Annotated in this window: 101 protein-coding genes, 1 tRNA gene and 1 riboswitch (2 of these 103 only partly in view); of the genes, 35 read left to right on the top strand and 67 right to left on the bottom strand. The window is 72.1% G+C overall.

Translation table 11 applies throughout. The features are described 5' to 3' along the window. A protein-coding gene (locus ACGWYL_RS08340) for an MFS transporter (RefSeq protein ID WP_395486927.1) crosses the window boundary here: on the bottom strand, positions 1 to 949 show its 5' portion. The gene continues 317 nt to the left of window position 1, outside the view; the window shows 949 of its 1266 coding nt (coding positions 1–949); its start codon is at positions 947 to 949; its stop codon lies beyond the left edge, outside the window. 157 nt (positions 950 to 1106) lie between these two features. Between ACGWYL_RS08340 and ACGWYL_RS08335 the strand changes: the two genes are divergently transcribed. After that, positions 1107 to 3008, top strand: a complete 1902-nt coding sequence (locus tag ACGWYL_RS08335) for an acyltransferase family protein (protein ID WP_395486926.1) — start codon at positions 1107 to 1109, stop codon at positions 3006 to 3008. Here ACGWYL_RS08335 and ACGWYL_RS08330 read toward each other — a convergent pair. Continuing rightward, positions 3005 to 6262 (bottom strand): CDP-glycerol glycerophosphotransferase family protein, encoded by a 3258-nt coding sequence (locus ACGWYL_RS08330; protein ID WP_395486925.1) that lies wholly within the window; start codon positions 6260 to 6262, stop codon positions 3005 to 3007. The two genes, ACGWYL_RS08335 and ACGWYL_RS08330, sit on opposite strands and share 4 nt — an antisense overlap. Before the next feature lie 99 nt (positions 6263 to 6361). On the opposite strand from ACGWYL_RS08330, the gene ACGWYL_RS08325 reads away from it, so the two are divergent. Next, complete coding sequence (locus tag ACGWYL_RS08325; protein ID WP_395486924.1) at positions 6362 to 6952, top strand: acyltransferase; 591 nt, start codon at positions 6362 to 6364, stop codon at positions 6950 to 6952. A 13-nt stretch (positions 6953 to 6965) separates the two neighbouring features. Here ACGWYL_RS08325 and wecB read toward each other — a convergent pair whose 3' ends face one another. Genes wecB through ACGWYL_RS08285 form a run of 8 tightly spaced genes read right to left on the bottom strand, consistent with a single transcriptional unit; the run spans position 6966 to position 16628 of the window. Then, on the bottom strand, positions 6966 to 8021 hold the full coding sequence (wecB, locus tag ACGWYL_RS08320) for a non-hydrolyzing UDP-N-acetylglucosamine 2-epimerase (protein WP_179426413.1): 1056 nt from the start codon (positions 8019 to 8021) through the stop codon (positions 6966 to 6968). Between the two features lies 1 nt (position 8022). Beyond that, positions 8023 to 9306: a nucleotide sugar dehydrogenase gene (locus ACGWYL_RS08315; protein WP_269305275.1), complete on the bottom strand. Its 1284-nt coding sequence runs from the start codon at positions 9304 to 9306 to the stop codon at positions 8023 to 8025. After that, positions 9303 to 10142 (bottom strand): hypothetical protein, encoded by an 840-nt coding sequence (locus tag ACGWYL_RS08310; protein ID WP_395486922.1) that lies wholly within the window; start codon positions 10140 to 10142, stop codon positions 9303 to 9305. Before ACGWYL_RS08310 ends, ACGWYL_RS08315 begins: the two co-directional genes overlap by 4 nt. Next, a complete protein-coding gene (locus tag ACGWYL_RS08305) occupies positions 10139 to 11653 on the bottom strand; it encodes a glycosyltransferase family 4 protein (protein WP_395486921.1) in 1515 nt (504 codons plus the stop codon). The genes ACGWYL_RS08310 and ACGWYL_RS08305 overlap by 4 nt, the downstream gene beginning before the upstream one ends. After that, positions 11650 to 12639 (bottom strand): Gfo/Idh/MocA family protein, encoded by a 990-nt coding sequence (locus ACGWYL_RS08300; RefSeq protein ID WP_395486920.1) that lies wholly within the window; start codon positions 12637 to 12639, stop codon positions 11650 to 11652. The genes ACGWYL_RS08305 and ACGWYL_RS08300 overlap by 4 nt, the downstream gene beginning before the upstream one ends. Next, the gene (locus ACGWYL_RS08295; protein ID WP_395486919.1) at positions 12636 to 13739 is read right to left on the bottom strand and encodes a DegT/DnrJ/EryC1/StrS family aminotransferase; all 1104 of its coding nucleotides are present in this window, start codon (positions 13737 to 13739) and stop codon (positions 12636 to 12638) included. Before ACGWYL_RS08295 ends, ACGWYL_RS08300 begins: the two co-directional genes overlap by 4 nt. A gap of 10 nt (positions 13740 to 13749) precedes the next feature. Next, on the bottom strand, positions 13750 to 15381 hold the full coding sequence (locus ACGWYL_RS08290; RefSeq protein ID WP_395486918.1) for a glycosyltransferase: 1632 nt from the start codon (positions 15379 to 15381) through the stop codon (positions 13750 to 13752). After that, positions 15378 to 16628 carry a hypothetical protein gene (locus ACGWYL_RS08285; RefSeq protein ID WP_395486917.1) on the bottom strand — a complete coding sequence of 417 codons (1251 nt, stop codon included), beginning with the start codon at positions 16626 to 16628 and terminating at the stop codon, positions 15378 to 15380. Before ACGWYL_RS08285 ends, ACGWYL_RS08290 begins: the two co-directional genes overlap by 4 nt. A gap of 78 nt (positions 16629 to 16706) precedes the next feature. Between ACGWYL_RS08285 and ACGWYL_RS08280 the strand changes: the two genes are divergently transcribed. Continuing rightward, positions 16707 to 17789, top strand: coding sequence for an acyltransferase (locus tag ACGWYL_RS08280; RefSeq protein WP_269305264.1), 1083 nt, complete (start codon positions 16707 to 16709; stop codon positions 17787 to 17789). Between the two features lie 122 nt (positions 17790 to 17911). Continuing rightward, positions 17912 to 20551 carry a glycosyltransferase gene (locus ACGWYL_RS08275; RefSeq protein ID WP_395486916.1) on the top strand — a complete coding sequence of 880 codons (2640 nt, stop codon included), beginning with the start codon at positions 17912 to 17914 and terminating at the stop codon, positions 20549 to 20551. 1 nt (position 20552) lies between these two features. On the opposite strand, the gene pdxH is transcribed toward ACGWYL_RS08275, so the two are convergent. After that, positions 20553 to 21188 (bottom strand): pyridoxamine 5'-phosphate oxidase, encoded by a 636-nt coding sequence (pdxH, locus tag ACGWYL_RS08270; protein WP_395486915.1) that lies wholly within the window; start codon positions 21186 to 21188, stop codon positions 20553 to 20555. Positions 21189 to 21389: 201 nt separating this feature from the next. Between pdxH and ACGWYL_RS08265 the strand changes: the two genes are divergently transcribed. The 3 genes from ACGWYL_RS08265 (at position 21390) to ACGWYL_RS08255 (ending at position 24950) form a co-directional block, all read left to right on the top strand. Continuing rightward, complete coding sequence (locus ACGWYL_RS08265) at positions 21390 to 22505, top strand: citrate synthase 2 (RefSeq protein WP_179426439.1); 1116 nt, start codon at positions 21390 to 21392, stop codon at positions 22503 to 22505. A gap of 118 nt (positions 22506 to 22623) precedes the next feature. Next, positions 22624 to 23610: a D-glucuronyl C5-epimerase family protein gene (locus tag ACGWYL_RS08260; protein ID WP_395487241.1), complete on the top strand. Its 987-nt coding sequence runs from the start codon at positions 22624 to 22626 to the stop codon at positions 23608 to 23610. A gap of 83 nt (positions 23611 to 23693) precedes the next feature. Beyond that, positions 23694 to 24950, top strand: coding sequence for a DUF222 domain-containing protein (locus ACGWYL_RS08255; RefSeq protein WP_395486914.1), 1257 nt, complete (start codon positions 23694 to 23696; stop codon positions 24948 to 24950). 2 nt (positions 24951 to 24952) lie between these two features. Here ACGWYL_RS08255 and ACGWYL_RS08250 read toward each other — a convergent pair whose 3' ends face one another. Further along, positions 24953 to 28282: a CDP-glycerol glycerophosphotransferase family protein gene (locus ACGWYL_RS08250; protein ID WP_395486913.1), complete on the bottom strand. Its 3330-nt coding sequence runs from the start codon at positions 28280 to 28282 to the stop codon at positions 24953 to 24955. Positions 28283 to 28430: 148 nt separating this feature from the next. Between ACGWYL_RS08250 and ACGWYL_RS08245 the strand changes: the two genes are divergently transcribed. Further along, on the top strand, positions 28431 to 30500 hold the full coding sequence (locus ACGWYL_RS08245; protein WP_395486912.1) for an acyltransferase family protein: 2070 nt from the start codon (positions 28431 to 28433) through the stop codon (positions 30498 to 30500). Between the two features lie 170 nt (positions 30501 to 30670). Here the strand turns inward: ACGWYL_RS08245 and ACGWYL_RS08240 are convergent, their stop codons facing one another. From ACGWYL_RS08240 to ACGWYL_RS08220, 5 genes are read right to left on the bottom strand one after another with little or no spacing between them, the layout of a single operon-like run. Further along, positions 30671 to 31465 carry a transglutaminase family protein gene (locus tag ACGWYL_RS08240; RefSeq protein ID WP_179426449.1) on the bottom strand — a complete coding sequence of 265 codons (795 nt, stop codon included), beginning with the start codon at positions 31463 to 31465 and terminating at the stop codon, positions 30671 to 30673. Between the two features lie 43 nt (positions 31466 to 31508). Next, on the bottom strand, positions 31509 to 32492 hold the full coding sequence (gene meaB / locus ACGWYL_RS08235) for a methylmalonyl Co-A mutase-associated GTPase MeaB (RefSeq protein WP_179426451.1): 984 nt from the start codon (positions 32490 to 32492) through the stop codon (positions 31509 to 31511). 28 nt (positions 32493 to 32520) lie between these two features. Then, on the bottom strand, positions 32521 to 33867 hold the full coding sequence (locus tag ACGWYL_RS08230; RefSeq protein WP_395486911.1) for a hypothetical protein: 1347 nt from the start codon (positions 33865 to 33867) through the stop codon (positions 32521 to 32523). Between the two features lie 32 nt (positions 33868 to 33899). After that, positions 33900 to 36011 (bottom strand): methylmalonyl-CoA mutase, encoded by a 2112-nt coding sequence (scpA, locus tag ACGWYL_RS08225; RefSeq protein ID WP_395486910.1) that lies wholly within the window; start codon positions 36009 to 36011, stop codon positions 33900 to 33902. Next, the gene (locus tag ACGWYL_RS08220; RefSeq protein ID WP_395486909.1) at positions 36008 to 37792 is read right to left on the bottom strand and encodes a methylmalonyl-CoA mutase family protein; all 1785 of its coding nucleotides are present in this window, start codon (positions 37790 to 37792) and stop codon (positions 36008 to 36010) included. Before ACGWYL_RS08220 ends, scpA begins: the two co-directional genes overlap by 4 nt. A gap of 74 nt (positions 37793 to 37866) precedes the next feature. Here ACGWYL_RS08220 and serC point away from each other — a divergent pair, with 74 nt between their 5' ends. Next, a complete protein-coding gene (gene serC / locus ACGWYL_RS08215; RefSeq protein WP_395486908.1) occupies positions 37867 to 38976 on the top strand; it encodes a phosphoserine transaminase in 1110 nt (369 codons plus the stop codon). 6 nt (positions 38977 to 38982) lie between these two features. Here serC and ACGWYL_RS08210 read toward each other — a convergent pair whose 3' ends face one another. Further along, positions 38983 to 39501 (bottom strand): gamma carbonic anhydrase family protein, encoded by a 519-nt coding sequence (locus ACGWYL_RS08210; protein ID WP_269305246.1) that lies wholly within the window; start codon positions 39499 to 39501, stop codon positions 38983 to 38985. Between the two features lie 22 nt (positions 39502 to 39523). Continuing rightward, entirely contained in the window at positions 39524 to 40555 is a 1032-nt protein-coding gene (locus ACGWYL_RS08205; RefSeq protein WP_395486907.1) for a hypothetical protein, read from the bottom strand. A 41-nt stretch (positions 40556 to 40596) separates the two neighbouring features. Here ACGWYL_RS08205 and ACGWYL_RS08200 point away from each other — a divergent pair, with 41 nt between their 5' ends. Then, positions 40597 to 41058, top strand: coding sequence for a hypothetical protein (locus ACGWYL_RS08200; protein WP_269305242.1), 462 nt, complete (start codon positions 40597 to 40599; stop codon positions 41056 to 41058). A 37-nt stretch (positions 41059 to 41095) separates the two neighbouring features. On the opposite strand, the gene ACGWYL_RS08195 is transcribed toward ACGWYL_RS08200, so the two are convergent. The 10 genes from ACGWYL_RS08195 to cysC all read right to left on the bottom strand — a co-directional run bounded on the left by ACGWYL_RS08195 (position 41096) and on the right by cysC (position 51121). Next, positions 41096 to 41818, bottom strand: a complete 723-nt coding sequence (locus tag ACGWYL_RS08195; protein ID WP_269305240.1) for a DUF3027 domain-containing protein — start codon at positions 41816 to 41818, stop codon at positions 41096 to 41098. 65 nt (positions 41819 to 41883) lie between these two features. Continuing rightward, positions 41884 to 42801 carry an AEC family transporter gene (locus ACGWYL_RS08190; RefSeq protein WP_395486906.1) on the bottom strand — a complete coding sequence of 306 codons (918 nt, stop codon included), beginning with the start codon at positions 42799 to 42801 and terminating at the stop codon, positions 41884 to 41886. 3 nt (positions 42802 to 42804) lie between these two features. Further along, a complete protein-coding gene (locus ACGWYL_RS08185; protein ID WP_179426469.1) occupies positions 42805 to 43200 on the bottom strand; it encodes a cold-shock protein in 396 nt (131 codons plus the stop codon). A 75-nt stretch (positions 43201 to 43275) separates the two neighbouring features. Then, positions 43276 to 44250, bottom strand: coding sequence for a YihY/virulence factor BrkB family protein (locus ACGWYL_RS08180; protein ID WP_269305237.1), 975 nt, complete (start codon positions 44248 to 44250; stop codon positions 43276 to 43278). Beyond that, complete coding sequence (locus tag ACGWYL_RS08175; protein WP_395486905.1) at positions 44247 to 44753, bottom strand: type II toxin-antitoxin system PemK/MazF family toxin; 507 nt, start codon at positions 44751 to 44753, stop codon at positions 44247 to 44249. The genes ACGWYL_RS08180 and ACGWYL_RS08175 overlap by 4 nt, the downstream gene beginning before the upstream one ends. Before the next feature lie 4 nt (positions 44754 to 44757). Further along, positions 44758 to 46362, bottom strand: coding sequence for an AMP-binding protein (locus ACGWYL_RS08170; protein ID WP_179426475.1), 1605 nt, complete (start codon positions 46360 to 46362; stop codon positions 44758 to 44760). A gap of 151 nt (positions 46363 to 46513) precedes the next feature. After that, positions 46514 to 46942 carry a DUF779 domain-containing protein gene (locus ACGWYL_RS08165; RefSeq protein ID WP_179426477.1) on the bottom strand — a complete coding sequence of 143 codons (429 nt, stop codon included), beginning with the start codon at positions 46940 to 46942 and terminating at the stop codon, positions 46514 to 46516. Positions 46943 to 46959: 17 nt separating this feature from the next. Next, positions 46960 to 48483, bottom strand: coding sequence for an aldehyde dehydrogenase family protein (locus ACGWYL_RS08160; RefSeq protein WP_179426479.1), 1524 nt, complete (start codon positions 48481 to 48483; stop codon positions 46960 to 46962). A gap of 92 nt (positions 48484 to 48575) precedes the next feature. Next, the gene (locus ACGWYL_RS08155; protein ID WP_179426481.1) at positions 48576 to 49871 is read right to left on the bottom strand and encodes a GAF domain-containing protein; all 1296 of its coding nucleotides are present in this window, start codon (positions 49869 to 49871) and stop codon (positions 48576 to 48578) included. 59 nt (positions 49872 to 49930) lie between these two features. Further along, on the bottom strand, positions 49931 to 51121 hold the full coding sequence (gene cysC / locus ACGWYL_RS08150) for an adenylyl-sulfate kinase (protein WP_395486904.1): 1191 nt from the start codon (positions 51119 to 51121) through the stop codon (positions 49931 to 49933). Positions 51122 to 51297: 176 nt separating this feature from the next. Between cysC and cysD the strand changes: the two genes are divergently transcribed. After that, positions 51298 to 52218: a sulfate adenylyltransferase subunit CysD gene (gene cysD, locus ACGWYL_RS08145; protein ID WP_179426485.1), complete on the top strand. Its 921-nt coding sequence runs from the start codon at positions 51298 to 51300 to the stop codon at positions 52216 to 52218. Beyond that, entirely contained in the window at positions 52218 to 53462 is a 1245-nt protein-coding gene (locus ACGWYL_RS08140; RefSeq protein WP_179426487.1) for a sulfate adenylyltransferase subunit 1, read from the top strand. Before cysD ends, ACGWYL_RS08140 begins: the two co-directional genes overlap by 1 nt. Before the next feature lie 78 nt (positions 53463 to 53540). On the opposite strand, the gene ACGWYL_RS08135 is transcribed toward ACGWYL_RS08140, so the two are convergent. The 9 genes from ACGWYL_RS08135 to ACGWYL_RS08095 all read right to left on the bottom strand — a co-directional run bounded on the left by ACGWYL_RS08135 (position 53541) and on the right by ACGWYL_RS08095 (position 61699). Beyond that, a complete protein-coding gene (locus ACGWYL_RS08135) occupies positions 53541 to 54896 on the bottom strand; it encodes a sugar transferase (protein WP_395486903.1) in 1356 nt (451 codons plus the stop codon). Positions 54897 to 55395: 499 nt separating this feature from the next. After that, the gene (locus tag ACGWYL_RS08130) at positions 55396 to 56145 is read right to left on the bottom strand and encodes a hypothetical protein (protein WP_269305223.1); all 750 of its coding nucleotides are present in this window, start codon (positions 56143 to 56145) and stop codon (positions 55396 to 55398) included. 68 nt (positions 56146 to 56213) lie between these two features. Beyond that, a complete protein-coding gene (gene groL / locus ACGWYL_RS08125) occupies positions 56214 to 57851 on the bottom strand; it encodes a chaperonin GroEL (protein WP_179426493.1) in 1638 nt (545 codons plus the stop codon). A gap of 117 nt (positions 57852 to 57968) precedes the next feature. Further along, positions 57969 to 58172, bottom strand: a complete 204-nt coding sequence (locus tag ACGWYL_RS08120) for a cold-shock protein (RefSeq protein ID WP_395486902.1) — start codon at positions 58170 to 58172, stop codon at positions 57969 to 57971. A 99-nt stretch (positions 58173 to 58271) separates the two neighbouring features. Next, positions 58272 to 58550, bottom strand: coding sequence for a MoaD/ThiS family protein (locus tag ACGWYL_RS08115; protein WP_179426497.1), 279 nt, complete (start codon positions 58548 to 58550; stop codon positions 58272 to 58274). 32 nt (positions 58551 to 58582) lie between these two features. Further along, a complete protein-coding gene (gene thrC / locus ACGWYL_RS08110) occupies positions 58583 to 59848 on the bottom strand; it encodes a threonine synthase (protein WP_395486901.1) in 1266 nt (421 codons plus the stop codon). Positions 59849 to 59856: 8 nt separating this feature from the next. Further along, positions 59857 to 59969: riboswitch (SAM riboswitch) on the bottom strand. 73 nt (positions 59970 to 60042) lie between these two features. After that, entirely contained in the window at positions 60043 to 60816 is a 774-nt protein-coding gene (otsB, locus tag ACGWYL_RS08105; protein WP_395486900.1) for a trehalose-phosphatase, read from the bottom strand. Positions 60817 to 60846: 30 nt separating this feature from the next. Further along, a complete protein-coding gene (locus ACGWYL_RS08100) occupies positions 60847 to 61407 on the bottom strand; it encodes a LytR C-terminal domain-containing protein (protein ID WP_179426510.1) in 561 nt (186 codons plus the stop codon). Position 61408: 1 nt separating this feature from the next. Next, a complete protein-coding gene (locus ACGWYL_RS08095) occupies positions 61409 to 61699 on the bottom strand; it encodes a DUF3263 domain-containing protein (RefSeq protein WP_395486899.1) in 291 nt (96 codons plus the stop codon). A 112-nt stretch (positions 61700 to 61811) separates the two neighbouring features. Between ACGWYL_RS08095 and ACGWYL_RS08090 the strand changes: the two genes are divergently transcribed. Genes ACGWYL_RS08090 through ACGWYL_RS08075 form a run of 4 tightly spaced genes read left to right on the top strand, consistent with a single transcriptional unit; the run spans position 61812 to position 66539 of the window. Beyond that, the gene (locus ACGWYL_RS08090; RefSeq protein WP_395486898.1) at positions 61812 to 63236 is read left to right on the top strand and encodes a trehalose-6-phosphate synthase; all 1425 of its coding nucleotides are present in this window, start codon (positions 61812 to 61814) and stop codon (positions 63234 to 63236) included. Further along, a complete protein-coding gene (locus tag ACGWYL_RS08085) occupies positions 63226 to 64539 on the top strand; it encodes an MFS transporter (RefSeq protein ID WP_317628275.1) in 1314 nt (437 codons plus the stop codon). The genes ACGWYL_RS08090 and ACGWYL_RS08085 overlap by 11 nt, the downstream gene beginning before the upstream one ends. Further along, positions 64529 to 65938, top strand: a complete 1410-nt coding sequence (locus ACGWYL_RS08080; protein WP_179426518.1) for an aspartate aminotransferase family protein — start codon at positions 64529 to 64531, stop codon at positions 65936 to 65938. Before ACGWYL_RS08085 ends, ACGWYL_RS08080 begins: the two co-directional genes overlap by 11 nt. A 4-nt stretch (positions 65939 to 65942) precedes the next feature. Beyond that, positions 65943 to 66539 carry a GNAT family N-acetyltransferase gene (locus ACGWYL_RS08075; RefSeq protein ID WP_395486897.1) on the top strand — a complete coding sequence of 199 codons (597 nt, stop codon included), beginning with the start codon at positions 65943 to 65945 and terminating at the stop codon, positions 66537 to 66539. Between the two features lie 58 nt (positions 66540 to 66597). On the opposite strand, the gene ACGWYL_RS08070 is transcribed toward ACGWYL_RS08075, so the two are convergent. Then, the gene (locus ACGWYL_RS08070; protein ID WP_179426522.1) at positions 66598 to 67848 is read right to left on the bottom strand and encodes an MFS transporter; all 1251 of its coding nucleotides are present in this window, start codon (positions 67846 to 67848) and stop codon (positions 66598 to 66600) included. Between the two features lie 54 nt (positions 67849 to 67902). On the opposite strand from ACGWYL_RS08070, the gene ACGWYL_RS08065 reads away from it, so the two are divergent. Genes ACGWYL_RS08065 through ACGWYL_RS08055 form a run of 3 tightly spaced genes read left to right on the top strand, consistent with a single transcriptional unit; the run spans position 67903 to position 70901 of the window. Beyond that, positions 67903 to 69048 (top strand): MFS transporter, encoded by a 1146-nt coding sequence (locus tag ACGWYL_RS08065; RefSeq protein ID WP_269305208.1) that lies wholly within the window; start codon positions 67903 to 67905, stop codon positions 69046 to 69048. Further along, a complete protein-coding gene (locus tag ACGWYL_RS08060; RefSeq protein WP_269305206.1) occupies positions 69045 to 69716 on the top strand; it encodes a uracil-DNA glycosylase in 672 nt (223 codons plus the stop codon). The genes ACGWYL_RS08065 and ACGWYL_RS08060 overlap by 4 nt, the downstream gene beginning before the upstream one ends. Positions 69717 to 69725: 9 nt before the next feature. Further along, positions 69726 to 70901 carry an AI-2E family transporter gene (locus ACGWYL_RS08055; RefSeq protein WP_179426526.1) on the top strand — a complete coding sequence of 392 codons (1176 nt, stop codon included), beginning with the start codon at positions 69726 to 69728 and terminating at the stop codon, positions 70899 to 70901. Between the two features lie 27 nt (positions 70902 to 70928). Here the strand turns inward: ACGWYL_RS08055 and purU are convergent, their stop codons facing one another. Genes purU through ACGWYL_RS08035 form a run of 4 tightly spaced genes read right to left on the bottom strand, consistent with a single transcriptional unit; the run spans position 70929 to position 73447 of the window. Continuing rightward, positions 70929 to 71795 carry a formyltetrahydrofolate deformylase gene (purU, locus tag ACGWYL_RS08050; RefSeq protein ID WP_395486896.1) on the bottom strand — a complete coding sequence of 289 codons (867 nt, stop codon included), beginning with the start codon at positions 71793 to 71795 and terminating at the stop codon, positions 70929 to 70931. A 13-nt stretch (positions 71796 to 71808) separates the two neighbouring features. After that, on the bottom strand, positions 71809 to 72744 hold the full coding sequence (locus tag ACGWYL_RS08045) for a sodium:calcium antiporter (protein WP_269305203.1): 936 nt from the start codon (positions 72742 to 72744) through the stop codon (positions 71809 to 71811). 8 nt (positions 72745 to 72752) lie between these two features. Further along, entirely contained in the window at positions 72753 to 73112 is a 360-nt protein-coding gene (locus ACGWYL_RS08040) for a DUF488 domain-containing protein (protein ID WP_179426530.1), read from the bottom strand. Next, entirely contained in the window at positions 73109 to 73447 is a 339-nt protein-coding gene (locus ACGWYL_RS08035; protein ID WP_179426532.1) for a cupin domain-containing protein, read from the bottom strand. The genes ACGWYL_RS08040 and ACGWYL_RS08035 overlap by 4 nt, the downstream gene beginning before the upstream one ends. A gap of 491 nt (positions 73448 to 73938) precedes the next feature. Here ACGWYL_RS08035 and ACGWYL_RS08030 point away from each other — a divergent pair, with 491 nt between their 5' ends. Continuing rightward, the gene (locus ACGWYL_RS08030; RefSeq protein ID WP_395486895.1) at positions 73939 to 74439 is read left to right on the top strand and encodes a hypothetical protein; all 501 of its coding nucleotides are present in this window, start codon (positions 73939 to 73941) and stop codon (positions 74437 to 74439) included. An 8-nt stretch (positions 74440 to 74447) separates the two neighbouring features. On the opposite strand, the gene ACGWYL_RS08025 is transcribed toward ACGWYL_RS08030, so the two are convergent. Both ACGWYL_RS08025 and ACGWYL_RS08020 read right to left on the bottom strand, forming a co-directional pair. Next, positions 74448 to 74520, bottom strand: a tRNA-Thr gene (locus tag ACGWYL_RS08025). Positions 74521 to 74554: 34 nt separating this feature from the next. Beyond that, entirely contained in the window at positions 74555 to 75334 is a 780-nt protein-coding gene (locus tag ACGWYL_RS08020; protein WP_179426536.1) for a hypothetical protein, read from the bottom strand. A gap of 24 nt (positions 75335 to 75358) precedes the next feature. Here ACGWYL_RS08020 and ACGWYL_RS08015 point away from each other — a divergent pair, with 24 nt between their 5' ends. Continuing rightward, on the top strand, positions 75359 to 76537 hold the full coding sequence (locus tag ACGWYL_RS08015; protein WP_317628274.1) for an amino acid deaminase/aldolase: 1179 nt from the start codon (positions 75359 to 75361) through the stop codon (positions 76535 to 76537). Beyond that, complete coding sequence (locus ACGWYL_RS08010) at positions 76534 to 77817, top strand: D-arabinono-1,4-lactone oxidase (RefSeq protein ID WP_395486894.1); 1284 nt, start codon at positions 76534 to 76536, stop codon at positions 77815 to 77817. The genes ACGWYL_RS08015 and ACGWYL_RS08010 overlap by 4 nt, the downstream gene beginning before the upstream one ends. Before the next feature lies 1 nt (position 77818). Here the strand turns inward: ACGWYL_RS08010 and rlmB are convergent, their stop codons facing one another. Both rlmB and cysS read right to left on the bottom strand, forming a co-directional pair. After that, positions 77819 to 78763, bottom strand: coding sequence for a 23S rRNA (guanosine(2251)-2'-O)-methyltransferase RlmB (rlmB, locus tag ACGWYL_RS08005; RefSeq protein ID WP_269305197.1), 945 nt, complete (start codon positions 78761 to 78763; stop codon positions 77819 to 77821). Next, positions 78763 to 80169 (bottom strand): cysteine--tRNA ligase, encoded by a 1407-nt coding sequence (gene cysS, locus ACGWYL_RS08000; RefSeq protein WP_395486893.1) that lies wholly within the window; start codon positions 80167 to 80169, stop codon positions 78763 to 78765. The genes rlmB and cysS overlap by 1 nt, the downstream gene beginning before the upstream one ends. A 103-nt stretch (positions 80170 to 80272) precedes the next feature. Between cysS and ACGWYL_RS07995 the strand changes: the two genes are divergently transcribed. Further along, on the top strand, positions 80273 to 81421 hold the full coding sequence (locus ACGWYL_RS07995) for a peptidase C39 family protein (RefSeq protein WP_395486892.1): 1149 nt from the start codon (positions 80273 to 80275) through the stop codon (positions 81419 to 81421). A 19-nt stretch (positions 81422 to 81440) separates the two neighbouring features. Next, entirely contained in the window at positions 81441 to 81911 is a 471-nt protein-coding gene (ispF, locus tag ACGWYL_RS07990; RefSeq protein ID WP_179426548.1) for a 2-C-methyl-D-erythritol 2,4-cyclodiphosphate synthase, read from the top strand. Between the two features lie 9 nt (positions 81912 to 81920). On the opposite strand, the gene ACGWYL_RS07985 is transcribed toward ispF, so the two are convergent. Next, positions 81921 to 83105 carry an oxygenase MpaB family protein gene (locus tag ACGWYL_RS07985; RefSeq protein WP_395486891.1) on the bottom strand — a complete coding sequence of 395 codons (1185 nt, stop codon included), beginning with the start codon at positions 83103 to 83105 and terminating at the stop codon, positions 81921 to 81923. Positions 83106 to 83149: 44 nt separating this feature from the next. Between ACGWYL_RS07985 and ACGWYL_RS07980 the strand changes: the two genes are divergently transcribed. Then, positions 83150 to 83746, top strand: a complete 597-nt coding sequence (locus ACGWYL_RS07980) for a TetR/AcrR family transcriptional regulator (RefSeq protein WP_395486890.1) — start codon at positions 83150 to 83152, stop codon at positions 83744 to 83746. Positions 83747 to 83804: 58 nt separating this feature from the next. On the opposite strand, the gene ACGWYL_RS07975 is transcribed toward ACGWYL_RS07980, so the two are convergent. Next, entirely contained in the window at positions 83805 to 84290 is a 486-nt protein-coding gene (locus ACGWYL_RS07975) for a CarD family transcriptional regulator (protein ID WP_179426552.1), read from the bottom strand. 93 nt (positions 84291 to 84383) lie between these two features. Here ACGWYL_RS07975 and ACGWYL_RS07970 point away from each other — a divergent pair, with 93 nt between their 5' ends. Beyond that, positions 84384 to 84956 carry a hypothetical protein gene (locus tag ACGWYL_RS07970; RefSeq protein WP_179426554.1) on the top strand — a complete coding sequence of 191 codons (573 nt, stop codon included), beginning with the start codon at positions 84384 to 84386 and terminating at the stop codon, positions 84954 to 84956. A 63-nt stretch (positions 84957 to 85019) separates the two neighbouring features. On the opposite strand, the gene phoU is transcribed toward ACGWYL_RS07970, so the two are convergent. Next, positions 85020 to 85667, bottom strand: coding sequence for a phosphate signaling complex protein PhoU (phoU, locus tag ACGWYL_RS07965; protein WP_179426556.1), 648 nt, complete (start codon positions 85665 to 85667; stop codon positions 85020 to 85022). Between the two features lie 133 nt (positions 85668 to 85800). On the opposite strand from phoU, the gene ACGWYL_RS07960 reads away from it, so the two are divergent. Both ACGWYL_RS07960 and ACGWYL_RS07955 read left to right on the top strand, forming a co-directional pair. Then, positions 85801 to 86934, top strand: coding sequence for a sensor histidine kinase (locus tag ACGWYL_RS07960; RefSeq protein WP_395486889.1), 1134 nt, complete (start codon positions 85801 to 85803; stop codon positions 86932 to 86934). Then, positions 86931 to 87608 (top strand): response regulator transcription factor, encoded by a 678-nt coding sequence (locus ACGWYL_RS07955; RefSeq protein ID WP_179426560.1) that lies wholly within the window; start codon positions 86931 to 86933, stop codon positions 87606 to 87608. Before ACGWYL_RS07960 ends, ACGWYL_RS07955 begins: the two co-directional genes overlap by 4 nt. Positions 87609 to 87686: 78 nt before the next feature. On the opposite strand, the gene ACGWYL_RS07950 is transcribed toward ACGWYL_RS07955, so the two are convergent. The 4 genes from ACGWYL_RS07950 to mshA are packed head-to-tail and all read right to left on the bottom strand — an operon-like array spanning position 87687 to position 90778. Then, a complete protein-coding gene (locus tag ACGWYL_RS07950; protein WP_269305191.1) occupies positions 87687 to 88430 on the bottom strand; it encodes a phosphoglyceromutase in 744 nt (247 codons plus the stop codon). A 34-nt stretch (positions 88431 to 88464) separates the two neighbouring features. Further along, entirely contained in the window at positions 88465 to 89037 is a 573-nt protein-coding gene (locus ACGWYL_RS07945) for a DsbA family protein (protein WP_179426571.1), read from the bottom strand. 32 nt (positions 89038 to 89069) lie between these two features. Further along, positions 89070 to 89555 (bottom strand): YbjN domain-containing protein, encoded by a 486-nt coding sequence (locus ACGWYL_RS07940; RefSeq protein WP_395486888.1) that lies wholly within the window; start codon positions 89553 to 89555, stop codon positions 89070 to 89072. Beyond that, positions 89552 to 90778, bottom strand: a complete 1227-nt coding sequence (gene mshA, locus ACGWYL_RS07935; RefSeq protein WP_395486887.1) for a D-inositol-3-phosphate glycosyltransferase — start codon at positions 90776 to 90778, stop codon at positions 89552 to 89554. Before mshA ends, ACGWYL_RS07940 begins: the two co-directional genes overlap by 4 nt. A gap of 26 nt (positions 90779 to 90804) precedes the next feature. On the opposite strand from mshA, the gene ACGWYL_RS07930 reads away from it, so the two are divergent. Continuing rightward, the gene (locus ACGWYL_RS07930) at positions 90805 to 91545 is read left to right on the top strand and encodes an SDR family NAD(P)-dependent oxidoreductase (protein WP_395486886.1); all 741 of its coding nucleotides are present in this window, start codon (positions 90805 to 90807) and stop codon (positions 91543 to 91545) included. A gap of 20 nt (positions 91546 to 91565) precedes the next feature. Here the strand turns inward: ACGWYL_RS07930 and ACGWYL_RS07925 are convergent, their stop codons facing one another. Together ACGWYL_RS07925 and ACGWYL_RS07920 are read right to left on the bottom strand one after the other, a co-directional pair. Continuing rightward, positions 91566 to 92378, bottom strand: a complete 813-nt coding sequence (locus ACGWYL_RS07925) for a hypothetical protein (RefSeq protein ID WP_395486885.1) — start codon at positions 92376 to 92378, stop codon at positions 91566 to 91568. 71 nt (positions 92379 to 92449) lie between these two features. Further along, positions 92450 to 93343 carry a sterol desaturase family protein gene (locus ACGWYL_RS07920; protein WP_269305188.1) on the bottom strand — a complete coding sequence of 298 codons (894 nt, stop codon included), beginning with the start codon at positions 93341 to 93343 and terminating at the stop codon, positions 92450 to 92452. Between the two features lie 42 nt (positions 93344 to 93385). On the opposite strand from ACGWYL_RS07920, the gene ACGWYL_RS07915 reads away from it, so the two are divergent. From ACGWYL_RS07915 to ACGWYL_RS07905, 3 genes are all read left to right on the top strand, one after another. After that, complete coding sequence (locus tag ACGWYL_RS07915) at positions 93386 to 94207, top strand: SDR family NAD(P)-dependent oxidoreductase (RefSeq protein WP_269305187.1); 822 nt, start codon at positions 93386 to 93388, stop codon at positions 94205 to 94207. Positions 94208 to 94294: 87 nt separating this feature from the next. After that, positions 94295 to 95371, top strand: a complete 1077-nt coding sequence (locus ACGWYL_RS07910) for a Glu/Leu/Phe/Val dehydrogenase dimerization domain-containing protein (RefSeq protein ID WP_395486884.1) — start codon at positions 94295 to 94297, stop codon at positions 95369 to 95371. Between the two features lie 63 nt (positions 95372 to 95434). After that, positions 95435 to 97486, top strand: a complete 2052-nt coding sequence (locus ACGWYL_RS07905) for an MMPL family transporter (protein ID WP_395486883.1) — start codon at positions 95435 to 95437, stop codon at positions 97484 to 97486. 97 nt (positions 97487 to 97583) lie between these two features. On the opposite strand, the gene ACGWYL_RS07900 is transcribed toward ACGWYL_RS07905, so the two are convergent. From ACGWYL_RS07900 to purF, 3 genes are all read right to left on the bottom strand, one after another. Then, entirely contained in the window at positions 97584 to 97760 is a 177-nt protein-coding gene (locus ACGWYL_RS07900; protein WP_179426583.1) for a DUF3073 domain-containing protein, read from the bottom strand. Between the two features lie 124 nt (positions 97761 to 97884). Next, positions 97885 to 98928, bottom strand: coding sequence for a phosphoribosylformylglycinamidine cyclo-ligase (gene purM, locus ACGWYL_RS07895; protein ID WP_395486882.1), 1044 nt, complete (start codon positions 98926 to 98928; stop codon positions 97885 to 97887). After that, the gene (gene purF, locus ACGWYL_RS07890) at positions 98925 to 100421 is read right to left on the bottom strand and encodes an amidophosphoribosyltransferase (RefSeq protein WP_269305184.1); all 1497 of its coding nucleotides are present in this window, start codon (positions 100419 to 100421) and stop codon (positions 98925 to 98927) included. The genes purM and purF overlap by 4 nt, the downstream gene beginning before the upstream one ends. A gap of 152 nt (positions 100422 to 100573) precedes the next feature. On the opposite strand from purF, the gene ACGWYL_RS07885 reads away from it, so the two are divergent. Beyond that, entirely contained in the window at positions 100574 to 102124 is a 1551-nt protein-coding gene (locus tag ACGWYL_RS07885; RefSeq protein ID WP_395486881.1) for a long-chain-fatty-acid--CoA ligase, read from the top strand. 1 nt (position 102125) lies between these two features. Here ACGWYL_RS07885 and ACGWYL_RS07880 read toward each other — a convergent pair whose 3' ends face one another. The 4 genes from ACGWYL_RS07880 to rfbB form a co-directional block, all read right to left on the bottom strand. Then, the gene (locus ACGWYL_RS07880; protein ID WP_179426591.1) at positions 102126 to 102737 is read right to left on the bottom strand and encodes a peptidylprolyl isomerase; all 612 of its coding nucleotides are present in this window, start codon (positions 102735 to 102737) and stop codon (positions 102126 to 102128) included. Positions 102738 to 102760: 23 nt separating this feature from the next. Continuing rightward, positions 102761 to 103111 (bottom strand): sterol carrier family protein, encoded by a 351-nt coding sequence (locus ACGWYL_RS07875; RefSeq protein WP_395486880.1) that lies wholly within the window; start codon positions 103109 to 103111, stop codon positions 102761 to 102763. A gap of 100 nt (positions 103112 to 103211) precedes the next feature. Then, positions 103212 to 104513 (bottom strand): sugar nucleotide-binding protein, encoded by a 1302-nt coding sequence (locus tag ACGWYL_RS07870; protein ID WP_395486879.1) that lies wholly within the window; start codon positions 104511 to 104513, stop codon positions 103212 to 103214. A 9-nt stretch (positions 104514 to 104522) separates the two neighbouring features. Beyond that, positions 104523 to 105521, bottom strand: coding sequence for a dTDP-glucose 4,6-dehydratase (gene rfbB, locus ACGWYL_RS07865; protein ID WP_395486878.1), 999 nt, complete (start codon positions 105519 to 105521; stop codon positions 104523 to 104525). A 64-nt stretch (positions 105522 to 105585) separates the two neighbouring features. Between rfbB and rfbA the strand changes: the two genes are divergently transcribed. Continuing rightward, positions 105586 to 106449 carry a glucose-1-phosphate thymidylyltransferase RfbA gene (gene rfbA, locus ACGWYL_RS07860; protein WP_179426599.1) on the top strand — a complete coding sequence of 288 codons (864 nt, stop codon included), beginning with the start codon at positions 105586 to 105588 and terminating at the stop codon, positions 106447 to 106449. On the opposite strand, the gene ACGWYL_RS07855 is transcribed toward rfbA, so the two are convergent. The 4 genes from ACGWYL_RS07855 to ACGWYL_RS07840 all read right to left on the bottom strand — a co-directional run bounded on the left by ACGWYL_RS07855 (position 106422) and on the right by ACGWYL_RS07840 (position 113948). Beyond that, positions 106422 to 108581, bottom strand: a complete 2160-nt coding sequence (locus ACGWYL_RS07855; RefSeq protein ID WP_395486877.1) for a CDP-glycerol glycerophosphotransferase family protein — start codon at positions 108579 to 108581, stop codon at positions 106422 to 106424. The genes rfbA and ACGWYL_RS07855 overlap by 28 nt on opposite strands. A 35-nt stretch (positions 108582 to 108616) precedes the next feature. Continuing rightward, positions 108617 to 109882 (bottom strand): DUF222 domain-containing protein, encoded by a 1266-nt coding sequence (locus ACGWYL_RS07850; RefSeq protein ID WP_395486876.1) that lies wholly within the window; start codon positions 109880 to 109882, stop codon positions 108617 to 108619. 65 nt (positions 109883 to 109947) lie between these two features. After that, entirely contained in the window at positions 109948 to 111720 is a 1773-nt protein-coding gene (locus ACGWYL_RS07845) for a glycosyltransferase (RefSeq protein ID WP_395486875.1), read from the bottom strand. After that, positions 111717 to 113948, bottom strand: coding sequence for a CDP-glycerol glycerophosphotransferase family protein (locus ACGWYL_RS07840; RefSeq protein ID WP_395486874.1), 2232 nt, complete (start codon positions 113946 to 113948; stop codon positions 111717 to 111719). Before ACGWYL_RS07840 ends, ACGWYL_RS07845 begins: the two co-directional genes overlap by 4 nt. Positions 113949 to 114004: 56 nt before the next feature. Between ACGWYL_RS07840 and ACGWYL_RS07835 the strand changes: the two genes are divergently transcribed. Next, positions 114005 to 114664, top strand: partial view of a glycosyltransferase gene (locus ACGWYL_RS07835; protein WP_395486873.1) — the beginning only. It continues 1047 nt past the right edge of the window; 660 of the gene's 1707 nt are visible here — the first part of the coding sequence; the start codon lies at positions 114005 to 114007; its stop codon lies off the right edge, out of view.

Genomic DNA, 114664 nt, shown 5'->3' with positions numbered 1-114664 from the left:
CGCCGATCGCCGAGAAGCCCGCCGCGGCCACGCTCGCCCCGTAGACCACGATCGCCACCACGATCGCGATGCCGTGGCGGTGGACCCGGCTGACCCAGCCCGAGACCACGAACGCGATCAGCGAGCCGATCGCGGGCGACGCTTGCAGCAGACCCAGTGACGAGGCGCCCGCGTCGCTGCCGCTCGAGGTCGCGTAGACCGTGGCCGCGAGGGCCGGGAACAGCGCGCGCGGCTGGGCGAAGACCATCGCGCACAGGTCGACCACGAACGACATCGCGATGTTCGGGGCGGTGCGCAGGAAGCGCAGGCCGTCGACCACCGACTTCAGGCCGGGCACCGGCATCGGCGTGGCCGGCGGCAGCGGGGGCAGGCGCAGCACCGAGTAGAGCGCCGCGACGTAGAGCAGGACGTCGACGATGTACGCCGCCTCGACCCCGCGCCACGCGATCAGGGCGCCGCCGAGCAGCGGGCCGACCGTGAAGGACAGGTTGGTGGCCGCCATGCCCAGGGCGTTGGCGGCGGGCAGCAGGTGCCCCGGCAGCAGCTGCGGCAGCATCGCCGCGCGGGCCGGGTTGTTCACCGCGAAGAACAGCGCCTGCACGGCGACGACGCCGTAGAGGAACGCGACGGACTCGACGTCGGCGACGCTGTGGACGACCAGCGCGATGGCCGACAGCCACAGCCCCATCGCCGAGGCGAGCGCGACCGTGCGCCGGTCGAACGCGTCGACCAGCGCGCCGCCGTAGAGGCCGCCGGCGATCAGCGGCAGCAGGCCCGCGAGGCCGACCAGGCCCACCGAGAACGAGGACTCGGTGAGGGTCCAGACCTCCCACGCGATCGCGACCACCGACATCTGCTGGCCGAAGCCCGACACGGCCTGCCCGATCCAGAGCCGCCGGTACGCCGCCGACGCGCGCAGCGGTCGGATGTCGGTGAGCAGCCTGGGCACCGCAGCAGCCTAGGCGCGTCCCCGGACGCCCTCGCCTTCGCGGTGCACGGAGTCGTGGCGAGGGCGCCTAGAATCGGTCCTCGTGCCCGAGAATCCCCGAACCGCCACGGACGCCGTCGCGCCGCGGTCGCGCGGTCACCGGAGGAAGGCACCGGCGGTGCGCACCGACATCCAGGCCCTGCGCGCGCTGGCGGTCACCGTCGTGGTGGCGTTCCACCTGTGGCCAGGCCGGGTCTCGGGCGGCTACGTCGGCGTCGACGTCTTCTTCGTCATCTCGGGCTACCTGATCACGCTGCACCTCGCGCAGCGGCCGCCCACGTCGATCGCCGGACTCGCCGACTTCTGGGCCCGCCGTGTGCGCCGCCTCATCCCGGCCGCCGCGGTCGTCCTCGTGGCCACCGTCGTCGCGTCGCGGCTGTGGCTGCCCGCCACCCAGTTCGCCGACATCGGCCGTCAGGTCGTCGGCTCGGCGCTCTACGTGCAGAACTGGGTGCTGGCCGACTCGGCCACCGACTACCTCGCCGCCGAGAACGCGCCGACGCCCGTCCAGCACTACTGGTCGCTGAGCATCGAGGAGCAGTTCTACCTCTTCTGGCCGATCCTGATCGCCGCCGTCCTGGCGTTCCGTCGCGCGTGGCTGCCGCTCGTCACGGTCGCCGTGTTCGCGGCCTCGCTGGCGTGGAGCATCCGGCTGACCGACATCGATCCCGGCGCCGCCTACTTCGTCACCCCGGCCCGCGTCTGGGAGCTGCTGCTGGGCGCGCTCGTGGCGATCGCGGTGCACCGCGGTGTCACCCTCCCCCGCTGGCGCGGACCCGTGGCGCTCGTCGGCCTCGCGATGATCACGTACGCCGTCTTCTGGTTCGACCGCGCCACCGCGTTCCCGGGCTCGGCCGCCCTCGTCCCCACCGTCGGCGCCGCGCTCGTCCTGCTCGCGGCAGTGGACACGCGAGGCCCGTGGGAGGCCCGCTCGATCCAGCTCGTGGGCGACTGGTCGTACCCGATCTACCTGTGGCACTGGCCGCTCGTGGTGATCACGCCCCTCGCGCTCGGCGTCGACAAGACGCTGCGCACCGATGCGGTCGTCCTGGTCCTGACGATCGTCCTGTCGGGCCTCACCGTCCACTTCATCGAGCGTCCGCTGCGGTTCCACCCGTATCTCGTCGCCCGCAAGCGCGCCACGTTCGCGATGCTCGCGGCCTCCACGGCGCTCACGTGCGGCGCCGCGTGGGCACTGACGGCGGCGCCGGACGGCACCGAGGACAGCGGCCTGGCGATGACGCCGGTCGAGGCAAAGGCCGACCAGCCCGCCGTCTACCCCGACGACTGCTGGGCCAGCGCCCCGTTCACGACGCACCCGGTCTGCCACTACGGCGACGAGGGCTCCGACCAGCGGGTCGCGCTGATCGGCAACTCGCACGCCGGGCACTGGCAGCCCGCGCTGGACGAGGTAGCCACCGAGCGCGGGTGGGCGCTCGACACCTACCTCGCGTCGCAGTGCTACACCGTCGACCTGGACATCGCGTTCCCGAACCCGAAGTCCACACGCAACTGCCGCGCCTGGAACGCCGAGAGCCTGCAGCGGATCATCGACTCCGACCCGAGCCTCGTCGTGATCTCCAACCGCACCCGCACGCTGCCGCTGGCGGGCCTCGAGCAGCCCGAGGCCGACCGTGTCGCCCAGGCCGCGTACGCCGACACCCTCGACACGCTGACCGACGAGGGCATCCCGGTGCTGGTCATCCGCGACACCCCGGCCGCGGCGGGCAGCGTGCCCGACTGCGTGGCGCTCAACGCCGACGACCCCGCCGTGTGCGAGCGCCCGCGCGACGAGGCCGTGGAGCCCGATCCGCTGGCCGCCGCCGGGCGCGCCGACGACTCGGGCCTGGTCTCGGTCCTCGACGTCACCGACCGCCTGTGCGACGACGAGACCTGCCGGTTCGTCGTGGGCGACCAGATCGCGTACTTCGACCACGGCCACCTGACGGCGACGTTCTCGCGCGAGCTGGCGCCCGAGGTCGACGAGGCGGCCAGGAAGGCGATCCGCTCGGCCGCCTAGGAGCCGAAGACCTCGTCCACGACGCGCTCGGCGGCGTGACCGTCGTCGAGCGGGGCGAACCGCTGCCGGAACTCGTGGCGACGGGTCGCGTAGGCGTCGCCGTGGCCCTCGGCCTCGAGCAGCGCCGCGCGCAGCTCCTCCTGCGTGGCCACGATCGGTCCCGGCGCCTCGGCCTCGAAGTCGAGGTAGAAGCCGCGCAGGTCGTCGCGGTAGTGCGCCAGGTCGTAGCAGAACAGCACGATCGGCCGGTCGAGGATCGCGTAGTCGAACATCACCGACGAGTAGTCCGTGACGAGCACGTCGGCGACGCACAGCAGGTCCTGCATGTCGGGGTAGCTCGAGACGTTGAGCACCCGGTGCGCGAGCTCCGGCGGGATCTTCAGCGAGCCTCGCACGACGCTGTGGCGACGCACCAGGATCACGGTGTCCTCGTCGAGGCCCTCGACGAGCGGCTCCCACTCGAGCGCGCCGTCCCACACGAACTGCTTGCCCTGCTTGACGTCGTCGCGGAACGTGGGCGCGTAGAGCACGACACGGTCCTCGGGACGCAGGCCGAGACGGCGGCGGGTGACCTCGCCGACCTCCTTCGCGTCGCGGGCCAGCACGTCGTTGCGCGGGTAGCCGACCTCGAGGACGCGTCCCTCGTAGCGGAACGCCGAGCGGAACGCCTCCGTCGCGTACGGGCTCGGCGACAGCAGCATCGACCACGTGGCGGTCTTGGCCGAGACGCGCTCGAGGTAGCCCGGGGCGCGGCCCGTGGTGGAGACCGCGTCGTACTGCATCCGCTTGAGCGGGGTGCCATGCCACGTCTGGAGGTAGGTGGTGCCCTTCGCCGGCTTCACGACCGGGCCGAAGTTCTGGTTGTTGACCCAGTACCGGGCGCGGGACAGGTGCCAGTGGAACGCGGGCGAGCCCGGCTCGACCTTGCGCGTCGTGACGTCGAGCGGACGGAAGGTGCTGCGGGTGCTCCACACGTAGCGGAACGGGGCACCGCGACGGACCAGCTCCTCGTAGATCGCGCGCGGGCTGTCGGCGACGGCCCGGCCGGTGTCGCTCTCGAGGACCACGAGGTCGCGGCGTGGCAGCATCCGGCCCACGGCCGCGATCGCCTTCATCGACGGCTGGAAGAGGCGGCCCTTGCGGAACGCGCGGTACGTGCGGCGGCCGTACGACGAGTCGCGCAGACGCCACAGCGGCACCCAAGCGGAGCGCGCGGTGCGGACGGACTCGAAGACCTGCTCGCTGTAGGAACCCGTGGCGGGCTCGAGGAACAGCGCGCTGCGGCGGGCGTGCTCGGCGTCCTGCGGGAAGCCGGCGCGCCACGAGGCGACCACGGCCTCGGCGAGCGGCTCGACCTCGCGGAAGACGTCGCCCGGCAGGTCGAGGTCGAGGTCGAGGTGGGACGGCCTCTTGCCGAGGAAGCGCTGCCGGTCGAACTGGTGGTAGAAGACCGGGCGGCCCTGGAAGCTGAAGTCGAAGCCCACCGAGGAGTAGTCGGTGACCATCGCCGCGTGGCTGCGCAGCAGGGTCTGCACGTCCACGTCGCCCTGGCGCAGGACGGTGGCGCCCTCGACGGCGAGCGCATCGCCGAAGAAGCGCATGTTCGGATGCAGGATCACCGTGACCGGCAGGCCCTCGGCGATCGCCTGCCGGATCGGCTCGGAGGTCAGGAAGGCGCGCCAGCGCTCCAGGAACTCGCTCTCCTCGAACGCGGCCGGGCGACTCAGCCAGTCGCGCCACGTGGGGATCACGAGGATGCCGCGCGGCGGCTCCTCCGCGGGCTCGAGGAGGCGGTCGAAGCGGCTCAGGCCCGTGACGCGCACCTGCTGCGGCCGGTACCGCAGGTCGTTGATCATCAGCTCGCGCTCGCGCGGGGAGCTGACGTGGACGAAGTCGGTGTGGAACGCGGGGCTGAGGCGGCCGTACGTCTCGGCCATGTTCTTCGTGCCGAGCACGCCGTGCTGGAGGAACACGCGGTTGCCACGCATCCACCGGACCGCGCGGCGGTCGGACGTGGCCAGCACGAAGCTCGCGTTGTGCGTCGTGACGAAGCGACGTGCCAGGAAGCACGCGCGGATGTGCTCGCGGGAGCGCACCGTGACGACGTTCCCGAGCGGGTCGACGTTGGCGCGCTCGGGGCTGTCCTCGGTGATGACGTAGTAGGCCCGCCGGCCGGGGTGCTGCTGCCGGACCCAGCGGAAGAGGTGGAACCCCGCGTCCTGCGCCTTGTAGGGGGTCTCCCCCACCACCCACACCGAAGAGAACGCGCGGATCACGGTCCACAGCGGGCCGAGCCGTCGCAGCCGCGTGAGGTAGCGGTGGGCGTCGCGGGTGAAGAGCTCGCGGGCGAACGACAGGTTCTTGGACTTGAAGGTCAGGAACGGCACGAGGACCTGCGTGAAGCCCTCGTCCGAGCCCGTAAGCGGCTTCAGTCGGCGGAAGCCGCGCAGGTCGCCCGGCACGGCGAGACCGCGGCGCAGGGGCGTGCCGTCGTCGCCGTCCACGACCACGGCGACGTCGACCGACTGCTCGTTCGCGGGCATCCCGGCGGCCACGAGGGCAGTGACGTCGATGGCGCCCGCGATCGGGTGCGTGATCTCACGGCTCAGCGGATCGCGGGTGCCCGCGCCGACCTGCAGCGGCAGCCGGTGGGCGAACTCGGTGGCACGGACCGTGACCTCGAGCTCGGCGTTCCGACCGTCCGCGTGCATCGTGATCAGGTCGGCCTCGAACGCGAAGCCATGGGCCGAGCCGCGCACCGCGGTGACCTTCGTGAGGATCTTCGGGATGCGCTGCACGCCCACGCGGATCGAGAGGTAGCCGTCGCGGGTGGCGTACCACCAGACCGGCCGCTCGCGGGTCTCGCCGATCTCGGAGACGATCGCGGACCGGTCGCCCGGGCCCGCCGTGAGCCGGCGGGTGACCTTCTTGCCCGCGGCGCTCCTCAGGTGCAGCTGGACGTCGATCGAGTGGGAGCTGGTGGGCGCGCGGTCGGGCACGTCGGCCGTGACCGCGAACTCGGCGCGGCCGCTCGCGGGGACCTTGACCTTCGCGCCCCCGCCGCGGACCTGCAGCGTCACGGCGTCGACGACCATCCCGTCCCGGGCGGTGCCGGCGAGGGTGACCCGACCGTCGGCGTCCACCGCGACCCGGACCGCGTCGACGATCGGCGGGGCCGCGTCGTCGCCGCGGGTGACGGCCCGCTTGACGCGGGCCAGTCGCGCCCTCAGGGCTGCGGGAATCCGTGGTGCCACCTGGTCGCCTCCGCCTCTTCTCGGTCGTGTCTCCCGGGGCCGAACGGCCGGAGCCAAGTCAAGCACGACGGCGTCTGCCCGGAGCGATAGCGTGGCGCCATGAGCGCCACCGTGAAGCCCACCGCCCAAGTCGACGACCGCGCCACGCTGGGGTCCGGCACCACCGTGTGGGAGCTCGCCCAGGTGCGCGAGAACGCCACGCTCGGCGAGCAGTGCATCGTCGGCCGCGGCGCCTACATCGGCTCGGGCGTGCAGATCGGCGACCGGGTCAAGATCCAGAACCACGCGCTCGTCTACGAGCCCGCGCAGGTCGCCGACGGCGTCTTCATCGGCCCCGCCGCCGTGCTGACCAACGACGAGTTCCCGCGCGCGGTCGCCCCCGACGGCTCGCTCAAGTCCGGCGCCGACTGGACGCCCGTGGGCGTCACGATCGACGAGGGCGCCTCGATCGGCGCGCGTGCCGTCTGCGTCGCCCCGGTGCGGATCGGCGCCTGGGCGCTCGTGGCCGCGGGTGCCGTCGTGACGAAGGACGTGCCCCCGCACGCGCTCGTGGTCGGCGTGCCGGCGCGACGTATTGCGTGGGTCGGCCGCGCCGGGCGCCCGCTCGACGACCAGGGCGACGGCACCTTCACGTGCCCCGAGACCGGCGAGACCTACCGCGAGACCGACGGGCGGCTCGAGCTGGCCTGAAGGCCCACCCCGCTCAGCGGCTGAGGGCCTCCACGACGCGTTGGGCGGCGCGGCCGTCGCCGTAGGGCGTGGCGTCCGTGGGCTGCGGGTCGAGGCTGGCCAGGGCCCAGGCGATCGTGCGCGGGTCGGACGCCAGCACGTTCCAGCCCAGCTCCACCGTCTCGACCCACTCGGTCTCGGTGCGCACGGTGACGCACGGGACCCGCAGCAGGAAGGCCTCCTTCTGCAGGCCTCCCGAGTCGGTGATCACCGAGTGCGCGCCCGCCGCAGCGGCCACGAGGCGTCCGTACGGCAGCGGCTCGTGCACGCGCACCGAGCCCTGCTCGAGCACGATGCCGAAGTCGGCGCAGCGCTGCACGAGGCGCGGGTGCGCCAGCAGCACGACCGGTCGCTCCAGGCCCTGCAGGCCCTCGACGATCGCGCGCAGGCGCTCGGGGTCGTCGGTGTTCTCGGCCCGGTGGATCGTGGAGACGTGGTACTCCCCCGGCGTGACGCCGAGGTCGGGGATCTCGAGCTCGCCGGAGTCGATGCGGCGCTTGATGCCCGTCAGCACGTCGGTCATGACGTCGCCGACGAGCACGGAGCGCTCGGCGAGACCCTCGGTGGCGAGGTGCGCCATGGCCTGCTCGGTGGGCGCCAGCAGCAGGTCGGCGGCGTGGTCGGTCAGAACGCGGTTGTGCTCCTCGGGCATCGCGCGGTTGAACGACCGCAGCCCGGCCTCGAGGTGCGCGAGCGGGACCTGCAGCTTCGCGGCGCTGACCGCTCCGGCCAGCGTGGAGTTCGTGTCGCCGTAGACCAGGACCCAGTCGGGACGGTGCTCGAGGATGACGTCGTCCATCCGCGCGAGCATCGCGCCGGTCTGGGCGCCGTGGCCGGCCGAGCCGATCTCGAGGTTCACGTCGGGCTCGGCGATGTCGAGCTCGCGGAAGAACTCGCCCGACATCCGCTCGTCGTAGTGCTGGCCGGTGTGCACGATGACGTGCTCGACGCCGGCCGCGCGGAACGCGTGGTCGATGGGCGCCAGCTTCACGAACTGCGGGCGGGCCCCGACGATGCTGAGGACCTTCACGTCAGCCGCCGATGACGACGCGGCGGACACCGGTCCAGCGCTCGGGATCGGTGACGCGGCGGCCGTCGACGATGACCTCGACCCCCGGGAAGTCCGAGGCCGCGAGCTCGCGGTACTCCGCGTGGTCGGCCTGGACGACGATCGCGGCGACGGGCTCGCCGTCGTACGCGGGCAGCTTGAGCGCCTCGAGCTCCTCGGGCTTGTACATCGGGTCGCTGACGTGGACCTCGGCGCCGCGGGCGCGCAGCTCGTCGACCGTGCCGAAGACGCCGGAGAACGCCGTCTCCTTCACACCGCCGCGGTAGGAGGCGCCGAGCACCAGGACGCGCTTGCCGGTGAGGTCGCCCGCGGCGGCCGCCAGCAGGTCGACCGCGTAGGCGGGCATCGCGGCGTTGGCCTCGCGGGCCGAGCGCACGACGGTGGCGTCGGGGTCGTTCCACAGGTACAGCCGCGGATAGACCGGGATGCAGTGGCCGCCGACGGCGATGCCGGGCAGGTGGATGTGGCTGAACGGCTGACTGTTGCAGGCCTCGATGACCTTGAGCACGTCGATGCCGTGCTGGTCGGAGAAGCGGGCGAACTGGTTGGCCAGACCGATGTTGACGTCGCGGTACGTGGTCTCGGCGAGCTTCGCCAGCTCGGCGGCCTCGGCGGTGCCCATGTCCCAGACGCCGTTCGGGCGGGGCAGGTCCTGGCGCTCGTCGAAGTCGAGCACGGTCTCGTAGAACTCGACGGCCTTGGCCGTGGCGGCCTCGTCGAGTCCGCCGACCAGCTTGGGGTACTTGCGCAGGTCGGCGAAGACGCGACCTGTGAGCACGCGCTCGGGACTGAAGACGAGGTGGAAGTCCTGGCCGGCGGTCAGGCCCGAGCCCTCCTGCAGCATCGGCGCCCAGCGGGTGCGGGTGGTGCCGACCGGGAGGGTCGTCTCGTAGATGACGGTGGTGCCGGGCTTGAGGCCGCGCGCGATGTCCTGCGTGGCCGAGTCCATCCAGCCGAAGTCGGGCGTGCCGTCGGCGCCGACGAACAGCGGCACGACGATGACGACGAACTCCGACTGCGAGACGGCGTCGGCGGTGTCGGTGGTGGCGACGAGGTGGCCGGAGCCGACGACCTCGGCCAGCTTCTCGGCGAGGTGGGCCTCGCCGGGGAAGGGCTCGGTGCCGGCGTTCACCGTCTCGACGACGGTGGGGCTGACGTCGGCGCCGAACACCTTCTGGCCCTTCGAGGCGAACTGGACGGCCAGCGGGAGGCCGATCTTGCCCAGTCCGACGACGGTGATGTTCATGGGGTTCCTTCGAGGGTGGGGGTCGGGGCCGCGCCGTAGGCGGCGGCGAGGGTCTGCGGGTCCCGGGCCTTGACCGTGGCGTCGGCGCGGTGGCCGTACTCGGCGACCAGCAGCGGGCGCGCCTGGGCGGCCCACGGACGCTTCGGCTTCTTCTCGCCGGTGCGGTCCCACACGACGCGGACCGGGTGGTCGATCCGGGCGGCGGCCCGCACGGCGACGGACATCATCACGGGGCCCTCGGCGTGGATCACGTCGGGCGCGAGCTCGTCGAGGGCGGGACCGAGGTGCAGCTCGGGATCGAGCAGCGCGGGGTCGAGGCGTGCCCACGCGTGCTGACGCGATGTGGTGCGCCACAGGCGGCGGGCCGCGCGGTCGACGGGACGGCGACGGCCCTTGCGGATCTTGTAGGCCTCGCGGGTGGCCTCGGTGCGCTCGGCGACCCAGCGGCGCTCGGCGCGCGCCAGGAAGAGGCGAGCGCGCGGGACGAGGGGCACCTTGGTGTTGCCACTCTTCACGAAGGCGACGTCGCGCTGGAACATGGACTCGCTGACGCGCGCCTGCGCCGCGGCCTGGCGGACGCCGGCCTTCAGCAGGGTGCGGTAGCCCAGCGGCTTGGTCCAGCGCGGCGAGCGGGCGCCGTGACGGCCGGCGCCGAGCCACTTCGGCACGGGCACGGTGGAGACCGCGACGTCGTCGACGAGCAGCGGCCCGTCCTCGAGGGCGTCGCCCTTGGCCAGCACGTGCACCTCGAACCCGAGGTCGCGCAGGGCGGTGACGTGGGCGCCGAGGGGCTCGGCGGCGGTGTCGCGCAGGACGACGACGCGCAGGGCGCTCATGCGGTGGCTCCGATCACGGCGGGGTCGAAGCCGACCAGGTCGCGGTAGACCTCATGCATCGCGTCGGCCTGGTGCTCCCAGGTCCACGCGTCGAGCAGGCCGGGCTGGTCGTAGGCCGCGACGTAGCGCTCGCGGTCGGCCAGCACGGCACGGACGGCGCGGACGAAGTCGTCGACGTCGCCGACGCGGAAGACCTCGCCCTGGCCCGTGCGGCGGATCGTCTCGGCCATGAACCTCACGTCGCTGCCCACGATCGGCAGGCGGGCCTGCGAGTACTCGTAGAACTTCGTGGCGAGCGAGATCTCGTGGTTCATCATGTGGATCAGCGAGTGCACGCCCAGCGTGGCCGACGACAGGTACGGCACGATCTGCTCGACCGGCACGTAGGGCAGGATGTGCAGCCGCTCGGCGGCGCCCAGCTCGGCGGCACGCTCCTGGAGCCCGCGCACGACCGGCGAGTCGGGCTGGCCGACGACGAGCGCGACGTGCAGGTCGGGCAGGTGGCCGAGGGACTCGATGACCACGCCGACGCCGCGGTTGGGGTCGACGTAGCCGCTGTAGACGATGAGCGGGACCTCGTCGGCCAGGCCGCAGCGGGCGCGGACGCTGGGCGCCTCGGGCGGCGGGTCCTGGACGATCGGTGTGTTGAGCACGATCGTGGGGCGCTCGGGCAGGCCGTGGTGCTCCTGCAGCAGGTCGGCGATCGGGTCGCTGACGGTGAGCACGGCGTCGGCATACTGCGCGTGCTCGGCCTCGAGTTGCTGCAGCGACGGGATCCAGCGCGGGTGCGCGGTGGCGTGCTCGACGCCGGGCATGAACTCGTGCGCGTCCCACACCAGCTTCACGTCGCGGCCGGCGGCGCGGGCGCGGAACGTGGCGCGCGCGGCGACGAACAGCATGCGGAAGTCGTTGGCGTGGATGAGGTCGGGCCGCAGCCGGTCGATCGCCGGCGCGAACGCCTCGTCCCACGACTCGATGTTGGGGTCGAGGTGGTTCCAGGACTTCGTGCCGAGGACCTTCGTCCACGCGGCGGTGCTCAGGCGGTCGACCAGGCCGTGCATGCGGTGGCGCTTGCGGCGCACCTCGATCGTGCGCTCTCGACGGAAGCCGCGCCACGACGCGAGGGCCCGGTTGGCGGCGATGCGGGCCGACAGGACGACGCGCCCGGGGCCCGACGCGCTGCGGCGGCGGTCCTCCAGGACACGCGCCTGCGCCTCGCACCAGCCGAACAGCTGGTTGGCTCGCGCGCCCGTGCGGTACGCCAGCGGGTCGCGCCAGCGCGGCGACCGCGCGAGGTGCGCGCGCTCGATCCGCTCGGGGCGGTAGTCGACGAGCTCGACCGTGGCGTCGCCGACCTTCCACGGAGGGATGACGTCCTCGGTGCGGTTGATGCCCAGGAGCGTGACCTCCCAACCGCGCTCGGCCATGGAGCGCGCCTGCTTCTGCACCCGCGAGTCGCGACGCACGTCGTTGTCGACGAGCATCACGACCTTGTTCGGCTGGTCGCTCACGCCAGATCGACCCGCTGACCGCCTCCGTCCGCGGAGTCAATCATCGCCTGCGCGACCTCCACGGTGCGGCGGCCCTGCGCGAGGGTGACGATGTCGGTGTCCTGACCGAGGACGGCATCGCGGAACGTCTCGTGCTCCACGAGCAGCGGCTCGCGCTTGGGGATCGCGAAGCGCGTGACGTCGCCCTCGGCGACGCCGCGGAAGGCGCTCAGCGCGTCCCAGTCGAGCGCGACGGTGGCGTTGCGGTGGAACGTCAGGTCGGCGGTGAGGGTGTCGGCCACGTAGGCGCCGCGCTCGCCGGTGATGACGGTGCAGCGCTCCTTCATCGGGCTGAGCCAGTTCACCAGGTGGCTGACGATGATGTCGCCCGACAGCGTGCCGACGGCGGCGACCATGTCCTCGTGGGGGCGACCGCTCTTGGTGACGGTGCGCGCGCTGATGTCGAGGTAGGACTCGCCGGTGACGAACGACGCGATGTCGATGTCGTGCGTGGCGAGGTCCTTGACGACGCCCACGTCGGCGATGCGGTGCGGGAACGGGCCCTGGCGGCGCGTGACGACCTGGTAGATCTGGCCGAGCTCGCCCTCCTCCAGCTTGGCGCGCAGCGCCTGAAGCGAGGGGTTGTAGCGCTCGATGTGGCCGACGCCGCCGATCAGGCCGGCGTCGCCGAACGCCTTCTCGAGACGGGCGGCGCCCTCGACCGTGGAGGCCAGCGGCTTCTCGATCAGCGCGTGGACACCGGCGGACGCGAGCGCCAGGCCGACCTCCTCGTGCAGGCTCGTGGGGCACGCGACGACCGCGTAGTCGATGCCGAGCGCGATGAGCGACTCGACGTCGGGCACGACGTCGGCGCCGAACAGGCCGGCCTCGAGGGCGGGGTCGCTGATCGCGACGAAGTCGACGCCGTCGAGCTGGCCGAGGATCCGCGCGTGGTTGCGACCCATCGCGCCGGCACCGATGAGGCCGGCGCGCAGCGGGGCGCTCACGCGGTGGCTCCGGCCTCGTTGACGGCCGCGACGATGCGGTCGACGTCGGCGTCGCTCAGGCTCGGGTGCACCGGGATCGAGACGACCTCGGCGGCCGCCTTCTCGGTGGCGGGCAGGTCCCAGCGCGGGTCAGGGGCGCCGTCGACGAGGTACGGGCGCAGGCGGTGCACCGGCGTCGGGTAGTACACGGCGTTGCCGATGCCGGCGTCGGTGAGGCGCTTCTGGAAGCCGTCGCGGTCGTTCTCCACGCGCACCGTGTACTGGTGGTAGACGTGGCGTGCGCCCTCGGCGACCGGCGGCACGACGACCGAGGTGATCTCGGCGTCGAAGCGGGCGGCGATCGCGCGGCGTCGCTCGGTCCACTCGTGCAGGCGGGTGAGCTGCGTGCGGCCGATCGCGGCGGCGACGTCGGTGAGGCGCATGTTCACGCCGACGATCTCGTTGGCGTAGCGCTGCTCCATGCCCTGGTTGCGCAGCAGGCGGATCGTGCGCGCGACCTCGGCGTCGTTCGTGGTGACCATGCCGCCCTCGAGCGAGTGCATGTTCTTGGTCGGGTAGAAGCTGAACGCCGCGGCCGAGCCGAAGCCGCCGACCGGCTTGCCGTCGATCGCGGCGCCGTGGGCCTGGGCCGCGTCCTCGACGACCGCGAGGCCGTGGGTGGAGGCCAGCTCCATGATCGTGGTCATCGCGGCGGGGTGTCCGTACAGGTGCACCGGCATGATGCCGGCGGTCTTCGGGCCGATCGCGGCGCGGACGGCCTCGGGGTCGACGCAGAAGGAGTCGAGGTCGATGTCGACGAACACCGGCTCGGCGCCGACGAGCCTGATCGCGTTGCCGGAGGCGGCGAACGTGAACGACGGGACGATGACCTCGTCGCCCGGGCCGATGCCCAGCGCCATCAGGGCCAGCTGGAGCGCCGAGGTGCCGGAGTTGACGGCGACGGCGTGCTCGGAGCCGGCGACCTCGCTGAACTCCTCCTCGAAGGCCTTGACCTCGGGACCCTGCACGACCATGCCGCTGCGGAGCACGCGCACCGCGGCCTCGATGTCGACCTCGTCGATGATGGGCTTGGCGGGCGGGATGAAAGGCTGTTCAGACACGGGTAACACCCTACTTCGTATGTGGGGACGGGCCATGTTCCGGCACCGCCGTGGGGGCAGAGTTCTCGAACCAGCGCGCCAGCACCTCGGCCGAGCGGCGGCCGTCGTGGACGGCCTCCACGAAGGCCCGGCCGTCGCGGGCGGCGGCGCGGCCCGCCTCGCGGTCGGCGAGCAGCCCGAGGACGACGTCGCGCAGCGTCTCGGGGTCGGCCTGCAGGATCGGCACCTCGAGACCCGTCTCGGCGCGGACGTGCGCGCGCACGCCGGGCGACACGTGGCTGACCACGGTGCGGCCCGCGGCGAGGGCCTCGCACGCCGCGACGCCGTAGTCGGCGGCGCCGAACTGGTCGACGACGATGTCGGCGGTGCCGAACACCTGCGGCATCTCCTCGATCGGCACGCCCTGGACGCGGCGGTACTCGATGAGGCCCTGCGCGTCGAGGTCGGCGAGCACGGGGTCGATGTGGTGCGACCCCTTCTGCTTGCTGCTCGGGGCGTGCGCCACCACGGGGCGCTCGCGCTCGAGGACGGGCTCGTCGCTGTGCCAGCGGTCGACGTCGACCACGAGCGGCAGCCACGTGCCGTTCGGGACGAACTCGAGCAGACCGGGGGTGGAGAGGAAGACCGGTCCGGGGTCGCTCGTGTAGACCTCGACGTTGCGCCGCGAGGAGTGCTCCAGCTGTCGCACCCAGGCCGCGTCCATGCCGTCGTACTGGGCCCAGCGCTCGTTCGCCGCGTGCACCGACGGGATGCGGGCGTCGCTGCCGTGCGAGAGCAGCGCGACGCGCAGGCCGGCGTCGCGCAGCTCGGCGACGACGTGCTCGAGCGGCATGACGGACTCGCCCAGCACCGGCAGGCCGGCCTCGACGATCACGTGCGTGTAGGTGGCGAGGACGTGCTCGCGCCAGGCGCGGCGCCAGCCGAGGTCGCCCTGGAAGCGGCGACGGTCGACCGTGAGGTCGGCCGGGTACGGGTGCAGGAGGCGGCGGTCCTTGAAGTTCTGCGCGGCGGCGCCCGGGACGTGCGCGTCGACGGCGCGGGCCCAGGCGTGCGCCTGTCCGGCGTAGTTCGCGGGGGCGATCAGGAGCCGGGCGGGGCCGTCGGCGATCGGTGGCATCGTGGCGTCGGCGGCGTCGGGTCCGGCGGGTGGCGTGGGTGCGGGCACGTCGACGCGCTCGGCCTCGAGCGCCTCGCGGACCCGCGCGGCACGGTTGACGAACACGGTGCCCTCGACGCGGCGGCCGAGCTCCCACACGCTGCGGCAGGCGGCGTCGTCCATCGCGACGACGACGTCGGCCCACTGCGCCAGCTCGACGGGCCGGTCGTCCTCACGGCACCACGTGGCGAGGCGCTCGCGCAGCTTCGGGGCGGGCGCGGGCTCGGGGGCCGGAGGCGGCGTGGGACGCGAGCCGGTGACCCGGCTCCACACCCGCGCGCCGAGGCCGCGCGGCGCGGGCTCGACCTTCGGCGGCTTCGGCAGCGGCGGCATCACCGCGAACTCGGCGTCGAAGGCGGGCTTGGGGCGCTTGGCCGCGAGGACGCGCACCTCGACGTCGCCGCCGAGGTCGAGCTTCTCCAGCAGGTTGTCCAGCCACGTCTCGGGGTAGCGGGCGCGGGCCGTGACGGCGAGGACGCGGGTCATCGACGGTCCTCCTTCGCGTCGAGGTCCTCGAGGGCCGCCGGCCAGGCCGAGACGCGCCACGTGGGCACGACCGTGGCGGGGTCGAGCGCCAGCGCCGTGCGGATCGCGTCGGTGATGGCCTGCGGGGTCAGGTCGGCGGCGCGGACCACTTGGCTGGCCTCCTCGAACGGGTGGCCCGGGCCCGGCTGCTGCGCCGTGCACCAGACCACAGGGACGCCCGCGGCGAGGTGGTCGGCGGTGCGGCCCGCTGGCAGGTCGCCGCGTGAGACGACGACCACGAGGTCGAGTCCGCGGTGCACCTCGGGCAGGTCGTCCACCGACGGCGAGGCCTCCGCGACGACGCCGGCCGGGGCGGCCTGCGCGAGCACCGAGGGGGCGACGCCGGCGGCTGGAGGGCGGCCGAACACCGCGAGGATGGCCTCGGTCAGGACCGGGTGGACGGCGCGGGCGGCGATCCAGCCCTCGACGACCTCGACGAACGCGCTCCAGGCGTCGGGCTCGACGAAGCAGCCCACACGCAGCGGCCAGTGCTCGCGGCGGGCCGGGAGCGCCGCGCCGGGCTCGGGCTCGGTGCCGAAGCCGTCGGGCACGATGAGCGCGCGCTCGGCGGCCGTGGGGTCGACGTCGCGCAGGCGTGCCCGGGTGCCCTCGTCGGGGCACCACACGGTGGCGCGGGAAAGGGCGTCGCGAACACGCTGGCCACCGATCTCGAAGTCGCCGCCGGTCGTGCGGGCGAGGTCGACCACGAGGTCCGCGCCGTGACGCGCGCTGACGTCGGCGGCGACGGCGACGGTGACCATCGGGGCCGCGACGGCCACGACGAGGTCGACGCCCTCGGTGTCCGCGACTCGCAGCGCCTCCTCGCGCAGGCGGTCGTGCACGTGGCCGAAGCCCGGCTCGTCGAACTGGGCGGCGGCGCGGGCCAGCCACTCGTCGCGCCAGCCGGCCGGGTCGAGGGCTCGCTCGTACGACCAGCGGTCGATCCGCTGGAGCTCGTCGGGGTGGTCGTCCGCGATGCGGATGATGCGGACGTCGTCGGGGATCCGGCGCGCGAGTGCGGGGTCGAGGCCGTCGTCGCGCACGGCGGCGGGGCTGTCGACCGTGATCACGGTGACGAGGCAGCCGGCGTCGGAGAGCGCCGCGACCAGATCGGCGGTGCGACGGGAGAGGGAGGAGTCGATCGGAGGGACACTCCACCCGAGGACGACGGCGCGCGAGACGGCCGCGCCTCCCCCTACAGATCGCACGACGCCCACCCTAACGGCCGGGTGCACGCCGCCCGCGACGGCCGCGCAGCCACCGCGTCGCGTTGTTACGTTCTTCGGGTGACGACTGCGACTACACCGACGGCCACCGAGTCCACGGTGTGGATCTCCTGGCTGCGCGCGATCGCCATCGTCGGCGTCGTCACGATCCACTCGGTGGCGCCCAACGCCGCCGCCGAGGACGCCCGCTCCACGACCGTGGGGACCCTGGCCATCTGGCTCGACATCGGCGCCGTGTGCGCGGTGCCGCTGTTCGTGATGCTCAGCGGCTCGGTGCTGCTCGACCCCCGCCGGTACGGCAGCCACTCGGTCTTCCTGCGCAAGCGCGCGGCCCGGCTCGTCCCGGCCCTGGTCTTCTGGCACCTCTGGTACTGGGCGCTGGTGAGTCGCCAGGACGGCACGGTGCTGCCGTGGCGCGACGCGCTGCTCCAGACGGTCACCGGCGAGCTCTACACGGCGCTGTACTTCTTCTGGATCATCATCGGGCTCGCCCTGATCACGCCGCTCGTGATCGGCTTCGTCTCCACCTCGAGCCGCCGCGCCGTGCTCGTCGCCGGTGCCGCGCTCGCCACGATCCCCGCGCTCTCGCTCGCCACGATCCAGCCGCGCGAGGCGTCGGTGGTCCTCGTCGAGACGGCCTGGACCTGGTGGTTCGGCTACCTCGGGGTCTACCTCCTGGGCTGGGGCCTGCGCGGGCTGCGGCTCCGCGGGCTCGCGCTCGCGGCGGTCTCGGCCGTGACCCTCGCGCTCGGCGCCCTCGGGTGCTGGCAGTGGCGCAACCCCGAGGCACCTCAGTGGCTCCAGACGATCAGCCCGGTCAGCTACTACGGCGCGGGCACGATCCTCTACACGATCGGCGTGTTCCTGGTGGCGCAGGCGCTCATCCAGCCCGACGGGCTGCTGCGCGTGCTGGCCCGCGGCATCGGCGCCCGTCTCGGCACCACGCTCGGGGCGGCCACGCTCGGCGTCTTCGGCCTCCACCTGACGTTCGTGTGGCTGCTGCCCGAGCTGGGCATCGGCGGCGACCTCCCCGCCGCCGAGGCCGTGGGTCCCCTGCTCGGTCGCCTCGCGATCACCCTCGTCGCCAGCTTCGCCATCGTGCTGGTGCTGCGGCGGGTTCCCGTGGTCCGCTCCGTCCTGTGATCGCGGCGTCCGTCCGCCGCTCGTCGCCGTGGGTTCACCGTGACGCAGCATGGTGCCGATAACGTGAGGCGGGACCTCGACGCACGCGACGACCGGGAGAGGGTGGAGCGAGACCGATGGACGTGAGCACGATCCGCGACCTCGTCGACCCCTTCCCCGACGTCCATGCCGCGTCCACGCGCGTCTTCCTCGGCCCGGCGAACTCCGCCGGTCAGGCGGGTCAGTGGGCCAAGGCGCTCGGCCGGCTGGCTGATGACACGTGGGCGATCAGCTACCGCTACTGCGTCACGCCACACCTCGCGCCGGCGCACCTGCGGGTGGACTCGAACCTCGCCCGCTACTCGATCGACTGGAACCCGCGCCTGCGCGACTTCGTCGTCGAGAGCTTCACGCACGTGCTGATCGAGTCGAACCACGCGCTGTGGAGCGGGCCCGACCTCGACTTCGACAACCGCGCGGTCGTCGAGGAGCTGAAGGCCGCGGGCGTGTCCGTGGCGATGGTCGCGCACGGCTCCGACGTCAAGATCCCGAGCGTCTACCGGCACCTGCACCCCGACACCCAGTACGAGCAGCTCGACCCCGACCTCGTCGACACCCTCGAGACGATCGCGCGCCGCAACGTCGAGGACTTCGCCGCGTTCGACGGGCCCACCTTCGTTACGAGCCCCGTCCTCATCCCGTTCGTGCCCGGCTCGCGCTGGCTGCCCCTCACGCTCGACGTGGAGCGGTGGACGTGCGACCGTCCCGTGCTCGGGCGCGACCGGCCCGTCGTCGTCCACAGCCCGAGCTCGGCGCAGAAGAACAGCGTGTGGATCGACCCCGTCCTGCAGGAGCTGCACGACGAGGGCGTCCTCGAGTACCGGCGCCTCCAGGGCATCCCTCACGACCAGATGCCCGACGTGATCCGCGACGCCGACATCGTCGTCGAGCAGCTCGGCGCCGGCGGCTACGGCGTGGCCGCGTGCGAGGCGATGGCGGCCGGGCGGGTCGTGGTGGGCACCGTCGACCCCACGATCCGGCGTCACATCAAGGCGGTGACCGGCCACGACGTGCCCATCGTGCGCGCCACCCGCGAGACGATCGCCGAGGTCGTGCGCGAGCTCGTCGCCGACCCCGAGCGCTCGCGCCGGCTGGGCGCCGAGGGCGTGGAGTACGTCAACGCCATCCACGACGGGCGGTACGCCGCCGACGTCCTGCGCACCTGGATCGACCCGGAGGGCGAGCCCCTCAGCGACGTGCGTCCCGCCGAGACCCCGCCCGAGCCGGACTGCACCGTGATCGTGGCGGTCCACAACACCGCCACCTACCTGCCCGAGGCGCTGGCCAGCCTCGAGCGACAGACGATCGGACTCGACGCGCTCCAGCTCGTGCTGGTCGACGACGGCTCCACGGACGACAGTGGCCGGATCCTCGACGAGTTCGCCGCGCGCCACGGCGACAGCGTCGTCGTGATCCACCAGCCGCCGTCCGGGACCCCGGCCGTGCCGTTCAACCGCGGCCTCGAGCGGGCCACCGGGCGCTACGTGTTCTTCCTGGGCTCCGACGACGTGCTCGACGACGACGCCCTCGAGCTCCTCGTGGGCCACGCCGACGGGTGGGAGTCCGACGTCGTCTTCGGCCGGATGGAGCCGATCGGCGAGCGCGCCGTGCCGATCCTCATCTACCGCGCCGGGCGCGTGCGCGACATGGACCTCTACGCGTCGCGGCTGCCCTACAACCTCTCGAACACGAAGCTGTTCCGGCGCGAGCTCGTCGAGCGGCTGGGCCTGCGGTACCGCGAGGACATGCGCCAGCGCTGCGACCAGCCCTTCACGCTCACCGCCATGGTGAACGCGCGCCGGATCTCGATGATCGGCGACGGGGCGACCTACCACGCGCGCGAGCGGCACGACCGGTCCAACGTCACGTACACCGCCGACGCGGTCGAGAAGTACGCCTCGACCGAGATCGTCATGGAGACGATCGCCGACTGCATCCCGCCCGGCCCGCAGCGCGACCACGTGATGAAGCGCCAGTTCGACAACACGATCCGCGGCGACCTGCGCGACTCGCTCGCCCTGCGCGACGACGTCGAGCGGGCGTTCGTGTTCGACCGGATCGAGGACCTCGCGCAGCGCTACCTGACCGACAACCTGTTCCGCCGGATGCACGTGATCCACCGCGCGATCATCGCGGCGGCGCTGCGGCGCGACGTCGAGACGACGCTCGCGCTGCTGCAGGCGGACGAGGACAAGGGGCGCGGCGTCGACCTCCACGTCGTCGAGGGGCGCGCGCACTTCGCCTACCCCGGCTTCGACCCGGCCGACGCGGACTCGCGGCCGGCCTACGAGATCACGTACGAGAAGCCGGTGAAGCGCATCGCGTCCCTGTTCGGGCGTGCGAAGGCCCAACTCGACGGCACGTCGGTCGTCATCACCGGACGGTCGCGCGTGCGGGGCACCCCGACGTACGCGGGTCGCCTGGTGCGAGACTCCAGCGCGCCCAGCGAGGCGACGCACGCGAAGCGACCTCCCCAGCGCGGGCGCGAGATCGACGCGCACCTCGACACCGAGGCAGGGACGTACCGGCTCACGATCGACGCCGGCACCCTGGCCGAGCGCGTCTACCGCCCGAGCATCGCACTGCAGGTCGGCGACCTCTGGTACGACGTCCCGCTGCGGTTCGAGGGCGAGCACCCGCTGCGTGCCGGGCTGCTGCGCAAGCGCACGATCGGCGTCGCCCGCGCGGACGCGGCCGGGCACCTCGTGCTCGACGTGGAGTGACTCAGGGCGCCAGGCGGTCGCGCGTCCAGGCGTCGCCGTCGCGCGTGAAGCGGATGCGGTCGTGCAGGCGGTTCTCGCGCCCGTGCCAGAACTCGAGGACCTCCGGGGCGATCCGGTAGCCGCCCCAGCCCTCGGGCCGGTGGTCGGCGGCTCCCCCGCGCTCGGCCTCGTGCCAGCGCCGGTCCAGCTCGTCGCGCCCCTCGACGACGTGCGACTGCGGCGACGCGGCGGCGCTGATCCGCGCGCCCTCGGGTCGGGCGGCGAAGTACGCGTCGGACTCGTGCGCCTCGAGCCGGGTCACGGCGCCCTCGATCCGCAGCTGGCGGTGCAGCGGGTGCCACAGCAGCACGGCCGCGGCCCGCGGGTTCTCGGCCAGCTCGCGGCCCTTGCGCGAGTCGTAGTTCGTGAAGAACACCGCGCCCGACGCGTCGAAGCCCTTGAGCAGCACGATCCGCACCGAAGGCTCGCCCGCCGCCGTGGCGGTGGCCAGGGCCATCGCGTTCGGCTCGTGCACGCCCGCGGCCACGGCCTCGGAGATCCACGTCTGCGCCAGCGCGACCGGGTCGTCGCCCGCCGTGCCCTCGTCCAGCCCCACCCGCGCGTACTCGGTTCGCATCCGCGCCAGCTCGTCGCTCATGCGCCCACCGTAGCCAGCGACCGCGTCCTCCTCAGCGCCACTTCACGAGGTTTCCTGTCACTTCACGAGGGTTGCGAACCTCGTGAAGTGACAGTTTCCCCGGTTAACCGGGGAAACTGTCAGCGCTACGCCGACCAACCGGCGGGGCGGGAAACGGACCGTGCCGCACGGCGTGAGACGCGCGCAGGGCACTATTGAGTCATGACTCAAGTGCACCACGGACTGGAAGGCGTCGTAGCGTTCGAGAGCGAGATCGCCGAACCCGACAAGGAAGGCTCCGCGCTCCGGTACCGCGGGGTCGACATCGATGACCTCGTCGGCCGCGTGCCGTTCGAGAAGATCTGGGGCCTGCTGGTCGACGGCACCTACGACCCGGGCCTGCCCCCGGCCGAGCCGTACCCCATCCCCGTGCACTCGGGCGACATCCGCGCCGACGTCCAGAGCGCGATCGCGCAGATGGCTCCCGTGTGGGGCCTGCGCCAGCTCTACGACATCGAGACCCCCGAAGAGGTCCGCGACGACCTCGCCCGCACCGCCGTCATGGTGCTCTCCTACGTCGCCCAGGCCGCCCGCGGCCTCGGCAAGCCGATGGTCCCCCAGAGCGAGATCGACAAGTGCGACACGATCGTCGAGCGGATGCTGACCCGCTGGCGCGGTGAGGTCAACCCCGACCACGCCAAGGCGATCGACGCCTACCTGGTCTCCGCCGCCGAGCACGGCATGAACGCGTCCACCTTCACCGCGCGCGTGATCTCCTCCACCGGCGCCGACGTGGCCGCCGCGCTGTCCGGCGCGGTCGGCGCGATGTCGGGCCCGCTGCACGGCGGCGCCCCGTCGCGCGTGCTGGGCATGATCGAGCAGGTCGAGAAGACCGGCGACGCCGAGGCGTACGTCAAGAACCTCCTCGACTCCGGCGAGCGCCTCATGGGCTTCGGCCACCGCGTCTACCGCGCCGAGGACCCCCGCGCCCGCACGCTGCGCCGCACCGCCAAGGAGCTCGCCGCGCCCCGCGCCGAGGTCGCCGAGGCCCTCGAGCAGGCCGCCCTCAAGGAGCTGCGCGAGCGTCGTCCCGACCGCGTCCTGGAGACGAACGTCGAGTTCTGGGCCGCGATCGTGCTGGACTTCGCCGAGATCCCGGCGAACATGTTCACCGCGATGTTCACCTCCGCCCGCACCGCCGGCTGGAGCGCCCACATCCTCGAGCAGTACAAGACCGGCCGCCTGATCCGCCCCTCGGCGATCTACACCGGTCCGGCCGAGCGCCGCGCCGACGAGGTCGACGGCTGGAACCCGGCCTGGGGCGAGTCCAAGGCCTGAGCCTCGCACGATCCCGCACGGGGTGTCGCCACGGTCGTGGCGACACCCCGTCGCCATTTCCCCTCCCCTTGCAGCCGTTTGGGGCGGTTGGTGTGCTTCACTCCTGTCCGTGACGAGGATGCGCGCGGTGACGTTCGCGCTCGGTGCGCTCCTGTCCGCGGGGTACGCGCCCACCGTCGAGCGCACGACGCGCCACGGGACCGCCGGCATCCGCGACGACCTCTTCGCGATCACCACCGGACTCGACCCCGACCGGGTCCTCACGGTGGGCCCGCACCCGGGCTGGGAGCCGCGGCCCGACCTCGAGCTTGACGCGCAGCTGCCCGCGCCGTGGCCCGAGTCCTTCCTGACGACGTACCACCAGCACTTCGCGCCGTGGCCGTTCCAGGTCAACGCCTCGCTGCTCGCCTCCCACGTCCGTCGGCACCCCGAGAGCCGCGACCTCGTGCGGCCGATCGCGGACGCCCTGTACGACCGCCTGCTGGAGCACACCGAGCCGGTCGGTGAGGCACGCTTCGTCGTCTACCGGTTCGGCCGTCGGTACGAGGGCGTGCGGGTCAGGGCGCCGTGGACGTCCGGCCTCGGCAACGGTGCCGCGATCTCCGGCCTCGTCGCGCTCGACCACGCCTTCGGCGACCCTCGCTACCTAGCCACGGCACGTGAGCTGGCCGCCGCGTACCGGATCCCCGGACCGTCGACGGAGCACCTGTGGTTCAGTCTCGTGGCCGACCAGGGCTACCTCTGGTTCGAGGAGCAGCCGCTCGACGATCCGGTCCAGCCGATGATCCTCAACGGGCACGTCACCGCGCTGACCGGGCTGTACTACCTGTGGGACCGTGGCGGCCGCGACCCCGAGGTACTGGAGCTGCTGTCGGCCGGACTGACCGCCGCCGCGCACTACGGGCCCCGGTTCCGGGTGCCCGGGGCGGCGAACCGCTACCAGCTGCGCGAGCCCGGGCACCCGGACTACGGACCCGCCCGGACGGTGAGGCAGCAGCAGGTCATGTACGCGATGACGGGCGATCCCCGGTTCCTCGAGCTGCGCGACCAGTTCGCCACCGACATGGGCATCGATCCCGAGGGCTTTGCGACACCGCTCGCCTGAGATTCGCTCGCGCAGATCGTTGCCATATTGGGCCCAACACAGTAGACTTCGAACATCGGTTCGGAGGGGTTCGGGGGGATCTGGTGGACGTCGTCGGTGGGCTCAGGTCGGGGCAGCGGTTCCTGGCCGACGCGCGCTCGCGCGACCTGTCCGCTCTGTCTCCCGAGCAGCTCGCTGCTGAGGTGGCGGCGGTGCAGGCCATGCGTCGCGAGGCTGACGCACTCCATCTCGCGCTGGTGGCCGCTGCCGATCGGACTGACGCCCACCGCGCGACGGATGCCGCGAGCCTGACGGCCCTCGTCGCCACGGAGTCCGGCGTCACGCGGCGCGAGGCCGCGCGGGAGATTCGCCTGGCGAACCGGATCGAGGCCGCCCCGCGGGTGCGCGAGGCGCTGGCCGAGCCGGGCATGTCCACCACCAAGGCCGCGATCGTCACCGACGCGCTCGACACCCTCCCGACGGGCCTGACGGTCGAGCAGCGTGACCTCGTCGAGGCGGACATGGTCGCGGCGGCGCGGGTGATGACAGCCGACCAGCTGCGTCGCAAGGCGCGCCGCGCGATCGAAGTGGTCGACGTCGAACGGGCCGACCGGATCGAGAACGACCAGCTCACCCGCGACGAGTCCGCCCAACGTCAGCAGCGCGAGTTCTGGATCGGCCGCCCGGACGAGGCCACCGGGCTCGTCCCGTTCGGCGGCAAGACCGACGCCCTGACGGCCGACATGCTGCGCGCCGTGGTCGAGTCCAAGACCAGCCCCCGTGCGAGTGCGCCCGAGGATGCCCGGCTCAAGCCGCAGGAGAAGGCCGGCGACGCGTTCGCCGAGATCGTCCGCCACCTGCCCCGCGACGGCTACGGCAACCACGGCGGCGTCGCCGCCACCCTGGTCGTCACCGTCGACGAGCAGACCCTGCGCGACCAGACCGACCGCGCGGGCATCACCGAGCACGGCACCCCCGTCTCCGCCGGACAACTCCGTCAGCTCGCCTGCAACGCCGGCATCCTCCCCGTCGTGATGAACGGCAACAGCCAGGTCCTCGACGAGGGCCGCGCCAAGCGCCACCACACCGCCGCCCAACGCATCGCCCTCGCCCAACGCGACCAAGGGTGCGCGTTCCCCGACTGCGACCGACCACCCGGATGGACCGAAGCACACCACGTCATCCCGTGGAGCCACGGCGGACCCACCGACCTCACATCAGGGGTCCTGCTCTGCAGTCACCACCACCACCGCGTCCACGACGCCCACATCGCCATCCGCTTCGGAGACGACGGCCTGCCCGAGTTCCGCCTCCGCGACCAATGGCGCCGCAACCACCGCTACCGACCGCTGGCGGCCTGACCTCAGTCGGGGATCGCGCCGCGCTCGGACTCGCTGAAGACCTCGTCGATGACGCGGTCCGCGGCGTGCCCGTCCTCCAGGCCGCCGAAGCGCTCGCGGAACGCCGCCAGGCGGTCGGCGTAGCGCGTCTCCAGCTCGGGCAGGCTCGCCACGGCGTCGATGACCTCGTCGCTCGTGCGCAGCACCGGGCCGGGCGCGATCTCCTCGAGATCGACGTAGAAGCCGCGCAGGTCGTCGCGGTAGTGCTCGAGGTCGTACACGTAGGAGATGATCGGCCGGCCGCGCTGGGCGTAGTCGAACATGATCGACGAGTAGTCCGTGATCAGGGCGTCGGCCACCAGCAGCAGGTCCTGCGTGTCCGGGTACTTCGAGACGTTGACGATGCTCGCGTCGAGGTCCTTCGGCCAGGCGAACTTCACCAGCGGGTGCAGGCGCACCAGCAGCGTGACGTTCTTGCCCAGCCGCTCCGCGAAGCGACCCAGGTCGAGCGCCATGTCGTGCGCCCACGCGCCCTTCGCGCCCGCGGCGCGACCGTCGTCGCGGAACGTCGGCGCGTAGAGCACCACCGTGCGGTCCTCGGCCAGACCCAGCCGCAGTCGCGTCTCCCGCGCCCGTTGCGCGCCCTTCACGGTGTGGAACACGTCGTTGCCCGGGTAGCCCGACTCGATGATCGGCCCGGTGAAGCCGAAGGCGCTGCGGAACGCCTCGGTCGCGTAGGGGCTCGGCGAGACGAGGCTGGACCAGCGGTCCACCAGCTCCTGCGCCTTCGCGTGATAGTCGTCGGCCCGGCCGTACATGACCGGCACGTCGTTCTGCATCCGCTTGAGCGGGGTGCCGTGCCACGTCTGCAGGTAGTGGGTGCCACGCGGCCGCTGGCAGAGGTCGTGCACGTTCTGGTTGAACACCCAGTACTTCGCCCGCGAGAGGGTCCAGAAGTAGCGCGGCGTCAGCCGGAACACCTTGTGCGTGCCCGGCGGCACCCGCAGCGTGGAGTTGTTGACGTACCAGAGGTCGAGCGACGTGCCGCGCTCGTGCAACCGCTCGAACAGGGCGCGCGGGCTGCCGCCGTAGGCGTTGCCGCGGTCGCTCTCGAACACCGCGATGTCGCGCCGCGGCAGCAGGCTGCCGAACCGGAACATCAGCGACATCGCGCGGTAGTAGTGAGGCCCGGCGCGGAAGCGCTTGAAGGCGTCGCGCACCCAGCGCTGGTTGCGCAGCCGCAGCAGCCGCGTGGACAGGCCGTCGGCCGTGCGGACCATCTCGTAGTTGCGCTCGCCGTAGCCCGAGGTCGGCAGCTCGAGGTACTTCGCCGCCCGGCGGGCGTACAGGTCGTCCATCGCGAACCCGGACTCGGCGGACGTCGCCACCTCGGCCGCGAGGTCGGCGGCACGGTGCGCGATCGGGCCGGGCAGCTCGGTGGCGGCGTCCACGAAGGGCGTGCGGGCGCCGGTCAGCACGGCGTCGTCGAAGCGGAAGAAGAACACCGGACGGCGCAGGAACGCGGCGTCCCACGCCACGCTCGAGTAGTCGGTGACGAGCGCGGCGCTCGTGCGGATGAGCTCCTGCACGTCGGCGTCGCGCGGCGCGATCGAGATGCCCTCGAGCGGCAGGTCGTCCACCAGCGCCCGCAGGTTCGGGTGCATCACCATGAGGATCTCGACGCCCTGCTGCTGCAGACCCTGGATCCGCGGATCGTTCAGGAACTCCAGCCAGTTGGCCAGGTAGGTGCTGGTCAGCACGCTCTCGCGGCTGGTCAGCCAGTCGCGCCACGTGGGCATCACCAGCAGGCGGCGCTGCACCTGCGGCTCGCCCTCGAAGAGCGAGTCGTAGCGGGCGAAGCCGGTGACGGCGACCTGCGACGGGAAGAAGTCGAGGTCCTCGATGAAGATCTGGCGCTCGGCCGCGGAGTTCACCACGACGCGGTCCGGCGGCATCTCCTGCATGTGCAGGCGGCCGTAGTTGAGGCGCACGTTCTTCATGCCGGTGACGCCGTGCTGGAGGAACACGCGCAGGCCGCGTGCGTGGCGGGCCAGCCGCGGCGAGCGCGAGGCGTGCAGGTACTCGGCGTGGTGGCTGCCCACGAAGCGCGAGGCCAGCGCGGTGTACCGGATGTGCTCGCGCGAGCGGGCGGTGACGACCTGGCCGAACGGCTCCACCTTGTCGCGGTCGGGCGAGTCCGCGTCGATCACGTAGTACGCGCGGCGCTCGGGGTGGTTCCGGCGGATCCAGCGGAAGAGCGCGAAGCCGTTGTCCTGCGCCTTGTAGGGCACCTCACCGACGAGCCAGATGCCCGAGAACGGTCGCAGCGGCGTCATCAGCCACGCCCACCGCGAGACCCGGCGCAGGTAGCGGTGGTTGTCGACGGTGAACCGCTCCGACCAGAAGGCGAGGCGCTTGGCGCGGAAGGTCAGGTAGGGCACCCACTGGTCGACGTGGCCGCCGCCGGTGGTGGGCACCGGCAGGTCGCGCAGCCGGAAGTGGCGGAAGCTCTTCTCCGCGAACGGCACGCGCACCGGCAGGTCGAAGCCGCTCAGGTCCATGATCAGGTGCGGGTCGATGATGCCCTCGCGCTCGTCGTCGGAGACGGCGTCGGGCATGAGGTCGAAGCTGATCGCGTACTCGTACAGGCCGTGCGTCGCGGTGGCGTCGCGCTCCACGATCTGCACGGGGATCTCCTGCGTGCTGCCGGAGAAGCGCCACTGCAGCGACAGCCGGATGTCGCTGGCGGGTCGCGAGAAGGTCTTGAGCAGCAGCTCGGTGGCGATGCCCCTCGGGCCGACGTCGAGGCGCGTGCCCTCCACCTCGAAGCGGCGGATCGGCTCGGCGGCGTACCGCACCGAGACGTTGCCCTGGTCGGTGACGTGCGTCCAGGCGTGCACCTGCTCGCCGAACGGCGAGGCGGCGCCCTCGAGCTCGATGCGGTCGAGCGCGGCGGCCGTGTCGGTGTGGTCGAAGCGGCCCAGGCGGAGCTCGGAGCGCTTCGTGCCGCTGCCCTCAACCTCGACGAAGAGGTCGAAGCGGCCGGCGGCGCGACCGCCGAGCTCCCACAGCTGCACGGGGTCGAGCGTGAACGCGAAGCGCGCGGAGGCCGGCTGCTCGAGCCGCACCGCCACCTGGTCGAGGCGGCTGGCGGGCCGCACCACGAGGGCGACGACGCGCACCGGGTCGCGGAACTCGCCCGCGTAGTGGATCAGTCCGGCGTCGTGCCGGATCGCGAGACGCGCGTGGGGGCGGGCCGCCGGACCGCGACCGAGGGCTCGGCGCAGGCGGTCCTTCGCGCGCTCGGGGACCATCGCCACGACGCGGCGACGCACTCGACCCACGTCAGGCATGCTCTCCTCGGTTCCCGTCGACATCACGGCGGGTCGACGCCCACCGGGTACGCAGGTGTCGATTCTAGTGGTGCGGACCCGACGGCTGCCCGTCACCCGCCGGACGGCGGATTGGGCGCGACGAGGTCCGGCCTCGTATCGTGGTGCGGTGCCCGCCAGCCCTCCTCGCGACCGTTTCCGGGCCGAGATCACGGCCCTGCGCGCCGTCGCCGTGATGCTCGTCGTCCTCTTCCACCTGTGGCCGGGGCGTCTGCCCGGCGGCTACATCGGCGTCGACGTCTTCTTCGTCATCTCCGGATTCCTCATCACGGGACACCTGCTGCGCGAGACGGCCGACACCGGCCGGGTCGACCTGGCGAGGTTCTGGGCCCGTCGGGCCCGCCGCCTGCTGCCCGCCGCGTACCTGGTGCTGGCCGTGTCCGCGATCGCCGTGTGGCTGTGGATGCCGCTGGTCTCGTGGGGCCAGAACTTCAAGGAGATCGTCGCGTCGGCGCTGTACGTGCAGAACTGGGCGCTCGCGGCCGACTCGGTGGACTACCTCGCCGCCGAGAACGACCCCACCGCGGTGCAGCACTACTGGACGCTCTCGATCGAGGAGCAGTTCTACCTCGTGTGGCCGCTGCTGGTGCTGCTCGCCACCGTGCTGGCCGTGCGGATGGGCCGCTCGCGCAGGCTCATGGTGGCGATCGTGCTCGGTGCCGCCACCGCCGCGAGCCTGGCGTACTCGCTCTGGATCACCCAGGCGAACCCGCCGGCGGCGTACTTCGTCACCCCGGCCCGCGCCTGGCAGTTCGGTGCCGGCGCGCTCCTGGCCCTCTGGATGGGCAGCGCCACGGTGCGCCGCGGCACCCCCACGGCGCTGCTGTCGTGGGCGGGCTTCCTGACCCTCGCCTGGTGCGGTTTCGTCTACGACGAGTCCACGCCGTTCCCCGGCACCGCGGCGATCGTGCCCGTGGTCGCGACGCTGGTGGTCATCTGGGCCGGCGAGCCGCGCGGCCTCCTCTCCCCCGCGCCGCTGATGCGCTGGCGTCCCACGCACACGCTGGGCGAGATCTCGTACTCGATGTACCTGTGGCACTGGCCGCCGATCGTCATCCTGCCGTTCGTCCTCGGCGCCGAGCTGGGCTTCTGGGAGCGCGTCGGGATCCTCGTGTTCACGATCGTGGTCTCGTGGGCGACGAAGCGCTGGGTCGAGGACCCGGTGCGGTTCACGCACCGGTTCGGCCTGCGCCGCCCGGCCACCACCGGCCTCGCCACCCTGGTCGGCGCGGCGCTGCTGGTGGGCGGCTCGATGGTGGGCGTCCAGTCGGCCGCCTCCGCCCAGGAGCGCGCAGCCAAGGTCGCCGCGCAGCTCGAGGAGGACGCGCCGCCGTGCTTCGGTGCCGCTTCTCGCGATCCCGAGAACCCGTGCCACAACCCCGACCTCGACGACCAGCTGATCCCGACGCCCGAGGCCGTGGTCACCGACTACGCGAAGGACTACCCCGGCTGCTTCGCCGGCGTCCACGACACCGAGCTGAACGACTGCACGTTCGGCGACCTCTCCGACCGCTCGCTGCCGCACGTGACGCTGCTGGGCGACTCGCACGCGCGCTCGTTCCTGCCGGCGCTGGTCCGGATGGCCGACCAGAAGCTCATCACGCTGTCGGCGCAGCTCAAGTCCAGCTGCTCGTGGACGCGCGACGAGATCCGCCACGACGACCCGCTGCGCGTCAGCAGCTGCCAGGAGTGGAAGCAGAACCTCCAGGAGTGGCTGCTCGACCGCACCGACTCCACCGACCTGATCCTGACCACCGGCTACGCCCAGATGCTCACCGGCTCGGACGACGAGCGGGTCGAGAGCATGGAGGCCGCCTGGCAGCCGGTCGTCGACCGCGGCGTGCGCGTCGTCGCGATCCGCGACAACCCGCGCCTGCCGCGCGCGCCGCAGAAGTGCCTGTCGCAGCTCGACGAGATCACGCCCAACGCCTGCGCGTTCACCCGCGAGGAGGCGCTGTCGAAGTTCGACGCGTTCGCCGCCACGGGACGCCGGGTGGACGGCGCGCAGACGCTCGACCTGAGCGACCTCTACTGCGACGACGAGACCTGCCCGGCGATCATCGGCGGCGTGAACGTCTACCGCGACATCACCCACCTGAGCGTCACGTACGTGCGCACGATGACGCCCTACGTGTACCGGCGCCTGGTGGACATGAACGCCCTGCCGCGACCCTCCTGAGGGTCGAACGGGCGGAGAAAGAACGATGCCGCGGCGCCGTATCACCCCCCCGAGGTGATGCGGCGACGCGGCGGTCGCATGAGGAGACATTAACCCATGCGCTAGTCCTTTGGAACTAGTTCCATGGTTCTTTCCGGCGTGTTGTCACTGAGAGTTGAACCCTGAGGGACTCAGCCGAGGGCGACGAGCTCGGTCACGTCGTCCTGCGGCAGCTCGTCCACGACGGCCGTCACCGTCAGCCGGTTCAGGTTCACCGCGGCGTGGTGCTGCGACAGGAACGCCGTCTCCGAGGCGTCCATCCCCGTGGCGATCCGGACCATCGTCTCGCGGGGAGCCAGCGCTGTCGCGTCGACGACGTGCCACTCCCCGTCGATGTACGCCTCGGCGACCGCGTGGAAGTCCATCGGCTGCAGGCCCGGGGCGTAGACCGAGACCAGCCGGGCGGGCACGTCGTGGGCGCGCAGGAGGGCGATCACGAGGTGCGCGTAGTCGCGGCACACGCCCTGGCGCTTGAGCATGGTCTGGACGGCGCCGTCGGTCGGCCGGCTGCTGCCCGGCACGTAGGACAGATGGGTGCCGACCCACGACGTGACCGCGTCGAGCAGGTCCTTGCCGGCGAGACCCGTGAACTCGGCCTTGGCGATCGCGAAGAGCGAGTCCGAGGGCGCGTAGCGGCTGGGCCGGCGGTACTCGATGATGTCGAGCTCCTCCGTGGCGATCGGGCCCGCGTGACCCGTGACGACGGCCTCGTAGTCGATCGTGATGGGCCCGGCGGGAGCGTCGACGCGATGCAGCCGGGTCTCGTGGCGCCCCGCGATCTCGCGGGCCTCGAGCGCGGTCCCGTCCTGGACCACCCGCAGCGTCTCGCGCTCGGTGGCGATGTTGGCGGCGACGGCGATCGAGAGGACGAGGTCGGCGCGGTCGAAGGCGTGCAGTTCGAGGTGGGCGGTGACGGTGCGCTTCACCGCACCATGCTGGCACGCACCTCCGCGTACCGCGATCCGGCGGTCAGGAGTCGAAGGCGGCGAGGATCTCGTCGGCGGCGGCCGCCGGCGAGAGGCGCCCCGCGAGGACCTCGTCGCGCACCTGCTGGCGGACCTGCGCGACGGACTCGTCGGTGGCGAGCCGCTGCTCGATCTCGTCGCGGACGAGCGTCCACGTGAAGTCGAGCTGCTGCTGCGCGCGCTTCTCCTCGACGCCGCGGTGGCCCATGAACTCGCGGTGACGCAGGACCCGGCTCCACACGGTGTCGATGCCGGTGCCCTCGAGCGCCGAGCAGGTCAGCACGGGCGGCACCCAGTCCTGCGTGCCGGCGTAGACCAGGCGCAGGGCGCCGGCCAGCTCGCGGGCGGTGGACTCGGCCTCGCGGGCGCGCTCGCCGTCGGCCTTGTTGACCGTGATGACGTCGGCGATCTCGAGGATGCCCTTCTTGATGCCCTGCAGCTGATCGCCGGTGCGGGCCAGCGTGAGGAACAGGAACGTGTCGACCATGCCGGCGACGGTGATCTCGGACTGGCCGACGCCGACGGTCTCGACCAGCACCACGTCGTACCCGGCGGCCTCGAGGATCGTCAGGGCCTGGCTGGTGGCGCGCGCGACGCCGCCGAGGCTGCCCGCGCTGGGCGAGGGCCGGATGTAGGCGTTCGGGTCGGTGGACAGGCGGACCATGCGGGTCTTGTCGCCCAGCACCGAGCCGCGCGTGCGCACGCTGGAGGGGTCGACGGCGAGGACGCCGACCCGGTGGCCGCGCTCGGTGAGGTGCACGCCGAGGGCCTCGATGAACGTGGACTTGCCGACGCCGGGGACGCCGGAGATGCCGACGCGGACCGCTCCCCCGACCTTCGAGTCGGGCGCCGAGGACAGGCCGGCGAGCAGCTCGCGGGCGGCAGCGCGGTGGTCGGTGCGGCGTGACTCGACGAGGGTGATCGCTCGCGAGACCGCTGCCCGCCGGCCGGCGCGGACCCCCTCGGCCACCTGCTCCACGTCGATCACGCCAGTGAGTCTAGGGCGTGGGCCGGAGTCACCACGGCAGTGGCGGTCCCAGGGCGAGCTCGTCGATCACGTCGTGCACGATCGCGAGGAGCGTCTCGTCGGAGTTGTCCCCGCCCGGCCGGAAGGCGACGGCGTTGATCACGACCCGACCGCCGGAGAACGTGACGCCCAGGAACCCCTGGCCACCCATCCGCACCAGCTCCGCGGTCGGCCGCCCCGGCTCGTTGAACTGGCCGAAGGCGTACTGGCACGGCTGGCCGTCGATCCGCTCCACCGGATCGGGCACGCGGCCGAGGTTCGAGCAGCCCACCGCGTTGACGTCGGCGCCCAGCGCGAACCGCTCGAGGCGGCGCAGCAGCCGGACGGGCACGAAGGGGACGAGCGGGAGCGCCGCCAGCAGCGGCAGCTGCTGCGCGTCCTGCGCGCTCAGGGCGGCCTTCATCGCCGCGCGCGCGGGACGGAGGTCGCGGGTCACCTCGGCGGGATCGAGCGTGACGACGACCGACGAAAGGGCGTTGCCGCGCAGGTCGTCGTCGCCCTCGCGGACGCTGACCGGGATCGTGAGGTTGACCGTGCCGTTGCGCTGGACGCGCCCCAGGTGGTGACCGAGGCGGGCGGCCACCGCCGCCGCGAGGACGTTGGACGTGCCGCCGAGACGCTCCGCGCACGCGTCCCAGGCCGCCTCGGACACGAAGGTCACGATCCGTGCGGCGCCGTCGCGGTCGGGCAGCCGGGTCGTGCGGGTGTGAGTGGGCGTGGCCGGGAGCGCGGCCGTCGACTCGCGGTGCGGCAGACTCCGCTCGGCGCGCATCTGGCGGACGACGGCGCCCAGGGCCCGCGCCTTCTCGGGCAGCGATGCCAGCACCTCGCTCCACTGGGACAGGCGGCTGCCTTGCGCGGCCCCACGTCGCGGGTAGGTGAGACCGAGGTCGCGGCCCTCGACCGCCTCGCGCAGGCCGAGCAGGACGCCGACCCCGTCGGTGACCGTGTGGGAGACGACGATCGCGACCGCACTGCCGCCGTCGTCGAGCCGCACCACGCCGAAGCGCCACGGCGGACCCGAGACCGGGTCGATGGGCCGGCGTGAGATCTCGACCGACCACTGCTCGACCTGCGATCGCGGCCGCGGGGCGGGCTCCACCTCGATCGGCACCGGACGGTCGGGGCGGACCCACCGGGCCCGGCCGCCCCAGACCTGCGCGGGCTCCACGACGCGGGCGAACCGCCCGTGCTGCAGTCGCTCCGACAGCCGCCGCAGCGCCGCGAGGTCGACCGCGCGGTCGTAGACCCACGTGTAGTGCAGCGTCGGGTGGTGCCCCATCGCACGGAACGCCAGGTACGAGGCGTGATCCATGTAGTCCAGACGCGTGTCCACGCCCGCAGGCTAGTGCAACCGACAGTTACACGTCACGCGTCGGAGGAGCGCAGCTTCTCCAGCAGGTCGAGCGCCGAGTCGGCGATGACCGTGCCGGGCAGGAACACCTCGGCCGCGCCCATCTCCTTGAGCGTGGGCACGTCGTCCGGGGGGATCACGCCGCCGATGACGACCATGATGTCCGGACGGCCCTGCTCCTCCAGTGCGGCCTTGAGCGCCGGCAGCAGGGTGAGGTGCCCCGCTGCGAGGGAGGAGACGCCCACGACGTGGACGTCGGCGTCCACGGCCTGCTGGGCGACCTCCTCCGGCGTCGAGAACAGCGGGCCCACGTCGACGTCGAAGCCCATGTCGGCGAACGCCGTGACGATGACCTTCTGGCCGCGGTCGTGGCCGTCCTGGCCCATCTTCGCCACGAGGATGCGCGGGCGGCGACCCTCCTCGCGCTCGAACTCGTCGGTGGCCTCGATGACCCGGGCGATGTTGCCCGACTGGCCGGCCTCGCTGCGGTACACACCCGAGATCGTACGGATGACCGCTTGGTGACGCCCGTACACCTTCTCCAGCGCGTCGCTGATCTCGCCGACCGTGGCCTTGGCCCGCGCCGCGTTGACCGCGAGGTCGAGCAGGTTGCCGTCGAGCGAGCCGTCGCGGCGCGAGCCGCGCTCGGCCGAGTTCGTGAGCGCCTCGAGGGCCGACCGCACGTCGTCGTCGTTGCGCTCGGCGCGGAGGCGCTCGAGCTTGGAGATCTGCGACGCGAGCACGGCCTTGTTGTCGACCTTGAGGACCTCGAAGGGCTCCTCGTCGGGCACCCGGTAGGTGTTGACGCCGACGACGACCTGCTGGCCGGAGTCGATGCGGGCCTGCGTGCGCGCGGCGGCCTCCTCGATGCGCATCTTGGGGATGCCCTCGTCGATCGCCTTGGCCATGCCCCCGGCCGCCTCGACCTCCTGGATGTGCGCCCAGGCGCGGTTCGCGAGGTCGTGCGTCAGCTTCTCGACGTAGTACGAGCCGGCCCACGGGTCGATCGTCTGCGTGGTGCCCGACTCCTGCTGCAGCAGCAGCTGGGTGTTGCGGGCGATGCGGGCGCTGAAGTCCGTCGGCAGCGCGATGGCCTCGTCGAGCGCGTTCGTGTGCAGGCTCTGGGTGTGGCCCTGCGTGGCCGCCATCGCCTCGATCGCCGTGCGCTGGACGTTGTTGTAGACGTCCTGCGCCGTGAGGCTCCAGCCCGAGGTCTGCGAGTGCGTGCGCAGGCTCAGCGACTTGGGGTTCTTCGGGTCGAAGTCGCTGACCAGCCGGGCCCACAGCGCGCGGGCGGCGCGCAGCTTGGCGACCTCCATGAAGAAGTTCATGCCGATGGCCCAGAAGAAGCTCAGGCGCGGCGCGAACGCGTCGATGTCCAGGCCCACGTCGAGGCCCGAGCGGATGTACTCGACGCCGTCGGCGAGCGTGTACGCCAGCTCGAGGTCGTTCGTCGCCCCGGCCTCCTGGATGTGGTAGCCGGAGATCGAGATGGAGTTGAACCGCGGCATCTTGGCCGCCGTGTACGCGAAGATGTCGGAGATGATCCGCATTGACGGCGCGGGCGGGTAGATGTACGTGTTCCGGACCATGAACTCCTTGAGGATGTCGTTCTGGATGGTCCCGGCCAGCTGCTCGGGCTTCACGCCCTGCTCCTCGGCCGCCACGATGTAGAGCGCCAGCACCGGCAGCACGGCGCCGTTCATGGTCATCGAGACGCTCATCTGGTCGAGCGGGATGCCGTCGAACAGGGTGCGCGTGTCGTAGATCGAGTCGATCGCGACGCCGGCCATGCCCACGTCGCCGACGACGCGCGGGTTGTCGGAGTCGTAGCCGCGGTGGGTGGCCAGGTCGAACGCGACCGACAGGCCCTTCTGGCCGGCGGCCAGGTTGCGGCGGTAGAACGCGTTGGACTCCTCGGCGGTGGAGAAGCCGGCGTACTGGCGGATCGTCCACGGCTGGGTCGTGTACATCGCCGGGTAGGGACCGCGCAGGAACGGGGTCATGCCCGGGTAGGTGTCGAGGGCGTCGAGGCCCTCGAGGTCGGCCGGCGTGTAGAGCCGCTTGATGCCGATCCCCTCAGGGCTCTGCCACGGCTCACCGGCGAAGGACTTCGGTGTGGTCATGCGAGCACCTCACGCATCTGTCGGAGGAAGGCCAGCGCGTCGAGGCCCATGGCTGCGGACGCGTCCTGGCCGAGGTCGGTCTTGCCCGCGACGACGACGTAGGAGGCGCCGTTCTCGCGCAGGGCGGCGACCAGGTCGGCACCCCACTCGCCGTAGGCGGCGTCGGTGCCGGCGAGGCAGACCACCGGGGGCGCCCCGGCCTCGAGGTACTTGTCGAGGACCTCGGCGACGTCGGCGGTGGGGCCGGCCGAGCCGATCCCGATGCCGCCGGCGGCCAGCAGGTTGATCGCGAACGTGGCGCGGGCCGTGTGCGCGGCGATCGGACCGAGCGTGGCCAGGAAGACCGGCTGGGCCATCGGCTCGTCGCGCATCTGCTCGAACTCGCCGGCGTACCGGTGGACCTGCGGCGCGACGGGGTACGGCGCGCGCTCGGGCAGGGTCTCGGCGGCGTTCGGGAACTCGCTGATGCCCGTGATCGGGCGGCGACGCTGGGCGATCTGGAGGGCGCGGTCGTTGCGGACGGCCTCCACGAGGGGCACGAGGCGCTGGGCGGCGGCGTCGAGGTCGGCGACGCCTTCCAGCTCGTCGAGGCCGTCGAGCTCGGCGAAGAGCTCCCACGCGGCCATCGCGAGGTCGTCGGTGAACTTCTCGACCGCGTAGGCACCACCGGCGGGGTCGGCCACCTTGGCCACGTGCGACTCGTGGATCAGCAGGCTCGACGTGTTGCGCGCGATGCGGCGGCTGAACGGCGTGGGCAGGCCGAGCGGCTCGTCGAACGGCAGCACGGTGATCGCGTCGGCACCACCGACGCCCGCGGCGAAGCCGGCGACGGTCGTGCGCAGCATGTTCGTGTAGGAGTCGTAGCGCGCCATCATCGGCCGCGACGTGACGGCGTGCTGGCGCTGGGCGCGGGCCTCCTCGCCGATGCCGCTCATCTCGCCGACCCGGTTCCACAGGGCGCGGGCGGCGCGGAGCTTGGCGATCGTGGGGAACTGCTCGTCGGTGGCGGCGTAGCGGAACTCCAGCTGCGCGGCGGCCTCGTCGGTGGTGAGCCCGGCGGCCTCGAGGGCGCGCAGGTACGTGACCGCGACCATCATCGACCAGGCCAGCTCCTGCACGTCGGACGCGCCCTGGTCGTGCAGCGCGCTGGCGTCGACGACGACGCCGCGGACGCCGGCCTCCTTCGCCAGCGTGGCGACGCGGACGATCACGTCGAGGTCGGTGCCGGTGGCGCCGAGGTTGGTCAGGGGATGCGGGTCGACGCCCTTGTCGCGGCAGACCGCGAGGAACGCCTCGGCGGCGGCGACGGGGTCCTCGGGCGCGTCGAGCACGACGGGCGCGAGGTCGAGGAAGACCGGCTCGAGCAGCTCGGCGAGGCGGTCGGCGGCGATGCCGCGCTCCCCCACCGTGAGCCACAGCGAGTTGCCGCCGTTCTCCAGCTCGGTGGTGAGGTCCTCGGCGCGCGTGGCCGGGTCGGTGAACCAGCCGCGCACGTCCCAGCCCTCGAGCTCGGGATCGGCGGTGCCGGAGCCGCGCGTGTACGGCGCCTCGCCCGGCAGGCCGGTCTCGGGGACGTCGGCGACGAGGTCGGCGGTGCCCAGCGGCGTGATGCTGAGCCCGTCGAGCGTCGTGGTGGTCAGCGCGGACCACACGTCGGTGTCGGGGGCGTCCTCGGCGAGCCGGCGCGTCTTGCGCAGGACGGCCGCCGTGGCCTTCTCCCACTCCGACAGGTCGTGCTCGATGCCCTCGGCCAGGGGCACCACGGGCTGGTCTGCTGCCATGCGTGGCATGGTATCCGTCCCCCTCGGCCGACCGTTCAACGCATCGTTCCCGGGCCTCCTGCGAGAATGACGCCGTGCAGATCCCCGACGAGCTCCTCCCCCGCGACGGCCGCTTCGGCTCCGGTCCCTCGAAGGTGCGCACCGAGGCGCTCGACGCCCTGGCCGCCACCGGCACCTCCCTCCTGGGCACCTCGCACCGCGCGGCGCCGGTGAAGTCGCTCGTCGGCAGCGTCCGGTCCGGCCTGTCCGACCTGTTCTCGCTGCCCGACGGGTACGAGGTCGTGCTCGGCGTCGGCGGCTCGCACGCGTTCTTCGACGCCGCGATGTTCGGTCTGGTCGAGCGGCGCAGCCAGCACCTCGTGCACGGCGAGTTCACCGCCAAGTTCGCGCGGGCGGTCGCTGCGGCGCCGTTCCTGGAGGACCCCGAGCTCGTCGAGTCCGACCCCTCCACGCACCCCGAGCCGCACGCGACGGCGGGCGTCGACGCGTACGCGTGGGCGCACAACGAGACCTCGACCGGCGTCATGACCTCGGTGCGACGGCCCGAGGGGATCGACGACGGCGCGCTGGTGCTGGTCGACGCCACCTCGGGCGCGGCCGGTCTGCCCGTGGACGTGGCCGAGACCGACGTCTACTACTTCGCGCCGCAGAAGGGGTTCGCCTCCGACGGCGGCCTGTGGGTGGCGCTCATGTCGCCCGCCGCGATGGAGCGTGCGCGGCGGATCAAGGAGTCCGGCCGGCACGTCCCGGGCTTCCTCGACCTGCCCACGGCGATCGACAACTCGCTGAAGGACCAGACCTACAACACGCCGGCCGTGGCCACGCTGTTCCTCATGGACCAGCAGGTGCGCTGGCTGAACGAGAGCGGCGGGCTCGACTGGGCCGTCTCGCGCACCAGTGAGTCGTCGCGGCGGCTCTACGCGTGGGCCGACGCCAGCTCGTACGCGACGCCGTTCGTGCCCGACCCCGCCGACCGCTCGCTCGTCGTCGGCACGATCGACCTCGAGGGCGTGGCCGCGGCCGACGTCGTGGCCGCCCTGCGCGAGAACGGCATCGTCGACGTCGCCGGCTACCGGGGCCTGGGCCGCAACCAGCTGCGCATCGCGATGTTCCCCGCCATCGACCCCGACGACGTCTCCGCGCTCACGCGCTGCGTCGACCACGTGGTCGAGCGCCTCGGCTGACTGGGTTCAGTCGACGACCGTCGCGTCGCGGTGGAGCTCGCGGTGCTCCTCGTAGATCGCGGCGTTGAGGTGCAAGGTGGCGACCTCGTCGTCGGTGAGCTCGCGGCGCACCTTGCCGGGGACACCGGCCACGAGCGAGCGCGGCGGGATGACGGCGCCCTGGGGCACGAGGGCGTTCGCGGCGATGAGGCACTCGTCGCCGATCTCGGCGCCGTTGAGGATCGTGGCGCCCATGCCCACCAGGACGTGGTCGCCGACGGTGGCGCCGTGGATGATCGCGCCGTGGCCCACCGAGACGCCCTCGCCGAGGGTCAGCGGCTTGCCCTGGTCGACGTGGAAGACGCAGTTGTCCTGCACGTTGCTGCCGCGACCGATCGTGATCGGCTCGTTGTCGGCCCGCAGGACCGCGCCGTACCAGACGCTCGACCCCTCCTCGAGGACGACCGAGCCCACCAACGTGGCGTTGGGGGCGACGAACGCCGACTCGTGGACCTGCGGTGACCTGTCTCCCAGCGCGATCTTCATGGCCTCACCGTAGCGCTCGGCGTCAGGCCCTCGACCGCCCCCGCCGGGCCACGAACAGGACCGCCAGCGCCAGCACCGCGGCGAGGCCGATCCCGCCCACCACGAGCGTGCGAAGGTCGACCGCGAACCCCTCGGACTGCTCCGAGGACGTGGCGGCCGGCTCGACCGACGGAGTCGGCTCGGGCGTCGAGGTGGCCACCGTCGCGACGCGGTCGGCCGCGACCTCGGACACCGGAAGGTCGAGTCGGTACAGCGGCGAGGCCTCGCCCTCGCTGCCCACGAGGACCGCGTCGTCCGACACGAACGCGACGGTCTCGGACTGCTCGAGCGGCGGCAGCGACCCGCTGCCGACGGGGCTCCAGTCCGCGGGGTCCATCGACCACACGGCACCGTAGGACACCAGCGCCACGCGCGAGCCGTCGGGCGAGTAGGCGCCGTCGGTGACGAGCGGCGGCATGCCCGAGGTCGTCACCTCGAACTCGGTGGACCCGGCGGGATCGAGGTCGCCCTCGGCGAGGGTCAGGAGCGTGGCGTCGGCGACGGTCTTCGTGACGACCTGCAGCAGGTCGGACCCCGGCGGTGCGAGCAGCGTCTCGACGTCGGCCGGCCCGCCCTCCAGCGAGACCGCGAAGCGACGCGGCTCGACCGTGGCGGTCGCGCGACCGGGCTCGTCGATCGCGAAGAGCGCGAGGTCGTCGCGCTCGTGCCGGTTGTCGCCCACGTCGCCGATCCACAGCGTGCCGTCGCGCAGCGCGAGCGCCTCGACGTCGCGGAAGTCCGCGCGCACCGTGGTGACGCCGGCGACCTCGCCGGTCGAGAGGTCGACCGCGAAGACCTCGGCGGCGTTGCCGGAGTCGTTGACCGTATAGGCGAGGTCGTCGTGCTCGGCGCTGACCGCGAGTCCGCTGGACTCGGTGATGCGCGGGTCGCTCAGCACGACCTCGGGCTCGGCGCTGGCGGCGCCCGCGCGGTCGGCGAGCGAGGCCACCACGACCACGACGATCAGAGCGATGAGCAGGCCGGGGATCAGCAGCCTGCGGTGGCGGGGGTTCACAGGGTCACCTTCGGTCCTCGGGGGCGGGTTATCGTGGAGGCATGGCCCGCGACAAGCGCTCCCGCATCCCCGACCTGGGCCGTCCCGAGGTCACCGAGCTCGAGTTCGGCAAGACGACCCACCGGGTCGCCGCGGTCGAGCCGATGGACGTCGACGGCGTCCGCACGATGACCGTCGGCACGATCGGCTGGGGTGTCGTGGCGCTCGCGCTGCTGCCGTTCTGGGGCAACCTTCAGGACCAGGGCCGCACGTGGTGGCTGTGGACCGCGTTCGCCGGACTGGGACTGGGCCTCATGGGCATCGAGTTCTGCAAGCGCCGTCGCGACATGCTGGCCGAGCGCGCCGCCACCGCGCCGGTGCAGACCGTGATCCCGGCCGACGACGTCCCGTCGCCGATCGCCTCGCCCCTCGTGGAGACCACGCCGGAGGAGCCTCAGGCCGCGGCACCCGCCCCGACCAGCCAGTCCACCGACCGGCCCGTCGGTCGGCGTCGCCGCAGCTGAGGCCACCCGGCCCCGCATCGCACCGCGCACGACCGACTCAGAAGTCCTCGAGCTCGGCACGCGTCGTGTCGAAGACCGGATCGGGCAGCTTCGAGGCCGACGCGGAGCGCTGGGGCCGCGTGCCCGAGTGCGCGCCGCACCCGTGGGTGAGCGCGACGACCCGGCCGTCGGCGTTGGCCATCTTGTTCGCGCACACGCCGAACCGGTCGGACAGATCGCCCGCGAGCGAGACCAGGAAGCCGCACGTGCCGCACACGCCCGGCGCCTGCTTGGCGATCGGGGCGTCGGGGCCGGACTCGCCCTCGTACCAGCGCTCGGCGGCGTCCTCGCGCCCCTCGAGCGACAGGACCCACTCGCGACCGAGACCGATCTCGCGCGCGTAGTGGCGGTCGACCACGCCGGTGCCGTCGCCGTCGCCCGCGGACCACGCGGGCACGAGGCGGATGTCGTCCTCCTCGGGCGGCAGGACGTCTCCGGGACCGAGGTCGCCGGGGCGGATGCGCTCGCGGTAGGGCGTCCACGCGGGCGCGACGATCGCGTCGTCACCGGGCAGCAGCACGATGTCGTTGATCGTGACCTCGTCGCCGAGCACCGACGTGCTGACGGCCCAGTACCAGCCGCGGTAGCCCGGCAGCAGGCAGGCGAACCGCTCGGTGACGAGGCCGGGCGCCTCCTCGGTGCTGCCGAGGTGGTCGCCGACCGTGCCGTCGTCGGCGCTGGCGTCGAGGGCCGCGCGTGCAGGAGAGGTCGACGTGCTCATGGCTCGATTGTCCCCCACCGCCCCAGAGCGGACCAACAGGGCCGACCCGTGGCGCGCGGCAGTCGTCAGGGCACCAGCAGACCCGCCAGCAGGACCATCACCGGAAGGGACACGAGCGTCGTGATGACGACGCTGTCGCGTGCCAGCACCTCGCCGCGGCCGAACTGGGCGGCGTAGACGAAGACGCTCTGCGCGGTCGGCAGGGCGGCCATGACGGTGACGCCGGCGACCTCGTAGGCGTCCAGCCCCAGACCGTGCCGCGCCACGAGGTAGGTGACGAGCGGCTGCCAGACCAGCTTGAGCACGGTCACGAAGGCCACCTCCGTCCGGTTGCCGTGCCCGATCCTGGGTCCGAACCGCAGGGCGACGCCGAACGCCAGGACGGCCGACGGGATCGCCATCGCGCCCAGCAGGGAGATGGGCTCGTCGACGAACCGCGGCAGGTCGACGTGGCCCAGCGAGAGGGCGACGCCGATGATCGCGGCGATGGAGATCGGGTTGCTCAGTCCTGCCTCGAGGAAGCCGCGCACCGTCACCCGCCGGCCGTCCTCCATGCTCAGCAGGGTGACGGCGATCGGCGTCATGACCATCAGCTGCAGCATGATCGTGGGCAGCGCGAAGGCGACGTCGCCGGCCACGTAGGCGGCGATCGGCAGGCCCAGGTAGCCGGAGTTGGCGAAGGAGGACGCGAGTCCGCGCACGACCACGTCCTTGCCGGGATGGCCCCGCCACCGGGCCCACGGCACGTAGACGAGCAGCACCGCCACGACGCCGATCGCGGCGACCAGGAACCAGGGGCCGAACACCGTGGCCAGGTCCGTCGAGCCGAGGATCTCGATCAGCAGGGCCGGGGTGGCGACGAAGTACACCAGCCGCGCGAGCACGACCTGGCTGGACTCCTCCAGCACGCCCGTCGCCGCGAGGAGGTACCCCACCCCGATCAGGGCACCGATGACGGCGAAGCCCTCGAGCGCGCCCGTCACGCGTCAGGCGTCGAGATCCGTCGCCAGGCGACGCAGCAGCTGCGCGACCTGGCGGGCGCGCTTGCCCTCGGGGTGGCGGCCGTGGCGGTAGCCCTCGCCGAGGCCGTCGAGGAGGTTGACGAGGTCCTCGACGATGACGACCATCTCCTCGGGCGACTTGCGGCGGGCGTGCGCCTGGGCCTGGGAGACCGACGGGGTCGGGTCGAGCACGCGGACCTGCAGGGCCTGGTCGCCGCGACGGCCGGCCGCGATGCCGAACTCGACGCGCGTGCCCGCCTTGAGGGTGGTCACGCCGTTCGGCAGCGCGTCGGAGCGCACGTACACGTCCTCGCCGTCCTCACGACTGAGGAAGCCGAACCCCTTCTCGGGGTCGTACCACTTGACCTTGCCGGTGGGCATGACCGTTCCTTTGCGTTCTCTCGATGCGACCCCTGCAGTCTAGTCGGGCGGGCACCCGCGGCGCGCCCGCGACGCTCAGGCCTCGTCGTCGAAGTCGACCGAGATCGTCTGGAATCCCTTGTGCCGCTGCATGCGCGCGTACTGGGCGTAGGCGCGGCGGTCGCCCGCGGTCAGCACGACGTTGTCGGTGAACGGCGTCAGCAGCGCGCGCGGGTAGAGGTGGCGGCGGCGCACCACGTTGATCTGCAGCCCGATCACGATGGTCGAGGTGAGCAGGAAGAGCAGCGCGATGAGGCCGAGGACGACCGCGAAGGTCTGGTTCATCGACGAGGCGCGCACGACGACGCCCTGCACGTAGGCGTCCCCGCCGAACTGCAGGAGCTGCCAGCCCAGGGCGCAGAACAGCGAGCCGGGCAGGACCGACCGCCACGACGCCCGCTTGAGGCTGACGAGCTTGAAGACCGTGACGAAGATGCCCCACGAGACGAGGAAGCCGACCACGCGCATGACCCAGCCGAGGTCGGGCAGGTGGTCGATGCCGACGACCTGGGGGTTGTCGACGATGGACTGCAGGATCGCGATGAACGCAATGCCCAGCCCGCCGATGCCGAGGACGACGAAGCTGCGCAGCCGCATGACGATCGGGTTCGGCCGGCTGTTGCGCGGGACGCCCCAGGCCACGTTCGCCGCGTTCTGGGTGGACTGGCCCACGCCGAGCGCACCGTAGAGCGCGGCGAGCGAGCCGACGACGATCGCCGTCGTGCTGCCGGTCAGGCCCTCGGGCCGACCGAGCTGGTCGCCGACGATCGGGAACTGGCCGAGCGCCGTGTCGAGCAGGCGCTCCTGCAGCTCGGGGTCGTCCTGCAACACGAAGCCGAGGACCGACGAGGCGATCAGCAGCAGCGGGAAGATCGCGATGAACGAGTAGTACGTCATGATCGCCGCCAGGTACGGGCCCTGGTCGTCGAAGAACTTGTAGAGCACCGCGATCGGGAATCCGAGGACCGGGTGCTTCCGCTGGAAGCGGTCGACCCGGGCGACGATGCTCATGGCAGGTATTGTCGCGCAGCCTCCAGCACGCGCTCGTACACCCCGCGGGGAAGGATGGCTCCTTCTCGGCGGACGTCGGCCTCGCGGACCTCGATCAGCCGGTTCAGCCGCACCTCGCTGGGCCGGCCCTTCGCGTCCCACGCGCCCGAGCCGATGTCCATCCAGAAGCGCCCGGCTCGCGCCTCCTGGGCTTGGTCGCGGTCGTGGTCCTTCGAGGTCAGCTGGAGCGCCACGAGGGAGCCGTCGCCGCGGCGACCGATGATGAGGACCGGACGGTCTTTGCCCTGGCTGGGGTCGTCCTCGTACGGCACCCACGTCCAGACGATCTCGCCCGGGTCGGGGCGGCCGTCGTGGTCGCCGGCCCACGTGTGGTCGATCCCGGACGACCGTCGCGGACGCGCCGACGGCGCCCGCCCGGACGAGCCGGAGGGCGCCGACGACGAGACGGAGCGGCCGATCGCGACCAGCCGTCGCAGGACGGCGGGCAGGTCGGGTCGCGCCACGCGCTCAGGCGGTGGTCTCGAAGGCGGGCAGCTGGCGCTTCATGACCTTGCCGGTGGGGTTGCGCGGCAGCTCGTCGAGGAACATCACGCCACGCGGCACGGCCGAGCGGGCGACGTTGTCCTTGGAGAACTGCACGAGCTCGTCGGCGGTGACGTCGCTGCCCTCCTTGCGCACGACGTAGGCGGCCAGGCGCTGACCCCACTCGGGGTCGGCGATGCCGGTGACGACCACGTCGGCCACCTCGGGGTGCTCGACGAGGCAGTCCTCGAGCTCGCGCGGGAAGACGTTCTCGCCGCCGGAGATGATCATGTCGTCGTCGCGGCCGGCGACGAAGAGTCGACCGTCCTCGTCGAAGTAGCCGAGGTCGCCCGAGTCCATGAGACCCGAGTGGAACGCCTTGTTGCGGCCGTCGGTGTAGCCGCCGAACGGCATGTCGTTGACCACGTGGATCACGCCGATGTCGCCCTGGGGCACCTCGTTGCCGTCGTGGTCGAGGATCTTGACCGTGGTGCGCCACGGGACGCGGCCGGCGGTGCCGGGCGCGGCGCGCAGGTCCTTCGGGTCGGCGATCGTGATCCAGCTGGTCTCGGTCGCGCCGTAGAAGTTGTAGATGGAGTCGGTGTACATGTCCATGAAGTGCAGCGCCAGGTCGCCGGCCAGGGCCGAGCCGCTGGAGGCGGTGATCGCCAGGCTGGACACGTCGGTCTCCTTGACCACCTTCGGGTCGGCCTTGACCATGCGCTGGAGCATGAGCGGCACGACCACCAGCACGCGCACCTTGTACTTCTCGATGTCGCGCAGGGTCTGCTCGGGGATGAACTTGCGGCGCAGCACGAACGTGGGGCACGTCGAGAGGCCGAAGCCCAGGTTGATCAGGCCCCACGAGTGGAACAGCGGCGCACCGATCGCGACGACCGAGTTGCTCTGGTACGGGATCGCGCCGAAGTAGGCCAGCAGCGGCTTGAGGTCCTCGGGCTCCTTGCGCTTCGCGCCCTTGGGCAGGCCGGTCGTCCCGGAGGTGAAGATGATCATCTCGCCGTGCTTGGGCGGCACGGGCTGGTCGGCGCCGGGCTTGCCGGCCGTGACGGACTCGATGGAGGGGATCTCGGAGGGTGCGTCGGCGTCGGCCCAGGCGAGCAGCAGGCGGCTGCGGCGGACGTCCTCGACGAGGGGCAGGAACTCCTGGTCGAGGATGAGCAGCTCGGCGCCCTCGCGCTCGGCCAGGTCGGTCAGCTGGGCGCGGCTGGACATGGTGTTGAGCAGCAGGATGCGACCGCCCATCTGCACCACGGCGACCAGGGCGATGACGAGGTAGCGGTGATTGCGCGCCAGGACGGCGACCGAGTCGCCCGCCTCGATGCCGCGCTCGCGCAGCACCTCGGTGAACTGGTTCACCTGCTTGACGAGGTCCTCGTAGGTGATCTCGCCGGCGTCGTCGATGATGGCGATCTGCTTGGGGTAGCGCTTCGCCGCGGCGTTGATGCCGGACGGCAGGCCCGGTCCCCACTTCTTCAGGACGCGCGCCGCGCCGATGAGCTTGTGCGGCGGGAGCGCCTTGATGATGCCGATGCGCCGCAGGACCTTCAGCTTGTAACCCAAATCACCCATGGCGCAGAGCGTAACAGTCGAAATCCGTGGGTCTGAGGCTTTCCTCAGGCTTCGGACGTGGGACGTGTGCGCCCCGTGTGACTGATGGGAAAAATGCCTCGAACGGGTGGTCGTTCATGGTCCCGACGGGTCCGCGGTCGACCGGCTCGGATCAGCCGCTCACCCCGCCCCGCACCACGGGTCCCATCCGTGCCGTCTCCTCCTCGGTGAAGACCCGCGACCGGATGATGAACCGGTGCCCCGTCGGACCCTCGATCGAGAAGCCGGCACCGCGTCCCGGGACGACGTCGATCGTGATGTGGGTGTGCGACCAGTACGCGAACTGCGCCGCCGAGATCCACACCGGGACCGGCTCGGGCGTGCCCGGCTCGAGCTCGCCCAGCAGCACGTCGGCGGCGCCGATCAGCAGGGTGCCCCGGGTGTAGCACATCGGGGCGGACCCGTCGCAGCATCCACCGGACTGGTGGAACATCAGCGGCTGGTCGTGATCGGCCCGGAGGCGGCGGAGCAGGTCCGCCGCCTCCGGGGTCACGGCCACCCGGGCCGTCGGAAGGGAGGAGCCGACGGACTCGGGTGACATCTCGGCCTCCATGGGGATCAGAAGAAGCCGACGGCGTTGGGCGAGTAGCTGACGAGGAGGTTCTTCGTCTGCTGGTAGTGGTCGAGCATCTGCGAGTGGTTCTCGCGGCCGATGCCGGAGTTCTTGTAGCCGCCGAACGCCGCGTGCGCGGGGTACTGGTGGTAGCAGTTGGTCCAGACCCGGCCCGCCTCGATCGTCCGGCCCGCCCGGTAGGCGGTGTTGGTGTCGCGGCTCCACACCCCGGCGCCCAGGCCGTACAGGGTGTCGTTGGCGATGCCCATCGCGTCGTCGAAGTCGTCGAAGCCGGTCACCGAGACCACCGGACCGAAGATCTCCTCCTGGAAGATCCGCATCTTGTTGTGGCCCTGGAAGATCGTCGGCGCCACGTAGTAGCCGCCCGACAGGTCGCCGCCGAGGTCGACGCGCTCGCCGCCGGTGATGATGCGGGCGCCCTCGTCCACGCCGATCTGGATGTAGGACAGGATCTTCTCGAGCTGATCGTTGCTGGCCTGCGCGCCGATCATCGTGTCGGTGTCGAGCGGGTTGCCCTGCTTCACCAGCTTGGTGCGCTCGGTCGCCGCGGGCAGGAACTGCTCGAGGATCGAGTTCTGGATGAGCGCGCGGCTCGGGCACGTGCAGACCTCGCCCTGGTTGAGCGCGAACATCGTGAAGCCCTCGAGCGCCTTGTCGTAGAACGCGTCGTCCGCGCTCGCGACGTCCTCGAAGAAGATGTTCGGGCTCTTGCCGCCCAGCTCCAGGGTGACGGGGATGAGGTTCTGCGCCGCGTTCTGCATGATGAGGCGGCCCGTGGTGGTCTCACCGGTGAAGGCGATCTTGCGGATGCGGCTGCTGGACGCGAGCGGGGCGCCGGCCTCGGCGCCGAAGCCGTTCACCACGTTGAGCACGCCGGCGGGCAGCAGGTCGGCGATCAGCTCCATCAGCAGCATGATCGACGCTGGCGTCTGCTCGGCGGGCTTGAGGACCACGGCGTTGCCGGCCGCGAGCGCGGGGGCGAGCTTCCACGTGGCCATCAGCAGCGGGAAGTTCCACGGGATGATCTGGCCGACGACGCCCAGCGGCTCGTGGAAGTGGTAGGCGACGGTGTCGTCGTCGATCTGGCTGATCGATCCCTCCTGGGCGCGGATGCAGCCGGCGAAGTAGCGGAAGTGGTCGACCGCGAGGGGGAGGTCGGCGGCCAGCGTCTCGCGGACGGGCTTGCCGTTGTCCCACGTCTCGCCGACGGCCAGCATCTCGAGGTTCTCCTCGATGCGGTCGGCGATCTTGTTGAGGATGTTCGCCCGCTCGGTGGTCGAGGTCCGGCCCCAGGCCGGCGCGGCGGCGTGGGCGGCGTCCAGCGCCTTCTCGATGTCCTCGGCGGTGCCGCGGGCGACCTCGCAGAACACCTTGCCGTTGACCGGGGAGACGTTCTCGAAGTACTGACCCTTGGCGGGGGCGACGTACTCGCCTCCGATCCAGTGGTCGTAGCGCGGCTTGTAGGAAACGACGCTTCCCTCGGTGCCGGGTGCTGCGTAGACGGCCATCGGTGACTCCTTCGTCGGGGGGCAGGTGTGAGGGGGCTCACACCCGATGACCCGACGGTAGGCAGCGCAACGTTGCAGAAAGGTACGCGCGGTCAGCCCAGTTCGGCGTCGAGCCGCTCGAGGTGGTCGGCCACCTGCGCGAACCGCGGGGAGGAGGCCGGCAGGACCCGGGCGATGCGCTCCCAGATCTCGTAGTCGTCGCGGCCGTGGCCGGTGTCGGCGAACGAGAGCAGCGCGTCGGGGTCGTCGCCCACGAGCAGGTGCGAGCGCACCAGCTGGTGGAGGTCGTCGCGCGCCGCGGCGATCGCGGGCGACTGCGAGTCGGGCAGGATCGGCCCGCGGTAGCGCGCCACGGCCTGTCGCAGCCGGTCGGCGGCGAGGTCGTCGCGCACGCGCTGCACGTCGGTGTCGACGGCCGCGGCGAACCGGTAGGGGCGCGACTCCAGGCGAAGCCCGCCGAGGACCTGGCGCAGGCGCGACAGCTCGGCGCGGATCGTCACCTCGGGCAGCTCGTCGTCACTCAGGGCGACCGCCAGCTCGGCCGTGGTGAGGCCACGGTCGGCGGCCGCCACGAGCAGGGCGATCTCGCTGTGCCGTGCACTCAGCCGGGTGGTGGTCGTGCCGTGGTGCAGCACCGCGCCGCGCACGCCCAGCACGTCGAGTCGCGGACGTCGCACCCCGGGCGTGCCGACCGTGCGCGAGGCCGCGGCGCCGCGGACGCGCTCCAGGCGCAGCTCGGCCTCCACCGCCGCCGCCGTGGCGCGCACGAGCCCGAGACTGGTCGCGCTGGCGACCTCGGCCCCGCCGGTGAGGTCGATGACGCCGAGGACGGCACCGGTGTCGGGGTCGTGGACGGGTGCCGCCGAGCAGCTCCACGGTGTGACGGGCCGCGCCAGGTGCTCCGGTCCGAGCAGCGAGACCGCGCGGTCGAGCGCGAGCGCCGTGCCGGGCGCGTTGGTGCCGGCGCTGGCCTCGCTCCAGTCGGCGCCCTCCACGAAGTTCATCTCCTCGGCCATCCGGCGCAGCCGGGCGGCGCCCTCGACCCACAGCAGCTGGCCGGCCGCGTCGCTCACCGCGACCAGCAGCCCGGCGTCGGCCGCGCTCTCGACGAGGAGCCGACGCACCACGGGCATGCCGGCGGCGAGCGGGTGGTGGCGGCGGATCTCCTCGAGCCGCGCGGAGTCGAGCGTGATCGCGGCGAGGTCGCGCTCGGGGTCGAGCCCGCCGAGCAGGCTGCGTCGCCACGACTCGCTGACCACGGAGCGGACCGGACCGTCCACGGCGCCGGTGGAGAGGAAGGAGTCGTGGGCGTCCTGCAGCGCCCGCGCCAGCGCGTCGGGATCGACTCCCGGCGGCACGGCGAAGGGCGATTCGGTGGACCCCGGCATGAGGGGATCCTAACGCGTCGTGTGAAGCGGATCACACGATCGACCCGGGATCGCGGCCCTCAGGACCCCGCGACGACACCCCGCTCGCGCAGCAGCCCCACGACCGCCTCGACGCACTCGCCGACTCCCATGAGGGACGTGTCGATCGTCAGGTCGGCGTCCTCGGGTCGCTCGTAGGGCGAGTCGATCCCCGTGAAGTCGCGGATCAGGCCCGCCCGCGCCTTGGCGTAGAGGCCCTTGCGGTCACGAGCCTCGGCCACCGCCAGCGGGGTGGCCACGTGGACCACGAGAAAGGGCGAGCGCGGCTCCACCCGCTCGCGCATCGCGTGGCGGACCGCGGCGAACGGGGCGATCGGGGCGCAGACGGCCAGTCCCCCGGCCTCGGCGACCCGCGCCGCCACCCAGGCGATGCGGGTGAGGTTCCGGGCCCGGTCCTCGCGACTCCAGCCGAGACCGTCGGAGAGCTCGCGGCGCACGTCGTCGCCGTCGAGCAGGACGGCGTGCGTGAGGCCGCGCGCCGTCACCGCCTCGACCACGGCGCGGCCGACGGTGGACTTGCCCGCGCCGGAGAGCCCTGTGAGCAGCAGCACCGCCCCGCGGGCGTCGCGCACGTCCGGGCAGCGGAAGTCGAGCGGGTCGCTCACGCCGAGCGACCGCAGCGCGATCCCGAGCACCTCCTCGGGCGTCGTCGCGTCGTTCACTGCGGGGGCGGGGAGGTACCAGGCCTGCGCGTGCGGGACCTGCTCCGCGCACCGCCGCAGCTCCTCCATGAGCGTCATGTCGCCGGCCCAGCCGTCCTGCGCCACCCCGACGAGGGCGAGCGGCCGGCCGTCCGCGGCGCTCGCCGCCCGCATCACGTCGGCGGCGCTGACCCGGCCGCCGAACAGCGCGACGACGTGGTCGCGCAGGTCGACCGGGACCACGAGCCGCGCCCGCCGGGCCGGCGGGTGCTCGGCCGCGCGCACGGCGCGGACCCGGCCGGCCACCCACGTCAGGCCGTCCTGCCCGGCACGCGTGTCCGACAGCACGAGCACGGCGAGCGGCGTGTTGTCGGGGTCGGTGAGGGTCAGCGAGCCCTGGTCGACCGCGGCGCGGGCGGCCTCGGCGGACACCGCGAGCTGCGGCGCGACGGGCCAGTCGGCGGGCGTCCGCCCCGGCAGGCAGTACCCGTCCACCGGGTCGAGGAAGCCACCGAGGATCAGCTCCAGCCCGTCCAGCTGCGCGCCCCGGAGCACCGCCGTCGCGCTCATCGGCACGTCCCGGCGGACCAGTCCGCGGACAGGGTGTCCACGTTGTGGGCGCGTCCGGGGAGCCACGGGTCCATGGGCGACGATTGTGGCACAGCCGATGCCCGCGGTCGGCCGCGTCCGAGCGCCCACCGATCGCACCCACGGCACCGCTCGACCCCATGGGGAGGAACCCGTCGATGACCGACACGCGTGAGTCGCGTCGCTACGGCATGAGCCAGCTCGACCATCTCGAGGCCGAGGCGATCTACATCATCCGCGAGCTCGTCGCCGAGAACGAGCGCCCGGCGCTGCTGTTCTCCGGCGGCAAGGACTCGGTCGTGATGCTGAACCTCGCCGTCCGAGCCTTCGCGCCCGGGCCCATCCCCTTCCCGGTCGTGCACATCGACACCGGCCACAACTTCGACGAGGTCCTCGCGTTCCGCGACCGCGTCGTCGACGAGCTGGGCGTGCGCCTCATCGTGGGCTCGGTCCAGGACGCGATCGACGAGGGCTTCGTCCGCGAGGAGCCGAACGGCTCGCGCAACCGCATCCAGACCCCTGTCCTGATCCGCACCGCCGAGCAGCACGGCCTCACCGCCCTGTTCGGCGGCGCCCGCCGCGACGAGGAGAAGGCCCGCGCCAAGGAGCGCGTCTTCTCCTTCCGCGACGACTTCGGCCAGTGGGACCCCAAGAACCAGCGCCCCGAGCTGTGGTCGCTCTACAACGGCCGCATCCACCCGGGCGAGAGCATCCGCTGCTTCCCACTGTCGAACTGGACCGAGCTCGACATCTGGCAGTACATCGCCCGCGAGGGCATCGAGCTGCCCGACATCTACTACGCCCAGAAGCGCGAGGTCTTCCTGCGCGGCGGCATGTACTTCACGATCAACCAGCACTGCGCGCCGCGCGAGGACGAGGAGGTGTTCGTCGAGTCGGTCCGCTACCGCACGGTCGGCGACGCCACCCTGACCGCGGCCGTCCCCTCCACCGCCGCCACGCCCGAGGAGGTCGTGGCCGAGGTCGCGGCCACCCGCATCACCGAGCGCGGCGCCACCCGCGGCGACGACAAGGTCAGCGAGGCCGCGATGGAGGACCGCAAGAAGGAGGGCTACTTCTGATGGACATCCTGCGATTCGCCACGGCCGGCTCGGTCGACGACGGCAAGAGCACCCTGATCGGCCGGCTGCTGTTCGACTCGAAGTCGATCTTCACCGACCAGCTCGAGGCCGTCGAGGCCACCAGCGCCCAGCGCGGCGACGAGTACACCGACCTGGCCCTGCTGACCGACGGCCTGCGCGCCGAGCGCGAGCAGGGCATCACGATCGACGTCGCGTACCGCTACTTCTCGACGCCGAAGCGCAAGTTCATCATCGCCGACACCCCCGGGCACATCCAGTACACGCGCAACATGGTCACGGGCGCCTCCACGGCCGATCTGGCGATCATCCTCGTGGACGCTCGCAAGGGCCTGCAGGAGCAGAGCCGCCGCCACGCCACGCTCGTGTCGCTGCTGCGGGTCCCGCACGTGGTGCTGGCCATCAACAAGATGGACCTGGTCGACTGGTCCGAGGACGTCTACCGCCAGATCAGCGACGAGTTCGTCGACTTCGCCGCGCGGCTGGAGTTCACCGACGTCACCACGATCCCGCTGTCGGCGCTCACCGGCGACAACGTCGTGTCGCGCTCGGCGAACATGGGCTGGTTCGAGGGCCCGTCGCTCATGCACCACCTGGAGAACGTCTACATCGCGAGCGATCGCAACCTCGTCGACGTCCGCTTCCCGGTGCAGTACGTGATCCGTCCGCAGAACGGGCAGGGCGACTACCGCGCCTTCGCCGGCCAGGTCGTCAGCGGCGTCATGCGTCCCGGTGACGAGGTGCTCGTGCTGCCCAGCGGCCTGCCCAGCCGGATCAAGGCGATCGACACCGCGAAGGGCGAGCTGGCCGAGGCGTTCGCGCCGATGTCGGTCACGGTGCGCCTCGAGGACGAGGTCGACGTGTCGCGCGGCGACATGATCGTGCGGCCGAACAACCAGCCCGTCGTCACGCAGGACCTCGATGCGATGGTCTGCTGGATGGACGCCAGCGCGATGACCGTGGGTGGCAAGTACGCCATCAAGCACACCACTCGCTCGGCGCGCGCCCTGGTCAAGGAGATCAAGTACGAGCTCGACGTGAACACGCTGCACCGGAACCAGGCGCCGGGCAGCCTGGGCCTCAACGCGATCGGTCGCGTGGTGCTGCGCACGACCCAGCCGCTCATGGTCGATCCCTACCAGCGCAACCGTCAGTCGGGGTCGTTCATCCTCATCGACGAGGCGACGAACCGCACGGTCGGCGCCGGCACGATCACCGAGCACTGATCCGCGCCGCGCCCACCGACGACGAACGGCCGTCGCTCCCCCAAGGAGCGGCGGCCGTTCGTCGTGGACCGGTGGGGCCTACCAGGCGCCCTTGCGCCCCAGGACCACGCCGACGGTCTTGAACAGGATCGACAGGTCCATGCGCAGGTTCCAGTTGTTCACGTACATCAGGTCGAGGCGGATCGACTCGTCCCACGAGAGGTTCGAGCGGCCGCTGACCTGCCACAGGCCGGTCATGCCGGGCTTGACGTGCAGCCGGCGCCAGACCCACTGGCTGTACTGCGAGGTCTCGCTCTCGATGGCCGGCCGCGGGCCGACGAGCGCCATGTCGCCGAGCAGCACGTTGAACAGCTGGGGCAGCTCGTCGAGCGAGGTCTGTCGCAGCAGCCGCCCGACGCGCGTGACCCGCGGGTCCTGCGTCATCTTGAACAGCGGGCCCGCGCCCTCGTTCATCTCGCGCAGCTCCTCGACGCGCTGGTCGGCGTCGACGACCATCGTGCGGAACTTGTAGATGACGAACGGGACGCCGTCCTTGCCCGTGCGCTCCTGCTTGTAGATCACCGGGCCGCGCGAGTCGATGCGGATCGCCAGCGCGAGCAGGCCCATCAGCGGGGCGCCGAACAGGATCGCCAGCAGGGCGAAGCTGCGGTCGAAGAACGCCTTGACGGCCTGGCCGACGAGGTGGCTGTTCGGCGGGTCGAGGGCCAGCGCCAGCTGGTCGCCGACACGCGTGGGTCGCACGAACTCGACGTAGTCGTTCATGTCGGTCAGCACGAGGCACTCGATCTCGGCCCGCTGCAGGCCCCACGCGAGGTGGCGCAGCGACGGGTCGCCGAGGGCCTGGTCGGCCGTGATGACGACGCGGGCCCCGTGGACCGTGCGCAGCAGCTTCGGGACGTCGCGGACCACCGAGTTCACCGTGGCGCTGCCGAGCGGCTGCGTGGAGTCCCACGTGCAGCGCCCGACCACCACGAGGTCGTGGCGGTCCTCCCAGCGGGCGGCCAGCCGGTTGACCGCGTCGGCCGGACCCACCAGCAGGGTGGGCACCCGGCGCATCGCGGCGCGGTGGGCCAGGGCGGAGCCCACGATCAGGACCGCGGTGACGCTCAGGACCACGACGGCCGAGCGCAGCTCGGCGGACACGACGTCGGACACCACGAGGGTCGCCAGCGCACCGAGGGCCAGGACGGCGATCAGTCGCTTGGCGGGGCGCAGCGAGCCCGCACGCTCGTAGGCCGGCAGCGCGGCCAGGCTCAGACCCAGCCAGCCGACGACGCCGGCGGCCAGGACCGCGAGCGCTCCGGGGGCCATCCCGACGGCCACGCCGGCGATGACGGTGCCCGTCAGCACGAGCAGGTGCCCGAAGAGGCCCTGGCGGATCAGGTTCTCCAGAGACGATCGCCCCGTGGGGATCGCCGTGAGTTCCCGGTGCACGGAAGGAGATCCGAGTCCGGGGTCGCTGGTGATGGGCTCCACCAGACGCAGCGGAAGGACGGTCTCATCTCGTCCGTCGATCGCTGAAGTCATTGCCACTCCCCAATGCAAGCCATCGGTGTCGAGCTGCGGACCCCTCCGCCTCACCGCTGACCCACGTGATGTCTGTGTGTCTGCGTACTCAGCCAAGAGCGACGTGGAGTGGTACCGATACATGTCCGTGGACAAGCCCCCCGGCCCGGCTCCAGGCCACTCGATGCTCTCCCTCGCCGGCTTCCCCCGCCGGCGGCCATCGACTGGCACGACGCCCCTGCTTTCCCCTCGAAAGTAGGCCATCGTCGAACGGCTGTCTGGTCATTTCAGAAATTCGCGGATGTCGTCCATGTCACACGATCTCGTCCTGCGGTTTACCGGTGCCCGTGCGGTCGCACGTCGACGAATCGGGCACGGGCACCTGGGGTAACTGGAAGTTTCGTGCAATGAGTCCCGGAATCGCGCCTCACGGCGTGTCGTCGAATGACCACGTGGTCCCCTCACGCACCACACGCCCCGGAGACCCCATCACGACCACGTTCGGAGGCACCTTCTGACCGCGCACGACGGACCGCATGCCGACGCACACGTGCGCGCCGATCTCGACGTGTCCGGACACCACGGCCTCACGGCACAGCCACACGTGGTGACCGATGCGGATCGTGGCGCCGAACGGGTTGAGCCGCTCGCCCGTGGCCGCATCCTCGAGGCGGTGCATGTCGTCGGTGGCGATGTAGACGCCCGCGGCCCACAGCTGGTCGCCGGCGGCCACGACGCGGCCCCCGTTGCGCGCGTCCACGACCGGCGACCGGGTGGCCACGAGGGGTCCGTGCAGCGCGATCGAGGAGCCGGGCCCGCAGTACAGCTCGCCGGCGGTCAGCACGACGCGCTCGTCGAGGAACACCGTGGCGTCGTCGCCGCCGACCAGCAGCGAGGTCAGGTGGTCCATCGGCGCCCCCACCACGAGGAGCGCGCCGGAGTAGTAGAAGGTCGTCAGGCCGGCCAGGACGTGGTCGGGCAGCCGGGCCCCGGGAGCGGCGTACAGCGCGTTGCCGAGGTCGTTCCACCACGACGGCAGCGGACCGTCCATCCGGCGCCAGGCGACGGCGTCGAGCCGCTCGGGGTCGACGCCCGCCGCGACGAGCCGGTCCCGGTGCTCGGGGGTCAGCGCGTCGTCGGTGCGGGACAGGTCGGGCCACGTGGTCACGCCGGTCATCCTCCCATCCCCCGGACGCACAGGACCCCGGCACCGCGCGGTACCGGGGTCCTGTGATCAGGCGTGGCTCAGAAGCCCATGCCGCCCATGCCACCCATGTCGCCCATGTCGGGCGCACCGGCCGGGGCCGCGGGCTCCGGCTTGTCGGCCACGACGGCCTCGGTGGTGAGGAACAGCGCGGCGATCGACGCGGCGTTCGCCAGCGCGGAGCGCGTGACCTTGGCCGGGTCGATGATGCCGGTCGCGATCATGTCGACGTACTCGCCGGTGGCCGCGTTGAGGCCCTGACCCTGCTCCAGGTTGGCGACCTTCTCCGCGACGACGCCACCCTCGAGGCCGGCGTTGACGGCGATCTGCTTCAGCGGGGCCGAGGTGGCGACGCGCACGATGTTCGCGCCGGTGGCCTCGTCGCCCTCGAGCTCGAGCTTCTCGAACGCGGCCTTGCTGGCCTGGACGAGCGCGACACCGCCGCCGGGGACGATGCCCTCCTCGACGGCCGCCTTCGCGTTGCGGACGGCGTCCTCGATGCGGTGCTTGCGCTCCTTGAGCTCGACCTCGGTGGCCGCGCCGACCTTGATGACGGCCACGCCGCCGGCCAGCTTGGCGAGGCGCTCCTGGAGCTTCTCGCGGTCGTAGTCCGAGTCGCTGTTCTCGATCTCGGCCTTGATCTGGGCGACACGGCCCTGGATCTGGGCCTCGTCGCCGCCGCCCTCGACGATGGTGGTCTCGTCCTTGGACGTGACGACCTTGCGGGCGGTGCCGAGCAGCGTCAGATCGGCGTTCTCGAGCTTGAGGCCGACCTCCTCGCTGATGACCTCGCCACCGGTGAGGATCGCGATGTCGGTCAGCATCGCCTTGCGACGGTCACCGAAGCCGGGGGCCTTGATGGCGACCGACTTGAAGGTGCCCTTCAGCTTGTTGACGATGAGGGTGGCCAGGGCCTCGCCCTCGACGTCCTCGGCGATGATCGCCAGCGGCTTGCCGGTCTGCATGACCTTCTCCAGCACCGGGACCATGTCCTTCACGGTGCTGATCTTGCTGTTGACGATGAGGATGTACGGATCCTCGAGCACGGTCTCCATGCGCTCGGGATCGGTGACGAAGTAGCCCGACAGGTGGCCCTTGTCGAAGCGCATGCCCTCGGTGAGCTCGAGGTCCAGGCCGAAGGTGTTGGACTCCTCGACCGTGATGACGCCTTCCTTGCCGACCTTGTCCATGGCCTCGGCGATGATCTCGCCGACCGTGGTGTCCGCGGCCGAGATGGAGGCGGTGGAGGCGATCTGCTCCTTGGTCTCGACGTCCTTCGCCATCGCGAGCAGCTGCTCGCTGATGGCCTCGACGGCGATCTCGATGCCCTTCTTCAGGCCCATCGGGTTGGCGCCGGCGGCCACGTTGCGCAGACCCTCGCGCACGAGCGCCTGGGCCAGGACGGTGGCCGTCGTGGTGCCGTCGCCAGCGACGTCATCGGTCTTCTTGGCGACTTCCTTGACGAGCTCGGCGCCGATCTTCTCGTAGGGATCCTCGAGCTCGATCTCCTTGGCGATGGAGACGCCGTCGTTCGTGATCGTGGGGGCTCCCCACTTCTTCTCCAGGACGACGTTGCGGCCCTTCGGGCCGAGGGTGACCTTGACGGCGTCGGCGAGCTGGTTCATGCCCCGCTCGAGCCCGCGCCGGGCTTCTTCGTTGAATGCGATGGACTTGGCCATGGGTGCGTGTCTCCGACATAAGTAGAAGTGGAACTAGCACTCTCACTATACGAGTGCTAATCCCGCCCGTTCAAGCGACCCCGCACCCGAGGTCGGCCGAGGCCCCGGCCCCGATGCCTAGTGCAGCGGCTGGACGTTCTCGGCCTCGCGCCCCTTGGGGCCCTCGACCACCTCGAGCTCGACGTTCTGGCCGTCCTCGAGGGTCTTGAACCCGTTGATCGCGATCTTCGACCAGTGGACGAAGACGTCGTCCTGGCCGTCGACGGCGATGAAGCCGTACCCCTTGTCGGAGTTGAACCACTTGACGGTGCCATGCACCATGAGACCACCTGTTCTGCGGGGGAAGGCCCGCTGCCGGACCCGGGACCAGCGTATCGGCAGGCGCGTGAATCGCCTACGGCGGACTGGCCGAAAGCCTGCTCAGCAGCCGCCGGCGACCGCGGGGATCACCGAGATCTGGGTGCCGTCGGGGGTCTTGGTGTCGAGGCCGTCGGCGAAGCGCACGTCCTCCTCGGCCACGTACACGTTGACGAAGCGGCGCAGCTTGCCGTCCTCGTCGACGATGCGGGCCCGGATGCCGGGATAGGCGGTCTCGAGCGAGTCGAGCACGGCGCTGAGGCGGTCGCCCTCGGCGCTGACCTGCGACTCGTCGTTCGTGTAGCTGCGCAGGATCGTGGGGATGCGGACGGACACGGCCATGGATGCTCCTCGGGTGGTTTCGGTCGGACGGCTCAGGCGATGCCGGCCGCGGCGAAGGCGTCGTAGGTGGGGGCGATCGTGGCGCGCGGGCCGACGGAACCGGCGACCGCGTCGAGCGTCTTGAGGCCGTGACCGGTGTTGATCACGACGGTCTCGAGCTCGGGGTCCAGCTGGCCCGTCTCGACGAGCTTCCTCAGCACGGCCACGGTGGTGCCACCGGCGGTCTCGGTGAAGATGCCCTCGGTGCGCGCGAGCAGGACGATCGCGTCGCGGATCTGGTCGTCGTCGACCTCCTCGACGCCGCCGCCGGTGCCGCGCGCGATGTCGAGCACGTAGATGCCGTCGGCGGGGTTGCCGATCGCGAGCGACTTGGCGATCGTGTCGGGCCGCACGGGCCGGATCGCGTCGACGCCGTCCTTGAACGCGGTGGCGACGGGGTTGCAGCCCTGCGCCTGCGCGCCGAAGACGCGGTACGGCTTGTCCTCGACCAGGCCCAGCGCGATGAGCTCCTGGAAGGCCTTGTGCACCTTCGTCAGCTGGGAGCCCGAGGCGACGGGGATGACGATCTGGTCGGGCAGGCGCCAGCCGAGCTGCTCGGCGATCTCGTAGCCGAGCGTCTTGGAGCCCTCGGCGTAGAACGGCCGCACGTTGACGTTGACGAACGCCCAGCCCTCGTCCTCGCCGGCGATCTCGCTGGCGAGCTTGTTGACGTCGTCGTAGTTCCCGTCGACGGCGACCAGGTTGTCGGTGAAGATCGCCGAGTTCACCTGCTTGGGCGTCTCGAGGTTGCTCGGGATGAACACGACCGTGCGGATGCCGGCACGGGCGCCCGCGGCCGCGACCGCGTTGGCGAGGTTGCCGGTCGACGGACAGGCGAAGACCCTGCTGCCGAACTCGCGCGCGGCACTGAGGGCGCAGGCGACGACGCGGTCCTTGAAGGAGTTGGTGGGGTTCGTGCTGTCGTCCTTGACCCACAGCTTCGACAGGCCCAGCTCGGCCGCGAGGTTGCGCGCGTCGAGCAGGCGGGTGAAGCCCGGCTCGAGGTTGGGGCTGTCCTCGATGTCGGCGGGGACGGGCAGCAGCGCCTTGTAGCGCCAGATGTTCGTGGGGCCGGCCTCGATCTGCTCGCGGGTGACCGTGCCGAAGTCGTAGGCGATCTCGAGCGGGCCGAAGCACTCGTAGCAGGCGTAGTGGGGACCCAGCTCGCGCGTGGCGCCGCACTCGCGGCACTTCAGGGCGGTGGCGGGGCCGAAGGCGCCCTCGCGAAGGGTGGTGCGGTCAGGGATCGTGACGCTCACGACGACTCCATTCATCTCTCCGGGCCGGCGTTCGACCGCGGACGGAATTAGCACCTGGCCGGTGGTCGGCTGGTTGCTGGGGCTTCGTCGGGCCGTGTCCCTCTGCCCCTCGGGATGAGTGATGCCAGCCTAGGGTCGCGTCTCACGATACGTCCACTTCGTCCGGATGCCGAGACGAGCGGGAGGGACGAGGGTCAGACCGGGGCGAACCGGTCGGCGAGGTCGCCGAGCCAGGCCGCGACGTCGTCGGGCCCGTCGAGCACCACGTCGGCGAGCGCGACGAGCGCGTCCTGCTCCTCCGAGGCCGAGCACACGAGGGTGACGTCCATCCCCTGCTCGCGCAGGACGATGGCCTCGCGGAACGCCGGCAGGTCGCCGAGGTCGTCGCCGGCGTAGATGACCGCACCGGGCGAGACGCGGCCGATGATGCCGCGCAGGGTCTGGCCCTTGTCGGTGCCCGAGGCGCGCAGCTCGATCACCTGGCGGCCGGGCTCGAGGTGCAGGCCGACCTCGGTGGCGAGCGCCTCGATCTGCGGGGCCAGCTCGTCGAGCAGGCCCGGCGCGACGCCGCGCGTGTGCAGCGCGATCGCCAGACCCTTGTCCTCGACCCGGATGCGCGACGCATCGTGCTCGCGCATCCACTGCGGCAGGCGCGCGGCCAGCTGCGAGACGGCCTCGGGGCGCGACGGCCGGGTCAGCTCGCCCGTGGCGGCGTCCCAGCGCTCGGCGCCGTACTGGCCGCAGACGACGAGGTGCTCCAGGCCGTCGCCCTCCTCGAAGCGGCCGAGCCGGCGCACCTGGTCTACGGGACGTCCGGTGATGATCGCGATCGTCCCCAGGATCGGCCCGAGACGCCGCAGCGCCGCGAGGGACTCGGGGTGGATGTACGCCGACGCGGGGTCCTCGACGATCGGCGCGAGCGTGCCGTCGAAGTCCAGCGCGAGCAGGGTGCGCCCCGGATCGGTCATGGGAAGAGTATGGCGCGGCCGCACGAGGGGTCAGCGGGGGCTGGCCAGCACGACCGTCAGGTTGCTGGTGGACATGTTCCCCGTGGCGGGCATGAGGCGCACGATCCCGAGGTCGCTGCCGAGCAGCGCGGCCTCGGCCTGGCGCCCCGCCGGGTAGTAGACGGTGTCCTGCGGGACCCCACCGCGCCAGTCGGCCACGGCGCCGACGGTCCAGCCGGCGGCACGGGCCTGGCCGGCGACGCGGGCGGCGAGGCCGCCGATGCCGATCTGGTTGTAGACCGAGACGCCGATCGACCGGGTCGCGGTGGGCTCGGTGGTCGGCTCGGTCGTGGGCTCGGCGGTGGGCTCGGTCGTCTTCTTCGGCTTCGGCTTCGCGGAGGCCTTCTTCGTGGGCTTGGACGTCGGGCCCGTACTGGTGCGCTGCGCGGACTGCGCGGGCGCCTCGTCCTCGCGGACGGCCTCGATGATCGCCCAGCCGCCGAGGGCACCGAGGATCAGCCAGACGGCGGGCAGCACGACGACGTGCCACGGGCGACGACGCTCGGGCTCACGCCGGTCGTCGCGCGGTTCGAGGGGCGGCTGCTCCTCCACCTCAGCGGTCGGAGCCGGTACGCCGGGCCTGGCGCTGACGCTGGCGCTGCGAGCGGAGGCGGCGCAGGCGCTTGACCAGCAGCGGGTCGTGCGCGAGCGCGTCCTCGGAGTCGATCAGCGCGTTGAGGATCTGGTAGTAGCGGGTGGCGGTCATGTCGAACTTGTCGCGGATCGCCTGCTCCTTGGCGCCGGCGTACTTCCACCACAGGCGCTCGAGCTCGAGCATCTCGCGGTCGCGATCGGACAATGCGCCGTCGCGGACCGCTTGGTCGTCACTCTCCACCGCTGCCATGTGCCCGACTGTACCGGCGAAATCACACGCTTGTCATTCCCGTTCGCCGAAACCGTCGTCCCACCGCGTGAGGTCCGCGGCGGGCGGGCCCGTTCTCCTCTAGGCTGGCCGCATGGCGCCCGAGAAGACCGACTTCCTCGTGATCGCCAACCGCCTGCCCGTCGACCGCCGGATCGGCGACGACGGCGAGGTCTCGTGGCGCACGTCGCCCGGCGGTCTGGTCACGGCACTCGAACCGGTCATGAAGCTCCAGGGCGGGGCGTGGATCGGCTGGCACGGTGCCGCCGACGAGGACCTCCCCGAGTTCGAGCACGACGGCCTGCGACTCGTCCCGGTGCCGCTGACCGAGCTGGAGGTCGAGGAGTACTACGAGGGCTTCTCCAACGGCACCCTCTGGCCGCTCTACCACGACGTCGTCGTCACCCCGGAGTACCACCGCGAGTGGTGGGACGCCTACGTCACGGTCAACCGCCGCTTCGCCGAGAAGGCCGCCTCCCTCGCCGCGCAGGGCGCGGTCGTGTGGGTGCAGGACTACCAGCTGCAGCTCGTCCCGCAGATGCTGCGCGAGCTGCGCCCCGACCTGCTGATCGGCTTCTTCCTGCACATCCCGTTCCCGCCCACCGAGCTGTTCCAGCAGCTGCCGTGGCGCCGCCAGATCCTCGAGGGCCTGCTGGGCGCAGACCTCGTCGGCTTCCAGATGCCCGGTGGCGCGCAGAACTTCGCCCGCCTCGTGCGTCAGCGCGTGGGCCACCGCACCGTGCGCGACACCGTCTTCCTGCCCGACGGCCGCAAGGTCCTGGCGCGGGCCTACCCGATCTCGATCGACGCGCGCGGCTTCGAGCAGCTCTCGCGCACCCCCGAGGTCATCGCCCGGGCGCAGGAGATCCGCGACAGCCTCGGCAACCCGCGGCACGTGCTCATCGGCATCGACCGCCTCGACTACACCAAGGGCCTGCCCCAGCGGCTGCGCGCCTTCGGCGAGCTCGTGCGCGACGGCGTGATCGACGTCGACGAGGCCGTGTTCGTCCAGGTCGCCACCCCGTCGCGCGAGCGCGTGCACCAGTACCGCCTGCTGCGCGACGACATCAACCGCCTCGTGGGCCGGATCAACGGCGACATGGGCCGCATCGGCCAGCAGCCGATCCAGTACCTGCACGCCTCGTTCCCGCGCGAGGAGATGGCCGCGATGTACCGGGCCGCCGACGTCATGGTGGTCACCCCGCTGCGCGACGGCATGAACCTCGTCGCCAAGGAGTACATCGCCACGCGCTGGGACGACCGCGGCGCGCTCGTGCTCAGCGAGTTCGCCGGTGCCGCCGGCGAGCTCCGACAGGCGTTCCAGGTCAACCCGCACGACATCAACGGCATGAAGCAGGCGCTGCTCGAGGCCATGCAGGCGCCTCCGGTCGACCTGCGCAAGCGGATGCGCGCGCTGCGCAAGCAGGTGATGGAGAACGACATCGAGCGCTGGGCCACCACGTTCCTGGCCGAGCTCGCCGAGGCCCGTGACACCGGTCCGTCCGACGGTGACGACTGAGCTTCCGGCCCGGGTCCGGCGCGGCTACGCGCTCGGCAGCGTCGCCACCGGGACCTTCGGCACCGTCCCCGGACTGCTGCTGCTGCCCTACCTGACCGACGAGATCGGCATCGGCGCGGCGCTGGCCGGCGTGCTGGTGTTCGCGCCGAAGGCGTGGGACGTCGTCCTCAACCCGATCGCGGGGCGCATCAGCGACCGCTCCACGCATCCCGCCGGGCGGCGCCGTCCGTTCCTCGTGCGGGCCGGGCTCACCCTGGCCGTGCTGTTCGCGGTGATGTTCGCCGGTCCCACCGAGCCGCAGGCCCTGGCCGCCGCGTGGGTGGCCGTGGCGTTCCTGGGCTGCGCGAGCGCCTATGCGTTCTTCCAGGTGCCCTACGTCGCGATGCCGGCCGAGCTGACGCTCGACTACGCCGAGCGGACGCGCCTCATGACGTGGCGCGTCGTCGTCCTCGCGCTGGCGATCCTGGTCTCGGGCGCCACCGCCCCGATCGTGGCCGACCAGCTGGGGCACGCGGCGATGGGCGCGTACGTCGGCCTCGTCATCGCGCTCGGCGTGCTGGGCGCGTGGTGGGGAACGCGCGGCGCGCCCGAGCACCCCACCGAGACCGCGGGCGGCACGTTCGCCGACCAGCTGCGGCTCGTGGCCCAGAACCCCGACTTCCGCGCGGTGCTGCTGACGTTCGTCGTGCAGGCCGCCGCGATCGGCACGGTGCTGGCGGGCGTGGCCTACGTGGCCGACGACCTGCTCGACAGCACGGCCGCCAACACGTTCCTGTTCGTCGCCTTCGTCGGTCCCGCGCTGCTCGTCACGCCGCTGTGGGAGCGCTACGCCACCACCCGCGGCAAGCGGTCGGGGTACGCCGTCGCCACCGTCTTCCTCGTGATCGGGATGGCCGCACTGCTGGCGGCGCACGAGGGCTGGCTCGCGCTCACCTATGTCGCCGCCGCGCTCGTGGGCATCGGGTACGCCGGGGCCCAGGTCTTCCCGATGGCGATGCTGCCCGACGTGGCCGCCGACGACGCCTCGCGCAGCGGGGCCAACCGCATCGGCGTGTTCACCGGCGTGTGGACCGCGGGCGAGACGCTCGGCCTCGCCCTCGGGCCCGGCATCTTCGCGCTCGTGCTGACGGCCGGTGGCTACGTGTCGTCGACGTCCGGCGTCACCGTCGACCAGCCCGACGGCGCCCGCCTCGCGATCGCGCTGGGCTTCTCGGTGCTGCCGGCTCTCCTGTCCGCGATCAGCCTCGTGCTGCTGCGCGGCTACCGACTCGACGACCGACTGAGGAGTGCCGATGTCGCCTGAGCAGGTCCTCGCCGAGCTCGCCGCCCGCCGGGAGGGCGACCTCCCCACCCACGGCGGCCGCACGCTGGCGTACGTCTACGACTCGGGACTGGCCGAGGCCGACGAGGTCGCCCGACAGGCCGTCGCGATGTACGCCGCCACGAACGGCCTCGACCCCACCGCCTTCCCCAGCCTGCTGTCGATGGAGGCCGACCTCGTCGGCTTCGCACGCTCGATCCTGCACGGTGGCGACGAGGTCGTCGGCACGGTGACGTCCGGCGGCACCGAGTCGATCCTGCTGGCGGTGCAGACCGCGCGCGATGCCGCCGGCGTGGAGCGCCCGGCGATGGTCGTGCCCAGCACGATCCACGCGGCCTTCGCCAAGGCCGCCCACTACTTCGGGGTCGAGCTCGTCGCGGTCCCGGTGGGAGCCGGACACCGCGCCGACGTCGACGCGATGACCGAGGCGATCGACCGTCTGGGCGACCGCGTGGTGCTGGTGGCCGCCAGCACGCCCTCGTATGCCCACGGCGTCATCGACCCCGTCGAGGAGCTGGCCGCCGTCACCCGCGAGCGCGGGCTGCGCCTGCACGTCGACGCGTGCATCGGCGGCTGGATCCTGCCGTGGACCCCCGACGCTCCCCCGTGGGACTTTGCGGTGCCCGGCGTCACCAGCCTCTCGGTCGACCTCCACAAGTACGCGTACACGCCCAAGGGGGTGTCGCTGCTGCTGCACGCCGACGCGTCGCTGCGCCGGCCGCAGTTCTTCGCGCACGCCGACTGGCCCGGCTACACGATGCTGAACTCCACCACGCAGTCCACGAAGTCCGGCGGACCGCTCGCCGCCGCGTGGGCCGTGGTCCAGCTGATCGGTGCCGACGGCTACCGCGACCTCGTCCGCCGCACACTCGACGGCACCCGCGAGCTGGCCGACGGCATCGAGGCCACCGAGCACCTGCACCTCGTCGAGCGGCCCGACACCTCGCTCGTCGTCGTGGGCACCGACGACGCCGTCGACGTGTTCACGATCAGCGACCTCATGCTCGACCGCGGCTGGTTCGTGCAGCCGCAGATGCGGTTCGGCGACGAGCCGGCGAACCTGCACCTGACGATCTCGGCGGCCACGGCCGCGTCGGTGCCCGAGTTCCTCGACGCACTGCGCGCGTCGGTGGCGCAGGCGGCCGAGCAGGGACCGATCCACATCGACCCGCTGCTCGCCGAGGCGGCCGCGACGCTGGACCCGGACACCCTCGACGACGAGGCGTTCGACGGCCTGCTGGCGCTCGCGGGGCTGGCCGGCGAGGGCGGAGAGGTCGCGGTGCCCGAGCGCCTCGGACCGGTCAACGCACTCGTCGACGTCGCTCCGCCGCGGGTGCGGGAGGCGCTGATGATCGCCTTCCTCGACCGTCTGACACGCTGATCCCGTGACCGATCCCTGGACCACGCCGGTGCCGATCGCCGGGCGCCTCGTGCGCCTCGAGCCCCTCGGACCCGAGCACGCCGAGGGCCTCGCCGCCGCCGGCGACGACCCCGCCGTCTTCGAGCACCTGCGCCGCTGGGACGTCATGTCCCCCGAGGTCGCGGCCGCCCACATCGCGCGTGCCGTGGCCGACCCGGCGCTGGTGCCGTGGGCGCAGATCGACGCCCGCACGGGCGAGGTGGCGGGGACGACCTCCTATTACGACGTCGACGCCGAGCTCCGCACCGTGGCGATCGGGCACACCTGGATCGGCCGGCGCTTCTGGCGGACCGGGCTCAACACCGAGGCCAAGCTGCTGCTGCTCACGCGGGCGTTCGACGAGCTCGGCTGCGTGCGCGTCGTGTGGCACACCGACATCCGCAACGACCGGTCACAGGCCGCGATCGCGCGGCTCGGCGCCCAGCGCGAGGGCGTGCTGCGCAAGCACAAGCTGCGCGACGACGGCAGCTGGCGCGACACCGTGACCTACTCGATGCTCGACGACGAGTGGCCCGCCGCGCGCGATCGGCTGACGGCGCGCCTCGCGGCCGACGCAGGATGAGGCATTCGGGTACCGGAGCGGGGCGCGATGCCTCGTCGTTCGTCCCGGCGGAGCCGCGTCAGGAGACGATCTTGGCGTTCCGCAGGATGCGCTGCGTGGCCAGCGAGAGCACGAAGGCGATCGCCATGGCCGAGATCGTGACCGCGAACGCGGGGGTGGGGCCCGAGGGGCCGAACGCGCCGTCGGCCGCGCGACCCGCGAGCGACGCGCCCGTCGCGTAGCCCAGGCCCGTGCCGCCGGCCATGAACGTCATGGCCGTGCCGATCCGGGCGGGCGGCACGATGAGGCCGGCCAGCGCGAAGGCGCTGATCAGGTAGGGCGCGACCGCGAAGCCCAGGACCGCGATCACCGCGACGACCTGCGGGATCGTCTGGACGAGCAGCAGCGGCAACGCCAGGACGACCATCGCGCCCGACGCCCACAGCATGCGCGTGGCGTAGAGGACGCTGGCCGGGACGGCCGCCAGCGACAGCGCCGCGACCATGCTGCCGATGCCGAGCACCGCGTGGATGAGGCCCGCCACGTCGGGGTGGCCCTGCTGCGTGGCCAGCACGGTGGAGCCGGCCTGGATGCTGCCGAAGAAGGTGCCCATGAGGAACACGGCCACGGCCAGGACGATGAACGCCGAGGTCCACATCCTGACGCCGTGGGTGGGCGCGTGCTCGCTGCCGCGCGGCACGAGCGCGGCGGTGCGGTGGACCGCGAACCACGAGCCGAAGACCAGCAGCAGCGCGGCCGCGGCGAGCAGCGCGCCGTCGGCGCCGATCAGCACGCCGAGGATGCCGACGAGCGCCGGGCCGAGCACGAACGACGCCTCGTCGCCCGCGCCCTCGTAGGAGAAGGCCAGGTCGACGAAGCGGTCGACCTCGTCGGAGCGGATGCGGCCCTCGCTGACGCGCAGCGCGAGGACGGGGCGCCAGCGCACGCGGGCCAGCGGTCCGACCTGCGGCATGACCAGGCCGGTGGCGGCGGCGATGACGATCAGGGTCCCCGAGGACACGCCGTGGTCGGCCGCGTAGACGACCGTCACGAGACCGATCGCGCCGAGGATCGACTGGGTGAGCACGACGGGGCGCTGCCCGATGCGGTCGGCCGCGGCACCGAAGAAGGGCGAGCCGATCGCGCTGGCGACCGCGAGCGCTCCGGCGGTGGCGCCGGCGATGCCGTACTTGCCGGTGGCCTGGGCCACGAGCATCAGGACGCCCATCTGGCTCATGGCCAGCGGGATGCGCCCCAGGAAGGCCACCGCGACGAACGAGAATCCAGCTGCGCCCCAGAGGCGGCGGTAGTCGGCGATGGCGGAGGACACAACCCGCCCATGCTACCCGTCGGGGCCACGGGTGGGCCTCCTAGACTCGGTGCAATGGTGGAGGCGACGATCGGGCGCGCCCGGGTGGCGACATCCGGACTGCTGTTCAGCAACGGATTCCTGCTCGGCGCATGGATCGTGCACATCCCCGTGGTCATGGACCGCACCGACATCACGGCCGCCACGCTCGGCACGCTGCTGCTGTGGATGGGCGCGTGCGCGTGGATCGGCATGCAGGCCGCCGGCTTCTTCGTCGACCGCACCGGCAGCGCCAAGGCGGTCACCGCCGCGCTGCTCGCGATGGTGCTCACCGTGACGCTGCCCGGACTGGCCACCGACCTGTGGACCCTCGCGGCCGCCCTCGGCGTGCTCGGCTTCGCCAACGGCATCGTCGACGTCGCGCAGAACGCCCAGGCCGTCACGGTGGAGCGCGCGTACGGCCGGCCGATCATGTCCTCGGTGCACGCCTGGTTCTCGGCCGGCGGGTTCGCGGCGTCGGCGCTCGGTGCGGGGATGCTCGCCCTCGGCTGGCCCATCCCGCTGAACTTCGTCCTGTTCGCGGTGATCGGCCTCGTCCTGCTGGTTGTCATCCGGCCCCACCTGCTCGACCACGACGTCCGCGACGCCGACGACCGTCCCGGCCGTCCGCCGTGGACCGCGCAGATCGTGCTGCTCGGCGCGCTCGCCTTCGCCCTGATGCTGGCCGAGGGGGTCGCCTACGACTGGAGCACCGTCCACCTGCGCGACGAGCTCGGCACGACCGAGGCGCTCGCGGCCGTCGCGTACGGCGCGTTCAGTCTCGCCATGTTCGTCACGCGACTGCTGGTCGACCGCGTCGTCGCGGTCACCGGCCCGGGCAGATTCGTGCGGTGGGCCTCCCTCGTGGGCGCGGCCGGGCTCGCCCTCGCGATCGTCGCGCCGACCCCCGCCGTCGCGATCGCCGGCTGGGCCGTGGTCGGCATCGGCCTGGCCGGCTGCGTGCCCCAGTTCTTCAGCGCCGCCGGCAACGTGGACCCGCGGCACGGGGCCGCGATCATCGCGCGCGTCACGGGCATGGGCTACGTCGCGCTGCTCAGCGGCCCGTCCGTGATCGGCCTGCTGACGCACTGGGTGCCGCTCACGACCGCGTTCCTGGTGCCGCTGGCGCTGTGCCTCGTGGCGAGCGCGCTGGCACCCTCGGCCCTCAGGAGGCACCCGTGAGCCTGCGCGACCTCATGGCGCCCGACTGGGCCGAGGCGATGGAGCCGGTGGCGCCCCAGATCGCCGCGATGGGCGACTTCCTGCGCGCCGAGGTCGCCGCGGGCCACACCTACCTGCCCGAGCCCGACGCCATCTTCCGCGCCTTCCGCACCCCGCTGGCGCAGGTGCGCGTGCTCATCACGGGGCAGGACCCCTACCCCACGCCCGGCCACCCGATGGGGCTCTCGTTCTCGGTCCGGCCCGACGTGCGCCCGGTGCCCCGCAGCCTGGCCAACATCTACCGCGAGCTGGAGGCCGACCTCGGCATCGCGCCCGCGTCGCACGGAGACCTCTCGGCCTGGGCCGACCGCGGCGTCATGCTGCTCAACCGCTGCCTGACCGTGCGGCCCGGCGAGGCCGCGAGCCATCGCGGACGCGGCTGGGAGGCGGTCACCGACCGCGCCATCGCGGCGCTCGTCGAGCGCGGCGGCCCGCTGGTCGCGATCCTGTGGGGTCGCGACGCCCAGTCGCTCGCCCCGCGCCTCGGCGACGTGCCGCGGATCGAGTCGGCGCACCCGAGCCCGCTGTCCGCCTCGCGAGGATTCTTCGGCTCGCGCCCGTTCAGCCGCGCGAACGACGCCCTGCGAGCGCAGGACGCGCAGCCGGTGGAGTGGGAACTGCCCCGCTAGGGTTGCCGCGTGAGCCAGACACGCATCCGCGACCGCGCCGTCCTCATCGACCAGGGCTTCGTGGTCATCCAGCGCTGGGGCCTGCGCATCATCGTGATCGCCGCCGCCCTCTACGTGCTGGGCTGGGGCGTCGGCCGCACCTGGATGATCTGGTTCCCCGTGTCGCTGGCGATCCTGTTCGCCACCGTCCTCGGCCCGCCCACCAAGCGCCTGCGCGAGCTCGGCGTCCCCGCGGCCGCCGCAGCGGGCGTCGTGATGCTGGCCTTCCTGGCCGCGCTGGGCTTCCTGTTCTCCATCCTCATCCCGCAGCTGGTCGACGAGGCCCCCGAGATCGCCGACCGCGCCGCGAAGGGCGTCAGCGAGGTGCAGGACTGGCTCGTCAACGGGCCGCTGCCGATCGAGGCCGGCCAGATCACGAACGCCCTGAACTCGGTGGAGGACTGGCTGCGCGACAGCGCCGGCGACATCAGCAGCGGCGTGCTCTCCACGATCGGCGTCGCCACCAACGTCGTCCTCAACACCGTCCTCGTGCTGATCCTGACCTTCCTGTTCATCAAGGACGGCCACCGCTTCCTGCCGTGGGTCGAGCGCCTCGGCGGCCACCGCGTCGGCGGTCACCTGCGCGAGATGCTGAACCGCGCGTGGAACACCCTCGGCGGCTTCATCCGCACGCAGGCGCTCGTGTCGTTCATCGACGCGGTGCTGATCGGCATCGCGCTCGCGGTGGTCGGTCAGCCGCTGTGGGTGCCGCTCGCGGTCATCACCTTCATCGGTGGCTTCATCCCGATCGTCGGTGCGTTCGCCAGCGGCGCCATCGCCGTGCTGGTGACCCTCGTGACGAACTCGCCGCAGGACGCGCTCATCATCCTCGTCGTGATCATCGTGGTGCAGCAGCTCGAGGGCAACGTCCTCTCGCCGATCCTGCAGGGCAAGAGCATGAACCTGCATCCGGCCGTCGTGCTGATGGCCGTCACCGCGGGCGGTTCGCTGTTCGGCATCACCGGCGCGTTCCTCGCAGTGCCCGTCACGGCCACCATCGCCGAGGTGCTGCGCTACGCGAACGACCGGATCGACTCCTCGCTCACCGCCGGTGGGGATCCGGTGGCGGCGATGACCGCGCCCACGGTGGCCGACGTCCAGGCCGACGAGGCCGACGCCGCGCAGGAGCGCGAGCGCGAGAGCTGACCGAGGCGCCGGCCTCGGCCGTCCGGCTCAGTCGAAGACGACCGTCTTCATCCCGTTGAGCAGCACCCGGTGCTCGGCGTGCGCCCGCACGGCGTGCACGAGCGCGCGGGCCTCGAGATCCTGGCCCATCGCGGCCAGCTCGGAGGCCGACGAGCGGTGGTCGACCCGTCGGAAGTCCTGCTCGATGATCGGACCCTCGTCGAGGTCGGCCGTCACGTAGTGCGCGGTCGCGCCGATCACCTTCACGCCGTGGCGGTGCGCCTGCTCGTACGGGCGCGCGCCCTTGAAGCTCGGCAGCAGCGAGTGATGGATGTTGATGGCGCGGCCGTGCACGTCGCGGCACATCTGGTCGGTGAGGATCTGCATGTAGCGCGCCAGGAGGAGCGCCTCGGCGCCCTTCTCGTCCATGAGGTCGAGCACGAGCTGCTCGGTCTCGCGCTTGGTCTCGGGCGTGACACGGATCTGGTGGAACTCGATGCCGTGCCACTCCACCGTCTCGCGCCAGTCGGGGTGGTTCGACACGACGGCGACGATCTCGATCGGCAGCTGGCCCTGGCGCGTGTGGAAGAGCAGGTTGTTGAGGACGTGGCCCTGCTTGGAGACCATCACGACGACACGCAGCGGCGCGGTGGCGTCGTGCAGGTCCCAGTCCATCTCGAAGGGCTCGAGCACGGGCGCCAGCGCGGCGCGCATGTCGTCGAGCGCCACCTGGCGGTCGGCGGCGAACCGCACGCGCATGAAGAAGCGGCGCGTGTCGGGGTCGGCGTACTGCTGGCTCTCGGTGATCGTCCAGTCGTCCTGCGCCAGCGTGGAGGCGATGGCCGCGACGATGCCCACCCGGTCGGGGCAGGCGAAGGTGAGGATGAAGTCGCTGTGCGGCTGGGGGGTCTCCATGAGGTGCATCGTCTCAGGTGCGCACCGCGAGGACGACGCCCAGGTACAGGACGTAGGCGAGCACGGCCGCGACGCCCTCGGCACGCGACATCCGGCGCCCGGTGGCCAGCACCGGCAGCAGCATCACCGCGACGAACGCCATGAGCGGCAGGTCGACCCGGATCAGGTCGCTCGTGACCTCCAGTGGCGCGACGAGCGACGTCACGCCCAGGATCAGCGCGAGGTTGTAGACGCTCGAGCCGATGAGGTTGCCGACCGCGATGTCGCGGTTGCCGCGCAGCGTGGACACGACGGTCGTCACCAGCTCGGGCGCCGAGGAGCCGATCGCCACGACGGTGAGGCCGATGACGACCTCGCTCACCCCGAGGGAGGCCGCCAGGTCGACCGCGCCGTGCACGAGCCAGTCGGCGCCCAGCACGACGACCCCGAGTCCGGCGACCAGCACGACGAGGTGCCGGACCAGGCCTCCGCCGGACGCCTCGGGCTCGGCCGGCGGCCGCGCGGGGTCGCGCACGGCGAGCACCACGACAGCCAGCGTGTAGACCGCGGCGATGACGACCAGCAGCGTGCCGTCGGCGCGCGAGAGCCGTCCGTCGAGCGCCAGCACCACCACGAGGATGGACACGGCCGCGACGACCGGCAGCTCGAAGACGATCGTGCGCGACTCGACGGCCAGGGGCACGAGCGCCGCGCTCAGCCCCAGGATCAGCAGCAGGTTGACGATGTTGGTGCCCGCGATGTTGCCCACGGCGAGCGGGCCCGCGTCGCGCAGCGCCGCGTCGATCCCGATCGCCAGCTCGGGCAGGCTCGTGCCGATCGAGACGACCGTGAGCCCGATGACCATCGGCGGGACGCCGAGCCGGGTCGCGACGGCGGCACCGCCGCGCACCAGCAGCTCCGCCCCGATCACGAGGGTCGCCAGGCCGGCCGCGACCAGCAGGACGGCCACGCGGCGGCCTAGTCGCGCTCGCCGCTGGACCGCTGGAGGCGGTCCTTCAGCAGCAGCGCGTGGTTGTGCTGCTCGTCGCGCGCGGCGTACAGGAGGGTCACGACGTCGTGCTCGGCGACCAGGCCGCGCAGCTCGTCGAGGGCCGGGTTGGCGTCGAGCTCGTTCGCGTACTCGTCGGCGAACGCCGAGAAGGCGATGTGCTCGTGGTGGAAGAGCTGGCGCAGCTCGGTGCTGGGCGCGACCTCCTTGAGCCAGACGTCGACCGCCGCGCGCTCCTTCGTCATGCCGCGCGGCCACAGCCGGTCGACCAGCACGCGCAGCCCGTCGTCGGGCGACGGGTCCTCCTGCACGCGGCGGACGCGGATCATGAGCCCGCGGGAACGAAGGTGGTCAGCAGGACGGCGGCGTCCTCGAGCGCCAGCAGGTCGTGGCGGTGGTCGGGGATCACCAGCAGCTCGCCCGCGGCGCCCTCCCAGGACTCCTCCCCCGCCGTCAGGCGGACGCGTCCCGACAGCACCTGCAGCGTCGCCTCGGGCGGCGCCTCGTGCTCGTCGAGTCGGCGGTCGGCCGCGAGCGCGATGACCGTCTGGCGCAGGTGGTGGTGGCGCCCCCGGTGCAGCGCGACGGCGCTGCGGCCGCTCGAGGCCTGGCCCGCCGCGGCGAGCTGGTCGCGGACGAGGGACGGGAGGTCGGTGGAGTCCATGACCCGACCGTAGCCCGAGCGGGGTGCCCCGCGCGCCGCCGCGTGAGAGAGTCCTGAGCCATGCGCATCAAGCCCGGCCGCCCCGACCTCTCGACCCACGCCGCCCTGTTCGACCTCCCGGAGGCGGCCGCGGGCGCACCCTCCATGACCTTCGGCGGGGTCTCGACGCTCGCGTTCGACGACGGCCGATCGGCCCTGCTCACGGACGGGTTCTTCTCGCGCCCGTCCCTGCTGCGCGTGGGGCTGGGCATGATCGCGCCCGACCTCTCCCGGATCGCCGACGGGCTGCGGCGGGTGGGCCTCGCCGGGCCCGAGGCCTCGCACCTCGAGGCGGTGCTGCCCGTGCACAGCCACTTCGACCACGTCATGGACGCGCCCGAGGTCGCCCGGCGGACCGGCGCCGCCCTCGTCGGCGGCACCTCGACGCTGAACGTCGGTCGTGGCGCCGGGCTGCCCGACGACCGCCTGCGGCCCGCGACGCCGGCGTCCCGATGGAGCTGGGCCCCTGGCGCGTCACCGCCGTGCCGTCGGAGCACTGCCCGCCCGACCGCTACCCCGGCACGATCGACCAGCCGCTCGCGGTGCCCGCGCGCGCCGGCGCCTACCGCTGCGGGGAGGCCTGGTCACTGCTCGTCGAGCACGACGCGGTGGGCGCCACGCTCGTCCAGGGCAGTGCCGGCTTCGTACCGGGCGCCCTCGACGGGCTGCGCGCCGAGGTCGTCTTCCTGGGCATCGGCCAACTCGGGCTGCTGGGCCCGGAGTACGTCGAGGGGTACTGGACCCACACCGTCCTCGCCGTGGGCGCGCGTCGCGTCGTGCTCACGCACTGGGACGACTTCTTCCGCCCGCTGGACCGGCCGCTGCGCGCGCTGCCGTACGCGGGCGACGACCTCGACGTGACGATGCGCGAGCTGCGGTACCTGGCGGGCCGCGACGGCGTCTCGCTGCACTTCCCGACGCTGGGGCGGCGCGAGGACCCGTGGCGGTCCTGACGGCTCAGAGCCCCCGACAGGATTCGAACCCGCGACATCCTCTTTACAAGAGAGGCGCTCTACCGACTGAGCTACAGGGGCGCGGCCGTGGCCGACCGCCTCATCCTAACGACGCTCAGACGCGGCCGGCCCGGCACGCTCGCGCGAAGTCCTCGTCGACCTGGTCCTCCTCCGGCAGGGCCGGCGTGACCGCCTCGTCGCCGTTGCCGATCTCGGCGAACTGCGTGAGGTCGGTGACCTGGTCGTCGGAGTCGCCACCCGGCGTGAGGAACCCGTCGAGCACGATCGCGCAGTCGGCGGCGCCGAACTCCTGCCAGCCGGTGAGGGTGCCCCACTCGTCGGCGCCGTCGCTGGCGATGACCCCCTGGGTGCGCAGCACGCCGATGACGCGGACGAGCCCCTCGTCGTTCTCCACCTCGTAGGCGGTGCGGGTCTGCAGCGAGAGGTCGACCGACCCGGCGTCCTGCGAGGTCTCCCAGACCGCGGTCATGCGCGTGTCCCGCAGCTCGAGATCGGGGTCGAGGACGGTGGCCCGCGCCAGTGCGGGCTCGGTCTGCGCGTCCGCGGCGTCGTCGATCGCGGCGACGAGGGACTTCGGCAGGTCCTCGCCGACCGCCCCGGGGTCGGTGGCGGCCTGCAGACCCCACGTCGCGACCGCGTCGGTCATCTCCTCGTACTCCGCGGCGGACACGCCGTCGGGCCGGGCGGGCGGCTCGGGGATCGCGCCGTCGGGCGCGGGCCAGCCGGCGATCCCGAGGTCGTCGAGCGTGATCTGCTGCGTGGGCGCGGGCTGCGGATCCGGCGTCGCCGCGGTCTCCTCGGGCTCGTCCGAGCCTCCGGTGCATCCCGCCAGCACGAAGGTCACCAACACGAGCAGCAGGACCGGTCGACGCACCCGTCCAGTATGCATACTGGCCCCGTGGCTCCTGCGAACCCGACTCCCCCGTACCCCCGCCTGCTGCGCGCCACGAGCCTGCTCGACACCCCGTACGCGGTGATCGACGAGGAGGCGCTGTGGGCCAACGCGTCCGACCTCGTCCGTCGCGCGGGCGGCAAGCCGATCCGGCTGGCCACCAAGTCGATCCGGGTGCGCTCGATCATCAAGAACGCGCTCACGCTCGACGGCTTCCGCGGGGTGATGACCTACTCGCTGGCCGAGTCCGTCTGGCTGGCCGACCAGGGCGTCGACGACATCCTGCTGGCGTACCCCAGCGTCGACCGCGAGGCCTACGCCGACCTGGTCGCCGACGAGCGGCGGCTCGCGTCCATCACCGTGATGGTCGACTCGATCGAGGCGCTCGACCTCATCGACTCGTTCCTGGGACCCGACCACCCGCCGATCCGGGTGTGCCTCGACGTCGACTCGTCGCTGCGGATGCTGGGCGCGCACCTGGGCGCCCACCGCTCCCCCGTGCACACCGCCCGCGACGCGAAGCGGATCGCTGCGACGATCACCGCCCGCCGTGGGTTCGACCTCGTCGGCCTGATGTTCTACGACGCACAGATCGCGGGCCTGCCCGACGGCGGCCCGGCCATCGCGATGGTGAAGCGGCGCTCCACGGCCGAGCTCCGGCGCCGCCGCCGCAAGATCGTCAAGGCGGTCGGTGCGATGACCGACCTGCAGATCGTCAACGCGGGCGGCACCGGCAGCCTCGACGTCTGGCGCGACGACGCGTCGGTCACCGAGCTCGCGGCCGGCTCGGGGCTCTTCGTGCCCACCCTGTTCGACGACTACCGGTCCTTCACCCCGCGACCCGCGGCGTTCTTCGCCCTCTCGGTCGTGCGCAAGCCCAGCCGCGACGCGGCCACGTGCTTCGGCGGCGGCTACATCGCCTCGGGGCCGGCCTCGACGTCGCGCGTGCCCACGCCCGTGTGGCCCGAGGGCCTCGAGTACTACCCCAACGAGGGCGCCGGCGAGGTGCAGTCGCCGCTGCGCGGCAAGGTCGCCCGCACCTTGGCGATCGGCGACCGCGTGCTGTTCCGTCACGCCAAGGCCGGCGAGATGTGCGAGCGGTTCGACCGGGTCGCGATCGTCGACGCCGCCGGCCAGGCCTCGCTGACCCCCACCTACCGCGGCGAAGGGAAGAACTTCGGATGACCTCGTGGAGCAACTGGGCCGGCAACGTCACGGCCTCGCCCGACGCGATCGAGCACCCCGGCTCCACCGACGAGGTGGTGGCGCTCGTCCGCGCCCACCTGCGGGTCAAGGCGGTCGGCGCGGGCCACTCGTTCACGCCCATCGCGCAGCCCGAGGGCGTGCAGCTGCGGCTCGACCGCATGGACCGTGTGCTGAGCGCCGACACCCGCACGGGCCTCGTGCGCGTGCAGGCGGGCATCTCGCTGCACGACCTCAACCGCCGCCTCACGTCGCTCGGACTGGCGCTGCCGAACCTCGGCGACGTCGATCCGCAGTCGGTCGCCGGCGCCACCTCCACCGGCACCCACGGCACCGGCGCGCGGCTCTTCGGCATCGCCAAGGCGGTCGCCGGGCTCCAGCTCGTCACCGCCGACGGCGAGGTGCTCGAGATCGGCCCCGACCACGAGCTCTTCGACGCCGCCCGCGTGGGCCTGGGCGCGCTCGGCATCGTCACCGAGGTCACCCTCCAGTGCGTCCCCTCGTTCCTGCTGCACGCACGCGAGGAGCCGATGGCGCTCTCGGACGTGATCTCCGGGCTCGACGAGCTCGTCGACGGCAACGACCACTTCGAGTTCTACTTCTTCCCGCACACCGACAAGGCCCTCACGAAGCGCAACAACCGCGTGCCCGACGGCACGACGCGCGCGCCGCTGCCCCGCTGGCGCCACGCGCTCGACGACGAGCTCCTGTCGAACACCGTCTACGAGCAGGTCCAGCGGCTCTCGACGCGCAAGCCCTCGCTGATCCCGCGCATCAACGCCCTCTCGGGCTCGCTGCTCGGCGCCCGCGAGTACACCGACGTGTCGCACGAGGTCTTCATCTCGCCGCGTCGCGTCCGCTTCCGCGAGTCGGAGTTCGCGCTGCCGCGGGCCGCCGCCGCCGACGCGATCGCCGAGATGCAGCGCTGGTACGCACGCACCGACCAGTACGTCTCGTTCCCCGTCGAGGTGCGCTTCACGGCGGCCGACGACATCTGGATGTCCACCGGGTACGAGCGCGACAACGTCTACATCGCGGTGCACCAGTACCACCGCACCGACCCGGCGGAGTACTTCGCGGCGATGCAGGACATCTTCGTCGCGCACGAGGGCCGGCCCCACTGGGGCAAGATGCACACCCTCGGGCCCGACCACTTCCGCGCGGTCTACCCGCGGTTCGACGACTTCGTCGCCGTGCGCGACCGGCTCGACCCCGAGCGCCGGTTCGGCAACGCCTACCTGCGCCAGGTGCTGGGCAGCTGACTCAGGCGCGCGCCTGGCTGATCGCGTAGAGCGAGATGCCCGCCGCGACGCCGGCGTTGAGCGACTCCAGCGTCGAGGACATCGGGATGGACACGAGCTGGTCGCACGTCTCGCCGACCAGTCGCGACAGGCCCTTGCCCTCGCTGCCGATCACGACCACGAGCGGTCCGTCGCCGAGGTCCATCTCGGGCAGCGCGACGTCGCCGTCGGCGGCCAGGCCGATGACCATGAGGCCCGCCTCCTGGTAGGCCTTGATCTGGCGGGTGAGGTTCGTGGCGCGTGCCACCGGGACGCGGGCCGCGGCCCCGGCCGAGGTCTTCCACGCGGCAGCGGTCATCTGGGCCGCGCGACGCTCGGGGATGACGACGCCGTGCACGCCGAACCCGGCCGCCGAGCGCACGATCGCGCCGAGATTCCGCGGGTCGGTGATGCTGTCGAGCATGACGATGAGCGGCGGCTCACCGCGCTCGGCCGCGAGGTCGAGCAGGTCGTCGGGGTCGGCGTAGTCGTACGCCTCGAGCTTGGCCGCGATGCCCTGGTGGACGGCACCCGACGTGATGCGGTCGAGCTCGTTGCGGGCCACCTCGAGCAGCGGCACGTGCAGGTCGGCCGCGAGCTGGAAGATCTCGCGGACCCGGTCGTCGCGGTCGATGCCCTCGGCGACCTGGAGCGACACGACCGGCACGCTGGCGCGCAGCAGCTCCACGACGGAGTTGCGGCCCACCACCAGCTCGGGACCGTCGTCGCCCCGTCGCTTCGGCCGGCCCGACTGACGCCGGTCGGCCGCCTGGGCCATCTTGTACTTCTTGTGGTTCGGACGGTCCTCGGCGCGGGGCGTGGGGCCCTTGCCCTCCAGACCCTGTCGGCGTCGTCCGCCCGAGCCGGCGGTGGGGTTGCCCTTGCCGGTCTTCTTGATCGCGCCCTTGCGCTTGCTGTTGCCGGCCATCAGCGGCCACCCTTCAGGTTCCAGCGGGTCCCCGAGGGCGTGTCCTCGAGCTCGATCCCCGCAGCAGTCAATTGGTCGCGCAGCTCGTCGGCGCGACCCCAGTCCTTCGCGGCCTTGGCCTCCGCGCGCGCCGCGACGAGCGCGTCGACCAGCTGGCCGAGCGCGTCGGTGGCGACGCCCGAGCCGTCCTGCGTGCCCCACGTGAGCGGGTCCAGACCCAGCACGTCGAGCATCGCGCGGACCGAGGCCAGCGTCGCGGCGAGCGCCGCGGTGTCGCCGTCGGCGAGCTGGCGGTTGCCCTCGCCGATCTCGGCCTGCAGCACCGCGAGCGCCGCCGGGACCGAGAGGTCGTCGTTCATCGCGTCGGCGAACGCCTGCGGCACCGTGCCGGGCTCGCCCTCACCGACCAGCTCGGCGGCGCGCACGCAGAAGCCCTCGATGCGCTCGAACGCCGTGGCCGCCTCGGCGAGCGACTGCTCGCTGAACTCGATGATCGAGCGGTAGTGCGCGGCGACGAGGTAGTACCGCACCGCGATCGCCGGGACGCGCTTGACGACCTCCCCGACCGTGAGCGTGTTGCCGACGCTCTTGCTCATCTTGGAGTTGCCCAGGTTGAGCATCGCGTTGTGCATCCACACCCGCGCGAACCGCTGGCCGGCCGCGCGCGACTGGGCCAGCTCGTTCTCGTGGTGCGGGAAGCGCAGGTCGAGGCCGCCGCCGTGGATGTCGAACTCGTGACCGAGGTACTTCGCGGCCATCGCCGAGCACTCGAGGTGCCAGCCGGGTCGGCCGCGACCCCACGGTGTGGGCCACGAGGCGGACTCGGGCTCGTCGGCCTTGCGGCCCTTCCACAGCGCGAAGTCGCGCGGGTCGCGCTTGCCCTCGGGCGGGGCGTCGGGCGCGGCCTGCATGTCGTCGAGGCGCTGGTTGGACAGCTGGCCGTAGTCGGGCCAGGAGCGGACGTCGAAGTACACGTCGCCCGATCCGTCGGTGGCCGGGTAGGCGTGGCCGCGGTCGATGAGCTCGGTGATCATCTCGATCATCTCGGGCACGTGGCCCGTGGCGCGCGGCTCGTACGTGGGCGGGCGGCAGCCCAGCACCTCGTAGGCGGCGTGCAGCGCGCGCTCGTTCTCGTAGGCGACCTCGAACCACGGCTTGCCCTGCTGACGGCCCTTGGCGAGGATCTTGTCCTCGATGTCGGTGACGTTGGCGATGATCGTGACCTGGAGGCCCGCGTGCTCGAGCCAGCGGCGCAGCACGTCGAAGACCAGCTCCTTGCGGATGTGGCCGATGTGCGGCGGACCCTGCACGGTCAGCCCGCAGTGGTAGATGCCGACCTGGCCGGGCACGACGGGGTCGAGCGGTCGCAGCTCGCGGCTGGCGGAGTCGTAGAGGCGCATCGTCACGCCCCCAGCGTATCGGCCGCGGACAGGCCCACGGACCGCGACGAACCGCACCAGCGCCGTCACTTCGCTACCAACCGCCACAGTTTTCACTTAGCCTGATCCGGTGATCCGCCGACTCTTCCCCGTCGCGGCAGCGCTCACGGCCCTGCTGACGTCCGTCCTGATCGCGCCCGGCCTGGCCACCGCGCCCGCCGAGGCCGCCTCCTACCCGCGCCCGAAGCTGACCCAGTTCACGCCGAAGCTGACGATCCCCGCCGGCGCGAAGGCCAAGTCCTGGCGCTCGCCGTGGGTCTCGACCCCGCAGGCCAGCACCGCGCTGATCCCCTCGTGGAACGTCACCCGCATGCCCAGCGGCACCTGGATCAAGGTCAAGGTGCGCGTGTCCAGCGGCTCCACCGTGTCGTCCTGGAAGACCGTCGCCCAGTGGCGCCACGCCCTCGCGGGCGGCCAGCGCCGCACGTACGGCGCGCAGGCCGATCGCCTGGCCCGCGTCGACACCGACGTCGTCCGCGCGGTCACCGGCAAGACGTTCACGAAGTGGCAGGTGCAGGTGTCGGCCGGCCGCAAGACTGTCAAGACCAAGACTCCGATCGTGCGCACCGTCGCCGGCGTCTCGTCGACGTACGTGAGCAAGACCGCGGGCACGTCGAAGACCACCATGACGAGCACGGTGGACCTCAAGGTCCCGGCGTCGTCGCAGATGATCCACTCCGGCCACTACCCGCAGTACGGCGGCGGCGGCGAGGCCTGGTGCTCGCCCACCTCGACCTCGATGGTGCTGCGCTACTACGGCCTCGGCCCGAAGGCCGCCGACTACGCGTGGGCGTCCGGCGCCGACCGCTGGGTCGACCACGCCGCGCGCTACTCCTACGACTCGTCCTACAAGGGCACGGGCACCTGGCCGTTCAACACGGCCTACGCGTCGATGTACAGCACCGACGCCGTGGTCCACCGCCTGGTGAACCTGCGCGAGATCGAGGCCTACGTCAAGAAGGGCGTGCCGGTCGTGACGTCCGTGGCGTTCGGCCGCGGCCAGCTGAGCGGCTCGCCGATCAGCGCCACGCCGGGCCACCTCATGGTCGTGCGCGGCTTCACGAAGGGCGGCGACGTCCTGGTGAACGACCCCGCGGGCCGCACGAACTCGCAGGTCCGCCGCACCTACGACCGGGCGCAGTTCGAGCGCGCGTGGCTGAAGGGCAGCGGCGGCGTCGTCTACGTCATCGCGCCGCGGAACAAGCGCCTCACGTTCTGAGCCCGACTAGGGTTCAGGCGTGAGCGCTCCCCGGGTCGGCATCGGAACCGACGTCCACCAGCTCGTCGACGGCCGTCCCCTCTGGGTGGCCGGTCTGCACTGGCCCGACGCTCCGCGCGGGCTGGAGGGCCACTCCGACGGCGACTGCGTCGCGCACGCGATGGTCGACGCCGTGCTGACCGCCGCAGGGCTGGGCGACATCGGCAGCCGCTTCGGCACGGCCGACCCGCGCTACGCCGGAGCGTCGGGCACCGAGTTCCTGCGCGCCACGGCCGACCTCGTCCGCGAGGCCGGGCTGTCCGTCGGCAACGTGAGCGTGCAGCTGATCGGCAACGAGCCGCGCCTCTCCGGCCGCCGCGACGAGGCCACGCAGGTCCTCTCGGAGGCCATCGGAGCCCCGGTCTCGCTCTCGGGCACCACCACCGACGGCCTCGGCCTCACCGGCCGCGGCGAGGGCATCGCCGCCATCGCCGTCGCCCTCGTCCTCTAGTAGGCACACTCAGGTCGGGAGGTCGGCGACGGCGCGGTCGTCGGACGCGTAGTACTCCGCGAGGATCCGCTGGGCGACCCTCGCGCCGCCGTCCTCGAGCCGCGCGCGGCCGCCGGGAAGGTGCCCCAGCACGCGGTGCCGAGCGCTGTTCGCGACCCAGAGCATCGCGTGCGCCCACGGCGGCCGCCAGGGCAGCCCGAGCTCGCGCATGCTCTCGCGGCCGAGGAACAGGCTGAGCATGCTCAGCGTGCGCTCGGTCTTCCAGCGGCCGTGCGGCAGCTCCCCGAGCACCGAGATGATGTCCTGCGAGAGCCGCGGCCCCGCCTCGGTGATGGTGTCCTGCGCCAGCACCACGTGGTAGTTGATCCGCTGACGCTCGCGCTCGCTGTCGACGAGCCACTGCTCGTCGACGCCCATGAGCCAGCCCACGTACTTCCACAGGTGCATCACGGCGTCGGAGTCGCGCCGGCTCACCGGGACACCGAGCGCCTTCACGCCGATCAGCACCGTGCCGTCGAACAGGCCGAGCGTGCCGGCCTGGTCGGCCTGGTTGATCGGCAGTCCCCACCGCGCGGTGTCCCAGCGCGACGCGAACGTGTGGTTCACCAGCGCGTGCATCGCGCGGACGTGTGCCGTCGTGCGCCAGCCCTCGCCGCGCACCGCCAGTCCGCCGGGCGTGGTCACCGCCACCGCCCACGACTGCGTCTCGGCCAGCCGCCGGCGGGTGGACGACCCGGCCAGCGCGCCCGTCGCCACGAGCAGGTCCGGCGGCCCACCGAACCGGTAGCCGCCGATCAGCGAGAGCTGCAGGAGCACGTCGGCGGCGTTGCGGCCGAACCGGCGGAACACCCGCGCGCCCTCGTCGACGAGGTCGCGGTCGAGCCACGGCGGGTCCTGCTCCAGCGTCCCCACGAATGCGGCGAGCGAGGGAGGCGTCGCGTCGTCCACCCCGTGCTCGAGTGCCGCGCGGAACTGCGCCATCGAGACCTTCTCGGGGTCGCCGGCCGGCAGCCGCATCGCCGCGGCCAGGCGCGCCCCCAGCTCGTCGCGCTCGGTGAACCCCCGCCCGATCCGCTCCATGAGGTCCTCGTCGACCTCGCGGACCCCGGCGAGCGTCCTCAGCACCCGCCCCAACCGCACATTGCGCTGTCCCCCGGCGCGAAACCGCGTGGGCGGGACCTGGACCGTCGTCATGGGAACACCGTGACACGAGCATTTGCTCGCATACAATTCGCGTCATGGCCCTGAGGAAGCTGCCGCGGCAGCAGCGCTCGCGCGAGATGGTGGACCGGATCGTCGCAGCGGCTCGCGACGTGCTCGTGGCGGACGGCTACGACCGGCTCACCACCAACCGCGTCGCCGACCGTGCCGAGGTCAGCCCCGGCTCGCTCTACCAGTACTTCCCGGACAAGGCGTCGATCGTCGAGGAGGTCACGGCCCGCTACGTCGACCGGCTGGCCGAGGACGTCGTGGCCTCGCTCGTGGACCACGTCCACGAGGACCCCGAGGCGATGGCCCGCGCCACGGCCGAGGCGCTGCTGTCGGCGCTCGAGCGCGACCCCACGCTGCTGCGGGTGGTCTGGGAGGAGCTCCCCGCCGCGCGGCACCTCGACGATCGGCTCGGGCTCGAGCGGCGCGTGCGCGACGTGCTGCGCGCCTACCTCGGCGGCCGGCAGTCCCCGGTGGCACGTCGGCGCGACCCCGCGCGCTCCTCGTGGCTGATCGTGCTGGCCGTGGAGTCGCTGGCCGTGCGCTTCGTGCTGGACGAGGACCCGCCGCTGACCCGCGACGAGCTCGTGGACGACCTCGTGGCCCTCGGCCTGGCCTGGTGGTGAGGCGCCCGCAACGCACGAACGCCCGGCCGGAGCCGGGCGTTCGTGGTGCTGCTGGTGATCAGGAGGCGAGGACCTCGTCGAGACGGATCTCGGCCTTGTCCTCGTTCGTGTTCTCGGCGAGCGCGAGCTCGGAGACGAGGATCTGGCGAGCCTTCGCCAGCATCCGCTTCTCACCGGCCGAGAGGCCACGCTCGTGGTCGCGGCGCCAGAGGTCGCGCACGACCTCGGCCACCTTCAGGACGTCTCCGGAGTGCAGCTTCTCCAGGTTCGCCTTGTAACGCCGGGACCAGTTGGTGGGCTCCTCGACGTGCTCCGCACGGAGCACGCTGAAGACCCGCTCGAGACCGGCCTCGTCGACCACGTCTCGCACCCCCACCAGGTCGACGTTGTCGGCCGGCACACGTACGACCAAATCGTTCTGAGCGATGATCCGGAGGACGAGGTACGTGCGGTCCTCACCCTTGATGTTCCGGACCTCGATGTCTTCGATCACCGCAGCACCGTGGTTGGGGTACACAACGGTTTCGCCGACAGAGAAAGCCATGGAGAAAGCACCTTTCCTAGGTGACCAGAATAACATGCGCGGTGGAGTACCCTGCCTGCCTTCGTCCACGGTGGGCCCCGATACCATGCCAGCGTGAGCACACGTCGTCGCACCATCGCCGCCATCGCCCTGGCCGTCTCCGCCCCGTTCGCGCTCTCCGCCTGCGGTACGAGCTTCGGCGCCCAGACGAACCAGCAGTACCAGGCCGGAGTCGGCGCGAACCTGCGCACCGGCCCGATCGGGGTCTACAACGGCCTGTTCGTCGACAACGGCGACGGCACGGCCACCTTCTCCGGCGGCCTGCTGTCCGACGAGGCGCAGACCATCGAGTCGGTCACCGTCGACGGCGCCGCGAAGAAGCTCGCGCGCCCCATCTCGCTGGAGCCGAACGCGCTCCTCACGCTCGGCGCGGCGGGCGAGATCGTGGTCCGCAGCGACGTCGCGGCCGGCGACTACGTCACCATCAGCTTCGCCGCGACGCCCGGCGGCGACGTGAGCATCGAGGTCCCGGTCGTCACCCGCACCGAGATGTACTCCGACGTCGCGAAGCGTCCCACCTCCCCGGCCGAGGCCGAGGCGCCCCAGGCTCAGGAGTCCGCTCCCGCCGAGGGCGACGAGGGCCAGTCCGACACCGAGCAGGGCGACACCTCCCCCGGCGGCAGCTGAGACTCCCCCGACACACGACGAAAGGGCCCCGGCGGATCGCCGGGGCCCTTTCGCGTGCGGTCGTCAGGCGACGGGCAGCTCGCCCGTGACGAGGTAGACGACGCGGCGGGCCATGCTGACGGCGTGGTCGCCGACGCGCTCGTAATAGCGCCCCAGCAGCGCGAGGTCGATCGCGGTGTCGACGCCGTACTCCCACGTGCCGTCGAGCAGGACGCGGAACAGCTCCTGGCGGAGACGGTCCATCTCGTCGTCCTCGACCTCCAGCTCGGCCGCGGCGTCGAGGTCGCGCTCCGACACGATCCGCGCCGCCGACCCGATCATCGAGTGGGCCACGCTGGCCATGTCGCGGATGAGCGGCTGCACCGGGAGCGGCACCGCCATCTCCGGCGCGCGGCGGCGCGCGATCTTGGAGACGTGGACGGCCAGCGCGCTCATGCGCTGCAGGTCGGCGACCATCCGGAGGGTCGAGACCAGCTGGCGCAGGTCGGTGGCGACGGGCTGCTGGGTCGCGAGCAGGACGAGTGCCCGCTCCTCGACCTCGTCGATGGCCTCGTCGATCCCCCGCTCGCCGGCGATGACGGTCTCGGCGGTGGCGATGTCGGTGTCGAGCAGGGCCCGAGTGGCGTCGGCCACGGCGGCTCGCACCCGGTCGGTGATGATGACGAGCTCGTCGACGATGAGGTCGAGCTGCTCGTAGTACTGGTCGCGCATGGGTCGACCGTAGGCGTGCTGCGTGAATGATCGGCGACCTGCGGTGAACGGGCGGTGAACGCCAGCGGAAAGCGTGCTCGCAGGGCCTGCCGCGATGGCGGTCCGGGCGGACGGTCGGCCTACGATCGGTCTCGTGGAGGTCTCAGAGATCCTGGCCGGCGCCGCCGGCATCGTGCTCGGCGCGCTCATCACCTATGTGTGGTGGTTCTCCGAGCGGTCCCAGGAGGCCGCCCCTCCCGCCCCCGTCCCGGCCGTGCCGCCGGACATCGCCACCGTGCTGTCGGTGCTGCGCTCGTCGGCGCTCGTGCTCGACCAGGAGGAGCGCGTGCTGCGGGCCTCCGCCGCCGCGATCGGCCTCGGCCTGGTGACCGACGACGACCGCCTGCGCAGCGAGGAGCTGCTCGACCTCGTCCGCCTGGTCCGCCGCGACGGCGAGGTGCGCGAGGACGAGTTCGAGATCCGCATCCGCCGCCGTCCCCCGGTCTACGTGCGCGCCCGCGTCGCACCCCTCTCCCACGGGCTCATGCTCGCGCTGGTCGAGGACCGCACCACCGAGCAGCGCGTCGAGACCCTCCGCCGCGACTTCGTCGCGAACGTCAGCCACGAGCTGAAGACCCCGATCGGCGCGATCAGCCTGCTGGCCGAGGCCGTGGGCGAGGCCAGCGACGATCCCGAGGCCGTCGTGCGCTTCGCGTCGCGCATGCAGTCCGAGAGCGAGCGCCTGACGCGCCTCGTGCAGCAGATCATCGACCTCTCGCGCCTGCAGGCCGACCTGGGCAGCGACGACGCGGCCGTGATCAAGGTGGGCGAGCTCGTCGCCGAGGCGGTCGAGCACTCGCACACCGACGCCGAGGCGAAGTCGATCACGATCTCGCAGGACGTCGAGCCCGACCTGTTCGTCCAGGGCGACCGGGCCCAGCTGCACGCCGCCGTCAGCAACCTCGTCGAGAACGCCGTCACCTACAGTCCCGAGGGATCGGTCGTCGCCGTGGGCGCGACCGGCGACGGCGAGGACGTCCGCATCACCGTGTCCGACCACGGCGTGGGCATCGCGCCGGAGGAGCAGGACCGGATCTTCGAGCGGTTCTACCGGGTCGACCCGGCGCGCGCCCGCGCCACCGGCGGCACCGGTCTGGGACTGTCGATCGTCAAGCATGTCGCCGCCGGCAACGGCGGCTCCGTCGAGGTCTGGAGTGAGCCGGGCCTCGGATCGTCCTTCACGCTGGTGCTGCCGGCGCGGGACGTCGATGAAGGAGAGCGCGAGTGACCAAGGTCCTGATCGTCGAGGACGAGGCCAGCTACAGCGAGGCCCTGTCCTACGTCCTGCGCAAGGAGGGGTACGACGTGGCCGTCGCCGAGACCGGCCCGGACGCGCTGACCGCCTTCGAGCGCGGCGGTGCCGACATCGTGCTGCTCGACCTCATGCTGCCGGGCCTGTCCGGCACCGAGGTGTGCCGCACGATCCGCCAGACCTCGTCGGTGCCGATCATCATGGTCAGCGCGAAGGACACCGAGGTCGACAAGGTGGTGGGACTCGAGCTGGGCGCCGACGACTACGTCACCAAGCCGTACTCGCCGCGCGAGCTCGTGGCGCGCATCCGCGCGGTGCTGCGTCGCGGTGCGCCCGAGGAGGTCGACGACGACAGCGTCATCGAGGTCGGCGGCGTGCGGATGGACGTCGACCGCCATCTCGTCACGGTCGACGGCGCCGAGGTGCGGCTGCCGCTCAAGGAGTTCGAGCTCCTCGAGTACTTCCTTCGCAACAGCGGCCGCGTGCTGACGCGCGGCCAGCTGATCGACCGCGTGTGGGGCGCCGACTACGTGGGCGACACCAAGACGCTCGACGTCCACGTGAAGCGCCTGCGCGCCAAGATCGAGGACGACCCCGCGCACCCCACGGTCCTCACGACCGTGCGCGGTCTGGGCTACAAGTACGCCTGAGTCCGCGGGAAGCGCTGGGCGTGACGTTTCGGGGCCGGATGCGGCGCTTCGACCCCGCGAACGTCACTGCCAGCGTTCTCAGCGGCCCTGGTTGGCGACCGCGGCGATGGCGGCCGCGGCAGCCTCGGGGTCGAGGTACTGGCCGCCGCGCTGCGTGGGCTTGAGGTCCTCGTCGAGCTCGTAGACCAGCGGGATGCCGGTGGGGATGTTGAGGCCGACGACCTCGTCCTCGCCCAGCCCGTCGAGGTGCTTCACGAGCGCGCGCAGCGAGTTGCCGTGCGCCGTGACGAGCACCGTCTTGTCGTCGCGCAGGTCGGGCACGATCTGGTCGTACCAGTACGGCAGCATCCGCACGAGCACGTCGGCGAGGCACTCCGTGCGCGGCAGCAGCTCGCTGGGCAGGTCGGCGTAGCGGGGATCCCCGGCCTGGCTGAACTCGGAGTCGTCGTCGAGCGCCGGCGGGGGCGTGGAGTACGAGCGGCGCCACGTCATGAACTGCTCCTCGCCGAACTCCTCGAGCGTGGCCTTCTTGTCCTTGCCCTGGAGGGCGCCGTAGTGGCGCTCGTTGAGGCGCCAGCTGCGCTTGACCGGGATCCAGTGGCGGTCGATGCCGTTGAGCGTGATCTCGGCGGTGCGGATCGCGCGGCGCAGCAGCGAGGTGTGCGAGACGTCGGGCGCGATGCCCGCGTCGTTCAGCAGCTGGGGCGCGCGGAGCGCCTCCTGGACGCCCTGCTCGTTGAGGTCGACGTCGACCCATCCGGTGAACAGGTTGAGGGCGTTCCACTCGCTGTGACCATGACGCAGCAGGACCAAGGTGCTCATGCCGACAGCCTAGTGCCGGGCGCGGGACCCCGGCTCAGGGCTGCGCGCTGATGGACTGCAACGCGCGCAGGTAGTCGTCCTGCGAGTGCACGCCCGCGAGCGTGTAGCGCGCGTCGACGACCACGAACGGCGACGCCTCGGCGCCGATCGCGCGGGCGGTCTCGCGCTGCTCGTCGACCTCGGCACCCAGCTCGTCGCTGGCCAGCAGCGCCTCGGCCGTCTCGAGCTCGAGGCCGACCAGCGCGGCCCGGCTCGCCAGGACGAAGCCGTCCGACACGTCGGCGCCCTCGAGGAAGTGCGCCCGCCACAGCTGGTGCAGCAGCTCGCGCTGGACCTCCGAGCCCGACTCCTCGGCCCACGTCAGCAGCCGCCATGCGTCGGTGGAGTCGGCCGGGACGACCTCGTCCACGTTGAGGTCGATGCCGGTGATGCGCGCGGCCGCGGCGACGTCGTCGGCCGTGCTGGCCGCACCGAAGGTCGCCGCGCGGTACGAGACGTCGATCGGCTCGCCGGTCAGGATCGTGTAGAGCGCCGCGGCCCGCTCGAAGCGCACCGCGCCCACGTAGGACCAGGCGTCGACGACGTCGGCGAAGACGATGGCTTTCACGCCGACCACGCTACGGGACGGGGCCCGGGGGCTCAGTCCTGCGGGCGCAGGTGGCGGAAGGCGTCGAGGTTGCGCGTGGACTCGCCGCGCGACTCGCGCCAGCGCCACTCCTTGCGGATGCTCGACGCGAAGCCCAGCTCGAGGATCGTGTTGAACGACTCGTCGGCGTAGAACAGCACCGAGCCCAGCAGCCGGTCGAGCTCGTCGGCCGTGACGGCCTCCAGCGGCAGCCGGCCGTCGAGGTAGATGTCGCCCGCGGAGTCCACCGCGAACGCGACGCCGTAGAGCTTGAGGTTGCGCTCGAGCATCCAGCGGTAGACGGCCTCGTGGTTCTCGTCGGGGTGACGCGCGACGAAGGCGTGCACGCCCAGCGCGTGCTGGTTGACCTCGAGCCGGCACGTGGTCTTGAGCTTGCGCTCGCCCGGCAGCTCGACCTCGAACACGTCGTTGCCGTGGCGCGTGTACTCCAGCCCGGCCTCGTCGAGCGCTGCCTCGATCACGTCGCGGACGTCGGTCATCGTGCCTCCTCCTGCGCCGCCACGCGGTCGTGCAGGGCGGCGGCGTAGACGTCGAGGGTGCGCTCCGCAGTGACGTCCCAGCCGAACGACTCGGCGTGGCGCACCGCCTTGGCACCAGCCTCGGCCCGGAACGCGGGGTCCGCCAGGTAGGGGCGGATCGCGGCGGAGTACGCGGCCGGGTCGTGGCCGTCGACGAGGGTGCCCGTGACGCCGTCGGCCACGGCCGTGGTCAGGCCGCCCACGGCGGCGGCCACGACGGGGGTGCCGCAGGCCTGGGCCTCGATGGCGACCAGCCCGAACGACTCGTTGTGCGACGGGACGCACACGACGGCGGCCCGCGAGTACCACTGTGCGAGCTCGGCCTGGCTGACCGTCGGGACGAAGTCGACGCGGTCGGCGATGCCGAGGCGGTGGGCGAGGTCGGTGAGCTCGGTGGGACGCTCCAGGCCGCTCCCCGAGGGACCGCCGATGATGGCGACCCGGTGCGGCTCGTCGATCAGCGCCGACGCGTGCAGCACGACGTCGGGCGCCTTGAGCGGCTGGATGCGACCGGCGAAGACGATCAACGGCGGCTCGTCGTCGGGCTGGGACGCACTGAAGACGTCGAGGTCGACGCCGGGGTGCACGACCTCGACGGCGAGCGGGTCGGCCTCGTACAGGTCGATCAGCTCGCGGCGCTCCTCGGCCGTGTTGGCGATGAGGCGGTCGGCGAGGCGCACGATCTCCTCCTCGCCGGCGACGCGTCCGACGGGTTCGGGGGTGTCCCCCGTGGCCAGCGCCGCGTTCTTGACCTTCGCCATCGTGTGCATCGAGTGCACGAGCGGCACGCCCCAGCGCTCGCGCAGGACGGTGCCGACCTGACCCGACAGCCAGTAGTGCGAGTGGACGAGGTCGAAGTAGCCGGGCTCGTGCCGGGCCTCGACGCGCAGCACGTCGCGCACGAACGCACACAGCTGGCTGGGCAGGTCGCCCTTCGTCAGTCCCTCGAACGGGCCGGCGGCCACGTGGTGCACGCGGATGCCGTCGGCGGCCTCGACGACCGGGGGCAGGTGGCGCGAGGTGGCGCGGGTGAAGACCTCGACCTCGATGCCGCGCGCGGCGAGGCGCCGCGAGAGCTCGAGGACGTAGACGTTCATGCCGCCCGCGTCGCCGGTGCCCGGCTGGTCGAGCGGGGAGGTGTGCGCCGACAGCATCGCGACACGTCGGATCCCTCGGGCAGCCATGGGCTCCATTCTGGCACGCTGTCCCCATGCCCACCGCCGTCGTCACCGGAGCCAGCAGCGGGATCGGCGAGGCCACGGCCCGCGCCCTGTCGGCCGCCGGGTTCACCGTCCTCGCCGCCGCCCGACGCCGTGATCGCATCGAGCGACTCGCCGAGGAGATCGACGCGATCGCCCTGCCCTGCGACATCACGAACCCCGACGACGTGGCTCGTCTGGCCGACGCGGTCGGCGACCGGCTCGACCTGCTCGTCAACAACGCCGGCGGCGCGAAGGGGATGGTCGACGTCACCGACGCCGACCTCGACGACTGGCGCTGGATGTACGAGACCAACGTGCTCGGCACCGTCGCGGTGACCCAGGCGCTCGCGCCCGCGCTCATCAACTCGGGTGCCGGCACGATCATCAACGTGGGCTCCACCGCCGGACGCGTCGCCTACGAGGGCGGCGGCGGCTACACCGCGGCCAAGCACGCGCTCGCGGTCGTCACCGAGACGCTGCGACTCGAGCTGAACGGCCAGCCGGTGCGGATCAGCGAGATCGCCCCGGGCATGGTCAAGACCGAGGAGTTCAGCCTCACCCTGTTCGCGGGCGGCTTCGCCCGCGCCGAGGCCGTCTACGCCGGCGTCGACGAGCCGCTGCTCGCGCAGGACATCGCCGACGCCATCACGTGGGTGGCCACGCGGCCGCCGCACGTGGACATCGACCTCATGGTCATCAAGCCGGTCGCGCAGGCCGCGCAGCACAAGGTGCACCGCCGGCCCCAGTAGACCGAGGCCGGCGACGCGCCTCAGTCCGAGGCGGGCGTGTCCGCGCTCGCCGGGTTGTCCGGCGTGGCCGGCGGCGTCGCTGGCGATGCGGCCGGCGTGGCGGCCTTCGTGGCCTTGCGCGCGGCGGTCTTGCGACCCTGGGCGCTCGTGCGCTTCGCGGTGGAGGTGGCGCCGGCCTTCTTCGCCGGTGCCTTCGTGGCGGTGGCGGTCTTCTTCGCCGGAGCCTTCTTGGCCGTGGTGGTCTTCGCCGTCGTCGCCTTCTTCGCGGGCGTCGCCTTCTTCGCGGTCGTGGCCTTCTTCGTGGTGGTCTTCCTCGCCGAGGTCTTCTTCGCGACGGGGGTGACCTCGGCGGCAGGGGCCGTGCCGGGGACCTCCGCGTCGACCGGTCCACTCGCGTCGGAGGCGGCCAGCGCCTCGCCGGCGAACGAGGTGGTCTCGTCGGCCTTCGCAGGAGCCTTCTTCGTCGTCTTCTTCGCGGGCGTCTTCCTGGCGCTGCGGGCGGCCGAGCCGAGGGGGTCGCCGTGCGCGGCCTCCACCGGGGAGTCCGTGGGTCGCGAGGGCTCGGCCGGCGCGGGGGTGGGCTCGGCCGGCGGCGGCGTCGCGGTGGAGCCCGGCTTGACCACGTCGGGCGCCAGGCGCGCCACCATCGCGGTGAGGTCGGCGATCTGCTTCGCCGTGGTCTCGCGCACCTGCGCCAGCTCCTCGCGGACCTTCTTGATCTCCGACGAGGTGGACTTGGTGGCCGCCTTGCGGACCTTCTTCAGCTCACCGCGGAGGTCGTTGATCGTGGAGATCGTCTCGCGGAGCTTCTTCTCGACCTTGCTCGTGGCCATCGGGGATCCTCTCGGTGGTGCGGAGTCGGTGCTGCCAGCCTAGGAGGATCGGGGCTCACCCGCCTGCCGCGTCAGCGCGTGCCGGCCTCGGTGCGGCCGCGGTCGATCGAGCCGTCAGGCTTCCACCCGGGCGGCCCGAGCACGTAGCCCACGCGCTCGCGCCACGACGACGCCGCACGGACGTCGGCGGCCATCTTGCGGTAGTCGCCGTACTGCAGCGTCAGCAGGTTGTACGTCTCGACCGGGTGGGTGAGGCCGTAACGCGGCCGGTGCAGCTCGGCCTGGAACGTGCCGAACAGCCGGTCCCAGACGATGAGGATGCCGCCGTAGTTCTTGTCCAGGTACTCCGGATCCGAGCCGTGGTGCACGCGGTGGTGCGAGGGCGTGTTGAACACCCACTCGATCGGCCGCGGCAGCTTCCCGACGACCTCGGTGTGCACGAAGAACTGGTAGATGAGGTTGATCGCGAAGGCGGCGAACAGGGTCCACGGCGCGAAGCCCAGGAGCGGCAGCGGCAGCCAGAAGAAGAACTCGAACCACGGATTCCACTTCTGCCGCAGGGCGGTGCCGAAGTTCATGAACTCGCTGGAGTGGTGCGCCTGGTGGCCGGCCCAGCCGATCCGCACGCGGTGGCTGAAGCGGTGGTGCCAGTAGTAGCAGAAGTCCAGGCCCACGATCAGGGCCGGCCAGTACCACCACGCGCCGGTGTCGAGCTCGAACAGCGCGAAGTGCGCGAACACGAAGACGAAGGCGAAGAAGGTGATGATCTTGAAGACCGTGAGGAACAGGATCGAGCCGACGCCCATCGAGATGGAGGTCCGTGCGTCCTTGAGCGCGTAGCCGGTGACGTTGTCGTCGTGGTCGAGCCACTTCAGGGCCGCCAGCTCGATCGCGATGCTCAGCAGGAAGAACGGCACCGCGTACGTCAGCGGGTTCTTCATCGGGTCCAGGAGTTCGGCCAGCACCCCACCACGATACGCCGTCGCCTGTGACTACGATCACAGCCCATGGGCATCGATCCGGCGGGTCAGGTCATCGTCATCACGGGGTCCTCGAGCGGCATCGGCGCCGCGGCCGCGCACCGGCTCGCCGCGCGGGGCGCCACCGTGTGCCTGCTGGCCCGCCGCGCCGACGAGCTGGCCGCCGTCGCCGAGGCGATCCGGGGTTCCGGAGGCGACGCGCACGCCTATCCCGTCGACCTCACCGACGACGACGCCGCGCGCGATGTCGTCGGGCGGGTCCTGGCCGAGCACGGCCGCATCGACGTGCTCGTGAACAACGCGGCGCGCTCCATCCGGCGGCCGATCACCGCATCGCTCGACCGCCTCCACGACCACGAGCGCGTCATGGCCATCAACTACTTCGCGGCCGTGCGGCTCATCTCGCTCGTGCTGCCGTCGATGCTCGAGCAGGGGCGCGGGCACGTCACGATCAGCTCCACGCTCTCGACCCAGGTGCCGATCCCCCTGTTCTCGGCCTACCTGGCCAGCAAGAGCGCGCTCGAGTCCTACCTCCGGTCGCTGTCGGCCGAGCTCGGCCACCGCGGCATCACCACGACGGTCGTGCACTTCCCGATGGTGCGCACCGAGATGTCGGGCGGCACCGAGATCTACCGCGCGATGAGGATGATGGGTCCGGACGAGGCGAGCCGCTGGATCGAGCGCGCCGTCGTCTCACGGCCCTCGCGCGTGACGAGCGCGTTCGGCGTCGCCGGCGAGACCTCGATGGCGCTGCTGCCCGGCGTCGTCACGCGCGCGACGGCGCCGTTCTTCCGGCGCATGGACCGCAACCTCGCCCGTCGTGCCGCCGCCGGGGACGTGCACGAGTAACGTGGGTCACAGCGACCACCACCCCCGGCCGCGTACCAACCACACCGACAGGCCGGCACCACCCCCGCCGACCCAGGAAGAGGGAACATGAGCACGCCCAGCAGCTTCGGCACCCACCACGAGCAAGTGGTCTTCTGCCACGACGAGGCCTCCGGACTCCGGGCGATCATCGCCCTCTACTCCACGGCCCTCGGGCCCGGCCTGGGCGGCACCCGCTTCTTCCCATACGCCAGCGAGACCGACGCGCTCGCCGACGTCCTCAACCTCAGCCAGGGCATGGCCTACAAGAACGCGCTCGCCGGGCTCGACCTCGGCGGCGGCAAGGCCGTCATCATCGGCGACCCGCACACCGACAAGTCCGAGGCGCTCCTGCGCGCCTACGGCCGCTTCGTGCAGACGCTCAACGGCCGCTACTTCACCGCGTGCGACGTGGGCACCTACTCCGCCGACATGGACGTCATCGCCCGCGAGTGCGACTACGTCACGGGCCGCACGGTCGACCACGGCGGCGCCGGCGACTCCAGCGTCCTGACCGCCTTCGGCGTCTACCAGGGCATGCGCGCGGCCGCCCAGTTCACGTGGGGCGGCACGTCGCTGGCCGGCAAGCGGGTCGGCATCGCCGGCGTCGGCAAGGTCGGACGCCACCTCACCGAGCATCTCGTCGAGGAGGACGCCCGCGTGGTCGTCACCGACATCGACACCGAGGCCGTGGCGCGCCTGCGCGACCGCTTCCCGTCCCTCGAGGTCGCCGGCTCCACCGAGGAGCTGATCGCCGCCGACCTCGACGTCTACGCCCCGTGCGCGCTGGGCGGCGCGCTGAACGAGGTCTCCGTCGAGGCGCTGACGGCGAAGGTCGTCGCCGGTGCGGCCAACAACCAGCTGGCCCACGACGGCATCGGCAAGCTGGTCGCCGACCGGGGCATCGTCTACGCGCCCGACTACTGCGTGAACTCCGGCGGCGTCATCCAGGTGGCCGACGAGCTCGACCCCAGCGGCTTCTCCTTCGACCGCGCCAAGGCGCGTGCCACGGGGATCTTCGACACCACGCTGGCCGTGCTCGAGCGCTCCGCCGCCGAGGGCATCACCACGGCCGAGGCGGCCGACCGCCAGGCCGAGCAGCGGATCCGCGAGATCGGGCGACTGAGCCAGATCCACTTGGGCTGAGTCGAGGCGGGCGGGGCCCGCCCGCCGTCAGCGGGAGATAGTTAGATCGCTTAGCCTTCTAGCGTGAAAACCGTCGACCATCGGTCCTTCCCCCTCGCGCGCCTCGTGGGCCCGCGCCGATCCATCGTCGTGGTGCTGCTGGGACTGATCGTCTCCGGTCTGGTCATGGCCTTCGCCCCCGAGCCGACCTCGGGCAACGAGGCCGGCTCGAACCTCCCCGACTCGGCCGAGGCCTCGCGTGCCGCGGCGCTGCTCGACCAGCTGCCCGAGGCCGACGAGTCCCCCGCGATCGTCGTCTACTCGCGCGACGGCGGACTGTCGCCGCAGGACCTGCAGGCGCTCGGCGAGCGGGCGCAGACCCTGGGCTCCGAGCTCGACCTCCAGGCCAGCCCGCCCGTGCCGTCGGAGGACGGCGCCGCCGCGATCGTCGCGATCCCGGTGAAGTCCGGCCTGAGCAACGACGAGAACGCCGAGCTGGTCGACCGCATCCGCGAGGTCGCCAAGCAGGACCTGCCCGACGGCGTCACGGCCGAGGTGACCGGCGCCCCTGCCGTCCAGGCCGACCTCGGTGCCGTGTTCGACGGCGCCGACGTGCGCCTGCTCGCCGTCACCGCCGCGGTCGTCGCGGTGCTGCTGATCGTCACCTACCGGAGCCCGTGGCTGTGGCTCGTGCCGCTCACCGTCATCGGCATCGGTGACCGCGTGGCCGCGAAGGTGCTCGAGGGCGCCTCCGGCCTCTTCGGCTTCGAGATCGACGGCTCGATCACCGGCATCACGTCGGTCCTGGTGTTCGGCGCCGGCACGAACTACGCCCTGCTGCTCATCGCCCGCTACCGCGAGGAGCTGCGTCGCCACGAGTCCCGCCACGAGGCGATGCGGACCGCCGTCGGCGGCGCCGCACCGGCCATCCTGTCGAGCTCGGGCACCGTGATCCTCGCGCTGCTCTCCCTGCTGATCGCCGACTCCCCCTTCGTGAGCGGCATCGGCCTGGCCGGTGCCATCGGCCTGGTCATCGCGGTCGCGTTCGCGCTGCTGATCCTGCCGTCGGCGATGGCGCTGCCGGGCCGCTGGCTCTTCTGGCCGTTCGTGCCCCGCAACGGCGACGACGACCCCAGCGAGCGTGGCTGGTGGTACCGCGTGGGCAGGACCGTCACGTCGCGCCCGTGGCCCGTCGCGATCGCCTCGATCGCCGTGCTCGGCGCCATGGCCGCCGGCGCGCTGACCCTCTCGACCGGTCTCGGGCAGAGCGAGCAGTTCCTCGACACGCCGGAGTCGATCCAGGCCCAGGAGACGCTGCAGGACGCGTTCCCCGCCGGCATCTCGGCGCCCACCACCGTGGCGACCACGCCCGACAAGGTCGAGGACGTCACGGCCGCCGCGAACGAGGTCGAGGGCGTCGAGAGCGCCCGCCCCGCCGGCGCCTCCGACGACGTCGCCGAGGTGCAGGTCGTGCTCTCGGTCGCGCCCGAGAGCGAGCAGGCCCTGAGCACGATCGAGGACCTCCGCAGCGCCGTGAAGGACGCCGATCCCGACGCCCTCGTCGGAGGACCGGACGCCCAGGCGCTCGACGAGGCCCAGACCGCCGCCGACGACCGCCTCAAGGTCATCCCGGTGGTGCTGGTGATCGTCCTGCTGATGCTGCTGATCCTGCTGCGCTCGGTCGTGGCCGCGGTGGTGCTCTGCGCGACCACCGTGCTGTCCTACCTGTCGGCGCTGGGCGTCGGCTGGCTGCTGTTCGACCACGTGCTCGGCTGGTCGGCGATGGACGTCAGCACGCCGCTGCTCGCGTTCATCTTCCTGGTCGCCCTGGGCGTGGACTACAACATCTTCCTCACCGCGCGGGCGCGCGAGGAGATGGCGCTGACGCACGACGCCACCGAGTCGATCGTCAAGGCGCTCGCCGTGACCGGCGGCGTCATCACGAGCGCCGGCGTCCTGCTGGCCGCCGTGTTCACCGTGCTGGGCGTGCTGCCGCTCGTGCTGCTGGCACAGCTCGGCGTCGTCGTCGGCTTCGGCGTGCTGCTGGACACCGTGCTGGTGCGCGGTGTCGCGACGCCGGCGCTGGTGGCCCTGTGCGGCCGCCGGTTCTGGTGGCCCAGCCAGCTGTCGCGCTGAGGGAGCAGCACCGAGACCCGTGGGGCACACAGGTGCCCCACGGGTGACGATTCGGTGGGTTCCGCCCGAGGGCGGGGAGAGACGTCTGCCCTACCGCTCAACTGGCGGCAGGGCCTCCCAGTTTCTTGGCGAGATCAGCGTACTGATCCGGGATGGGATCCCCGGACTCTCCGTGAAGTTCTCGTTCGAGATCATTGAAGTCAGTGTCCAATGTCCGATACTTGAGATCGCGAGCGACCTTGGTCTGCTTCGCTTTGGCACGGCCGCGGCCCATGGGCTCGACCCCCTCGCACTCAGTGGTCCAGTATGTCGTGGTACCAGCGTACCCAAACACTCCCAGATCGCATGAAGCGGCCCCGGCTCGGCGAGTGCGGGAGCCGGGATTGCAGCGAATATTCTCAGCCGAGGGTGACGGAGCCGCCCTTGCCGTGCACATCGGCCGCCGCGACCTCGCCCGCGATCCACGCGTCGACGCCCTGATCGGACAGCAGCGAGACCGCCGCGTCGGCCGCGTCCTGCGCGACGATCGCGACCATGCCGACGCCCATGTTGAGCGCCTGGTCGAGGTCGGCCTGGGATACGCCGCCGAGCTCGCCGACGAGGGTGAAGACGGGCGCCGGCGTCCACGAGGACCGGTCGAGCCGCACCGACACCGTGTCGGGCAGCACGCGCTCGAGGTTGGCCGCGAGGCCGCCACCGGTGATGTGGGACATCGCGTGGACCTCGACGCCGTCGGCCAGCGCCAGGCACGGCTTGGTGTAGAGGCGAGTGGGGGTCAGCAGCTCCTCGCCGAGGGTGCGGCCGAGCTCGGGCACCTCGCGGTCGAGCTCCCAGCCGGCCTTCTCGAAGAAGACGTGGCGCACGAGCGAGTAGCCGTTGGAGTGCAGGCCGGACGAGGCCATCGCGATCACGACGTCGCCGTCGCGCACGAGGTCGGCGCCGAGCAGGCGGTCGGCCTCGACCACGCCGGTGGTGGAGCCGGCGACGTCGTACTCGTCGGCGCCCAGCAGGCCCGGGTGCTCGGCGGTCTCGCCGCCGAGCAGCGCGGTGCCGGTCTCGGCGCACGCCGCGGCGATGCCCTTGACGATGTCGGCGATGCGCTCGGGGACGACCTTGCCGCAGGCGATGTAGTCGGTCAGGAACAGCGGCTCGGCGCCGCAGACGACGAGGTCGTCGACGAGCATGCCGACCAGGTCGAACCCGATCGTGTCGTGGCGATCCATGCGCTGCGCGATCGCGACCTTGGTGCCCACGCCGTCGGCGCTGGTGGCCAGCAGGGGGCGGCGGTAGTCCTTCAGGGCCGAGGCATCGAAGAGGCCGGCGAACCCGCCGATGCCGCCGACGACCTCGGGGCGGGTGGCCTTGGCGACCCACTGCTTCATGAGCTCGACCGCGCGGTCGCCCTCTTCGATGGAGACTCCGGCGGAGGCGTACGAGGTCACTGGATCACCTTCAGGGGCTCGGTCCCGTTCTGCGGCAGCTCCAGCAGGTGCTTGCCGATGAGGTCGTCGTCCGGCAGTTCCACCGGGTAGATGCCGTCGAAGCAGGCGCGGCACAGGTTGTCCGCGGGGACGTGCGTCGCCTCGATCAGGTCGTCGAGCGAGACGTAGGACAGGCTGTCGGCGCCGATCGAGCGGCAGATCTCGTCGACGCTCAGGCCGTTGGCGATCAACTCGGCGCGCGAGGCGAAGTCGATGCCGTAGAAGCACGGCCACTTCACCGGCGGGCTGGAGATGCGCACGTGCACCTCGGCCGCGCCGAACTCGCGCAGCATCCGCACCAGCGCGCGCTGGGTGTTGCCGCGCACGATCGAGTCGTCGACGACGACGAGGCGCTTCCCGGCGATGACGTCGCGCAGCGGGTTGAGCTTGAGCCGGATGCCGAGCTGGCGGATCGTCTGCGACGGCTGGATGAACGTGCGGCCCACGTAGGAGTTCTTGACCAGGCCGTGGCCGAACGGGATGCCGCTCTCCTCGGCGTAGCCGATCGCGGCGGGCGTGCCCGACTCGGGCACCGGGATCACGAGGTCGGCCTCGACGGGCGCGGTGTTCGCGAGCTTGCGTCCGATCCGCTCGCGCACGCTGAACACGCGCTGCTCGTTGATCGTGGTGTCGGGGCGGGCGAGGTAGACGTACTCGAAGATGCAGCCCTTCGGCGCCGCCTCGGCGAACCGGCTGCTGCGCAGGCCGTTCTCGTCGATCGCCACGAACTCGCCGGGCTCGATCTCGCGGATGTACGAGGCGCCGACGATGTCGAGGGCGGCGGTCTCGCTGGCGATGACCCAGCCGCGCTCGAGCCGGCCCAGCACGAGCGGGCGGATCCCCTGCGGGTCGCGCGCGCCGTAGAGCGTGGTCTCGTCCATGAAGACCAGGGAGAAGGCGCCGCGCAGCTGCGGCAGCACCTCGAGCGCCGCGTCCTCGACCGAGCGGTCGCGGTAGGACGCCAGCAGCGAGGCCATGACCGACGTGTCGGTGGTGGCGGTCTCGGCGGAGGCGGACTTCGCGTCGCCCTCGGTGCGCTCGCGCAGCAGCTGGACGAGCTCGTGGGTGTTGGTCAGGTTGCCGTTGTGGCCCAGCGCGACCGAGCCCTGGGCGGTGGGCCGGAACGTGGGCTGGGCGTTCTGCCACACGCTGGCGCCGGTGGTGGAGTAGCGCGCGTGGCCGATCGCGATCTGGCCGGCGAGGGACTCCAGGGTGGCCTCGTCGAAGACCTGGGACACCAGGCCCATGTCCTTGTAGACGAGGATCTGCCGGCCGTTGCTCACGGCGATGCCGGCCGACTCCTGCCCGCGGTGCTGCAGGGCGTAGAGACCGAAGTAGGTGAGCTTGGCGACCTCCTCACCGGGGGCCCAGACCCCGAACACGCCACAGGCGTCCTGGGGGCCGGCGTCGCTGGGGTCGAGCTCGTGGGTCAGGAGACCATCTCCGCGGGGCACGGGTCCCAGTCTACCGGCCGTCGGCGCGTTCCCCGACCGGCACCGGAAAGCCGGAATCCTCATTAACAGTCAACCTTGACTGGAAGTCTTCCCTGCGGCGCTTCGGAGCACTAGCGTGTGACGCACCTCACCACCGGCCTCCAGGAGACCTCATGACCGATGCCGCCTTCATCGCCGACCACGCGCGCGCCGCCGCGCAGGCCTCGCCCGACGAGACCGGCTGGTTCTACGAAGGGCGCGAGTGGACCTGGGCGCAGGTCTGGGAGTCGGTCCGGCGCACCGCGGGCGCGCTGCGCGCCGAGGGCATCGGGCACGGCGACCACATCGCCGTCGTCGACAAGAACAACCCCGCGATCCTGCAGCTGGTGCTGGGCGCGAGCCTGGTCGGCGCGGCCACGGCGATCGTCAACTGGCGCCTCGCCGGCGACGAGCTCGACTACACGATCAACGACGCCGGCGCGAAGCTGCTGTTCGTCGGGCACGAGCTGCTCGACCAGGTGGAGGTCATCCGCGAGAAGCTCACCACGGTCGAGCGGATCGTCGTCATGGGCGGCGACGCCGACGAGTTCGAGGCCTGGCAGTCCGCGGGCGAGCCCCTCGAGCAGGCCGACGACGTCACCGCCGACGACCCGGTCGTCATCATGTACAGCTCGGGCACGACCGGACGCCCCAAGGGCGTGCTGCTGACCCAGCGCAACCTCGTCGCCCACACCGAGGCCGCCGACACCGGCATCGCCTACGGCGAGGGCGCCAAGATGCTCATCGCGATGCCGATGTTCCACGTCGGCGGCACGTCCTACGCGATGTTCGGCCTCAAGAACCGGGTGCCCGGGCACATCATCCGCGAGGTCGAGCCCACCGCCCTGGCCGGCGCGATGATGTCCGGCGTCACCCACGCGTTCCTCGTGCCCGCCGTGGTGGCGATGCTGCTGCAGGCCGGGGCCGACGCGATGAAGCTCTTCAGCGGCCTGCGCGGCTTCTCCTACGGCGCGGCGCCGATGCCGCTCACGATCCTGCGCGGGGCGCAGGAGCACTGGCCCGACACGGCGTTCTACCAGGTGTACGGCCTCACCGAGTTCTGCGGCGTCGTGACGATGCTGCACGACGACGAGCACCGCGACCTCGAGCACCCCGAGCGCCTGCTGTCGGCCGGCAAGCCGATCCCCGGCGTCGAGGCGCGCGTCGTCGACCCGGCGACGCTGCAGGACGTCGCTCCCGGCGAGCCCGGCGAGCTGTGGTTCCGGACCGACCAGGCCACGCCCGGCTACCACGGCAAGCCCGAGGCGACCGCCGAGCTCTATGCCGGCGACGGCTGGGTCCGCACCGGCGACATCGGGCGGATCGACGCCGACGGCTACGTCTACGTCGAGGACCGGATCAAGGACATGATCATCACCGGCGGCGAGAACGTGTACTCCCCCGAGGTCGAGCGCGTGCTCTCCGAGCACCCGGCGCTCCTCGAGGTCGCGATCATCGGCGTCCCCGACGACACGTGGGGCGAGTCGGTCAAGGCGGTCGTCGCGCTGCGGCCCGGCGCCGAGGCGACCGAGGCCGAGATCATCGCGTGGGCGCGCGAGCAGCTGGCGCACTACAAGGTGCCGCGGAGCATCGACATCGTCGAGCTCCTGCCGCGCAACCCCTCGGGCAAGATCCTCAAGCGCGACCTGCGCAAGCCCTACTGGTCGAGCGGCCGCCAGGTCTGAGTCAGGAGACCGACTCGATCACGACGTCGTTCTTCGGAGCGACGCCGTCCGCGCCGTTGCCCTCCTCGGCGATGGCGCGGGCGGCCTCCATCCCGGCCTCGTCGACCGTGCCGAAGACCGTGTAGGCGGCGGGCAGTGCGGCGTCCTCGAGGACGATGAAGAACTGCGAGCCGTTCGTGTCGGGGCCGCTGTTGGCCATGGCGAGCGTGCCGGCGGGATAGGTCTCGTCGCCGGTCAGCTCGTCGTCGAAGCTGTAGCCGGGGCCGCCGGTGCCCGTGGCGGACGGGTCGCCGCACTGCAACACGAAGCCGGGCACGAGGCGGTGGCACTTCGTGCCGTCGAAGTAGCCCTGCTCGGCGAGCGACGCGAACGAGTTCACGGTGCACGGCGCGGTGTCGGGCGTGAGCGTGAGGCCGAAGTCGCCGCGGTTGGTCTTGACCGTGAGCTGCTCGGGGGCGAGCAGGTCGGACGGCGGGAGCTTCGCGTCCTTCGCGGCCGCGGACTCCTCGACGTACGAGCACTCGCTCGAGCCGGCGTCGGAGTCGTCGCCGCCTCCACAGGCCGCGAGGAGCGGGAGGGCCAGGACCGACAGGAGCAGGAGTCGCACGCGCATGGGGAAGACCCTAGCGAGCGGCTTCAGGGGACGAGCGGCAGCAGTGGCGAGAGGTCGGATCGCTCGCCACTGGCCCGCACGGACGCGTCGGCCCAGGCGAGCCGGCCGCGCGCGAGGGCGATCCAGGTCTCGGCGTCGGTCTCGACGACCGCCGGCGGGGTGCCGCGCGTGTGGCTCGCCCCGGCGATGCACTGGATCGCGGCGAACGGCGGGATGCGGACCTCGACACTGTGCCCGGGCGCCTTGCGCTGGAGCAGGGCCAGCAGGTGCTTCGTGGCGGCCTTGAGGTCGGCGCGGTCGGCCTCGCCGGCGTCGATGCGCGCGCAGATCTGCGCGAACTCGGCGGGGTCTATCGGGGTCAGGGTGCGCGCCACCCGGTCACCCTATCCGGCCCACTGAACGAGGTTTCCTGTCACTTCGCGGGGTTTGCGAACCTCGTGAAGTGACGGTTTCCCCGGTTAAGCGGGGAAACCGTCACTCCGGCAGCCGCAGCGCGGAGTGGCGGGGGCGGGGGGCGGCGGGGCGGCCGGCGAGGTACTCCTCGGTGCTGACGCCGCGGACGTCGGCGGGGTCGCGGCCCTCCTCGGCGAAGACCCGGCGCGCGATGTCGGCCCACGACTCCACCGGGCCGCGGCCCGTGACGTGGTGGATGCCGTACGGCGCCTCGGACCGCAGCAGGTCGACGATGCCCTCGGCCAGCACCGACGCGGGCGTCAGCCGGCCGTGCTGGTCGTTCACCACCGACGGCGAGACGCCCTCGCGCGCGAGCCGGCGCATCGTGTCGACGAAGTTCGCGCCCTCGCCCACGACCCAGCTGGTGCGCACGAGGTAGTGCCGCGGGACGACCGACGTCACCGCCTCGGTGGCCGCCTTCGTCTGGCCGTAGACGCCCAGCGGCGAGACGGGCTCGTCCACGCGGTGCTCCTCGACCGTGCCGTCGAAGACGTAGTCGCTCGAGACGTTGACGAACGTCAGGCCGCGGTCGTTCGCGATCCGCGCCATCGCGGCGACCCCGGTGACGTTGATCGCCCAGCACAGCCGCCGGCCCTCGGGCGTCTCGGCGCCGTCCACGTTCGTGTAGGCGGCGGCGTTGATCAGCGTGCCGACGCCGCTCCAGTCGATCGAGTCGAGAGTCTCGGGGCGCGCGAGGTCGACCTCGGGGAGGTCGTGGAACTCGGCGTCGGGCAGCACCTGCTGCAGCGCCCGGCCGAGCTGGCCGCCCGCGCCGATCACGACCGTGCGTCGCGGCGCCATCGGGGCGACCTCGGCCAGCAGCGGGTGGGCGCGGTCCTTCTCGGACATCTCGCCCACCGGCAGCGGCCACGGGATCGCGACCTCGGGGTCGAGCAGGTTGACGTTGGCGTAGACCGCGTCGGGGCTCCAGTGCTCGTTCACGAGGTACGAGTACGCCGTGTCGTCGTCGAGCACCTGGAACGAGTTGGCGACCCCGCGCGGCACGAAGACGGCCGTGCGCGAATCGAGCTCGGTCCAGAAGGTGGCGCCGAACGACTCTCCCTCGCGCAGGTCGACCCACGCCCCGAACGCCCGGCCCGCCGCCACCGACACGTACTTGTCCCACGGCTCGGCGTGGATGCCGCGGATCGTGCCCGCGGCGGCGTTGAAGGAGACGTTCTGCTGCACCGGCCCGAAGTCGGGCAGGCCGGCCGCGACCATCCGCTCGCGCTGCCAGTTCTCCTTGAACCAGCCGCGGTTGTCCTCGTGCACGTCCAGGTGCACCACCAGCAGGCCGGGGACGGGTGTCGTCTCGATCCTCATCGCGCTCCCCTACTGGCCCAGCGCCGCGTACTTGGCCTCGGTGGCCGCCTTCGCGGGCCGCCACCAGTCCTCGTGGTCGCGGTACCACTGCACGGTGTCGGCGAGTCCCGCCGAGAAGTCGGCGAAGCGCGGCGTCCAACCGAGCTCGGTGCGCAGCTTCGTCGAGTCGATCGCGTACCGCAGGTCGTGACCCGCCCGATCGGTGACGTGGTCGAAGTCGTCGGGCTCGCGACCGAACAGCGCCAGCAGCGCCTCGACCACCTCGCGGTTCGACCGCTCCCCGTCGGCGCCGATCAGGTAGGTCTCGCCCAGGCGGCCGCGCTCGAGGATCGTCAGGACGGCGGCGTTGTGGTCGTCGACGTGGATCCAGTCGCGCACGTTGAGACCCTCGCCGTAGAGCCGCGGCCGCACGCCGTCGATGAGGCCCGTGATCTGGCGCGGGATGAACTTCTCGAGGTGCTGCCACGGCCCGTAGTTGTTGGAGCAGTTCGAGATCGTCGCGCGCACCCCGAACGACCGCACCCACGCCCGCACCAGCAGGTCCGAGCCGGCCTTCGTGGACGAGTACGGGCTCGACGGGTTGTAGGGGGTCGACTCGGTGAAGCGCTGCGGGTCGTCGAGCTCGAGGTCGCCGTAGACCTCGTCGGTGGAGATGTGGTGGTAGCGCACGTCGTGGGCGCGGACGGCCTCGAGCAGCGTGTACGTGCCGACGATGTTGGTGTCGAGGAACGGCCGCGGCCCGACGAGCGAGTTGTCGTTGTGCGACTCGGCGGCGAAGTGGACCACCGCATCGGCGCCGGTCACGAGCGAGTGGACCAGCTCGGCGTCGGCGACGTCGCCGACCACGAGGCGCACCCGGTCCTCGGGCAGCCCGGCGAGCGACTCACGGCTGCCGGCGTAGGTCAGCTTGTCCAGGACGGTGACGTGGTCGTCGGAGTGCTCCACCACGTGGCGGACGAAGTTGGACCCGATGAAGCCGGCTCCCCCGGTGACCATCAGTCGGCGCATGGGGCCGAGCGTAACGCTGATCGAACCCCCTCCGGGGCGGTCTTGGCCACAGTAGGGTGCACCCATGCGCGGCATCATCCTGGCCGGAGGAACCGGATCGCGGCTGCACCCGATCACGCTCGGGGTCAGCAAGCAGCTGGTGCCCGTCTACGACAAGCCGATGATCTACTACCCGCTGTCGACCCTCATGGCCACGGGCATCCGCGACATCCTGGTGATCACGACGCCCCACGACGCCGAGGCGTTCCAGCGCCTGCTCGGCGACGGGTCGCGGTTCGGGATCAACCTGACGTACGCGCAGCAGCCGTCGCCCGACGGCCTCGCGCAGGCGTTCCTCATCGGTGCCGACCACATCGGCGACCAGGGCTCGGCGCTGGTCCTGGGCGACAACATCTTCTACGGCGCGGGCCTCGGCACGAACCTGCAGCGGTTCGACCAGACCGTCGGTGCTGCGGTGTTCGGCTACCACGTGGCCAACCCGCGAGCCTACGGCGTGGTGGAGTTCGACGCCGAGGGGCGGGCGATCTCCCTGGAGGAGAAGCCGAGCGTCCCGCGCAGCAACTACGCCGTGCCGGGCCTGTACTTCTACGACGACACGGTGGTCGAGCGCGCCCGCGCGCTGCGGCCGTCCGCGCGAGGCGAGCTGGAGGTCACCGACCTCAACCGCACGTACCTCGACGAGGGCACGCTGCAGGTGGAGGTGCTGCCGCGCGGCACCGCCTGGCTCGACACCGGCACGTTCGACGACCTCGCCGACGCGGGCGCGTTCGTCCGCACGATCGAGAAGCGGCAGGGGCTGAAGGTCTCGTGCCCCGAGGAGATCGCGTGGCGGCTGGGCTGGCTCTCCGACGAGCAGCTGGCCGAGCTGGCCCGCCCCCTCGTGAAGAGCGGCTACGGCGGCTACCTGCTGGGGCTGCTCGGCTCCTGAGGTCCCAGCCACGCGTCGACCACGCGCGCGGCGGCGTGGCCGTCGTCGAGCGGGGCGTACCGCTGGCGGAACGCGCGCGCCTGGTCCGACGAGGCTCCCGCGAGCGCCTCGATCACCTGGTCGGTGGAGGTCGCGATCGGTCCCGGCGGCGTCTCCTGGAGGTCGAGGTAGAAGCCGCGGTCGTCGCGGTACTCCTCCACGTCGGGCACGAGCAGCACCTGGGGCCGCTCGGTGACGGCGAAGTCGAACATCACCGAGGAGTAGTCGGTGACGAGCACGTCGGCGGCGGCGAGCAGCGCCGTGATGTCGGGGTGCGCGGTGACGTCGAGGACGCCGGGTGAGCTGATCCGGCCTCGCCCCGCCGCGGCGTTGCTGTGGCTGCGGAGCAGGACGGTGGCGCCGGTGCGCTCGTGCACCCGCGCCGCGTCGAGGTGCGACACGAAGGCGCGGCGGCCCTGCTCGGTGCGGGCGGTGTCGCGCCACGTGGGGGCGTACAGGACGACGCGCTCGTCGCCGAGCCCGAGCGCCTCGCGCGTGGACTGCCGCAGGAGATCGGCCCCCTCTCCGGCGAGCGCGTCGTTGCGCGGGTAGCCCTCGAGGATGACCCGGCCGTCGAAGCCGAGCGCCTGCGGCAGCACGCCTGCGGCGAAGGAGTTCTGCGCGAGCAGCGCCTCCCACGCGCCGGCCTCGCGCGCCATCGCCGCGGTGTAGCCGGCCGAGAGCCGCGGCGAGGCGATGTCGCGGCCGATCCGCTTGAGCGGGGTGCCGTGCCAGGTCTGGAGGTAGCGCTGACCCTCGCGGAAGCGGACGTAGTGCGGGAACTCCGCATTGTTGACGAGGTACCTCGCGTGGGTGAACGCGTCGTGCCACTCGCGGGAGTGCAGCAGGATCGGACGGGAGCCCTCGGGCACGGCGACGGAGTGGTCGGTGACGACGAAGTCGACGGGGATGCCGCGACGGACCAGCTCACGCGCGACGGGTGCCACGCTGTCGCCGGCACCGCTGCCGCCGAAGCACATGGCGACGGCACGGTCGCGCAGCGGACCGGCGTTCTGGCGGACCTCGTCGAGGAGGAGTCGCTGACGACGGCGGCCCCGGTCCTCCACGGGGATCGGGTTCCTGACGACGAGGGCGACGCCGGGCTCGCCGGAGGTCCAGCCGCGTGCCGTGACGAGCAGGTCGACGAGGTCGATCGCCCGCTCGGTCAGGGGCAGGGCGAGCGCGGCCGGGTCGGCGAGGTCGAGGGGCACGTCGGCGGTGACGGCGAACCGACCGGCGGGGATCGTGGCGGCGGCGCCGAACCGGTCGACGCGGGCGTCGAGGTGCAGTGGGGACGGCCCGCCTCCCCAGGCCTCGGAGACGGCCGCCACGGTCAGCTCGTGGTCGCCGGCGGCGAGGCGGACGCCGGACGCGGTGGGGACGACGGCGAGGGGCACGGCTCCGTCGAGCGCGGGCACGACGACCTCGGCCGTGCGGACGACCTGGTCGGACGTGACCGTGACGGTGAGGGTGATCGGCTGGCTACGGTCGAGGCCGATCGCGGTCCACCAGGACGCGCCGGTCTGGTCGGCCCACCGCTCCCCGCTCTCGGCGTCGGCGACCGGGTCGGGCCGCATCGTGACGTCCGCCTCGACGGTGCCGTCGCTCGTCGTCGCGGTCACCGCGACGGTGTCGGCGTCGGGGTCGAAGGCGAGGCCGGAGATGAAGCTGGTGCCGGCGACGTACACGGGCGACGAGCCGGCGGCCTCGACGGTGACGCGGAGGGCGAGGTCGTGGTCCTGCGCGGCGAGCAGCCAGCCGGGAACCTCGACGCCCTCGCCGAGGTCGATGCGATGCGTGCCGCGATGGACGAGGAACGAGGGCCCGTGGACGGTGCGCGACTCTGCCAGCCGGTCCACGGTCTCGCGGTCGCCGTGCGCGGCCGCGTAGAGGGCCGCGCGGTCGCGGACGGGCAGGTCGAGCCAGTCGGCGCGGTTCCAGGTGGCGGCTCCGGACTCGACCTCGGCGACGAGGGCCCGCCATTGCTGGGCGTCGAGCCGGAAGGCGGTGCGCACGCGCTTGGCGAGGGCCGGCGGCGACGGGGCGTCGCCGTGCCGGCGCAGCCGCTGCACGATCCTGCGCACGAGATCCATCCGGTCAACCTACCGATCGGTGGGCGCGGGTCGGGTCACCCGGTGAGGCTCAGGGGTCGGTAGTGGTGGTTGCGTCGCCAGGGCTCGCCGGGACGCCGGCGAAACTCGACGATCTGGTCGGTGGGATGGAGTCGGAGATCCCAGTCGCGGTCGTGCACCTCGTGGTGGTGGCGTGAGCAGAGCAGCACCCCGTCGTCGACGGTGGTGGGACCGCCGCGTGACCACGGCACGAGGTGGTGGCTCTCGCACCAGCCGGGTGACCGGTCGCAGCCGGGGAAGGCACAGCCGAGGTCGCGCTGCGCCAGTGCCCGTCGCTGGGCGACGGAGTGGAGCCGCTCCTCGCGCCCGAGGTCGAGGACCTGGGACTCGCCGCTCAGCACCAGGCGCAGGATGCCCGCGTCGCAGGCGAGGCGACGGAGCTGGCCGGCGGAGACGGCCGTGCCGTACTCGGTGACCCCGGCACGGTCGGTGGCGCCTCGCAGGCTGGCCTCGTCGACCGTGACGACGAGCGTGGCCGGCACGCCGCCGTGGTTGCCGAAGCCGTCCTTCGGCAGGTGGCGCACGAGCCGGACGAACGCCTCGCCCTGGGCGCGCCGACGATCGATGACGCCGTCCTGCTTGCGGGGCGCCGTGGCGGAGTCCATGAGGGAGCGCAGGAGGTCGCCCGTGACGGCGTCGACCTCGAAGCCGCCCTTGACCAGGCCGGTGGCGGGATCGGGTCGGGTCATCCAGAACGAGGCCTCGGCGGCCTGCTGGCGCTCCTCGCGGTCGAGGAGCTGGTTCTCGATCGCGTCGGCGCGGCGCACGTCGACGACCTCGACCGCGCGGCGGGCCTTGCGGCGCAGCTGCTCGAGTGGGAGGTCGGGCGCGGCCGCGGTGAGGTCGGACCCGACGGCGCGCCGCTCGTCGGTGGTGAGGTCGGCCGGAAGGCCTTGGAGGGCGTCGGTGACGATGCGGGCCTTGTCGGCCGACATTCCGTCGCGACCGAGGGCCTCGCGCAGCACGGGCGCGGTCTCGAGCTGCTGGGCCAGGCGGACCTGCTGGGCCGCCTCGCGACGCGAGACCCCAGCCTCCCGGGCGACGAGCGCGGCCATCGAGATCTCCCCGGCCGCACGGTGCGCCTCGGCGCGGGAGGCCTCGGCCATCGCCGCGAGCCCCAGCGCCGTGGCCTTGCGCACGAGGTCCTGCGCCAGCCGATTCAGCCGGACGAGCTCGTCGGCGGTGAGCTCGGTCAGGTCGCACGCCAGCGCCGCGTCGGGCGCCTGCGGCCCCGACTCGATCTGACCGAACACCCGATGCACGCGTCCCCCGACGACCCTCGAACTGCTGTTCTGAGTCTACCGCATTGGGCCCAACACAACAAGCATCAATCCGAGCTCGATGCGTGGTCGCGCTGCCACCAGGAGGTCAGCTGCTCGCGCGGCACCTGCGGCTGCACGACCACCTTCAGCCGGCGCGGCCCGCCGAGCGCGAGGTACCCCTGCCGGTCCTCCAGCTCGACGTCCCACGGCAGCTGCAGCGCGAGCGACTGGTCGACGAGGCCGTGCACCTCGTGCTCGCCGATCTCGGCCGGGACCTCGATCGCCGCCGGGTCCCTCAGGTCGCCCTCCCACGGCACGACCTCGTCGATCGTCAGCGCCCACGGCTCCTCGCCCGTCAGAGCGACGTCGCCAGCCCGCTGGCGGATCGCGGCCGAGCCCGTCGGATCGATCCGGGTGACGACCTCTCGACGCGTTCGTCCGCGATGTGTCACCTCCAGCACGAGCTCCGACGAGTCGACGTCGTCGAGGTCGGGCAGCTCCAGTTCGAGATCCCAGACGCTGTCCTCGTTGCTGCGGCGGGTGGTGCGGACCCGATGGCCGATGAACTCCGCGGAGGGCGCCACGGTGAACTCGCGCTCCCAGCCCGTGATGTCGCGCAGCCAGGCACGACACGTCGGCGCATCGCCGTCGACATGGCGCAGCCACGCGGCGACCCTCAGGCGCAGGCCGGACTCGTCGAGGTGCGCCCGCAGGATCGTCGCGTCGAGCGGCGTCTGCCGCTGCGACAGGACACGCGCCTCGTCGGGCACGTCCGGGTCGCCCGTGAAGGGAAAGACCAGCGCGGGCTCCCCACCCACCTCGTCCGATCGGAGCGAGGCGAGCTCGAACCCGCCTTGCTCGACGAACGTCGCGACGTCGGACGCGCGTCCGGCCCGCAGCAGCGCGTAGACGACCCGCGCCTCGGCCGGCGCCTCGGCGAGATCGAGGTCCGGCTCCGCCAGCAGGTCGAGCGCCCCGCGGAACAGCCGCTCGCGATACCCCTCGTCCTCGACCTTCGCGAGCGTGCGGAGGTACCGCGGCACGTCGTTCGACAGGACCTGCGAGGCGCGCGCGGCGCGGGCACCGGGCACAGTGTCGAGCGCATCGAGACTCAACGCGATCGCGTCGAAGAACGCGCCGATGGACCGCTCGGTGGCCTCACGCGTGATGGAGCCGGGCCGCACCCGCCAGAGGTACGTGGGGTACGGCACGAGGTCGATGCGATCGGCCGCCGCGAACGCCCGCGCCGTGACCTCCTGGTCCTCGTAGAGGACGCCCTCGCGGAACGCCAGACCGGCACGGTCCCAGAAGCTGCGGCGGTACACCTTCGACCACGCCGTCGCCTGCGCCAGGATCTCGGGGTGCTCGTGCGCGACGACGGTGCTCGTGCGCTCGTCGTAGAACTCGGCGACCCAGGGCGGCGTGGGACTGATGGATCCCAGGTCGCGGAACTGCTGGTACGGCAGCAGCGCATAGTCCGCACTCGTCCTCTGCAAGGAGTCCAGTGCTTCCCACAGACCGATCGCGTTCACCCGGTCGTCGGAATCGACGAACGTCAGGTACGGCGCCGTGGCGTGCTCGATGCCGGTCATGCGCGCGGCACTGAGGCCGCCGTTCGGGCGGGTCACGACCGTCACCCGAGCATCGCGGCGGGCGTGCTTCCGCGCGATCTTCGCACTGCCGTCCGGCGACCCGTCGTCGACCACGATGACCTGGAACGGCGCCTCCGGCTGTTCGAGGATCGACTCCAGGCACTCCGCCAGGTACTCCTCGACGTCGTACACCGGCACGATCACGCTCAGCAGCGGCTCGGGAGCCGCCTTGCGGAACAGCCTCACCCGTCCCACCCGAGCAGCCCGTCGACGGCGCGCTCGGCGGCGTGCCCGTCGTGGAACCGGTTGAACCGCTGGTTGAACGCGGCATACGCCTCGGCGTACTCGGAGCTCCACGCGGTGTCGCGCACGAGTGCCGCCAGCTCGCCGGAGTCACGCACGACCGGACCGGGTGCGGACTCCTCGAACGGGAACAGGAAGCCGCGCAGCTCCTGCTCGTACTTCTCCAGGTCGGGGACGAAGAAGATCATCGGCTTGCCGGTGATCGCGTAGTCGAACCGCACCGACGAGTAGTCGAGGATCGCGAGGTCGGAGGCCAGCACGAGGTCGTTGATCTCGGGGTGGTCCGTGACGTCGACGACGCCTCCCCCGCTGCCGTGGCGCTGGTCGGACCGGGCGACGGAATGGTGGCTGCGCTGCAGCACGACGACGTCGTCGCCGAGCTCCTCGGCGAGCGCCTTCACGTCGAGCAGGCCGGGATCGGCCGACGTGTTGTCGCCGCGCGACAGGTCCTCGCGCCACGTGGTGGCGTGCAGGACCGCCACTTGGTCGTCGCGGATGCCGAGCAGGCGGCGCGTCGCGCGGCGCGCCTCGTCGGCGTCGTCGGCCAGCAGCGAGTCGGTGCGCGGCAGACCGTGGTCGAACGCCGGCCCCTCCCAGTCGTAGGCCTCGCGGTAGAACTCCGCCGCCTCGGGATAGGGCAGTGCGATCACGTGCCAGTAGGCGGAGCGGCGCTCGGTGGCCTCGTACTGCGCCTTCCACGGCGCCATCCGGCGCGCGAAGTCGGGCCGTCCCATGCGCTTGAAGGGCTGGCCGTGGAAGGTCTGCAGGTAGACCTGGCCCGGCCGCAGGCGCGTGTACGTGCCGACCTCGGTGTTCTTCACGAGGTACTTCGAGGCGGCGAGCGCCGAGTACCACTCGCGGGTGCCGGCCACCACGCGCTTGGCGCCCTCGGGCAGCGGCACGGAGTGGTCGACCGCGCCCCAGTAGAGCCGCATCCGCGGGTCGCGGCGGTGCAGCTCGCGGTGGATCGCGGCCTGGCTGTCGGTGGCGACCTCGGCCCAGTAGCACTGGAACATCGCGGCGCGGGCGTCCACGTCGACCTCGAGCGCCGCGTAGGCCTCGCGCAGGTCGCGCTGCCCGTACATCGCGTTCTCGTCGCGCTGCCGCGGCTTGATGAGGCGCAGACCCACGTCGGTGGTGTGGCCGACGAGAGGTCCGTCCTCGAGGTCGGTGGGCCAGCCGGCGAGGTCGGCCGAGAGCGGCAGCGCGTCGCCCTGGGACACGACGGCGTAGTCGCCGACGGGCAGCGGCAGGGCGCCACGGCCCCAGCGCTCGGCGGTGGCCGGGAAGACGGCCCGGAAGCTCGAGCCGAGGCGAGCGAACTCGGTGGCCTCCAGCGTCACCGACGCGGACTCCAGCGTCGGCGCGGCATCGAGGCCGCGGCCGTTGACGACGATCGTGCCGCGCTCCAGCGAGATCGTGTCGACGGCCGGTCCGATCGGGTCGGGCGCGGCGACGAGGCCCACTCGACCGGTGGCGGTGCGGCCGGCGAGCCGGACCTCCACCTCGACCTCGAGCGCCTGCTCGGGACCGAGCCGCGAGAGCGCCACGTCGACGGCCCAGGTGCTGCGGTCGTAGGTCTCGCGCCAGGTCGCGGCGCCGCCGCGGTGTCCGGAGGTCTCCCCCGTCCACTCGGCGCGGACGCCCGGCGTGAGGACGGTCAGCTCGGGAACGGCGCCCGGGACGTCGATGTGCGCGAAGCCGGCCCGGAACACGGCCTCGAAGCGGTCGCCGACGACGCGCGACCGGACGACCTCGCCGGCGAACCGGGTCTCGGAGTCGGCCAGCACGAACGCCTCGCGCGGGATGCTCGGGTCGTCCCAGCCGGGCAGGTGGGCGACGGGCTCGCCCTCGTGCACGCCCGCGGCGAACTGACGGACGTCGGTCAGTCCGAGGTTCAGCGCGGCGTGCAGGGCGTCGAGGTCGTCGTGCTCGAGGTGGTGCAGCGCGACCTTCGCCCACGACGGCAGCCGGCGCACGAGCTGCGTGCGGTCGACGCCGTGGAGGAGCTCGGGGAGCCGGGCGAGGAGGTCTGCCTCCACGCTGCCGTCGACGTCCTTCGGCAGCCGGCGCACGAGCGGCGGCAGCTCCTTCGCGAGCACGTCGAGGGGCTTCGCCGGACCCGTCGCGAGGTCCAGCACCCGCCGCGAGAGCGACCGCAGCCTGCCCATGTCACCTACGCCTTCGACGAACATCCCGGACGGCGTCGATGCTATACGCTCGCCGCGTGTCGCCTTCCCCTGCAGCACCGGGCGCGCCCGCCGCGGCCTTCCCCGACGGAGCCTGGTTCTCGGTCGTGGGCAACGTGCGGCTCGGCGCCGGCGGCCAGACCCGGATGGTGCTGCTGCGCCACCGGCTCTTCCTCGCCGCCGGACTCGACTTCCCGATCCTGACCTACAACCCCGTGCCGTCGTACGAGCCGATCCGCGCGGGCCTGCGCGCCGACGGGCTGCTGCTGCCCGAGAGCCGGCTGCTCAACCTCCACGAGGACCTCCGCGAGCGCGACCTGGGCGCGCTGCCCGCGGTCGAGGCTGCCACCGTGCCCGCGCCCGCCCGGACCGAGGACGACGCCGAGGACGGCTACGTGTGGCGCCGCCGTCACCTCGACGCCGACGGCACCGAGACCACGTGGGAGTACCTGCGCCCCGACGGCACGACCTACGCCTTCACCCCGCCTGACGTCATGGCCGGCGACACCCGCGTGCTCGACCGCGACGGCCGCGTCGTCCTGGCGGGCGACGGGCTCGGCGCGCTGTGGCGCTGGTGGACCCGTCAGCTGGCGCCGTCCGGCGGCGCGGTCTTCCTCGTGAGCGACAGCCGTTTCGTGGCCGAGGAGCTCGGCCTGCTGGACGACCCGCGCTTCGTGCTCATGCACCAGATGCACAAC

Origin of the sequence: Aeromicrobium sp. JJY06, from assembly GCF_044069275.1 — a bacterium.
GTDB classification, from domain to species: domain Bacteria; phylum Actinomycetota; class Actinomycetes; order Propionibacteriales; family Nocardioidaceae; genus Aeromicrobium; species Aeromicrobium tamlense.
Note: the sequence above shows the minus strand (reverse complement) of the source record. Positions and strands in the feature narration are given on the sequence as shown.

What these genes read in the sequence shown, in the direction of transcription:
- ACGWYL_RS08180 (WP_269305237.1), bottom strand. Translation starts at nt 44,250, where the DNA reads ATGAGCATCGTCGCCCGGGTCGACCGCTTCCAGCGGAAGCACCCGGTC.
- ACGWYL_RS08115 (WP_179426497.1), bottom strand. Translation starts at nt 58,550, where the DNA reads ATGGCCGTGTCCGTCCGCATCCCCACGATCCTGCGCAGCTACACGAAC.
- ACGWYL_RS08035 (WP_179426532.1), bottom strand. Translation starts at nt 73,447, where the DNA reads ATGGACTCCACCGACCTCCCGTCCCTCGTCCGCGACCAGCTCGCCGCG.
- rlmB (WP_269305197.1), bottom strand. Translation starts at nt 78,763, where the DNA reads ATGGCCGGCAACAGCAAGCGCAAGGGCGCGATCAAGAAGACCGGCAAG.
- ACGWYL_RS07840 (WP_395486874.1), bottom strand. Translation starts at nt 113,948, where the DNA reads ATGGGCAGGCTGCGGTCGCTCTCGCGGCGGGTGCTGGACCTCGCGACG.
- ACGWYL_RS07915 (WP_269305187.1), top strand. Translation starts at nt 93,386, where the DNA reads ATGGGCATCGATCCGGCGGGTCAGGTCATCGTCATCACGGGGTCCTCG.
- groL (WP_179426493.1), bottom strand. Translation starts at nt 57,851, where the DNA reads ATGGCCAAGTCCATCGCATTCAACGAAGAAGCCCGGCGCGGGCTCGAG.
- ACGWYL_RS08065 (WP_269305208.1), top strand. Translation starts at nt 67,903, where the DNA reads ATGGTGGAGGCGACGATCGGGCGCGCCCGGGTGGCGACATCCGGACTG.
- ACGWYL_RS08090 (WP_395486898.1), top strand. Translation starts at nt 61,812, where the DNA reads ATGGCGCCCGAGAAGACCGACTTCCTCGTGATCGCCAACCGCCTGCCC.
- ACGWYL_RS07855 (WP_395486877.1), bottom strand. Translation starts at nt 108,581, where the DNA reads ATGGATCTCGTGCGCAGGATCGTGCAGCGGCTGCGCCGGCACGGCGAC.
- ACGWYL_RS07985 (WP_395486891.1), bottom strand. Translation starts at nt 83,105, where the DNA reads ATGACGACGGTCCAGGTCCCGCCCACGCGGTTTCGCGCCGGGGGACAG.
- ACGWYL_RS07880 (WP_179426591.1), bottom strand. Translation starts at nt 102,737, where the DNA reads ATGCGCGTGCGACTCCTGCTCCTGTCGGTCCTGGCCCTCCCGCTCCTC.
- ACGWYL_RS07885 (WP_395486881.1), top strand. Translation starts at nt 100,574, where the DNA reads ATGACCGATGCCGCCTTCATCGCCGACCACGCGCGCGCCGCCGCGCAG.
- ACGWYL_RS07940 (WP_395486888.1), bottom strand. Translation starts at nt 89,555, where the DNA reads ATGACCGACGTCCGCGACGTGATCGAGGCAGCGCTCGACGAGGCCGGG.
- ACGWYL_RS07910 (WP_395486884.1), top strand. Translation starts at nt 94,295, where the DNA reads ATGAGCACGCCCAGCAGCTTCGGCACCCACCACGAGCAAGTGGTCTTC.
- ACGWYL_RS08030 (WP_395486895.1), top strand. Translation starts at nt 73,939, where the DNA reads ATGGAGCTGGGCCCCTGGCGCGTCACCGCCGTGCCGTCGGAGCACTGC.
- ACGWYL_RS07870 (WP_395486879.1), bottom strand. Translation starts at nt 104,513, where the DNA reads ATGAGGATCGAGACGACACCCGTCCCCGGCCTGCTGGTGGTGCACCTG.
- ACGWYL_RS07980 (WP_395486890.1), top strand. Translation starts at nt 83,150, where the DNA reads ATGGCCCTGAGGAAGCTGCCGCGGCAGCAGCGCTCGCGCGAGATGGTG.
- scpA (WP_395486910.1), bottom strand. Translation starts at nt 36,011, where the DNA reads ATGACCACACCGAAGTCCTTCGCCGGTGAGCCGTGGCAGAGCCCTGAG.
- ACGWYL_RS08325 (WP_395486924.1), top strand. Translation starts at nt 6,362, where the DNA reads ATGAGCGCCACCGTGAAGCCCACCGCCCAAGTCGACGACCGCGCCACG.
- ACGWYL_RS08310 (WP_395486922.1), bottom strand. Translation starts at nt 10,142, where the DNA reads ATGAGCGCCCTGCGCGTCGTCGTCCTGCGCGACACCGCCGCCGAGCCC.
- ACGWYL_RS08080 (WP_179426518.1), top strand. Translation starts at nt 64,529, where the DNA reads ATGTCGCCTGAGCAGGTCCTCGCCGAGCTCGCCGCCCGCCGGGAGGGC.
- rfbA (WP_179426599.1), top strand. Translation starts at nt 105,586, where the DNA reads ATGCGCGGCATCATCCTGGCCGGAGGAACCGGATCGCGGCTGCACCCG.
- ACGWYL_RS08265 (WP_179426439.1), top strand. Translation starts at nt 21,390, where the DNA reads ATGACTCAAGTGCACCACGGACTGGAAGGCGTCGTAGCGTTCGAGAGC.
- ACGWYL_RS08160 (WP_179426479.1), bottom strand. Translation starts at nt 48,483, where the DNA reads ATGGCCGTCTACGCAGCACCCGGCACCGAGGGAAGCGTCGTTTCCTAC.
- cysC (WP_395486904.1), bottom strand. Translation starts at nt 51,121, where the DNA reads ATGAGCGCGACGGCGGTGCTCCGGGGCGCGCAGCTGGACGGGCTGGAG.
- ACGWYL_RS08220 (WP_395486909.1), bottom strand. Translation starts at nt 37,792, where the DNA reads ATGGCAGCAGACCAGCCCGTGGTGCCCCTGGCCGAGGGCATCGAGCAC.
- ACGWYL_RS08155 (WP_179426481.1), bottom strand. Translation starts at nt 49,871, where the DNA reads ATGCCGGGGTCCACCGAATCGCCCTTCGCCGTGCCGCCGGGAGTCGAT.
- ACGWYL_RS08010 (WP_395486894.1), top strand. Translation starts at nt 76,534, where the DNA reads ATGACCTCGTGGAGCAACTGGGCCGGCAACGTCACGGCCTCGCCCGAC.
- ACGWYL_RS08290 (WP_395486918.1), bottom strand. Translation starts at nt 15,381, where the DNA reads ATGACCCGCGTCCTCGCCGTCACGGCCCGCGCCCGCTACCCCGAGACG.
- ACGWYL_RS08260 (WP_395487241.1), top strand. Translation starts at nt 22,624, where the DNA reads ATGCGCGCGGTGACGTTCGCGCTCGGTGCGCTCCTGTCCGCGGGGTAC.
- ACGWYL_RS08170 (WP_179426475.1), bottom strand. Translation starts at nt 46,362, where the DNA reads ATGGGTGATTTGGGTTACAAGCTGAAGGTCCTGCGGCGCATCGGCATC.
- ACGWYL_RS08040 (WP_179426530.1), bottom strand. Translation starts at nt 73,112, where the DNA reads ATGATCCGCGTCCGCCGCGTGCAGGAGGACCCGTCGCCCGACGACGGG.
- cysD (WP_179426485.1), top strand. Translation starts at nt 51,298, where the DNA reads ATGACCGACACGCGTGAGTCGCGTCGCTACGGCATGAGCCAGCTCGAC.
- ACGWYL_RS08250 (WP_395486913.1), bottom strand. Translation starts at nt 28,282, where the DNA reads ATGCCTGACGTGGGTCGAGTGCGTCGCCGCGTCGTGGCGATGGTCCCC.
- ACGWYL_RS08120 (WP_395486902.1), bottom strand. Translation starts at nt 58,172, where the DNA reads ATGGTGCATGGCACCGTCAAGTGGTTCAACTCCGACAAGGGGTACGGC.
- otsB (WP_395486900.1), bottom strand. Translation starts at nt 60,816, where the DNA reads ATGACCGATCCGGGGCGCACCCTGCTCGCGCTGGACTTCGACGGCACG.
- rfbB (WP_395486878.1), bottom strand. Translation starts at nt 105,521, where the DNA reads ATGCGCCGACTGATGGTCACCGGGGGAGCCGGCTTCATCGGGTCCAAC.
- phoU (WP_179426556.1), bottom strand. Translation starts at nt 85,667, where the DNA reads ATGCGCGACCAGTACTACGAGCAGCTCGACCTCATCGTCGACGAGCTC.
- ACGWYL_RS08165 (WP_179426477.1), bottom strand. Translation starts at nt 46,942, where the DNA reads ATGTCACCCGAGTCCGTCGGCTCCTCCCTTCCGACGGCCCGGGTGGCC.
- ACGWYL_RS08185 (WP_179426469.1), bottom strand. Translation starts at nt 43,200, where the DNA reads ATGCCCACCGGCAAGGTCAAGTGGTACGACCCCGAGAAGGGGTTCGGC.
- pdxH (WP_395486915.1), bottom strand. Translation starts at nt 21,188, where the DNA reads ATGAGCGACGAGCTGGCGCGGATGCGAACCGAGTACGCGCGGGTGGGG.
- ACGWYL_RS07900 (WP_179426583.1), bottom strand. Translation starts at nt 97,760, where the DNA reads ATGGGCCGCGGCCGTGCCAAAGCGAAGCAGACCAAGGTCGCTCGCGAT.
- ACGWYL_RS08200 (WP_269305242.1), top strand. Translation starts at nt 40,597, where the DNA reads ATGGCCCGCGACAAGCGCTCCCGCATCCCCGACCTGGGCCGTCCCGAG.
- ACGWYL_RS07950 (WP_269305191.1), bottom strand. Translation starts at nt 88,430, where the DNA reads ATGAGCACCTTGGTCCTGCTGCGTCATGGTCACAGCGAGTGGAACGCC.
- ACGWYL_RS08140 (WP_179426487.1), top strand. Translation starts at nt 52,218, where the DNA reads ATGGACATCCTGCGATTCGCCACGGCCGGCTCGGTCGACGACGGCAAG.
- mshA (WP_395486887.1), bottom strand. Translation starts at nt 90,778, where the DNA reads ATGGCTGCCCGAGGGATCCGACGTGTCGCGATGCTGTCGGCGCACACC.
- ACGWYL_RS08315 (WP_269305275.1), bottom strand. Translation starts at nt 9,306, where the DNA reads ATGAACATCACCGTCGTCGGACTGGGCAAGATCGGCCTCCCGCTGGCC.
- ACGWYL_RS08195 (WP_269305240.1), bottom strand. Translation starts at nt 41,818, where the DNA reads ATGAGCACGTCGACCTCTCCTGCACGCGCGGCCCTCGACGCCAGCGCC.
- purU (WP_395486896.1), bottom strand. Translation starts at nt 71,795, where the DNA reads ATGGAGACCCCCCAGCCGCACAGCGACTTCATCCTCACCTTCGCCTGC.
- ACGWYL_RS08130 (WP_269305223.1), bottom strand. Translation starts at nt 56,145, where the DNA reads ATGACCGGCGTGACCACGTGGCCCGACCTGTCCCGCACCGACGACGCG.
- ACGWYL_RS07975 (WP_179426552.1), bottom strand. Translation starts at nt 84,290, where the DNA reads ATGGCTTTCTCTGTCGGCGAAACCGTTGTGTACCCCAACCACGGTGCT.
- ACGWYL_RS07930 (WP_395486886.1), top strand. Translation starts at nt 90,805, where the DNA reads ATGCCCACCGCCGTCGTCACCGGAGCCAGCAGCGGGATCGGCGAGGCC.
- ACGWYL_RS08095 (WP_395486899.1), bottom strand. Translation starts at nt 61,699, where the DNA reads ATGGCAGCGGTGGAGAGTGACGACCAAGCGGTCCGCGACGGCGCATTG.
- ACGWYL_RS08210 (WP_269305246.1), bottom strand. Translation starts at nt 39,501, where the DNA reads ATGAAGATCGCGCTGGGAGACAGGTCACCGCAGGTCCACGAGTCGGCG.
- ACGWYL_RS07925 (WP_395486885.1), bottom strand. Translation starts at nt 92,378, where the DNA reads ATGGCCACGAGCAAGGTCGAGAAGAAGCTCCGCGAGACGATCTCCACG.